Genomic DNA, 115,343 nt, shown 5'->3' on the forward strand with positions numbered 1-115,343 from the left:
TCAAGGTCCATAACGCCGCAAGTGCCAAACCATTTAAATGGACGAAAAGTGCTGCCGTAATCATCGATTCGGTTCAAAGAGCAAAAGCAGCAAATTAATATAAAGGACTAACCAAACAGGACACTAGGGAATGGCCGGTTACACCGGGGGATTGATAATTGTCGTCGACAGTTTTACGTTTTACGTCATCATAGAACTGTTTGGCATTATGGTATTGATTGGGCACGTTCACGCCAAAAGCAATCTGAAGATCTGACGTGATATCTTGCGGTCCGTCCGTTCCCCTGTAAGAAACAACAACTTCGTCAGTTATTGAATTTTTAAACGCAACCCCGTAAAATCCATTGTCATAGCCTGTGGTTTCAGAAACTTCATACACAGTCCAGTTGTGACCATTTGCATCGGTATAAGCAACGGTAGAGTTCTCAATGTCCGATTGAGTCCAATTGGTGTAGGCTTTTTCACTGAGGTTGGCATTCAATAGCTGGTTGGAATAACTCATCATCCCCCTCCTTTAAGGTTATTTAACAGCCTGTTTTGGTTCACGCATTAAAATATCCATTGTTTCATTCGCCTTTCGTGCCCTAAGGCTTTGTTTCCTCACCTCTTTGAACACGCCATCGGGGATGGCAAACTTTAAAAAGTCATCCGTATCAATTTCGATACGGCTTCGATAGTCCACTTGACTCTCCACTTGTAACCAAATACCGACATTAATTATAGGTCTGTCGATCATGACAGAGGGCGGCGAACAGTCGAGTTTGATATAGGCTAAGCCAGGTAAAATATCCTTGTGAAACTCCCGGTAATAGAGACTTGTCGTCGCACCTTTTTTCCCTGGGATATAGTCCATTGTGGCTAGATTGGCCTTGCGATGGTAGCTACCCTGTCTTTCGTTGAAATGCAATCGGTCTTCTTCGGGCCAACTCATCCACATATCATGTGATCTACCAAAAAAATGGGTCCCTTTTATTAACATATATTTTTCGCCCGCAACCCCTTCCTCCGGATATTTGATGGGCAGAGAGCTGTCCACATACAGATAGATATTGAGATAGTAATATGGGGCGAACCGACCCTTTTCAATTGCAAATTCGATGGCCTCCAATCCACCGTCCGGCTCTGTACCCGGAGCAGGAGCAGGCAATCCGAAACGCTCGGCAAACGCCTTGGTATAGACAGAGATCCGCATTTCTTCTAATGGCAGCAGCGGGTAACCGGGATGATTTTCGACAGCAAAAACTGACGCTGCAATCATCAATTGCACCAGGCAAATCAGAAATAACGCGGTCAAATACCTGTTGACGGTCCTTCTATCTGTTCGAGACTTCATATGACTTTCCCTTTAACTTTACTTATCATGGCTATCATCAGAAAAATCTCATCCGCCGACACCCGATTTGGAGGGATTTATTGAAAAGGTTGTGCCACCATTCTTTTGATCAGGAGTGAACGTGATGCCAACCGTAGCCAGTTGGCCGCACATCCTGAAGGTCCAGTCTTCGCTCCAACCACCTGACACGCCCCTGTTTTCTTCAGTGACCGTATGGGGAGCCTTGGTGACCTGCATATCAAACACATCAATCTCACGACAGTCTTTTAAGTGCGGATCGGTTGCAGTTGCAACAACAAGAGCCGACAACATCGCATCCTTAATCAACAATGGGTCGGCACTGGTTGTGCCCGGGTAATAGATCCGAGGTGTCGGCGCTTCCCCGTTGTCAGTGGCGATAAATAGCGTATTGTAAATCTTCGCTTCCCCACAACGCTCAATCTGATAACGATAGTTCCAGATCCCCTCGGTCGGATGCGGGCGGTCATCTGGAAAGTTAATCGGGGAGAGAATAATGGTGCCGAGCGGCTTTACTTGGTATTGGGAATTACAATGAGGCTGCAGCCCAAACTTTTTATCCTGCTCCAGGGCCATGCGGTAGAGGATCTCGAACATCGGTTGTGCATTGATATAGGCTTCTGTTCTTCGGGCATAGCGGAAATCTTCGCCAGGATTGACTCTCTCGGCAAAAGAGCCGGCCGTGAAAACAAACACCACCCCAACAATCGCCACAGCTATCAAGCCACAGACTTTTTTCATTTTGAACTCCCCCTCCTTGTAAATTGTATATGTTTTTTCCGGGGACATAATGCCTATTTCCCCTCAATCCTCGGTCTACCCGGTGCCTTTATCTTAAGGGTCCGCCCGGTGAACTGTTCCAATTTTTCAATAAATGCAGATCCGCCTACCGGACGGCCGGTTTTGGTCTTTTGGAAGATCAAACGATCCTGCTTTTCATCCGTGGTCTGTAGAAAGTTCGACCAGTTATCTACCATTTCAGGCAATAGCGGGGTTTTGATCAGTGGATCCTGATCGTTGATGCCGCAATGATAGCGGGCGCTGGACCAGGAATAATCAACGGGAGAAGACGCCATACCGGCAGCAACCGGGTTACGCTCGACATAGCGTGCTGCTGCCAGCAGGTGCTGTTGATCAAGCACGCAGGAACCAAAGCGACCCTGGAACAGATAACCGCGCACCCCCTCGCGGAAATTCTTCATGCGGGTATAGCGGCGGTGGGTTTCTCCGATAGCTCGTGCCAGAGAGGTTTCATGTTCGGGGACGGCAATCAGGTGGACATGGTTGGCCATCAAACACCAGGCCAGAAAGGTGACGCCGGCGGCGGCTGACTCTTCAGCCAGGATCTGCAGGTAGGTAAGGCGGTCGTGATTGTCAGCGAAGACATCCATAGAACGGACGCCACGCTGGGTGATGTGGTGTGGGTATTCTGGGACAACCAGTCGGGCAAAACGTGCCATATCCCCCTCCGGATCAGCAACATAGGTGTCATTAATGAGGAAACAGATTAGCGGATTAATCCAGCCAAAACAAGTTTTTTAAATTGGCATTATGTCCCCGGAAAAAAGGGGAAAAAGGGGGAAGGGTTATCGCAATCCCAGACGGCTGAATAATTTTCCCAGGTACAGGTTTAAGGGATGATCGCGATCGAGCTTTTCAAAAACAGATTTTTTGCGCATTCCGATGCGTTTAATTTCAGCAATAATTTTTGGATTGGGTGCAACCTTTAACCCTGACTGGAACACCTTGATGGCATTTTTACGATCCCCCATCAACAAAAGAATCCGCCCCTGCAACAGGTAGTGGGTTGAGTTGCCGCTTTCGCGTTGCATCGAATCCTGGCAGAGTCTCAGAGCTTCCCTGAGTTTCCTGCGATCAGCAGTCAATCCTGCCGTACAATAAGCACGGTAACTTTGCAGCACCGGGTTATTACTGTATTGGCCAGCCTGGCTTAAATAGGTCAAAGCAAGCTGATACGAGCCATTCTCAGCCGACTCGGTCACCTGATGGAGGATGTCCTCAAAATTATTCGTGTCCATGGGCGCAGATGATATCATAGTTTGCCCGCAAGAGAACAAAAATCTATTCTAAGGTGACGCTTGCAGAAAACCTGGCCGGATTATGCGCCCGGGCGTTGCGGGGCAGGGTCTGGCATTCTGCGCCGAAAAAATATGCGACGCTGGGTTAAAAATCGTCCCACCCGTCGAGCACCGACGACTGATTGTAGGCAGATACCGTCGATTCAAAGAAGTTGCTCTTGACGCTCCCTTCCCCTTCCGTGTCGGCCAGTTTTTCCAGGTGGAGATAGGGGTTTTTATTGTACCCTTCATAGAGCTTGCCGGAAAATCCCAGTTTGTTCCAACGCTCGTTGGCGAGCCACTTGGTATACAGCTCCGTGGTCTCTTCGCTGATGCCGAGGATACCGTCGCCGATGATGTGGCTGGTCCAGCCGATCTCCTGCTCAACGGCGGTCCGGAACATGGTTTCGACCTCGGCGGCAGGAAAAAATTCCGGCTCCAGTTCGCGGATTTCACGCACAATCAGTTCAAACAATACACAATGGGTCAACTCATCACGATTGATGTAACGGATGATCTCCGAGGTGCCGAGCATCAGGTGGCGGCTGGCCAGGTTGTAGAAAAAATTGAAGCCGTTATAGAAGTAAAGCCCTTCCAGCAGATAATTAGCGATAATCGCCCGATAAAAATGCTCCTGTGACGGTTCATCGATAAAATCCTGATAGATCTGGGCAATATATTTGTTGCGCTCGAACAGCACCTTGTCGGAGCGCCATTTATCGTAGATCGAATTACGGCGATCGGCCGGAATGATCGACTCGACCGTGTACTGGTAACTCTGGCTGTGAATCGCTTCCTGGTACTGCTGGATAGCGATCAGCAGGTTAACCTCCGGGGCGGTGATAAAATCATTAATATTGGAGAGGTTGTTGGTCTGGATACTGTCGAGGAAGATCAGAAAGGAGAGAATGCCATCATAAGCCTGCCGCTCTTCAACAGTCAGGTGCTTGTAGGGTTCGAGATCACTTGACAGGTCGGTTTTTTCCGGAATCCAGAAATTGGCCATCATGTTGCGGTACATGCGATTGGCCCACTGGTAGCGAACATTGTTAAGATTGAATATATTGGTGCTATTACCGCCGACGATACGCCGGGTCTCCAGGGAATCATCCCCAGTTGGATTAAACAGTCGCTTCGCTTGCATCAATAGTTTCTCCTTTCACTCATCCCGAGCAGGAAACACACTCCTCTTTGTCTGTTATCAGATTACTGTTTTTCTGAATACTGCGGGTATAATATATCGCCTTGCACCCTTTCTTCCAGGCCAGCAGGTGAGTCTCATAAATATCTTTCGCGGTCAGATTGTTGTTGAGGTTGAACAGCAGTTCCATGGAAATGCCCGTGTCCACCCAGATTTGTAACTGGGCGACCAGATTGACGACATCACGCTGATCGATATTCTTTGATTCCTGATAGTGCCAGAGTTTGTCTTTGATGTAGGGAGGAACAATGGGCACGGTGCCGTTGCTGTTATTGTCGATATAAAATTTGCTGAAGATCGGCAACACGCTGGCGGTACAGCCCTGAACAATCGAACTGCTGGTATTGGGGGCAATAGCGGTGATATGGCTGTTACGGATGCCGTGCTCAGCAATCCGTTCGAACAGTGGGTTCCAGTCCAGCGTGCCATGGTCTTTAAACCACTGGCGCTCACGACAGAGAATCTTTCCTTGCGCCCATTCACTGCCGTCAAACAGCGGATAAGCGCCCCGCTCCTCGGCCAGCAGACAACTGGCCGCGGTGCAATGATAGGCAAAGGCCTCGCCGACTTCAGCCGCTTTTGCTGCCGCCCCGGAGTAAGGGATGTCGCGCCGGGCCAGATAATCGGCCAGCCCCATCATGCCGACACCGACAGTCCGTAACAGCTCGTTATGCCGCTGCCCTTCTGCGACAGGAACATCAGTAATATCGATACAATTATCCAGGATCCTTACGGATGTTTCGCAGATGGCCGGCAGTTCATCATCCTCGAGGTTGGCCATATTGATCGACACCAGGTTGCAGGTATGCACCAGCCCCGGCTCGACGTCGCGACACAGGGTTGTGCCGTCAAAACGCTGCGGCCCGATAAGCGACGGTTTGACCACCGAATAGGATTCGACGCACAGATTGGTACAGGGGATGATGCCGACATGCTTGTTGGGGTTGGCGCGGTTGATGGTGTCCTTAAAAGCGATATAGGGCATGCCGGTTTCGATCTGTACCTTCATGATCTGTTTATAGAGGGATTTGGCATTGACCTTTTCGAAGAGTTCGATGTGACCGGCCTTAACCTCAGCATACAAATGATCTAGAGCCTGCTCAAAGGTATCACCCCACAGATCGGCCAGCTCGTACCCGTATTTACTCCGAACTTCATGGGGATCGAACAGATACCAGTCTTGACCACCCTCTACCGCACGCATAAAACGATCGGTTACCACCACCTGAGGAAACACATCATAGGCCTTGCGCCGTTGATCACCGTTCTCGGTCTGGATTTCAAGAAAATCCTCCATATCCAGATGCCAGCTGTCCAACGCCACGGTGACCGCTCCGGCCCGTTTACCTCCCTGATTGAAATAGAGGGCGATATCATTGACCACACGGATATTAGGCACGACCCCGCCGGCCCGCCCCAGAGAATTACGGATCCGCGCCCCGTGGGAGCGGATCCGGCTGATACTGACGCCGACCCCGCCGCCACCGGAACTGATCTGGCCGACCTGTTCAAAGGTGTGAAAGATGCTGTTGGTGTCATCATCAAAAACAGTGATAAAGCAACTGGACAGATTACCGTTGGGACGGCGCAGATTGATGAGGATCGGGGTTGCCAGGGAAATCTTGCGGCGAGCGAGCATGGTGTAGGTATCACGCACGCGCTGCAACCGGACCGAAGAGGGCTGGTTCTGCTCAATCAGCAGGGCGATGGTCAGTAATGCCTCCTGCGGCATTTCAATGACCTGATTGTCATATTCGAGCATGTAGCGCTTGATCAGCAGGCTGATACCGGCATAGTCGTAATCGTAGTCGTATTCCTGCTTCAAAAATTGACCGGCCTTGTGCAGCTCCTTGTCGGAATATTTTTCCAGCAGCACCGGCGAATAGATCCCCTTGTCGACAAAGTTTTTTACCGTCGCGCAGTAGCTCGGATAGCGATATTCATAGGGGATACCGCGGGCAATATGGACCCGTTTATAGAAATCAACCAATTTGAGCCGGGCTGCCAGAATCCGCCAATCAGGTTCCTCAATCGAGGTCAGACGCAGGGACGTTTCAATGACGGTTTCATGGATTTCCCCGGTGGTCATGTTGTTGCGAAAATGCAGGCCAAGGCTCGATTCAAGCTTGATCGGGTTGATATCAAGCCCTTCGGCGGCCCACTGAATCACTTTGCGGATTTTGGCGATCTCGAGCGGGGCTGATTCCCCATTACGCTTGATCACCCGATAACGTTTTGCCATTTTTATATACCCTCCCACTGTTGCTTTGTCATCACTACATATTGTGTCACAAGGGAGAGATTATACACGATAGTGACCATAAATGAAGACTGGTTTTGTAATATTTCTGATCGAGAAAACTTTTATCTTCATCTCTTGCGGGAAAGACAACCTTGGCAAGAACAAACGCTATAAAACCGGTGCAGTAAGATACGCAGCCCTGGATGCCGTGTTCAGCCACCAGGGACGATCGATGATTTCAGCTAGAGTCATTTGCCTGGAGCGGGAAAAATCTTCTTCAAACATCTGTGTCATCTGTTGTCCAAAATCCTGATCAAAAACCCAGGCGGTAATTTCAAAATTCAAACGGAACGAGCGGTTATCCAGGTTGACCGTGCCGATAGCCGAGGCGGCATCATCAATTAACATGGTTTTGCCGTGTAAAAAGCCTGCTTCATAACGATAAATCTGCACCCCGGCGTCGAGCAGTGGGCCGATAAAAGCGTAGGCCGCAAGATGGGTCAATAAGTTATCAGGCCGTGAGGGGATCAGCACCCGCACATCGATGCCACGCAAGCCGGCCAATTTAAGGGCGTTAAGCACCGATTCATCCGGGACAAAATAGGGGCTGGCGATCCAGACGCGGTGCTGGGCTGAGGAAATGGCATGCTGCACCATCAGGCTGGCGGTTTCGAAGCGGTCCGCCGGGCCGCTGGGGAGAACCAGCACCGGCAAACCGTTTTCAGCGGCGACGGGTGCCTGCCAGTCACAATCGATAATTTCCCCGCTGGCCCAGTACCAGTCTTCCAGAAAAGACAGCTGCAATTTAAAAACCGCCGGTCCTTCTAGCTTCAGGTGGGTATCACGCCAGGCACCGATACGGCGATTGAGCCCCAGATACTCGTCTCCGACATTCAGCCCGCCCAACCAACCGGCATGTCCATCGGCAACGACAATCTTGCGATGGTTGCGAAAGTTCAACTGAAAACGGTTGCCGGTTCCGCGAGTGGAATGGAAGCGTCGGACATCGATGCCGGCAGCACGCATTTCATCAACAAAACGACCAGGCAGCCGATAACTGCCAATCTCGTCATAAAGAAAATAAACCTGCACCCCAGCTCTGGCGCGCTCCTCCAGACGCCGCTTGAGCTCACGGCCAAGGCCATCATCACGGACGATGTAAAACTGCACCAACAGGTACTCCCGGGCGGCGTCAATCCCTTCAAAAATGCTGGCAAAGGTCTGCTCACCATCAACCAGCAGTTCAGCGCTGTTGCCACCCATCACCGGCAACTTGGCAAGCCACTCTAGAACCTGAAGCTTGCTCTGGGATTCAGGAATTTCGGTGGCATAACGAGTGACCTGAGACATCTTCTGGGATAATTCCCGATACAGATGATGATCCCCCGACTTACGCCCGATCACGTAACCATTAAAGCGATTACTGCCGAACACCCAGTAACTGGGCACGGCAACGTAAGGGAACGTGTTCAAAGAGATGATCCAGGCCACAGCTCCCGGTGCGGTGCGGGTCGCCATCAGAGCATCGATCGATGACAAGGCCCCCAACACGTGAGCGAGGACAAAAATAACAACAACGATTCCTTTTCTTTTTTTGGCTGCAACCATCAGTCGGACACCGACTCAGGTGGGTTGGCGCTGTCAGCCCGGCGGACCTCGAGCACGCCGCTACGCAGGTGAATATCCCGCTGCGGGAAGGGAAAAGCGATACCTTCTTGATTGAAGCGCTCATATATCGCGAAGTTCAACTGACTGATCAATTTGCCCTTGCGATCAACCAGGCTCGACGACCAGGCCCGCAACTCAAACAGCAACCCATTATCACCGAATTCAAGGAACCTGACCGCAGGCGGTGGAAGCTTCAAGACATCATCTTCCTGGTCGGCGATTTCGAGTAACAATTTTTCCACCTGGCGGGCGTCACTGCCGTAGGCAACACTGACGGGTATGCGAAAACGCACTTCGTTGTTGTTGTATTTCCAGTTAACAATATCGTCGGTAATAAACTTGGAGTTGGGGACAATCACGGCGATGTTATCATTATCCAGCACGGTGGTACTGCGGGCACCGATATTGACGACATTCCCCTCGACCCCACCAACTACGATCCGATCACCCATTTTGACCGGTCGTTCAAACATGATGATCAACCCGGCGATAAAATTACTGACAATGTTCTGCAAACCAAAACCGACACCGATACCGATAGCACCGGCCAGAACATTAAACGTGGTCAGATCAATCCCCACAGTCTGGAGGATGATCAGCAGGCCAATCAACAGAATCAGGTAGCGCACCAAAGCCCCGATAGAATAACGTGCGCTCTCGCTCATGCGCACCCGCAGCAACGGCCCCTCTGCCAGCCAACGCTGCGTTTTGCGCGCAAACCACAGCAACCCGACCACCAGCACCACGAAGGACAGGATGGCCCAAGCGGTGATGCGTGTGTCCGCTGTTTCTATCATCGGCCACTGCAAAATATCCCACAACCACAACAGGATAATTTTAAGATTGTCCATTTCCGTTCCTCTCGGAGATGAAAGCCGGTCACAATCGACGCGAATTGGTCATCGTTTTTGTGAGGATGCGGTATCCGAATCTTTGCCCCGCCCTTTGAGCAACAGGGCGACGATAACCCCCATAGCAAAACCACCGACAGCCGTTAGGAACAGCAGCACAACGGTCGATATCTGACCGGAAAACCAGAGGAACTGGATCCTCACCGGAGCCGTGTTCTGCAGAATCACAACGGCCAGCAAGGCCCCGAGAACGATCAATAGAATCTGTTTGGCTGTTCGCATGCTTACCCCTTTCAAACTTATGAGTCTCACCTCCAAGAGTAACCTTCTTTGTTTTAAGTATAGCCTACCAGCACCCATTAGAAATAAAAACTTCAGCGGAGGGACCCTGCCCCACGGACCAGTTCTCGATAAAACAATGGTTGACCGAAAGTTGGGATATAATTGCTGATTTCCACTGATTGGAAGGCCTGAATCGTGTTATGGATTCTTTATAGGAAAACTGTCTGCCGTCACATCAGAAAGGAAGCAGCACCCCATGGTCGTCAATTTGATTAACGAACGCGACCGAAATCTGGCCAGAGCGCTGGTCGAAGAAAACGGCTTCAGCTTCGAAGAAGATTATGATCTCCTGGTCGGCAAGTTTGAAGACGGCGAACTGGTCGCGACAGCGGCCCGCAGTCACAATGTTTTCAAGATGATCTGTATTCGGCAAAGTCACCGCGGGGGGGGATGTCTCGGCGCGTTGGTTACTGCGCTGATCAATAGCTGTGCCTACAGCGACATTCGCAATTTTTTCATCTTTACTACTCTGGAAAACCGTGGTGCCTTTGAACATCTCAACTTTTTCCCCCTGGTGAGCCACGGCAATATCTGTCTGCTCGAATACGGACAGGGACTGTTGAGTTATCTGCAGCAGCACCGTGAGCTTAGACTGGCCGGCAGCAATGGCGCGGTCGTCGTTAACTGCAACCCCTTTACCCTGGGACACCGCTATCTGATCGAAACTGCTGCGGCACAGGTAGATCACCTCTATATCTTTGTTGTCCGTGAAGATCGTTCGCTCTTTCCCTTTGACGTACGTATGGCCCTGGTCAGAGCAGGCACTGCCGATCTGGACAACGTTTCGGTTCTGGATACCTCTGACTACGCCGTCAGCCAGGTGACCTTTCCAGGTTATTTTTTAAAGCAGGATGATGATCGGCTGCAACTGCAGATGGAGATCGATCTGTTGCTCTTTGCCCGAAAGATTGCACCTTTTTTTGGCATCACCCGGCGCTTTATTGGTACCGAACCTTACTGCCGAACCACCCGTAGCTACAGCGATACAATGCCCCGTATCCTTGGACCGGAAGGAATCCAGACCATCCAGCTGGAAAGAAAACTGAGCGCAGATACCCCAATCAGCGCTTTTCGCGTCCGCAAAGCCCTGAAAAATGAGAACTACGAAGCGTTGCGCAAGCTGGTCCCGGCAACAACTCTGGAGTTTCTACGCAGCGCTGAAGGGCGCAAGCTACTGACTGCCAGTAAAAACTATCGCAGGAGACACTAAGATGGAAATCGTTCGCAAAGCCCAGGCCGGAACCATGCAATCAAGCGATCTGATGGTCTTTCTCGAGCCCGCGCCGCAACTAAGGCTTGAAATCGACTCAACGGTAAAAAAACAATTCGAACACCTCATTCGCAAGCAGGCTGAAAGTGTTCTCCAGCGTTTTTCCATCACCAGCGGGGTCATTCGCATCAGCGATCGCGGTGCCCTCGATTACGCCATCGCCGCGCGCCTGGAAACAGGTCTGTTGCGCGCCTGCGCCGACCAAAGGACATCATCATGAACGGCCTCCACTATCGCCAGTGGCAACCGGGACGCAATTTCCTGATCAAGATTGAACCGGGAGAGAGCCTTCGGACCTGCCTTAACCAATTTGCCCTGGACGCGGGCATCCACCACGCGGTAATCGTTTCGGCGGTCGGTTCGGTATGCAAGGCCGAGTTTCGCGGCATTAAATCAGGGGCCAAACGCCCCATCTCCGAACCACGGATGAGCCGTCATCACCTCGAAGGCCCCCTGGAGCTGATCGGGCTTGAAGGTAACCTGATTGCCGAAAGTTCCGGCAGCGTAGATATCCATCTCCATATTCTGCTGGGGAAAAGTTCGGGTGAAGTCGCTGGTGGACACCTGTTTGATGCTGAAGTTTTTGCCGGCTGTGAAATTGCCCTCTGCGAAATGCAGGTGACCGGAGTCGCACGCTATGCTTCAAAATCTTCCGGTACACCAGCCATCTATATTGAAGAGGATTAACCATGGAAGATTCCTTTCGCTTGCGCCGTTCCCTCCTTTATGTGCCGGGCAATATGCCATCAATGCTGCAGAACATTCCGATCTTTGAAAGTGATGCGGTCATGATCGATCTTGAGGATGCCGTTCCATACAGTGAAAAAGACGCCGCCCGAACCCTGGTGCACAGTTTTTTAAGCACTTATCGGGAGCGCAACAAGGAGATTTTCGTTCGCATCAACGGTCTGAAAACCGACTGGTGGCAACAGGATCTGCTGGCGATCCTTCCGGCTCTGCCTGATGGCATCCGTCTGCCGGAAGCCGATTCCCCGGAGTTAGTTGAACAACTGGATACGGTGTTGACGGAGTTCGAGGAAGAACTGGGGATTGACATCGGCCATTTCAAGATTCTCCCTTCAATTGAAACGGCTGAAGGGGTCATCAACTGTATCAAGACCGCTCGCAGCTCCAATCGTTTGATCGGTCTGGCTTTTGGCGCCGAAGATTACACCGCCAGTCTGGAAATTGAACGCACCAAGACTGGAGAGGAACTGTTTGCTGCGCGCACCCGTGTAGTCTGGGCCTGTAAAGCTGCCGGAATTCAAGCGATTGATACTATTTTTTCCGATGTATCCGACATGGAAGCCCTGCGCCGCGAAACAACCCTGATCAAAACCCTCGGTTTCTCGGGAAAATCCCTGGTTAACCCCCGTCAGATCGAGATTGTGCATGAGGTGTTCGCCCCGAAGCAGGAAGAGGTTGATTATGCCTTGCAGGTCATTGAAGCGATCCAGAAAGCGCGGGAAATGGGGACCGGAGTCATCTCACTTGGCGGAAAAATGATCGATGCTCCGGTGGTGAAACGTGCCCTGAAAATCCTCAAAACCGCCCAGGCCCACGGTCTGATCGATATGCCACTGGATGAAGAGGTTATCTATGGTCACAAATAGTCTGGGCCGGCCACTGCCGGAACATTTTTTTGGCAAAACGGTTCATCCCTATCAGGATCCCTACAACCGCAAACCGGTCGGCAACCACGCGACCCGGCCACTGCGGCGGCATAACCCCGGTGATAAAAAATTGCTCGGCAACTTGCGCAAAGCGATCGAAGCTTCCGGGCTGAGAAGTGGAATGTGTATCGCCACCCACCATCACCTGCGCAACGGTGACGCCCTGCTTAACCTGGTCGTCCGTGAAATTGACAACCTGGGCCTGCGCGATATCCGCATCGCCTCCAGCTCGGTTCATCCGGTCCACGCCGAACTGATCCCTTTTATCAAAAAAGGGGTCATCAGCGGATTTGAATGTGGGGTCAATGGTCTGATCGGCGAAATGGTCTCCCGCGGCGAGCTTGACTGTCCGATTATCGTGCGCACCCACGGTGGCCGGGCCCGCTCCCTGATCACCGGCGAGGTGGTAGTCGATGTGGCTTTTATCGCCGCACCGTCCTGCGATTGTTACGGCAACATGAACGGCTTTTTCGGTCCGTCAGCCTGTGGGAGCCTCGGTTATGCCTTCACCGATGCCCAATATGCCCGCTGTGTGGTTGCGGTTACCGACAATCTGAGCGCTGCTCCGGTCACACCGGTGTCGATTCCCCAGTCGCTGGTTGATTATGTTGTTGAGGTTAACCGCCTCGGTGACCCGCGCAAAATCGTCTCGACGACTACCCAGATAACCCGTGACCCGGTCGGCCTGCAGATTGCCCGCTACGCCGCCCAGGTGATCGATGCGTCAGGCCTGCTGCGCGATGGCTTTTCCTTTCAGACCGGAGCCGGGGGGATTTCCCTGGCGGTGGCCGAACAGGTCCGGCGGATGATGAGTCAGGCCCAGATTAAAGGGAGCTTCGGTTGTGGCGGGATCACCGGCTATTTTGTCGATATGCTTGAAGAAGGGCTGTTCCGCACCCTGTTCGATGTTCAGTGTTTTGATCTCAAGGCAGTGGAGTCGATCGGCCGCAATCTGCACCATCAGGAAATGAGCGCCGACACCTACGCCAATCCCTTCAATGCCGGAGCGATGGTCAACCTGCTTGATTGTGTTATCCTCGGCGCCACCGAAATCGATGTCGATTTCAACGTCAACGTCAATACCGAATCCAATGGCTACCTGCTGCATAATACCGGCGGCCACAGTGACGCCGCAGCGGGAGCCAAATTATCGATCATCACCGCGCCCCTGCTGCGTGGTCGGCTACCGATCATCCGTGATACCGTGACCACGGTCACCACACCGGGACGCACCATTGATGTTATCGTCACTGAACGCGGCATCGCCGTTAATAATCATCAGCAGGAACTCAAGGAGGAACTGATCAGGCGCAAAGTACCGGTTCGCGATATTCACGAACTAAGAGAGGAAGCCTGTCGCATCACCGGTGAGCCGCACCCGATCGAGTTTACCGACGAAGTTGTGGCCCTGATCGAGTACCGGGATGGGACCATTATCGATGCTGTACGCAAAGTTAAGGAGTGACATCCTCGCCGCCCGCGACGAGCGCCAGCGCGCGCTTGAACAGCGGACGGCAGGCGATTCCCGGACCCTGGTGCTGTTGTCACTCAACCTCCCGGGGCGGGACAAGCAGGAAACCGGTTTCGATCCACTGATTACCTGGGGGGAGCAACAACTTAAGTATTATATTGAGGATCTTGAACCAATCACCCGGCACACCGATGTTCTGGGTCCCTGGGCCCTCTATGCCGGCAACCTGCCGGCGGTAGCAGCTAAACAGATCGGCTGTATGATCGAAGAAAGTTGCGCCGCCGCGCGCCTGCTTGATATTGATATTTATGACAATAATGCAGTGCCTTACCACCGACAGCAGCTCGGACATCCACCCCGCTCCTGTTTCCTTTGTCCGGCACCAGCGACCGAATGTATCCGCCTCGGCCGTCACTCTTCCCAGGAATTGCAACGCTACCTTGAACGCCTCCGTGACCACCTCCCGACTTGAAACCCTGGCCACCGCTCTGGCCAACGGCTTGCGGGCCGAGTTGTATCTGACCCCCAAGCCGGGACTGGTTGATTTGAGGGACAATGGTGCCCACCCGGATCTGAACCTGCTCCTTATGTGTCGTTCGATCCGGCTGGTTGATGGCTATCTGCAGGAACTGGCTGGAGCGCTGCTCAGGAACGCCGGACCGGACGAACTGATCGCTATCGGTCGGCAGGCGGAACATACTATGATAAAACAACTGGGCAGCAATACCCATCGTGGAGGGATATTCCTCTGCGGACTGATTCTGGTCGCCGCCGATCAAGCCAATCCCGACGATCCCCAGGCGTTGCAACAGTCCGTCATACAGATTGCTGCAGCTTTTTTTGCCAAGCGGGAAGAGCAAAGCAGCAACGGCGAGCAGGTCCGGCGCCAGCACCCTGCTGCCGGCATTGTCACTGAGGCGTTGGCTGGCCTGCCGAATCTTTTTGACACCATTCTTCCTATTCTCAATGACCCGCGTACCCTCGAAGAACCGCGGCGCGTTTATCTGGCCCTGGCCCGCCTGATGCAAAAGGTCCAGGACTCGACCAGCCTTCACCGCTGTGGCGAACAGGGATTGACCCTGCTCCGACAGGCAGGGGCGCGCCTCGAAGAGTGTATCCTTGGTGGTCACGACCCGACCCATCTGCTTACTCAGACCAACCGGGAATTCCGCCGCCACAACCTGACCATGGGGGGCGTTGCAGACCTGTTGGGGGTTGGACTCGGTTACGCTGGATACCTGCTGTCCAACCTCACGTACCATCAGGGTTACGAGGAAATTTCACCAGAGAGGAAAAAAGCAGGAATATGAACATCGCTACGCCAAACTAGTCGATGCGACAAGTGTCACTATGGCAATCGTCGCATCGACATAAGATGATGAATCAGATAACGACTAGAAATCGACGCTCAAAGCAACAGCCACTCGGGTTTCCTGGGGGATTTCTTCGCCGTCATAGGTATACTTGTCTTTTGAGAAGACGCCGGCAACATCAAGACGTGCCGCCCACAGGTTCAAACCAAGACCTGCGGTGTATACCAGGCCGACATCACTTTCAGCCATGTTCTTGTAAATCCCACCCCGCAAAGCCAAAAAGCGCAGGGCATCCCACTCAAGCCCCAGAGACAGGTTTTGGGTTTTGTAGTCACGAAATACGGTCTTGTTTTCGGTCAGATCGACATTGACCTCAACCGTGACCGTATCCCAGGGGAAATAAGCAACCCCGGCGGTAACCTGTGGGTCAATGCGCACGTCTTTGGCTATGACCGTGGACGTTTCGCCATTGCTTAACATGACATCCTTGCTGAAACCGTCAAACTTTGGGGCGTTCAGATTACGCCCGACCAAACCAAAGGCAAAGCGGTTGTAACGCGCCAGCACCCCGAGGTCGATGCCAAAATTGGTGGAGTCGTTATAATTTTCTGTAGTCTCAGACAGGAGTTCGCCCGATTCATCATCAAAAACCAGGACTTGGTTGCCGTAAACGCGCCCCTGCATGACCTTGAGATTGGCACCGACGGCAATATGGTTATTAATGGCATAACCATAGGTAAAGGGGATTTCGCCAACACCAAAGCCGGTCAAAACGACGGTGGTGGTATTATCATCCAGATTGCTGGTCGTCCCTGAACTTGTCGCTACGGTTTCAAGTAGATCTACGGCGGCCTGCAGATCGCCGGCACTGATACCATTGGTACGAATCAGATAGTCGAGTTTCTGGATAGCGTCGGAACTGAAACCGGCAACTGTGAGTTGCGCTTGCTGGCCAGCCGTCAAGGCCATGATTTCATTATCATTGCCAGAGACATTCACCAAAGCAATCTCTGAATTGATCTGCGTCAGATCAGCAGAAAAACCAAGGTTGGTAGAGTCCAGATCAGCAACCCAGGCGGCAGCCTGACCATAGCCCCGTACACCGACACCGAAATTGCCTACCCGCACACCAAAACCGGCATTGGCATCGGCCGTCAAGCCAGTGCTGGGCTTATCAATACCGGCCAGGGCCCCAACCAGTTTGACCAGATCCTGCAGATCTGACTCGCTATTAATGCCCGCTTCCAGCTGATCCAGATCGATATCGGCCAGGTCATCAATATAATCCCCAAATTCACCATGCAAACGGTAACCACCGGCGGCACTAATATCAACACCCCAACGTTTCTTGCCCATATCGCTATTGTCGGCGGCTAGGCGCTGACCCTCAGCATCGCGCTGGGCAAAAAAACCGAAGGCGGCGGGGTTGTAATATTGGGCACTGGTATCCCGCACCGACACAACATTGGCCCCCCCCATCCCCATGGCACGCGGCGACGCAAAAAAAGTATCAAGCGCCATTGCTGAGACCGGAATCAGCAAGACAAGACAACAACCTAAAACCACCAATCTGGACAATCTCATCAAAAACTCTCCTCTAGTAAGTGTGATCCAAAACGCACGAAGAATTTGATTTCTCTTATCTTAACGAAATCCGCGCAAGATTAGTTTATTTTATACCTATAGTAAAGTTAAAAAACCTCTAGACTCAATTACTACAGGTAATTGATACATGTCACATCGACATTTGGCCAAAAAATTCTCACCGCATGAAATCGTAGATGCCTGATTTTATGAATTTTCAACAAGACATCTGCCTACTTGATGACAGATATCTAATGAAATCCATCGACGCCAATGACAAACTTCAGTCAACCACAGACCACTAAGGTCAACACCTACTAAGGAGGAAATTGTCATGAAAAAACTTTTTACCCTGCTCATCGCCGTCAGTCTGGTTGCTGCCATCGCATCCCTGGTTGTTGCCGGCAACAACGCTCCCCCTGAAATCCAGTACCCCACAAAGCTGGGCACGGTCACTTTTAACCACTTAAACCATGAAAACCTGACGGATTGCGCAAGTTGCCACAGCGCCGTTCAGGGGATTGAAGCCAAACAAAGAAAAGACGCCTTTCACGATTTATGCCTTAGTTGCCACAAAGAGCAGCAACAAGGCCCAACCAGCTGCAAGGACTGTCACGTAAAATAAATGACAATTCAGTCCATTAATGAGCTGCTCAGTAATTTATCGGTAAAAGCACAATGGAGAACTAAACCATGAAAAAGTTCATCTGTCTGATAAGCTGCCTTACCCTGTTAACCCCGGCACTGGGTTTCTCGTTTGACATCGATGGTTGGGAAAGTGCCAACAAGGATCGTGGCCAATGGGCCTGGTTTACCGGACAGTCTCAAAAGTGTGATCAGCCGATCCCGGTGCCAGGGAGCCGTACCCGCGCTGAGTGGCAACAACTCTTAACCACTGACCAGGACAAGCTCCCCTGTGCCGGCGAAGGATTGAGTCAACGTACGATAAAGCATATCTTTCTGTTTCTGCACAGCCATGCCTCCGATTCAGAGGATCCGATGAATCAGAAACCGGAATCCTGCGGTTAGATCTATCCCACTATCAAGCTGGACAGCTAAAAAGGGTGCTACTTGCGATAAGTGGCACCCTTTTTTAGTTAAATCAACAGTGTTCACTGTAACCGCTAGCGCAGTGGCACAAAAAACCTCTGGACCATTTTTGCCGCGTCTCCCGGCATCTGGTAAAAATCCGGGTAGCGTAAATAATCGCCGTATACACCGAGCATAAAGCTGTACAGCCCAAGCGCTAAAAGACGCGGTTCTTCGGCGGGATCTATATATCCATGTTGCTGCAAGCGGGTAAAAAAACGCTCCAGATTATGGGTCATCTCGAGTTTTGATTCGCGTAACCGCTCATTGAGCAGCCGGGTTTCTTCAGAAAGTTCACATTTAAGCAGCACAATACTATAGACCCGCCTGATATGTTCATCGGTATACAGTTGGAGCAATGAATCGGTACAGTATTTTTCCAGTCGGTCAAGGGCATCAGAGGTGTCATCGGCAAGAATCCGTTTGAGAATTTCTTCAGCCGGCAGCTGGATTTCCGCGTGAACGGCATTGATCAGGTCAACCTTGTTAGCAAAATTCCAGTAAATAGCCCCACGTGTCACTCCGGCAGCACGGGCGATCTGCTCCAAGGTCGTACGCGCAATCCCCTGGTGGAAAAAAACCTCTTCAGCGGCGGCAACAATCTTCTTTCGCGTTTGTTGTGCATCTTCTTTCGAGCGCCTCAATAGCCTTCTCCCTGAAAGCAAACCACAAAGCTGGACCAAAGAAAAAAACGGCTTTTCCCCTTACAAACATACATGCATGTATGCTAACATTGAAGAGTTTTTCGAGCAACGATTCTTTTCTTTCCGGATTTCCACACCGCCGGAATACCACCCTTTAGTTTTTTGATTTGGAGATTGAGCATGACCACTTTTAATTTTCAGCGCTTGCTTTCCTTAAGTGCTGTCCTGCTGGCCCTGATGTTTATATTGAGTGCATGTGAAGCCAGGCAGAATCAGGAGGGAGGGCAACGTCCGCCATCTCCCGTCACCGTCAGCAGGATTCAACCAACTGATGCCGAGCAGGTTCGCGCATATGCCGGTCGTGTTTATGGTGCCCGCGAAGTAGAGGTACGGGCGCGCGTCCAGGGGATATTGCAACAACGTCTGTTTAATGAGGGGGAAGAAGTCAAACAGGGGGCCATCCTTTTTCAGATCGACCCTGAGCCCTTTCAGGTGGCACTGGATGCCGCAAAGGCCAACCATCGTACCGCCACCGCCACCTTGAATCAGGCTGAACGCGAGTGGCGACGCACATCACGCCTGTATGAACAGAATGCCGTCAGTCAACGCGAATATGACAACACGCGCTCAGCATATGAACTGGCTCAAGCCAATCAATCCCTGGCCCAATCCCAGGTAGAAAAAGCCCAATTGGAATTGAGCTATACCCGGGTCGAAGCACCGGTCAGCGGGGTAACCGGTCTTGAAACGGTTTCTGAAGGCAATCTGGTTGAACGCGGCACCCTGCTCACCAGCCTGATTCAACTTAACCCGGTACATGTACGCTTTTCCCTGCCGGAAGCCGACGCTACCCTGCGCCGTAACACGAACCGAGGCACAAACGGTGGTATCAGCAGTCACCCAGTCACCCTGCAGACGGTAGAAGGAAACACCTACCCTCTAGCCGGTGAAATCGACTTCACTGCCAGCAATGTTGATCAGTTGACCGGGACAGTGGCAGCGCGCGCGATATTCCCTAATCCGGACAAACTACTGGTTCCCGGACAGTTTGTGCGGGTGCAGGTGCTCCTGCAATCTTTTAAGGACACCTTTGTCATCCCTGAAACCGCCGTCGTGCAAGGGCCACAGGGTCCCAGCGTTTTCGTCATTGAGGGGAACAGTGCCCTGTTTCGTCCTGTCATCCTGGGACCGGTAACCGGCGCGGGGCAGGTGGTGCTTGATGGCCTGACTGCCGGCGATCTGATTGTTATTAACGGTCAGGTCAGCCTCTACCCCGGTGCCCAGGTCAATATTGTCGCCGGCCTGGAGGAGTAACAACTGATGCTCAGATTTTTTATTGATCGGCCGATCTTCAGTTCGGTTATTTCCATTATTATCGTGATCATCGGCCTGGCTGCCCTCCGGATACTCCCGGTTGAACAGTACCCCGATGTCGTTCCGCCCCAGGTCGTGGTCAGTGCCCAATATGTCGGTGCCAGCGCTGACGTGGTTGCCGCTTCGGTTGCTGCGCCTCTGGAGCAGGAAATCAACGGCGTCGATAACATGATCTATCTGGAATCAACCGCCACCGATGCCGGCAGTTTGCAGATTACCGTATCCTTTGAACTGGGCACCGACCCTGATCAGAATGCCATCAACGTCAACAATCGCGTCCAGGCGGCACTGGCACGCTTGCCACAGCAGGTGCGGGATACCGGCGTGCGTGTGCAGTCACGCTCCACCAACCTGTTGCTGGTCGCCGTCCTCAATTCCCCCGAAGGCCGCTACGACACCCTGTTCATCAGCAACTACGCCCTGCTCAATGTGCTGGACGAACTGGTACGGATTCCCGGGGTTGGGGGCGCTTCCCTGTTCGGCGCCCAGGATTACTCCATGCGCATCTGGCTGCGACCGGACAAACTTGCCCAGTATCAGTTGACTCCCACCGATGTTGCTCAAGCGATCCGCGAGCAGAATGCCCAATTTGCTGCCGGACGCCTCGGCGATCAACCGGCACCCGATGATCAGGCCTTTACCTTCACCGTCACCACCAAGGGACAACTGGTGTCACCCGCAGAATTTGAACAGATCATTCTGCGCTCCAACAGCGATGGCAGCACCTTACGTCTGCGCGATGTTGCCCGGATCGAACTGGGGTCCCAGAACTACGGCTTCCACGCCATCTACAACGGCCAACCGGCGGTTCCCCTGGGGGTCTATCTGCAACCGGGCGCCAATGCCCTGGAAACCGCCCAACTGGTACATCAGGCGTTTCGTGACCTGGCCGCACGCTTCCCCGCCGGACTTGAATACCGGATCCCCTATGACACCACAGAATTCGTTGAAATTTCCATCCGCGAGGTCTTTATTACCCTGATCATCGCCGTTATTCTCGTGGTTCTGGTCACCTTTGCTTTTCTCCAACACCTGCGCGCGGCACTGATCCCCATTGCCGCCATTCCGGTCTCCCTGATCGGCACCTTTGCCGGGATGCAGGCCCTGGGCTTTTCCGTCAATTTATTGACCCTGTTTGGACTGGTACTGGCGATTGGTATCGTTGTTGATAACGCGATTATCGTCATGGAAAATGTTGAACGACTGATGAAGGAAAAACAGCTCAGTGCCCGCGATGCATCAGTGGAAACCATGCAACAGGTTTCCGGTGCGGTGATTTCGTCAACCCTGGTGCTGGTTGCGGTCTTTGCACCGGTGGCGTTCCTGGGGGGCTTGAGTGGTGAACTCTACCGCCAGTTTGCTGTCACCATCGCCGTTTCGGTGGTGATCTCCGGGATCGTTGCCGTGACTCTAACCCCGGCCATGTGTGCCCTGCTCCTTGATCGCCAACCGCAGAAAGTGGCGGCGCCGTTTCGCCTTTTTAACCGCGCCTTTGAGGCAGTCACTACGGTATTTGTTGGTGGTGTTTCCTTTTTGTTGCGCCATGCGATTATCGGGGTTATCGCCTTTGTGGTGGTTATTGGCAGCACTTTCTGGTTGCTTGAGCAGTTGCCTACAGGCCTGGTTCCCCAGGAAGACCAGGGGGTTGCCCTGGTCGTTGCACAGCTGCCGCCAACTGCAGCATTGGGGCGTAGCGCGGACACCCTGGCTGGTCTCTCGGCTCAGGTTGTCAATCTCCCCGAGGTCGATCAGTTCACCAGTTTTGCCGGCTTTGATATTTTCTCGTCCTCGCTAAAGTCCAACAGTACCGTCGGTTTTGCCAAACTCATCGACTGGAATGAGCGTCGCGGACCTGGCCAGGACGCTGCATCAATTACCGGCAAGATCATGGGAATCGGCATGGGTATTCAGGAAGCTAATGTCTTTGCTTTCACCCCGCCACCGATCATGGGGATGTCCCTGACCGGTGGGGTTGAAGGCTACCTGCAGGTGCGGGGCGATGTCAGCGTCCAGGAAATTGACGAAATCGCCCGCGATCTGGTGGCTCAAGCGAACCAGCGCCCGGAACTGACCAACGTCAGGTCGTTACTCAACACCACTATTCCCCGTTACAACGCCGTTCTTGATCGGGAAAAGGCGCGCGCCGCCGGGGTGCCCATCAACCAGATCTACGACGCCATGCAGAGTACCTTTGGTGGATTATACGTTAATGATTTTACCTATTTTGGTCGCTTGTGGCAGGTCCGCCTGCAGTCAGAAGGGGAATTCCGCAGCCGCGCTGAAGACTTAAATCAGGTTTTTGTCCGCTCACAACGAGGGGAAATGCTGCCGCTAAGCTCTTTGATCAACATGGAACGGATCAGCGGTGCCGATGTTGTCAATCGCTACAACCTTTATACTTCAGCCAAACTCCTGGCCGATCCGGCACCGGGCTTCACCAGTGGGCAAGCTAAAGTTGCCATGGAAGAGGTTGCTAACAGTCTCGGCCGCGACAATACGGTGCTGGGCTGGATCGGCGAAGCCTATCAACTCGATGCCGCCGCCGGCACCGGAGCGGCGGCCTTTGGTTTAGGGCTGCTCATGGTGTTTCTGATTCTCGCTGCCCAATATGAGCGCTGGACCCTGCCCATGGCTGTCGCCTCGGCCATCCCGTTTGGCGTTCTGGGTGCTGCCCTGGCCGCCTGGACCCGGGGTTTTCCCAGTGACATCTATTTTCAGGTCGGACTGCTGGTGCTGATTGGCCTGGCGGCGAAAAATGCGATTTTGATTGTTGAGTTTGCCGCCCAGAATCGCCGCGCCGGCATGAGTTCCCTGGAAGCCGCTACCGAAGCAGCCAGACAACGTTTCCGGGCGATCATGATGACCGCCTTGACCTTCATCATCGGTACCCTCCCCCTGGTCTTTGCTACCGGTGCCGGTGCTGCCAGTCGCCAGGAAATCGGCACGGTGGTGGTCGGTGGCATGGTCGCTGCCAGCTCACTGGCGCTGTTTTTTGTTCCCTTGTTTTACAAACTGCTTGAAGATATTGCGACCCGGCGGCGGGACCGCCTGACTAAACGAAAGGCCGCCAATCCATGAAAACTCTGATCCTGTCTGTTACCCTTTGTGCCCTGCTGCTCGGTGGTTGCAGCATCGGGCCGGAATATCAACGCCCGAACCTTGATCTGCCTGAACAATGGCAGCAGACCAAGAGCAGTGCTGATCATCATCCCCTGGCGATTGAAAACCACTGGTGGAGCTACTACCAGGACCCGCTGCTGAGCCAACTGATCGAGCGTGCGTTGAGCGACAACCTCACCTTGCGCCTGCAACTGGAGCGCATTAGCGAAAACCGTGCCCGTCTGGGATTCGCCTCGGCGCAGCGGATGCCGAGCCTCGACGGCCAGGCCGAAGCAGCACGCAGTCAGCAGTCTGCCGCCGTGTCTGCCGGTGGCATCAACAACAGCTTCAGCCTGACCGGTCTGCTGAGCTACGAGCTCGACATCTGGGGACGGCTGGCGCGGAGCCGTGACAGTGCGCTGGCACAATTTGAAGCTTCCCACTACAGTCACGCTGCCGTCCGCCTGCAACTGATCGGTGATCTGATCAGCACCTACACCAACCTGCGTGCCGCCCAGGAACAGCTGCGTATCACCGAACACACCCTCGGCCTGCGCCGAGACAGCCTGGAATTACAGCAAATCCGCTATGATGGCGGAATCATTGACCAACTCGGACTGCAGCAGGCCCGCTCGGAATGGCAAGCGGTACGGGCGTTGATCCCCCTGCGTCAGGAGCAGGTAACCCGCCTGGAGAGTGCTCTGGCAGTATTAACCGGCATGAGTCCGGCAGAACTGATGGGAACCCTCGACTTTGGCGATGGCCGGCTTGATCAGTTAACCCCGCAACCAGCCCTCCCGGACTTTCTCCCTTCAGAACTGCTTGAACGCCGCCCCGATATCCGTGCGACCGAGGCCACCCTGATGGCGGCCAATGCCCAATTGGGAGTAACCATGGCTGAGCGCCTGCCACGGTTTAATCTGGCCCTGTTTCTTGGCAGTGTCGCCGGTGATATTGACGATCTGCTCAAGAGCTCGACTGAAACCTGGGGGATCAGCGGAGCGATTCTCGGACCTCTGGTCGATTTCGGCCGCAACCGTGCCCGCGTCGAAACGGTCAAATCCTTGCGCGATCAGGCTGAGACCAGCTATCGGATCACCGTCCAGACCGCCTTTCGCGAAGTACGCGATGCGCTGCTATTAACAAGCACTATTGCTGAGCGCGAGACCGCCCTGCGCCGCCAGCAGGAAGCGGCGCAAAAGACCCTGGAACTGGTTGAATTGCGCTATCAGGAAGGATACAGCAGTTTTATCGAGGTTCTTGATGCCCAACGCCAGCTGCTGGGTGCCGAACTGGCCTTGACGGAAGCGACCCGTGACCGCCTCAATGCCGCCACCGCCCTGTTCAAAACCCTGGGCGGCGGCTGGCAAACGGATGAGGAGCCTTTGTAGGGGCGATTCATGAATCGCCCCTACGACAGCATCCTTGCCGCGTCATAGAGGGTTTCCGACAGGGTCGGGTGGGGGTGAATGGTCTTGCGCAGGTCTTCAGACAGGGCCGCCATCTCCATCGCCAGCACCCCTTCAGCGATCAACTCTCCAGCCCCTGGTCCAGCAACGGCAATCCCTAGAATGCGATCCGTTTCAGGATCGACAATCAGCTTGGTGATGCCGTCATCACGCCCCAGGGTCAGACAACGGCCACTGCCGCGCCACGGCAACTTGGCGGTCTTGACCTTGATCTTCTGTTCGCGCGCCTGGGTTTCGGTCAAGCCACACCAGGCGATCTCCGGATCAGTAAACACCACTGCCGGAATCGCCCGCGGCTCGTAGACGGCCTTGCCCCCAGCGGCAACCTCGGCGGCAACCTCGGCTTCAGCATAGGCCTTGTGGGCCAACATCGGCTCACCGGCAATATCACCGATAGCAAAGATATGGGGTTCAGCGGTGCGTTGCTGGCCATCGACCTCAATAAACCCCTTGTCATTCTTTTCAATCCGGGTCTTGTCCAGCCCCAGTTGTTCGCTGTTGGGCTTTCGTCCGATGGCAATCAGAACCTTATCAAAGCGCCGGTTGGTCAACTCCCCTTTTTTACCTTCCAGAGTCACCGCGACCCCGTTTTTCTGCTCTTTCAGTTCAACAACCTTGGTTTTCAGCAGAATATCCTCGAATATGTTATCCAGCCGTCGTTTCAGCAGGGACACCAGATCGCGATCGCAACCGGGAAGCAGGCCATCGGTCATCTCGACGACACTGACCTTGCTGCCCAAGGCCGCATAAGCGCTGCCAAGCTCAAGACCAATATAGCCGCCACCGACCACCAGCAAGGAAGAAGGGACATCGGTCAGATTGAGGGCACCGGTCGAATCAATAATCCGCTGACTCCCGGTTTCAACACCGGGAAGCATGATCGGTCGCGAACCGGTCGCCACGATCGCCTGCGAAAATCCCAGTTCTCTGGTTTTACCATCGGTATCAGTCACTTCGAGGTGATGGGCATCCTTGAACCGGGCCATCCCTCTGAGATAGGTCAGCTTCTGCTGAGCAACCTTTGCACCCAGACCACCGGTGAGTTTTTCAACAACCTCATTTTTCCAGGCGCGAACCCGGTCGACATCAATCTTCGGCCGGGAAAATGTGATGCCGATAGCTGTTGATTCCTGCGCTTCGCTAATCAGCTTAGCGACATGCAACAGTGCTTTTGACGGGATGCAGCCGCGATGCAGACAAACCCCACCGGGATTCTCCTCAGGATCAATCAGGGTCACCGACAGCCCCAATTCCGCCGCCTTAAAGGCCGCATGATAACCACCGGGACCGGCACCAATCACGACCAGATCTTTGCCCGACACCTTTGCTTGTTCAGCAGGTTTGCTGCCAGACTTTTTGGCGGCTGATTTCTTTTCTGCCTCGTCAGTTGACGTCTCTTGGACTTTTTCCTGTGCAGCAGGCTCGTGCGATTCATCGGCCTCAGCGGCAGAATTGCCCGTTTCCGACCCCTCCAGCACGGCAATCACCCCCCCCACATCCACCGTATCCCCTTCAGTGACCTTCAGTTCACTAACACGGCCTGCAGAGGGTGAAGGAATCGCCACCACCGCCTTGTCTGTTTCCAGCTCAATCAAGGTCTGATCTGCTTCAACCTGATCACCTACGCTGACCGCCACGGAAATCACCTTGCCTGAGGTCACACCATCCGAAACCTGCGGAACAACTACATCAATACTCATAAAAAACTCTCTATCTTTCCAGGAATGCTAGCTTAATGGATCTTCCACCACTTTACCTCGGTGTGGTGTCGGGGCTCCCGTGACAAGGGTGTCTGTCGCCATGGACGGCGACAGTCAAGCGGTCATGGACGACGAAAAGCGTCCCTTGGCATGGGAGTCCCGATGCCACACCCGCCCACCAACCATTTCCTCACATCACCAGGTTAAGCGGCTGCTCCAGCGCCTCGCAAATCCAACGCAGGAACCGCGCACCATCAGCACCGTCGATCACGCGATGATCGTAGCTCAAGCTCAACGGCATCACCTGCTGCGGCACAAATTCCTGACCGTTCCAGACCGGCCGGGTTTCAGTGCGGGACACGCCGAGGATCGCCACTTGGGGGGCATAAACGATCGGGGTAAAGGCATTGCCACCAATGCCGCCGAGGTTACTGATGGTAAAGGTCCCACCGTCCATCTCGTCCGGGCTCAGTTTGCGTGCCCGTGCCTTTTCGGCCAGGGCGTTGAGATCTGCCGCCAGCTGACGAATCCCCTTGCGGTCGGCATCGCGCACCACCGGCACCAGCAGACCATTGTCGGTATCAACCGCGACCCCGACGTGAACAAACTGTTTGTAAATCAGCTCCTGCCCGGCGAGATCAAGACTGGTATTAACCTGGGGAAACGCGTTCAGGGCCATGGCACTGACTTTTAACAGAATTGCCGTCATGGTCAGTTTGACCTCCGGCGATCTGCGATTATAGTCCTGACGGAAGCGTTCCAGCCCATCGACCGCGGCTCCATCATACTGGGTCACCATCGGAATCGTCGACCAGGCGTAGCCCATGGCATCAGCCGTTACCTGCCGTATCCTGGATAAAGGTTGACGCTCCACCTCCCCCCATTTACTGAAATCGGGCAATGGCCGCTGGGCGTGCAGCCCGCGAAACTCGCCGGTGCTGACCGTCGTGCCGCCACTCAACTGTTCCATGGTTGAACGGACAAATTCGCGCACATCCGTTTCGCTGATCCGGCCACCCGGACCGGAACCCTGAACCTGATAGATATCAACCCCCAGTTCGCGCGCGATCCGTCGCACCGAAGGTGCCGCCGGCGCCACCAGGTCGGCGCTACGGCGCCTGGTCAGATCGAGTGGAGGCTGATCAGCCGATGATTTTTGTTTATCGGTAGAAGCGGACGATTCCTGGCGGGGCTCCTGTGGAGCCGGTTCCGGCTGCGGTTGCTGTTGTGCGGCTGCTGGTTGCTCAGCGGCGCCGGCTGGTAACTCTTGCTGATCCTGATCAGCATCAGCCGAATCACGTTCTTCTGCCTCGGCAGCTTCGAGCAGCATAATCACCGAACCGACCTCGGCCTGATCACCCTCAGCCACCCGGATCTCGCTGATTTTCCCGGCCTGTGGTGACGGAATTGCAACTACCGCTTTATCGGTTTCCAGTTCCAGCAGGGTCTGATCTTCCGTCACCTCATCTCCAACCGCCACCGCCAGGGAGGTGACGGTTCCGGAAGTGACACCATCGGAGACTTGCGGAACAACTATTTCAATCGCCATAATCCATCCTTTGATGCGTTCGCAAAAAGTAGCAATCTAGTCCTGATGCGGGTTCAATTTGTCGGGATCAATGTCAAAATCCTTGAGCGCCTGCTGCACCACTTTCATCGAGCCGCCATCCCGGTCTGCCCACTGATAGAGCGCGGCCAGAGCAATATAGCGCTGATCGACCTCAAAAAAATCACGCAGGCGCTCACGGCTGTCACTGCGGCCAAACCCGTCGGTCCCCAGACAATGAATGGGGCCGGGCAGCCATTTGGCCAGGGCGGCCGGCAACACCTTCATATAGTCGGAGGCGGCAACAAAGATCCCCTCCTCTTGGTCCAGCACCTGGGCCAGGTAGGGCTTGCGCGGCTTTTTCCCGGGATTCAGCAGGTTCCAGCGATCGACCTCGATGGCATCCTGATACAGCTCCTTGTAGCTGGTCACACTCCAGACATCGGCAGCCACAGCGTAGTCTTCCTCCAGCAGCTTCTGGGCCTTGATCACCTCGTTCAGAATAGCGCCACTGCCGAACAGGTGGATGCGCGCCTGCTTTCCTTTGAGACCGGTTTTACGGAACCGGTAGAGACCCTTGAGAATTCCTTCACGCACCCCTTTTTCCTTGGGCATGGCGGGCATCAGATAGGTTTCATTGGTAACCGTCAGGTAGTAAATCAGATCTTCCTGATGGCAGTACATCCGATTCAGACCGTCCTGAACAATCAGGGCCAGCTCATAAGCAAAAGCCGGATCATAGGCTTTCACTTTGGTCGGCGTCAGGGCCAGCACATGGCTGTGGCCATCCTGGTGTTGCAGTCCTTCGCCCGCCAGGGTCGTACGTCCGGCCGTTGCCCCGATCAGAAAGCCGCGCGCCCGACTGTCACACGCCTGCCAGATCAGATCGCCGACGCGCTGAAAACCGAACATGGAATAAAAAGTGTAAAAGGGTATGGTCTGCACCTGATTGGTGGAATAGGAACTGCCGGCGGCAATGAAACTGGCCATGGAGCCGGCCTCACTCAAGCCTTCTTCAAGAATAGCTCCGGTCTTTTTTTCGTTGTAGAAGAGCAAGCTCCCCTTGTCAATCGGCTCATACAGCTGGCCTGCGTGGCTGTAGATCCCCGCCTGGCGGAACAGCGCTTCCATACCGAAGGTCCGTGCCTCATCCGGCACAATCGGCACAATCAGCTTGCCGACCTCATCATCCCGCAGCAGCTTGGCGAGCAGATGGACAAAAGCCATGGTGGTAGCCAACTCGCGCTCACCCGAACCGCCGAGATACTCCTGTACCAGCCAATCGGTCTGACAGGCCATCGGCTCGCTGCCGGAAAAACGCTTCGGCAGAGAACCGCCAAGTTCGTTGCGCCGTTGTTTCAGATACTGCATCTCCGGGCTATCATCCGCCGGCTTGTAAAAGGGCGCTGCGGCAATCTGATCATCGCTGATCGGGATATTGAAGCGGGTACGGAACTCCTTGAGTTCATCCTCATTCAATTTTTTCTGTGAATGGGTGATGTTCTTTCCTTCGCCCGCTTCCCCCAGACCATACCCCTTGATCGTCTGGGCCAGAATCACCGTTGGCGACCCTTTGTGCTCTACCGCAGCCTTGTAGGCAGCGTAAACCTTGACCGGATCATGACCGCCGCGTTTGAATCCACCAAGTTGTTCATCGCTGTACCCCTTGACCAGCTCCAGCAGCTCCGGATAACGACCGAAAAAATCCTTGCGCACAAAATCGCCGCTCGATGCGGTATAACGCTGCATTTGGCCATCAAGAACCTCATCCATCCGCTTGACCAGTTTGCCGGAATCGTCCGCTTCCAGCAGGGGATCCCAGTCGCCACTCCAGATCACCTTGATGACATTCCAGCCGGCACCACGGAACGCCGCTTCCAGTTCCTGAATGATTTTGCCGTTGCCGCGGACCGGACCGTCAAGCCGTTGCAGGTTGCAGTTGATGACAAAAATCAGGTTATCGAGGTGCTCCCGCGACGCCAGGGTAATGGCTCCCAGGGATTCCGGTTCATCCATTTCACCGTCACCAAGCATCGCCCAGACCTTGCGCCCACTTGACTTGCGTAGGCCACGATCGACCAGATAATGGTTAAAACGCGCCTGATAGATGGCGCTTAATGCCGTCAGCCCCATGGAGACCGTCGGGAACTCCCAGAAATCTTTCATCAGATAAGGGTGAGGATAAGAGGAGAGCCCGCCTTTGGGGTCCAGCTCGCGGCGGAAGTTTTCCAGATCCTGCTCCGTCAGACGCCCTTCGAGAAATGCCCGCGCATAGACACCCGGCGCCGCATGACCCTGAAAATACACCATATCCCCGATAAAATCATCGGTCCGCCCGCGCCAGAAATGGTTGAAGCCGACTTCCCACAAGGTTGCAGCCGAAGCATAGGTCGAAATATGACCGCCGATACCGGCTGACTCACGGTTGGCACGCACCACCATCGCCATGGCGTTCCAGCGCACAATCGACTTCACCCGTCGCTCGATCTCCCGATTACCCGGCAGCACAGGCTGCTGAGCGCGCGGAATGGTATTGATATAGGGGGTGTTGGCAGTAAAGGGGATGCTCACCCCCTGCTCCTGGGCCCGGATCTGCAATTGCCGCAGAATCTGCTGAACCCGCTCTGCGCCCTGCTCTTTCAGAACATAATCGAGGGACTCACGCCATTCCTGATTTTCTATTTCCTGCAACTGTTGCGAGGTCTTTTGCTTTTCGTTACTCATAACCTGCTGACTCCTTTCGCTAACCCGTCAGGTGAAGCGATCATTAAAGCTCCAATCAGTTTTTTAGCATACACGATTTTTCGTATCTATTCAGCACCGGATCGGGAATCCTGTATCAAGGGACGCTTTTCGTCATCCATGACCGCTTGTTGTCGCCATCCATGGCGACAAACACCCCTGTAACAGGACCCCCGACCCTGCGCCAGGACAGTGCTGAATAGTTACGATGTTTCTTTGCTTGGCAGCATTGCCTCGAAGATCAGGTGATCTCTGTCGGCCATCAGGTGTCATCACGTGTGGTTGTCAGACCGGCCACAAAAAGGATAATCTGTCAGGACTGACATACACAACATGGCCAACCAGCAGCGAAAAAACACATGGCAATTACATGAAGAAAACACCCATTATCGGGGTAACCGGCGCGGCACGCTACTGGGCCCCGGCCTGGTGGTGTACGCGCATTGCCCTGCGTCTGGCCGGTGCCTCGGCACGGCGCATCAGTGTCAGGCACACGCTAGATCAGACCCGGCTGGATGCGCTGGTCATTGGTGGCGGCAACGATATCAGTCCGGAACACTACAACGGAGATATCAGTGCGCCGGTCAAATCCGACCCCGAACGAGACAAATTAGAGATCCGCTGGATCGAATATGCCCTCAACCACCAGATTCCTCTGCTTGGAATTTGTCGGGGCGCGCAACTGATCAATGTGGTGCTGGGCGGGACCCTGCACCAGGATATTCGCTCGCTACGCAAGCTCACCTACAATCGCCCCGGCCTGTTACCAACCAAGCAGGTGAAGCTGACCACCGACTCCCAGATAGCGCAAGTCTGCAAAACGACAACACTGCGCGTCAACAGTCTCCACCACCAGGCTGTGCGGCAAGCGGGTAAAGATTTGTCAGAGGTCGGAAGGGATCTGGATCAGATCGTCCAGGCGATTGAGGCCAGTGACGGCAGAAATATTATCGGAGTCCAATGGCACCCTGAGTATCTGTTTTATCTGCCGGCCCAGCTGGCGCTGTTCAGGTGGCTCGTTCGCACCCACGAAACCAGTGTCGATAATGACCGTGCCACAACCTAGCCGGCAGCAATAAAGCCAAACATCAAGGAGGTTAAGAAGGTACTAATCGCTGAAATCAAACGCAACAAGGTACGCATTAATCTGAAGGATCTGCAGGACAAATCCAAACGACTGGTAGAACACTTCCCGGGCTATGATGTGGAATATCGTACTTTGGGGTTGGAGGATGCAGCAGAATTTTTGTACTAAAGGTTGCCGTCATGTGACGGTTCAGGCTTCAGCTTAGAACCCGATATGGCCCCGTCGCATAGCTATGTAATTTCAAGGCTCCGTCAAACGCCAACACGGATGCCATCCGATCACGGTTGACCGGATGGGTCACCAGTCGCTTGGCCTCGATATCGCTGCACCAGCTAACCTCCGGGGTCTCGTCGCTCGGCTGCAGGGCACCGGAAGCATAGCGGGCGATAAAACAGAAAATGACAGCGGCGGGGTGACTCACCTTTGACCAGATGACTGCCAGCCGCGCGTGGTTCACGGTCACGCCGGTTTCTTCGAGAATTTCCCGACTCAAGGCAAAAACCAGACCCTCCCCCTCCTCTACCCGCCCCTGAGGCAACTCCCAGCCACGCAGCCGATGCTTGACCAACAACAACTGCCCGGGATCGTTGCGCACCAGGCCACAGGCTACCAGCACATGTTTGGGTTGGTCCGTCATCAATCGACTCCCGTAGGGGCGCGGTTTCCGCACCCAGGGTGGAAAACGCGCCCCTACAATTCTATGTTTAAGCGCCGCAGCAACAAAAGGTCACTTGCCTTGATAATTTTCCAGCGTTCGCGGTAACAGGACCCAGAGCTCACCGGGATGGCGCATGCGTCCGGCAAATTCTCCGGCTTCGTTTCCCATCCCCCAGAAAAAATCGCCACGCACCCGTCCTTTGATGGCACCACCGGTGTCCTGAGCAACCATCAGTTGCCGCAGGGGCTGATTTTCAGTGCCTGGAAAGGTGGTTGAGAGAAACACCGGTGCCCCCAGCGGAATAGTGCGCGGGTCGACCGCCAGACTGCGCAGCGGGGTCAGGGGCACCCCCATGGCTCCCGGTGGTGAAACAGTCCCGGGCGGCAGTTCACGGAAAAATACATAGCTGGGGTTTTCCGCCAGCAGTTTCTGCCCGGACCCAGGATTATTGGCAACCCAACGTCTGATATTCTGCATCGACATCTGGTCACGGGTCATTTCATTGCGATCAAGCAGTAACCGACCAATGGAGCGATAGGGATGACCGTTCTGGTTGGCATAATTGACTATCGCCTGTTCACCATTGGGCAGGCGAACGCTGCCGGACCCCTGGATGTGCAGAAAGAACAGGTCGACAGGATCCTTGACCCAGAACAGTTCATGGCCAGCCAAGGGCTGGTTGTCGCCAAAGTCAATCTGCTCACGGTCAAAATAGGGCACCACCCGATTTCCTTCCACCCGGCCGCGCAAGCGATAATTGCCCAACTCCGGATAAACCGAATCGAGGTCAATGATCAGCATATCATCGGGTTGCTGATAAAGGGGGTAGCGATATTCCTCCGTCGGTTCCCGGCTGCCTTCCAACTCGGGGCCGTAATAGCCGGTCATCAGGCCGCTGGTGCTGCCATCGGCATTACGCACCTGATGGGGAGTAAAATATTGCTCAAAGAAGTTGCGCACCGTCAAAACATCAACCACATCGAGCTGCTGTGCCGACGAACAGACGTCGCGCCACTGCTCACGCCAGCGCAGGGATACACAGCTGTTGCGGAATGCTTCCAAGGCCGGCAGCAGAGAATCGTCCTCCCAACCATCAAGATGTTCCCAGGTGACCGGGGTCAATGCCGGGACCTCGACAACGGGAGGCTCAATGATTGGTGGTTCGATCTCCACCGGTGGTTTCTTGGCACACCCAGCCAACACAACGAGGAACAAGACGGTAATCATCAACCCACGAAAAGACATACCTTAGACCCTTAGGCACCGTAACAGAGAAAAGATGCACCTTTTAAGTGCATGCTGCTATCAGAACATATCCAGGGGATCAATATCAATATGGATCGCCACCTGGCGCGGCAATTCAGCAGCAGCGTTGTCCACCGCGAACAACAAACGGCGCAGTGGGGGGCGTGAGGGGGACTTGAGCAGAATTTGATAGCGATACTTGCCACGCAAACGGGTCAGGGGGCAGGGGCTCGGTCCGAGGATCTCAACGTCACCGGCGACAGCCTGAAGGCGGCGCGCCAACTGGGTTGCGCTGTTGTTAACCTGATCGCCATTGTTGCCGGAAAAGATCAGATTGACCAGATGACCACAAGGCGGGTACCCCAGCTCTCGCCGGAAGGGAAGTTCCTGCTGGTAGAAACCCTCAACATCATGAGTAGCAGCGCAGGTGAGGGAAAAATGCTCAGGGTGATAGGTCTGAATAAACACCTTTCCGCCACCGAGAGAGCGTCCAGCGCGCCCGGCCACCTGGGTCAGCAACGCAAAACTGCGTTCGGCACAACGAAAATCGGGCAGATTCAGCAAACTGTCAGCCCCAAGAACACCGACCAGCGCGACATTGGGGAAATCGTGTCCCTTGGCGATCATCTGGGTACCCACCAGGATATCGACCTCTTCGGCCATCATCCCGTTGACGATGCGCTGGTGGCTCCCCTTGGTACGGGTCGTGTCCCGATCCATGCGGGCGATCCGTGCCGCAGGGAACAACCCGGCCAGATCCTCTTCGAGACGTTCGGTACCGGCTCCCTGGGGGGTGATGCTCTCGCCCCGACAGGCCGGACAGATGTCCGGCACCTGATCCTGGTAGTCGCAGTAATGGCAGATCATCCGACGCCGGCGTTGATGGTAGGTCAGGGTGATTTCGCAGTTGGGGCAGTGAAAACTGGTGCCGCAATCGGTACAGAGCAAGAACGGGGCAAAACCACGACGGTTGAGCAGCAGCAACACCTGTTGACGTTGTTCCAGGGCGGTGGTGATAGCGGTAATCAGGGACTCAGCCAGAACCCCGCGCAGCGCCTCAGTGCGCAGATCAACCAGCTCGACCGCGGGCAGGGCACCGGCATGGACCCGCTCGGGCAGGAGCAACAGGGTACAGCTCCCCTGCTCGCAGCGATAAGAGCTGGCCAATGATGGCGTCGCACTGCCCAGAACCACCGCGCAGGGCTGCTGCTGGCCGCGCACCAGCGCCAGGTCTCGAGCGTGATAGCGAAAACCTTCCCCCTGCTTGTAACTGCCATCGTGCTCCTCATCGACAATAATCAGACCGAGTTGCGGCAAAGGGGCAAAAATCGCAGACCGGGCACCGATGACAATATTCACCTGTCCACGGCTAATGGCGCGCCAGGCATCGTAGCGTTCACCGCCGGACAGACCACTGTGCAGGGTGGCAATCTGCTCCCCAAGGGGTTCAAAGCGGGCCCGAAAACGTGACACCAGTTGCGGGGTCAAGGAAATCTCGGGCACCAGAATCAGGGCTTGCCGTCCCTGCTGCAGGCAGTCGGCCACCGCCCGCAGATAAACTTCAGTCTTGCCGCTGCCGGTTACGCCATGCAGCAGAAAGGATTGGAACCGCCGGGCGCTCAACGCGTCGATCATCTGTTCGAGGGCCTGTTGCTGGGCATCGTTCAGGGTCAGCTGTTTATCTGATGGGACCGGCTCAAGCAGAAATGGATCGCGCAAACGCTCCCCTTCGCTCTGCTCAAGGCAACCGAGCTCCACCAGGCGTTTCAACACGGTAGTGGGGGAGGGAAATTCAGCGCGGATCTGACCGGCAGCGGCACCACCTTGCTGTTCAATCCAGGAGAGAATCTGCTGCTGGCGCCGCCCCGCGGGACAGATATCCCTGTTGATGCGCCGGTAAAGGTATTCCGTGGCAATCCCGGTCTGGCCGCTGCTCCTCATCAGACCGCCGGGCAGGGCGTTTTTAATCACCTGGCCAAAGGGATGGTGATAGTAGTCAGCGGCCCAGCGTAACAGGCGCAGCAGCTGGTCATCGAGCAGTGGGGCCTCGTCCAGACAATCCCGCAGCTCCTTGAGCTCGCTGCCGTCGCCCTGGTAGAGTCGCACCGCCACGCCGACGATGGAGCGGCGCCCGAAGGGGGCCTGGACGCGTGCTCCGACCCTGAGCTTTTCTGCCAGTGCTGCCGGCACCCGATAGCTGAACAGATTGCGTACCGGCGCATTGACCGCGATATCAGCCAGCAGACTTGTCATCGCTTCACCTGGCCTCTAGCGGCGAGGAATCCAGACAAATGAACGGCACCTCAGTTGTTCGCAAAACCGAGAAACCCGAGCAGCTTCCGGACGCTGTCCATCAGCTCACTGAATTCCGGGCCGGACAGACTCTGGGCCCCATCACACAGGGCGCGGGCCGGATCGGGATGGACCTCGACCATGATACCGTCGGCGCCGGCAACCAGAGCGGCGCGCGTCATCACCGGTACCAGGGAACGTTTACCGGTTGCATGGCTGGGATCGACAACAATCGGCAGATGGCTGAGTTCCTTGATCATGGGAACCACCGACAGATCGAGGGTATTACGGGTAGCCCGTTCAAAGGTGCGGATACCGCGCTCACACAACACCACCTTGGGGTTTCCTTCCGCCAGAATATACTCCGCCGCTGCCAGAAACTCCTCGAGGGTCGCGCTCATTCCGCGTTTGAGCAGGACCGGGTGGCCACACTTGCCAACCTCTTTAAGCAGATCGAAATTCTGCATATTGCGCGCACCGATCTGGATCATGTCGGCATGACGCATCACCGCGTCGAGCTGCTCAATCCGCATCACCTCGGTCACCACCGGCAACCCATGTGCCTGCCCGGCACGCTGCAACAATGCCAGACCATCCACCCCCAGCCCCTGAAACGAATGGGGGCCGGTGCGGGGCTTGAAAGCCCCCCCACGCAACATCTGGCCGCCGCCGGCCTTTACTGCTGCAGCGCCGGCCTGCATCTGCTCTTCACTTTCAATCGAACAGGGGCCGGCGATCATCACCGGCGGCAGGCCATTGCCAAAGCGCACCCCGGCGACATCGACAATGGTCGCCTGCGGATGAAAATCGCGCGAGGCCAGCTTGTAGGGCTTGCTGACATGAATGGTCTCACGCACTCCGGGCAGATTGCGGATCGTGGAATCATCCACATAGCCCTGATTGCCCAGCACCCCAATGGCTGTGCGTATGCTCCCGGGGATGGGCTCGGCTATCAACCCCATGGTCTTAACGGCGGCAACCACCGCATCAATCTGTTCGGATGTCGCATGGTGGTGCATGACAATCAGCATGACAGCTGTCCTTTCGGGTTCAGTCAGGTCGGCAGGCAACCCCGCCGCTGCAGGTACAATGCAATCCGCTCCAGTGCCTGATCAAGGTCCTCTTGCGGTCGGGTATAGGAAAAGCGCAGATATCCTTCGGCACCAGCACCGAAGTCGATTCCCGGGGTCACCGCGACACCGGTCTGTTCAAGGATATCCAATGCCAGTCGCTGTGAATCCGGATCAATATGACGTCCATCCGCCAACACGTAAAAGGCTCCCTGCGGCTCGACATGCACGCCGAAACCCAGATCGCGCAAGCCCTGAATCAATCGCAACCGGCGTTGATTGTAGACCACGCGCATCCGGGCGACATCAGCGCTGCAGTCGCGCAAGGCAACAATCCCGGCACGCTGGACAAAGTGATTGGCACAGATCAAAAAGTTCTGATGCAGGGTCTGCAATTGCCGCATGATCTTCAATGGTGCAATGAGATAGCCCAAACGCCAACCGGTCATGGCGTAAGCCTTGGAAAAACCACCCAGGACAAAGGCATCGCGGGTATGCTGGAGAATCGTCTGTTCTTCTCCGACATAGGTTAAGCCGTGATAGATCTCATCGGAGATAATCGGGATCGACAGCTGCGCAAGTGCTGCCAGATCATCAGGAGTCAGAATCGAACCGGTTGGATTTGCAGGAGAGTTAATCAGCAACCCGCGGGTACGCTCGGACAAGACTGTTTTAACATCCTTGACCCGCGGCTGAAAACCGTTCACCGCCGTAGTCGGAACCGTCACCGGCACGCCGCCGGCAAACCGGACAAAACTTGGATAGCAGGCATAACCCGGATCAGTCAGGACAATTTCATCCCCCGTTTCCAGCAACGCAGAAAAAAGCAACAACATCAGCGGGCTGGTCCCCGAAGACACCATGATCTGCTCCGGCACCAGATCAACACCATAGGTATCCAGATAGTGGTGACAGATCTGCTCCCGCAGCTCAAGCAAACCAAGAGAATGGGTATAGGAGGTCGCCTTTTCCGCCAGGGCCGTACCAGCGGCTGCGACCACAGCTGCCGGGGTGGGAAAGTCGGGCTCGCCGAGACACAGATAAATCACATCACGTCCCTGAGCCTGGAGCACCTTGGCCCGTTCCATCAGTTCCATGGCGAGAAAGGGCTTGATCTGGGCAGTGCGTCGGGATAAAGGAATTTCCATCATAACCTCAAACAGGCTAACCGTCTCAATGGCGGACTTCGCGCTCAAGATTAATCTTCGCCTGCGGTGAATGCAACCCCTTTACTATCACTGCCTGCCAAAACAAAAAGGTGCAATTACCGGTGCAATTACCGTTGCAATGCACTCAGCCTGCGGGTAAAGTTAATCTCACAATTTTTCTGGAACAATGCCCGATGAGATACCCATCGATATTTTTTATCCTCCTGCTGGCAGGTGGCATACTGATTCTTGCTACCCGGGTCAGTGCTGACCCACCGCCGCCGGCTGATGGTTCAGCAAGCCAACTGGTCGAATCTCTGGGTTGCCGCGGTTGCCATCGGATTCAGGACTTTGGTGGCAACCTGGCACCGGACTTGACCGCAATCGGCACGCGCCTGACCACCGCAGAAATCGCCGAACAGCTGACAAGCCATTCACGCCCCGGCGAACATCAGCTGATGCCGTCCTACACCTCCTTGACCACTGAAGAGATCAACAAACTCAGCAGCTATCTCTATCAACTGAACTAACAAAGAATCGATCCCATGTCTCAACGAATGATCCTGATCAACTCACCGGTATTTGTCCCCGAAACCAGCTTAAAAAAACGGGGGAACTGTTCCTCACTTTTTCCCCACCAGCGCCCGCTGGAACTTGAAATCGGCTGTGGCATCGGCGATTTTATCGTCCAGATCGCCGCCCGGCGCCCGGAACATAATTTTCTTGCTATCGACATTTTCAATCAGGGGTGCCGCTCGACCTGCTCCCGGGTTGAAGAATCCGGTCTTGATAATATCCGCGTCATGCGCATGGAGGCTCGCTATTTGATGCACCAGTATCTCGATGGCAATAGCCTGCGGGCGCTTTACATCAATTGCCCCGATCCCTGGCCGAAGAAACGCCACCGTAAACGGCGCCTGGTGAATCCCGAATTTATCCATCTCGCCCTTTACTGTCTGGAGGACAACGGCATCCTGAACTTTTCTACCGATTTCACCGATTATGGCGAAGAGGTAGCGGATCTGCTCACCTGCGATCCGCGGCTGGAAAACCTGAACAAGGCCCCCTACACCAACGACCTCGGAGAGTACCCGGTCTCAAAATACATGCGCCGCTTCCTTGATCTGCAGCAACCCATTTATCTCTGTTGCTATCGTAAAAAACCGGGACTGACCATCACACCACCAGCCATCAGTAAAGGATTTCGCATCCCCTGGCCACAGGAGGAAGCATGACATTTGTTACCGCCGACCTGCCCGGCATTGGCGGCAGCTACAAAGAAACTCCGACCGATTTTGAGGTCGAAGAAATCCCCCTCTACCCGTGCTGCGGCAGCGGCGAGCATCTGTACCTGTGGATCGAAAAAAGTGGAATCAGCACCTCTGAGCTGATCAGTCGTCTTGCGCGGAGGCTCCACCTGAAGGAAAACGATATCGGCTATGCCGGTTTGAAGGACAGTCGGGCGTTGACCCGCCAGTGGCTCAGCATTCCGGCAGCTAAGCATTCACACCTGGACCATCTCCACCTGGACAATGTCCGCATCCTCGATACTCAGCGTCACACCAACAAACTGCGCCTCGGCCATCTGGCCGGCAACCGTTTTTCCATCTGTTTACGTCAGCTGAATCCCGGAGTCGCTCCTCAGGCTGACGCCATTCTGGCGGAGCTTCATCGCTGCGGAGTACCCAATCGCTTTGGTGAACAACGCTACGGCATACTGGGTAACTCTGCGCTATTGGGCCATTTGCTGCTGACTGGTGACCATCAGGAGTTTTGCCGCGAACTGCTCGGTGATCCGCAAAAGATCGGCCATCCCGGATGGAAAAAAGCAGCACTGGCCTACCGCCAACAAAGGTTAGAAGACGCTCTCAACGCGCTGCCCGGAGCCATGCGTCTCGAACAACGACTGATTCGCGACCTGCTGCAAGGGAAAAACCATCAACAGGCCGTTTACCGGCTACCTAAACAGCGCCTGCGCTTTTTTCTCTCAGCGCTGCAGTCGCGTTATTTTGATCAATTGCTCGAGACACGGATCGGGGCTCTGGGGGAACTCAAAGACGGAGACATCGCCTACAAGCATATCAACGGTGCCTGCTTCCTGGTCGAAACGGCAGAGCAGGAACAGGCGCGCGCCGACAGTTTTGAGATCAGTCCCACCGCACCCTTATTCGGCCACAAGGTCATGCTGGCACAAGGTGAACCGGGAACCGCTGAGGCAGCGCTGCTGAACCGCTCAAACCTGACCCTTGACAGTTGGAAACCGGCGCCCGGCCTGGCCATGCCGGGAGAACGCCGGCCGTTACGAGTGCCGCTGGAACTGCCAAAAATCGCCGGCGCGACAGATGACAGCCTGACCATCGAATTTGCCCTTCCCAAGGGAAGCTATGCGACCAGTGTGCTGGCAGAACTGATGAAAACGCCATAAGTTTCACCTGCAGCCATCTTCCTTATAGACAAAAGTAAAACACCATTCTATACTTTCGGATCACAGTGATGGTATTTTTATAAACAATCCGATAGTCGTTGACAGTTTTTTATCACAGGTCTAGAATCTTCGAGCCATTTTAGGTAGTGATAACAGAAAAAACAGAGGTGTTAATACCATGGTCAAAAAGGACAAATCAGAATATATCATCCAGGCCGTCTCCCATGCGCTGGATCTGCTTGAGCAGTTTCATGAGGACGTCGACGAACTCGGCGTAACAGAACTGAGCAAGCGTCTGAAACTCCATAAAAACAACGTCTTTCGCCTGCTCGCCACCCTTGAGTCACGGGGCTACATTGAGCAGAACAAGGCGACGGAAAATTATCGTCTCGGTCTAAAGGCCCTTGAGCTGGGACAGACCTTCATCCGCCAGATGGGGTTGTTGCGCCAGGCCAAACCGATTCTCGAACAAATGGTTGAGCAAAGCAACGAGACCTCCTATGTTGTCATCTACAAAGACCGTCACGTTGTCTACCTTGATGTGGTCGAAACCAACCTGACCGTTCGCGTGGTATCGCGGGTTGGTTCACGTCTACCGGCCTACTGTACCGCTGCCGGCAAAGTCCACCTGGCCTTTATGACCGACGAGGAGCTTGACGAGCTGTTGCCGCAGATTAATTATGTTCAACATACATCCACCACCATCAGCAGTCCCGAAGCCATGCGCAAAGAGCTCCAGCAGGTCCGTGAACAAGGCTATGCCTTCGACGATGAGGAGCTCGATCAAAGCGTTCGCTGTCTGGCCGCGCCGATTCGTGACTATACCCGACGTATTGTTGGTGCGATCAGCGTCTCCGGGCCAACCATGAGGGTTTCCAACGAGCGCATCCAGAGCGAACTGACCCCGCTGGTACTTGAATCGGCCAGAGAGCTGTCGACCCGCCTCGGCTTCCCGGGCTGATGGATCTCGACCACAATTAACCGAAGGCCCCTTAACGACAGGGGCCTTTTTTTATGAGGGACCCCCCCATGAGCTGGATTGCAGAAGAAAGGGAACGGGCCCGTAAGGACGGCGTCCATCACCGTGAGAATTTTCCTTTTCTGCTGACTCCGGAGCAGCCCAACGGCCAGGCGGTAGTCTTGGTCCACGGCTTTGGTGCTACCCCCAGGTCGATTTTTCCGGTGGCCAGGGCCCTTTACCAGGAACGCTACACTGTTGCCGGGGTGCGACTCCCCGGCCATGGCACCAGTCCTGCCGACCTGAAGCGGCGCAAGGCAACTGAATGGATCACGGTGGCTCGCTCTGCCTATGATGCCCTTGCGGCTGACGGCCTCAAGATCAGTGGTGGTGGCTTGAGTACCGGTGCCCTGGTTGCACTAACCCTGGCCTCCCAACGGCCACTGCACAAACTGCTGCTATTTTCCCCTTTTCTGCGACTGCGGCATCACCTTGCCCCCTTTGCCGGTTTTTTAAGCTTTTTTGTGCCTTACCAAAAGAGCGCTGTCGGTCAGGCCGAGAGTGATTTTTATTACAGCCGGCGGCCGTTAAAGGCTATTGGCGAGATTAATCGTCTGCTGCGAGACATGCCCCACATTCTGCCGCAGATCAAGGCACCGACACTGGTGCTGACCTCCACGGGCGATGCGACCATTGCTCCCGGCACCGCCCTCAAGCTCTATGAGCGCCTCGGCTCTCCCGATAAAATACTTCACACTTACGGCAACAATGTCCCTCATGTGCTCACAACCACTGAAAACCCCGAACTCAACGATGTACTGCAACGCTGCCTTGACTTCATGAATCAGGAGTTCAGCAATTCCCCCATCAACAATGGCCAGAGTTCTTCAATCTGAGCAATGGTTTCTGCGCGACTGGCGGAATTGTCGACCAGGTAATCAGCGCGGGCAATCTTCTGGTCCTGCGGCATTTGGGCTGCGATTCGTTGCCGCGCACTCTGTTCATCAAGTCCATCTCGCTCCATCAAGCGGGCCAGTTGCACCGCAGGGTCGATGGTCACCAACAGCACCTTATCGACCCGCGTTTCGGCACCCACCTCATAGAGCAGTGGCGCTTCATAAATCACCAGTGGGGCGGTATCACGCAACTGCTGCAGGCGCTGCACTGATAATGCGGCAATCGCCGGATGAATAATGGCGTTTAAGCGTTCGCGCGCTGACGGATCAGAAAAAACCAGGGCACCAAGATATTCTCGATCCAGACTGCCGTCAGCCTTGAGTATCTTCTCACCAAAGGCAGCAACCAGTTGCTCCAGCACCGGACTGTCGGGCGCCACCACCTCACGCGCCAGCTGATCGGCATCCACCACCGGCGCACCGCGCCGCGCCAGTTCACGGCAGACCGAACTTTTACCTGAAGCGATATTGCCGGTTACACCAAGAATCACAACACCTCCCCTGATTCAATTTTACCAATTGACACAAATACAAATTTTATGATCAATCATATCTATGCCAACCTACCAGGATCCCTTCAGCCGTTGTAAACTGTGTGGCCAGGACGGCAGCACCCCGACCTATCGCCTTGACAAAGGGGAGATCTACCGCTGCCCCCACTGTGATTTTCATTTCCTGAACCAGCTTGACGGTAACGTCGACGCGGAAGATGCCGGGTTGAGTTCCGCCGGACGCCGTTATATTGAATCCCGCGTTGCAGAGGGGGAACATCTCCACCCTTTGCGCCTGCGCCTGGTGCAACAACATTGCTCGATTGACAAGGCCATGACCCTTGATATCGGTGCCGGCCTCGGCCAGTTTGTCCGGTTGATGCAGCAGCAAGGAGCAACGGCGCTGGGGATCGAGCCAAGTACCTTGCGACGCGCCTATGCCCTTGAAGCGTACGGACTGGAGCTGGATCACCGGCTAGCAGATGGTGGCTACTGGCAGAACGGACATTCCCAGTCCTTTGACCTGATCACCCTGTGGGATGTGATTGAACACGTCGATGACCCACGCTCAACCCTGGCTGCAGCGGCAACCTTACTCAAACCCGGCGGCCTGATCTGTCTTGATACCCCCGATCGCGAAGTGTTCAGTTACCGGCTCAGCCAGATCGTCAATCGCTTGAGCAGTGGCACCCTCCCTTTGTTTTTCAGTCAGTTTTACTCGACCGTCCGCTATGGACATAAACAGATTTTCACCCGCCGACAGATCACCGAACTGCTGCAGGACTGCGGCCTGGTTCCAGCCCCTGTCCACCTTGATGGCCCGGCCAAACGCGCCTTCTCCGGCAAAATTGTCCTCACCGCCCGTAAGCCCACTCCCCACTCCCCACTCCCCACTCCCCACTCCCCACTCCCCACTCCCCACTCCCCACTCCCCACTCCCCACTCCCTAAGCCCTCTCACTAGCAACGCGAGATACCGCGGCCTGCCAGCCTCGCAACAATTCTGTGCGATCATTTTCTTTAATCTCTGAGCTAAAACGAGCAGCACATCGCCAGTTCTTTGCGGCAGCGCTCAGGGACGGCAACAGCCCCAACTGCACTGCCGCTAGCCAGGCCGCCCCCAGGGCGGTGGTTTCGGTGTTGTCCGGACGCTCCACCGGCATATCGAGCAGATCGGCAAGAAACTGCAGAAACCAGTCATTGGCGGCCATGCCGCCATCAACCCGTAAGGTCCAGGAGCCGGTAGCAACATCTTTTTTCATCGCCGTCATCAGATCGACAGTCTGATAACCCACCGATTCGAGGGTTGCCCGGGCGATCTCAGCGATCCCGGTGTCACGGGTCAGACCGAAAATCGCGCCCCGCGCATGAGGATCCCAGTGAGGGGCACCGAGCCCGGTAAAAGCCGGCACCATATAGACCCCGCGGTTGGACGGCAGAGCAGCTACCAGCTCTTCGATGTCTTTGGTTTTGCGGATCAGCTTAAGCTCATCGCGCAACCACTGAATCGCCGCTCCGGCGACAAAGATTGATCCTTCCAGGGCGTAACGGGTGTCGCCATTAATGCGATAGGCGATGGTGGTCAGCAGACGATGCTGTGAACTGCACGCCTCCTTGCCGGTATTCAGCAGCATAAAGCAGCCGGTTCCATAGGTACTCTTGATCATTCCCGCATCAATGCAGCCCTGACCAATCGCCGCTGCCTGTTGATCTCCGGCAACGCCACCAATCCTTAGCGCCGTTCCAAACAATTCCGGATCGGTTGTGCCGAAATCATCAGCACAGTCTTTGACCTGGGGCAGTACCGCAACCGGAATCTGAAGCAATGCCAGCAACGCCGCATCCCATTGCAACTGATGAATATTGTAAAGCATGGTGCGCGAGGCATTGGTGACATCGGTAGCGTGCACGCGTCCGCCGGTCAGCCGCCACAACAAGAAAGAGTCGATCGTTCCGAAAGCCAGCTCACCGGCCTCGGCGCGCGCCTGTGCACCCGGCACCTGATCGAGAATCCAGCGTAATTTGGTGGCGGAGAAATAGGGGTCGAGCAACAGTCCGGTCGCCCTGGTTACCTGCTCCTCATGGCCGGCGCGGCGCAAGTCATGACAGAAGTCAGCGGTGCGTCGATCCTGCCAGACGATGGCATGATAAACCGGCTCTGAGGTGGTACGATCCCAGACCACCGTGGTTTCACGCTGATTGGTGATACCGATTCCGGTCACCTGAATTCCTTTTTGCGCCGCCTGCGCCAGCACCTGACGACAGACATTGACCACCGCCTGCCAGATTTCTTCCGGGTCGTGTTCAACCCAGCCATCAGCGGGATAATGCTGCTGCAGCTCCTGCTGGGCAACAATATCACAGTGCCCGGTTACCGAAAAAAGCATCGCCCGGGTACTGGTTGTCCCCTGATCAATAGCCAGGATATGGCCTGCACTCATGGTCACCTCCGTTATCTGCTCGCCATCGGCAAAGATGATGGCGTCGCAAAAACTCACCAACTGCTGCGTTGCCGCCATCGTTTCACTGCTTCGACGTACATAAGTACGCCTCATTGTTCAACAATGGCGCGCCTTGCATTTGGCGCTTTTTGCATAGCCATCCAAGTAAGATGCTGTTTGCGAAAGCATCTAAGATAATTTGATCGATGAAAATTGTTCTGGTTCCATGTAGTGTATAACATTGATTGCCGTTGTGCATCACTCTTATGGCGATCAACCGGCAAGAGCCAGAAGCGGCCAGACGACTCGAGAGGAGACCATGAAAAGAGAAGAAATCCTTTCCCGACTGCAGCAACAGTCCCGTTACGATCTGCTCGTCGTCGGCGGCGGCGCCAGCGGTTGTGGCGTGGCCCTCGATGCAGCCAGCCGCGGCCTGAAGGTTGCGCTGGTTGAAAAAAATGATTTTGCTGAAGGAACCAGCGGGCGCAGCACCAAGCTGATTCATGGTGGCGTCCGCTATCTGGAAAAAGCGATCAAAAGACTCGATCGCAGGCAGTACAATCTGGTCAGGGATGGCTTACGCGAGCGTGCCCTGCTGCTACAAAATGCCCGCCATCTGTCCAATCGCCTGACTCTGGTTACCCCTATCTACAACTGGTTGGAGGTGCCTTATGTGTTTGCCGGACTCAAGCTCTACGATCTGCTGTCCGGCAAACACCATATCGGTCACAGCCGTCTGCTCAGTCGAACTGAAACCCTCAGACGCTTTCCCATGCTCAAGGCCCATGGTCTCAAAGCAGGGGTCCGATACCATGATGGCCAGTTTCACGATGCCCGCATGGCCCTTGCCATCGCCCTGACCGCCCAACAGCAAGGAGCAACGATCATCAATCATATGGCTCTGACCGGCTTGGTCAAATCAGCCGGCGCCATTAACGGAGCAACCCTGACCGATCAATTAACCGGTGACACCTTGTCGTTAAACTGCACTGGCGTCATCAACGCCGGTGGTCCCTTTGTCGATGACATCCGCAGGCTGGATGACCCGCAGGGGTCCCCGCTGCTTACCACCAGCAGCGGGGTTCACATTGTCCTCGATCAGCGCTTTGCCCCCCCGGATACCGGCCTGATGATTCCTGAAACCGAGGATGGCCGGGTGCTGTTCATCCTCCCCTGGGAAGGACATGCTCTGATTGGCACCACCGATGAACCCGCGACCTTAAGTGAACACCCGCGACCTCTTGATACGGAAATCGATTACCTGCTGCGCCATGCCCGCAGCTATTTTGACCTGCAGATTGAGCCCAGCGACATCAAAGCTACCTGGTCAGGGCTACGCCCACTGGTGGCCAACCCGACAGCCGTCGACACCGCCGCTCTGGCACGTGACCACATCCTGCAAACCAGCCCGTCCGGGCTGGTGACCCTGGCCGGTGGCAAATGGACGACCTACCGTAAAATGGCCCAGGACACCGTCGATTATGCCATCAACTATTTTTCTCTTGATCCGGCAATAAAAGGCTGTCAGACCGCTCATCTGCCCCTGATTGGCAGCAGCGATTTCGAGCTGCTTGGCGGCACCGAACTGGTCGAACGCTTTGCCCTGAATGAAGCAACCGCCAGCTACCTTAACCGCTGCTATGGTGACCAGGCTGATCAGCTGCTGGAAGTGGGGCGCAGCACCGATACCCTGCGCCCGCTGGTTGCCGGCCATCCCTTTCTGGAGGCGGAAGTAATCTATGCGGTACGGTTTGAACTGGCGCAGCGGGTCATCGATATCCTGGCACGGCGCACCCATCTGGCCATGGTAGATACCCGCGCGGCACGGCAGGCGACACCACGGATCCTTGAGCTGATGGCAGCAGAGCTGGGCTGGGATCTGAAGCGTTGTGACGAGGAGGCAGAGCGCACAAACCGACGGCTGAATGAAGGGATTTGAACTCGGTCAGTGCAGCTATCGAAGCGGAAGGGTTTGAGGATCACCGGCCTTTTGATATTCTTAAGCAAAGACGAGCTATGACTCCGAGGGTTGATGCGTTTTTATCCTGAACAGAGCAAGGAGCCTTCATGGAACGGCGTAATATCTACATCCAGAATCAACATATCGCGTATTTTTCCATGGAAATCGGTCTGAATGCCGACATCCCCACCTACAGTGGCGGTCTTGGTGTTCTCGCCGGTGATACCATCAAAAGTGCTGCAGATCTCAATATCCCGCTGGTAGCCGTAACCCTGTTATACCGCAAAGGCTATTTCCGCCAGGAGTTTGACCCGACCGGCTGGCAGCATGAGCACGACATCGACTGGAAACCGGAGCGCTACCTGCAACTTCTCCCCCACAAGGCATTGATCAGCATGGAGCAGCGCGATATCAAGATCCAGGCTTGGCTCTACCGGGTTAAGAGCCCCGCCGGTGGTGAAATTCCGGTGCTGTTTCTTGATACCGACATTCCCGGCAACGACGATCAGGATCGCCACCTCACCGATCACCTGTATGGCGGTGATCAAACGCTACGGCTCAAGCAGGAAATTATTCTGGGGATCGGCGGCGCCCGCATTCTGCAGGCGATGAACTTCTCGATCAAAAAGTACCACATGAACGAAGGACATGCGAGCTTGCTGACCCTGGAACTGCTTAACCAGACCCGTCAGAATCTGGGTGACAATTCCGATGATTTCAGCAGCACCAATATCCGTGAAGTCGCTGAGAAATGTGTGTTTACCACCCACACCCCGGTTCCGGCGGGCCACGACCGTTTCCCCTACGATCTGGTGGAAAAGATTATGCCGAGAGATATCCCCCTGGCTACCCTTAAAAAGTTTGCCGGCGAGGAGGACCTCAACATGACCATGCTGGGGATGAACCTGAGCCGTTTTATCAATGGCGTTGCCAAACGTCACGGACAAATCTCCCAGGACATGTTCCCCGGCTTTCAGATTCATGCGATCACCAACGGTATCCATCCCTACACCTGGTGTTCCCCCTTCATGGTCAGGTTGTTCAACCGTTATCTGCCGGGCTGGGCCAATGAACCGGAACTGCTGGTACGAGTCGATACCATCTCGGACGATGAGATCTGGGACGCACACTGTGGTGCCAAAGCCTTGTTTTTTCAATATATCCATGAGCAGACCGGGACCCAGCTCGACCCCGAACTACTGACTATCGGTTTTGCCCGGCGCGCTGCCACCTATAAACGGGGCGATCTGATCTTCAGCAATATAGAGCGACTGCTCGATATGGGCGCCGGCAAGCTCCAGTTTGTCTTCGGCGGCAAGGCCCACCCTCAGGATAACGAAGGGAAAAAGGTCATTCAGCGAATTATCCAACAGGCGGAAAAGATGCGTGGCAAGATCGCCCTGGTGTATCTCGAAAACTACAACATGGACACCGCCGCCCAGTTTATTCCAGGCGTCGACTTATGGCTCAACAACCCCATGCGTCCCCTTGAAGCCTCGGGCACCAGTGGAATGAAAGCCGCCCTCAATGGCGTTCCCAACTTCAGTGTCCTCGATGGCTGGTGGATTGAAGGACATATTGAAGGAGTCACCGGTTGGGCCATCGGACCGGCTCCGCACGACGTTAAGGATGACAGCAGCCATGCGGATAGAGATCTTGAAGATATGTATGATAAACTCGAACGGGTGATTATCCCATTGTACTACGATAATCATCCCGGTTGGGTTCGGGTCATGAAAAACGCCATCGGCAAGAACGCCTATTACTTCAATACCCACGTGATGATGAGGCGCTATGTCACCGAGGCCTATATCCACTAGCCATCATGACTGAGAAAAATACAATGTCATAATAATCGAAATCGGGATCGAAATCGGGATCGAAATCGGGATCGAAATCGGGATCGAAATCGGGATCGAAATCGGGATCGAAATCGGGATCGAAATCGGGATCGGCATTTTTTTGCCTTTGCTTTCGGTAATGTTCAGCGGTATTGGCTGCCTCCCTCGTAACCAATTGTTTCGTGCCGCCCGATGGATGTAACAGGGTATCCCGGTTTCTCGTATCAAAGTGGTACTTTTATCGATTTCGATTTCGATTTCGATTTCGATTTCGATCCCGATTTCGATTTCGATTTCGATTTCGATTTCGATTTCGATTTGGATTTGGATTTGGATTTGGATAAAGAAACTGCCACAACCGGGCGTTCAATATATAGTTACAGGACATCCCTTTAAGCAGGAGTATCTGATGTTGCTCTACCGAATCTTGCTGCTGCTGGCAGTTGCCAGTTTCTCCGTCGCCTGTGTTCCCAAAGCGCAGATCCCTGTGCCCGTTCTTGAGTACGGTCAGATAGAGGACTCAGGCAATACTGATCTGCTGATTTTTCTGCGCGGCATCGGCGGTTCCCACACCGACTTTGAACGTTTTGGTCTGATCGACCAGGTCAGAGACCGAGGCCTGCCAATCGATATCGTCGTTCCCAATGCCCACTATGGCTACTACAAAAGTGAATCTGTGGTCGATCGGATCAAGGAAGATATTATCGATCCGGCCCGCCGGCAGGGCTATCAGCGCTTCTGGCTGGCGGGATTTTCCATGGGCGGACTGGGCAGTCTTTTTTATATCAGGGAGCATCCGGAGGATATCGAAGCCGTCATGCTGGTCAGTCCATTTATGGGCTGGGGAACAATCCGCCGTGAAATCGACACAGCCGGCGGCATCAGAAACTGGGATGCTGACAGCAGCGCCATCGATAACTGGCAGATCCTCATCTGGACGTTCATCCAGGACTACATCGCTGCGCCCGAAAACTACCCCCCGGTGTACCTGGGCTACGGCATCACCGACGGGGTGACCAAAAACGGTCCGTCACTACTGGCCGATGCCCTGCTTGAGCAACGCGTCTTCTCCATGCCGGGAGGACATAATTACACAACTTTTCAGGCGCTGTGGAGCAAGCACCTCGACCGGATGGAGGCGAAGTTCAATGCCGTACCCCTCGCAACCGCTGTACCAATAGCCACAGCAGATAATAGAGAACCACTATCAGCACAATCAGAGGTAAAGCCGGAATAAAAATCTCTCCGGCGTGGGCCAGCAAGATCGCCAGAAACAGGGCAACAACAGATACCGGCAGATAGCGACCATGATTTTTCTGCTCCGGCTCGCCGGCCGGCCCGATGAGGTTGTCATTGATCCGGTAACGCCGTGCCACAGCGGCAAAAAAGACAACGATGATCCAGTCGGAAATGCCAAAGACCGGCACCAACCCGCTCGCCCCCGGATAGGTAAGTTTCACCAGCACCATATCGATCAGGGGACGTGGTCCTTCCGGAGCCCGATAATAGGCTTCGATCTGGCGGGCAAAGTCCGCTGTCGGTCCAACTGCCCAACTTGAAAAATCGGCCAAGATCATAACCAGGGCAAGGGGCAGGACCTCCCATAAACGCTTGACGTAGCGCGCCAGAATAATCCCGACCAGGGTTCCGCTGAAAAGCAGCAATCCGGTCTTGAACGCGTCTATCAACGGCTCCCAAAAGCCGCCAACCGGCAACTGATGAGCCAGCCGGATCAGCGAAGCCAGGCCGACCAACCAGAACAGATAAAAACCACGGGTGCGTTGTTCAGGTTCCAGCAGCAACGCCGGCAGCAGCATTTGCACCGCTAGATACAGCTGCACAAAAATAAAAGCCGCCGACCACCAGTAAGATGGCGACGACAGCTGACGACTGAGGAGCCAGAGTCCTGCCACGGCACCACTCCACAGGAACCAACCGCCGATCAGCAGTATCAGCAAACGACGGTTCGTGATGCTGAAGCTGAAAAACCGACGTGACATCATGTGCGGCCCGATCCTTTTTACCAAAGCAACGATTGAGTTCCCACTTTTCACAGGGTCGATGGGTGGCCCCTTGCTGAGCACCAGGGCCCAATGCAATAATGATAATGGATCGTCTACTACCCGCCAGGGGATTGGTCACAGCATGCACAAGCAGCGTGTCATATGCAAATAAATACCGGCCCTTCTTCGCCTTTTGCGATCCGCAATATCCGCCTTTTTATCCTTTTTCGGGTATTGTTCAATGCCCGTTTCTACTATCCAGTCTTTTCCATTCTGTTTCTCGATTTCGGCCTCAGCTTGTCACAGTTTGCCATCCTCAACGCGGTCTGGGCAGCAACCATCGTGCTCTGCGAAATTCCATCGGGAGCCCTGGCAGACAGTATCGGTCGCCGCAACCTGCTGGTTTTTGCTGCCTGCCTGATGGTGCTCGAGATCGCTCTGTGGGCTTTTGTTCCCCGCGGCAATATGACCTTGTTATTCTGGGTTTTTGTCCTCAACCGGATTCTTAGCGGCATGGCCGAAGCGGCGGCCAGCGGTGCTGACGAGGCGCTGGCCTACGATAGTTTGCAGCTGCAGGGGAACAGTGAGGACTGGGGACGTGTTCTGGAACGGCAGATTCAGTTCCAATCGGCCGGCTTTGTGATCGCCATGACCCTTGGCGGCATCCTTTACGACCCCAACCTGCTGCAACGATTGTTCGACTGGGCCGGCCTGGCGATCATCATCACCAGTGAAACCACTTTGCGCCTGCCGATCTATCTGACCCTGATCAGCGCCGTTCTGGTATTACTGACAACCCTGGGGATGCGCGAAGTAGAAGCAACGCAGGAGGTTGCGACAGAAGACAACCAAACCCGCCTGCGCAGTACCTTTTCGTTGATCTGGCAGGCCGGTCGGTGGATTTTCAGCACCCCTTTTGTTCTTGCCGTTATGCTGTTCGGCTTGCTGGGAGACAGCGTGGTCAGGATGCTGCTGACCATGTCGAGTCAGTATTATCGCATTATTGATATCCCTGCCGCCCTGTTTGGCGTGATCGGATCGTCGGTTGCCTTGCTCGGATTTGTCGTCCCCGGTCTGGCGCGGCGTTTAAGTGAGCACCACCGCCCGGGTTTTAATCTCATGGTCACCGCGGGACTGATCCTGATCGGATTAACCGGGCTCTGCTTTGTCTGGCCCTGGTATGGCCTGATCCCCGCCGTGCTGTTGTTCAGTTGTATGTACCTGATCAGCTTTTTTCTGAGCTATTACCTCAACAAGGCCACCAGTTCCAGCCGGCGGGCCACCGTCTTGAGCTTCAAGGGGCTTTTTCTTAATCTTGGCTATGGCGGGATCGGCCTGCTCTATGCCCTGCTGCTGAAATTCCTGAACCAGCGGGTCGCATCCCAACATCCTGAAATCACTGAAGAGGGTCTTAAGAATCTGGTCTTTGCTGCATCCCTCCCCTGGTTTGTCGGCTACTTCCTCTGTTTGCTCCTCATTCTTGTGCTGCTGTTTGCCCGGACAGGAGCGATAAAATCATCGTAACTATTTAGCTGCTATCCTTCGCGCAGGGCCCTTGGATCATGTGGCAAGGGAGTTTGTCGCCATTCTGCTGGCCGGCACGACCAACACCCTGGTCAAAGGGATCCTCTTTGCCGTTATTGCGGGATTCAGACAGCACCTTGTTCTTCTTTTATGGATGGGGGCAGCTATCATTGCAGGACTACTGATGGCGGCCCTGATGCTCTAACCCTCAACCGATAACAGCCACCCCGCCCCTAGATTGAACACTTTCAGCACAATCCTGATGCCACAGGAGTGACTTTAGATCAACTTGTCGGTTAGTATCAAATCATGACCACTCTATCCCGAATCACAAACCAGCTGCTGGCGCGCGCACTGAAACACTTGTATGCCATCGATATTCCCGGCACCATTGTCGACCTGTCCTATGTCTGGCGGCGGCATAATTTTAACGACCCACCGCTGCACAACAGCAAGGAATAGATGTCGTGCGTGTTGTCTGCCTGCAACTTAATTCTCAGGACGATGTTGACAGCAACCTTGAGACGGTCGCCTGCCTGCTGGAAGAGGCCGCCGGGCAGAATGTGAAGCTGGCAGTTCTGCCGGAAATGTTCGCCTTCATGGTGGTCGCGCAGGCCCAAAATGATTCACTGGATGGGGAATTAATCATGGCCGACCTCAGCCGGGAGCGTCTTGACAGCATCAGACAACAGCTTCCAGCGTTACAGCATCGGCGTGCGGATCTTTTTCTGCCAGACCACCAATCTTGCCTATCCCCGCAATAACCATCTCCAACCATTGGCAATAATATATTTTTTTGCTACCCTGCGGCAGTCTCCCACTCGTTAAGGATATGCCATGATCTCAATCGAAAAATTTCAGCTCTACGCCCTGATGCTGTTCAGCGTTCTAAGCTCATTTTTATTTGTTTTTTACACCGTCAATGTCTATTTCAGCGACAGCGCCACCACCTGGCTCAAAGGCTTTGCCTACGTCACCGGCGGTTACGGGCTGCTCAACATCTACGTACTCAGCTGGGCCTGGAACAGCCGCAGTGACTGGTCGGTCAAAGCCAACATGCTGCTGGCCGGCTGCTTTCTCGGTGTGTTTATCATGAATGCCCTGCGCGACAGTTTTTACGGTGGATTGACCGGCGTCGCTGCAGTGATCGTGCTGGCGGTGGTGCTGTACATGAATGTGCAGGCGGTGAAGCAAGTCTGCAGGCGGGATTAACTGACACGGTGGGACATAAAAGCTAGTGAAAGACATTCCTCCCAAAAACCGATGTGACAACTTCCAGACCCGGAGCATAGTATCCGGCGATTTACCTACTCATTCCGTCATAATAGCTTCTCGCAGGTTGTCATGACTCAACACAGGAGAAAACTGATGAAAAGTTGGCTTGGCGTCATGTTCGTGCTGCTGTTCGTCGGTCTGTTTTCATCGTCGCTCCACGCGCAATCGTTTGGCGAACCACTATCACTTAAAGAAACAACATCCATCTCCGCGATACTTGAAAATCCCGATAGCTTCGTTGGCAAGACCCTGCAGGTCAGAGGATTGGTGGTTAATGTCTGCACTTCGCGTGGTTGCTGGATGTCGATGGCCGGGTCATTCAATTCCACCTGTCGACCGGGGTCGTAGAGTACGAACGTGCGCAAAGGCGCCCGGTCTGGCACGCCCTTAATTACATCCACCTTAACCATGCAAAAAAAGCCTGGACGTGGATCGCTGATGTTTATGCGGTTGGCTTGATCCTGTTGAGCCTGACCGGTCTCGCTCTCCTGCCCAAAGGTCAATTCAGGGTGCGCTGTCTTGTCCTCTCCATCATCGGCGTCTTGATCCCGATCATTCCGCTGCTGCTGTATTATTGACCCTGGATCACACCCCAAAAAAGATCAATAGGCGGCTCTACCATTGATTAACGCGATACCGCGACGCCCCAGAAGTTGTAGCTGACCGGCCGCCACCCAGATATGTACATGCTGTCCAGGTTTGTGATCCGGAAACCACCGGCCTCGATTTCGGCAGGGATAGCACGATTCAAATGACAGCCGCCACCTATCCTCTTCCAGAGGGGATTAATCCGTTCCTGCCAGCGACGCACAGAAGCATCGGGCGCCTCGCCGTGCTCACAAAACAGAAGTTCACCCCCTGGTCGCAGCACCCTGCGCATCTGCAAAAGGGCAGGGAGAATGTCGGCAATGGAGCACAGGGTGTAGGTCACGACCACGGTATCAACGCTGTCATCCTCCAGCGGGATTTCAGCGCCCGATAAGCCGATAAAATCTACCTCAAACGGAACTGAACCTGCAACCCGGCGGGCCATGCGAATCATCGCCGGTTCAGGATCCAGACCCCAAACCTTGCTGACCCTCGTCGTGTCATAGTACGGCAGATTCAAGCCGGTACCGATGCCAATCTCAAGCACCCGGCCACGGGCATGAGGTATCACCTTTTCACGCTGACGCCTTACCTGCCCCATATTACAGGCACAATGAACGGCTTTGGGGAGGATAAATCTGCTATAAAATCCCATGCTTTTCCCTGCGTTAAAAAAATGCAGCGATCCAACAAAACCCGCTTTGCTGGAGTTGCCTAATCCTGGAGCTGATTGATCTGGACCAGGGATTTTCGGGTAATGATGAGGCCGGACCTGAGCAGGTACAGGAACAGAATCCCACCGAGCAGCATGTCAGGAACCCAAGAGTGGAAATACCAGACCAGCCCGGAGGCAACAATAACCGAGGAGTTGGTAACAATATCATTACGCGAACAATGCCAGACCGATTCCATATTCAGGTCATCATTGCGATGCCGCCACAACAACCCCAGACAGACGAGGTTGGCAACCAGAGCCGCAACCGCAAAGCTACCCATCACCTGATAGACCGGAATCTCCAGGGTGTACCACTTCACCCCCAGGCTGACAATAACAGCGACAGCCCCAAGCAGGATCAACAGCCCCTTAAACAGTGACACCTTTGCTTTTTGCAGCGAGCTTTTGCTCACGGCCCAGATACTGACCCCATAGGTGATTGCATCGCCGAGGTTATCAAAGCTGTCGGCAAAGAGTGCTACCGTACTCCCCCAGATTGACCCGCCAACCAGGACAAAAAACATGACAAAATTGATGCACAGAACGATCCACAGCGTTCTTCTCTGAGCCGCAGAATCAACCTGAATCTCGCATCCCGAATCACAACAACCGGCCATAAGTCTCCCCGATAACTGTTATTATGTCTCACCTGAGCACGCGCAAAGCCCTAACAGAGGCCAGAACTGAATGAAGATTTCCGACTATTTTTATCACCTTTATTTTTTACCATAGAGCCGACCAAGGCACAATCGGCACCTTATCCTTCATTATAGTATTGAAATGTCATAACGCATAAAGGATACCGATCGTAGGTAAAAAAGCCGACCAGAGGACAGGTCTTTAGTTATTTATGGATATTTTATTCATATATGAATTTTTATCTTATCATCCCTTCCTGCCAAAAACCGCTTCACACCACTTAACCACCTGTTTTTTCAGTAGCCTATAAATTCGGTTTACCTTGGCACCCTCCTTGCTCATCCACTTTGGACCATGAATTTGCTATAGTGAGATGAGCCTGACATCGGGTTCGACCATTAATAGACTACGGGAGAACATCATGACCCTTTCCAGCACCCATACCGTACCCCCCGGCATGAATCCACGCATTCAGCGCCTGCGCAAACTGAGCGTTGATACCGAGCCGAGTCTGTCGATTGAACGGGCCCTGCACGAGACGGCTTTTTACCGGGAAAACTACGGAAAATGCTCGATTCCGGTGCTGCGGGCGCTGAACTTTTACGATCACTGCAGCAAGAAAAGCATTTACATCGGCGACGACGAACTGATTGTCGGTGAACGGGGGCCAAGGCCGAAGGCGGTGCCGACCTTCCCTGAACTGACCTGTCACAGCGTCGAGGATTTCCACGTCCTTAACACCCGCGACCAACAGCGCTATACCATCAGCCAGGAGGATATCGATACCTATGCCCGTGAGGTGATCCCCTACTGGCAGGGGAAGACCATCCGTGAACGGATCTTCGGTCATGTGCCCGGGCACTGGCGCGACATGTACGAAGCCGGTCTGTTCACCGAGTTCATGGAACAGCGGGCACCGGGTCATACCGCGCTGGACGGACAAATTTATCGTAAAGGGATGCTTGATTTCAAAAACCAGATCAACTCTGAAATTGAACGTTTGGATTTTCTGAACGACCCCGAAGCCACTGATAAGCTTGAAGAACTCAAAGCCATGGAGATTTCCTGTGACGCGGTGATCCTGTTTGCCAAGCGGCACGCCGATCTGGCCGAACAGCTGGCCGCCACGGAAAAGGACCTCCAGCGTGTCGCCGAGCTGAAAACCATCGCTGCTGTCTGTCGCCGGGTACCGGCCCATGCGCCCCAAAGCTTCCATGAAGCCATCCAGATGTACTGGTTTGTCCATCTGGGCACCATCACTGAACTGAACGGCTGGGACGCCATGAACCCGGGGCACTTTGACCAGCATCTGGCCCCCTTCTACACCGCCGGACTCAAAGAGGGCGGCCTTAGCCGCGAGCAGGCCAAGGAACTGTTGTGCTGTTTCTGGATCAAGGTCAACAATCAGCCGGCACCCCCCAAGGTCGGCATCACCGCGCGGGAAAGCGGGACCTACAACGACTTCACCAATATCAATATCGGTGGCATCACCGGTGACGGACGCGACGGCGTGAGTGAAGTCTCCTACATCATGCTCGAAGTGATTGAAGAGCTCCACATCCTCCAACCGGGAAGCTCGGTTCATATCAGTGCCAAAACCCCCGACCGCTTCCTCGATGCCGCCTGTCGAGTCATCCGCCAGGGGCACGGTTATCCGTCGATCTTCAACCCTGATGTCTATGTGGTCGAGCTGATGCGTCAGGGGAAATCCCTGCAGGATGCCCGCGAAGGGGGGTGCAGCGGCTGCATCGAGGTTGGCGCCTTCGGCAAGGAAGCCTTTGTTTTGACCGGCTACCTCAATGTGCCGAAAATCCTCGAAATTACCCTGAACAGCGGCGTCGATCCTTTAACCGGCAAACAGGTTGGACTGACCAGCGGTGACCCGCGCAAATTCACTGACTACAACGAGCTTTATGCGGCCTTTGTCAAACAGCTTGAGTACGTTGTCGATACCAAGATCCGCGTCAGTAACTACATCGACCGCATGTTTGCCAAATACGCGCCGGCACCGTTTTTGTCGGTGGTCATTGAGGACTGCATCAGCAAGGGGCGCGACTACTACGACAGCGGCCCGCGCTACAACACCAACTACATCCAGTGCACCGGCCTGGGTACCGTCACCGACAGTCTCGTCGCCCTCAAAAAGCATGTGTTTGAAGATGGCACCTTCACCATGGAACGGGTACTTTCCGCCGTGGCAAACAACTTTAAAGGGGAAGAATTCCTGCGGCAAACCATCATCAACCGCACCCCCTTCTTCGGCAATGACGATGACTACGCCGATGCTATCGCCGTCCAGGTGTACCATGACCTGCTCGCTGCCATCGACGGCAAACCCAACAGCAAGGGGGAGAGCTTCCATCTCAACATGCTCTCGACCACCTGCCATATCTACTTCGGCAAAATGCTGGGTGCCACCCCCAACGGGCGCTTTGCCTTCAAGTCCATCTCCGACGGCACCTCGCCGTCTCACGGCGCCGACACCCACGGCCCTTCGGCGGTCATTCGCTCCCTGACCAAGTTCGACCACACCCTCTCCGGCGGCACCTTGCTCAACCAGCGCTTTCTACCCAGCCTGCTCACGCGCGATGAGGATATCAAAAAGCTCGGCCAACTGGTCCGCAGCTACTTCACCCTCGGCGGTCACCACATCCAGTTCAATATCGTCGATACCGATACCCTCAAGGCGGCACAGGAACATCCGGAAGAATACAAAGACCTGCTCGTGCGTATGGCCGGCTACAGCGATTACTTCAACGATATGAATGCCGATTTGCAGCAGGAAGTGATTGAGCGCACGGAGAATGAGAGTTTTTAAGACCTTTGTGCCACCAAGACGCCTAGAGCACCAAGAGGGACAACACCTGAAAACATCTCAATTGGCGGATCAGGTATGGCCTTAACCCCAAAAAGCCTGAAAACGACTTTCTGGGTGTCCTTGGAGCCTTGGTGGCTGATTTTTTTTGAGTATAAACAATATGCCGAAACCCCTAATTTTCGACATCAAACGTTACGCCATCAATGACGGCCCCGGTATTCGTCTGGCCATTTATTTCAAGGGCTGTTCATTGCGCTGCGTCTGGTGCCACAACCCGGAGAGCATTGCGCCGCAGGCACAAAAACTCTATACCCCCGAGCGGTGCATTAGCTGCGGGGAGTGCGTCAAGATCTGCCCACAGCAGGCTCTGGAGATAACAGCACAGGGAATTCGCACCGACAGCAAGCGTTGCACCCTCTGTGGCAACTGCACACGCGTCTGCCCGACCAGGGCGATGGAAATATCGGGCGAAGAGAGGTCCGTTGATGAACTGATGAGAATTATTGAACGCGAACAGCATCTGTTTGACCAGTCCGGTGGCGGAGTGACGGTGTCCGGCGGGGAACCTCTGCTCTATCCTGATTATCTGTTTGAACTCTTTGATCGCTGTGGGGAACGAATGATCCACCGCGCCATTGATACCGCCGGGCACGTCCCTGAAAAAATCCTGCTTGCAGCTGCAGAGCGCACCGACCTGTTTTTATTTGACCTCAAACTGATCGATAGCCAACGTCACCAGCGTTACACCGGCGTTGACAACCGCCTGATCCTCTCCAACCTGCGCCTACTTGCCGCAACCGGAGCACCGATTCAGATCCGCATCCCCCTGATCAAGGGGATCAATGCCAGCGACCAGGATCTTCAGGCTTTTGCCGCAACGATCTTAAGTTTACCGGGCGAAAAAAAGTCTGTTGCCTTACTGCCCTACCATGCTATAGCCGTCCACAAATACCGCAAGCTGGGATCACCCTACCAGGAGGATGCGTTGCAACCGCCTGAGCAGAAAGATCTGGACCGCGCCATTGACTGCTTTTCCCAACACGGACTAAGTGCCTCGGTTGGTGGGTAATATTTTCATCTAGCCATCGAACCCTGTCGGTTTAGAATCCCGACCCCGTGACCCAGACAAGCTGAACGCATCTAAACATGACCCAAACCCCGCAAATCGCAACCTATCCCCAAATCTTCCGTTTCTGGCTGCCGCTGGCCGCCACCTGGCTGATGATGGCGGTCGAAGGTCCTTTTATTGCCGCCATCATTGCGCGCATGGGGGCCGAAGCCGTTAATCTCGCCGCCTATGGTGTTGCCTTCGCTTTTGCCCTGGTTGCCGAAGCGCCGGTGATCATGCTGCTCAGTTCCGCCACCGCCCTGTGTAATGATCGCATCAGTTACCGACGTCTGCGCCATTTTTCGATTGCCTTAAGTCTCGCGGTGACCCTGGCCCTGGCCCTGTTTCTGCTCCCCCCGGTCTATGATCTGGTGGTGCGTTCCCTCATCGGTCTGCCGGCGGAGGTTGCCGATCTGACCCGCACCGCCCTGTTTTTTCTGCTCCCCTGGCCCGGCGCCATCGGCCTGCGGCGTTTTTATCAGGGGGTACTGATTGCCGATCACAACACCCGACGGATCGCCCTGGCCACCATGTTTCGCATCAGCTTCATGGGCGCAACCGCCATCTTCTGCTACCTGACCACATCCATCAGTGGGGCGATCATCGGTGCCTTGGCCCTGTCGAGCGGCGTTGTCGCCGAGGCCCTGATGACCCGGGTTCTGGCCCACCAGGCGGTTGCTGCGTTACTGGCAAAAGAGCCGTCACCGGGCGCTCATATCCCCAGCTATCGTGACATCGCGAATCATTACCTGCCCCTGGCCCTGACCCCCTTGATCGGTTTGTCCGTTCACCCGATGGTGACCCTTTTCTTAAGCCGTGCCCCCAATCCGGTGGAATCCCTGGCAGTCATGCCGGTAATCTATGGGCTGACCTTCGTCTTTCGCGCGGTTGGTCTTTCCTATCAGGAGATCGCCATCGCCCTGCTTGGTGAGAATAAAGACAACTATCCCAAGGTTCGCAATTTTGCCGTCATGCTCGCGGTCGCCACCGGTGGTTGTCTGACCCTGATTGCTTTTACCCCCCTTAATCGTATCTGGTTTGAAGAAGTTTCCGGACTCACCCCGACCCTCGCTGCTTTTGCCGCGACCCCACTGCAAATCATGGCCCTGTTTCCGGCGTTAACGGTGTTCATCTGTTTCCAACGCTCCATCCTGATTGTGACGCGCCTGACCCGACCGGTCTCCCTTGCCACCGCGGTTGAAGCAGCGGTTATCTTCTTGCTGATGTTTGTCGCGCTGCTATACTTGCCCCTGGCTGGAGCCACGGCAGCAGCCGGCGCTTATGTGATTGGCCGACTGGTTGCTGTTGTGCTGCTACAGCGCCCCGTCGGCAGACAAATTGTTAAGGAATATCATGGCTGATCCAAACTCCACCCGACCCTCTTCCTACTCCCCGGCAGCCGGCCCCTGGTTGGTTCTGGGCGCAGCCATGCTGTGGGGCACCACCGGCACCGCCCAAGCTTTTGCCCCAGCCGGCTATGATTCCGCAGCCATCGGCGCCCTGCGCCTGCTGGTGGGTGGCATTGCCCTGCTGCTGCTCACCATCTACCGTGGGGAATTAGGCTCTTTTCGTGATTGGCAGCTGCGCCCCCTGCTGCTGGCAGCCCTTTTCACCGCTACCTACCAGCTGACCTTTTTCAGCGCTGTCGCCAAAACCGGGGTTGCCGTAGGTACCGTTGTCGGTATCGGCAGCGCCCCTATCGCCGGTGGCTTGCTGGCGCTGATCTTTCGTGGCGAAAAACCGGGAAGACGCTGGTACGCTGCCACCCTGCTGGCAATCTTCGGCTGTATGCTCTTAGGCTTCAGCGGCGGCGATGTTACCGTCGACCCCTTAGGCGTGGCCCTGGCTATCTGTGCCGGCGCGGCCTATGCCGGCTACACCCTGATGATTAAAGGACTGCTGGAACATCAAAGCCCCAATGCCGTGATGGCGATTGTCGTCTGTCTCGGTGCACTGATATTATCGCCGGCATTATTCAGAATTGACCCGGAATGGATGGTGCAGCCCGGCTCAATCCTGGTGATCCTGCACCTGGGACTGGCGACCATGGCCCTGTCTTACTGGCTGTTTGCCCGCGGCCTGCAGACCGTCGCCGTCGGCAGTGCCGTTACCCTTTCCCTGGCCGAGCCGATGACTGCGGCATTACTGGGCATTTTTGTTCTTGGCGAGATTCTCAATCTGCAGGCGGGTCTCGGCATTGGCCTGATATTTTCGGGATTGGCCGTTCTGGTAATCCGCCGCCGCTCAGCCAAGCCGGGAATACCTCATGAATCAGCAGCGTAAAGCATTGCTGTTCGGTCTGGCGGCGGTCCTGCTGTGGTCAACCGTAGCCACCGCGTTCAAGCTCTCCCTGCGCCATTTCACCCCGATTGAGCTGCTGCTCTACTCGGGGGTATTTTCAACTGCACTGTTGGGTATGATCCTTCTGTATCAGGGCAAAATTCGCCTGGTCTTCCAATGCAGCCGCCAGGAATACCTGCTCTCGATTTTTCTGGGATTTTTAAGTCCCTTCCTTTATTACCTGATCCTGTTCAAAGCCTACGAGCTGCTCCCGGCCCAGCAGGCCCAACCATTGAATTATACTTGGGCCATCGTCCTGTCCCTGCTGGCGGTCCCCCTGCTCAAACAACAGATCCGCTGGCAACAATGGTTGGCCCTGGTCGTCAGTTACTGCGGCGTGGTGATCATCTCGACCGAAGGCAATATCCTCAGCCTGAAATTCACCAGCCCGTTAGGCGTGACCCTGGCGCTACTCAGCACCGTTGTCTGGGCTCTGTACTGGATTTACAATACCCGCGACCAGCGTGACCCGGTGGTTGCCCTGTTTGTCAACTTTCTGTTCAGCTTCCCCTTTGTTCTGGGCTACTATCTGCTGACCAGCGATCTGCGCCGGCCGCCACTGGAAGGGCTGATGGGCGCGGCCTATGTCGGCACCTTTGAGATGGGGGCCTGTTTTGTCCTGTGGCTGATGGCGATGAAACTCACCGACAACACCGCCCGCATCAGCAACCTGATTTTTTTGTCCCCCTTTCTCTCGCTGATTTTTATTTATTTTCTCCTCGGTGAGCAGATTCTTGCCGCCACCTTCATTGGCCTGGCCCTGATTATTGCCGGTTTGCTCTGTCAACGACTGCGCTAACAATCATTCGCCATTTCCCCAGTTTTTTTTGGTATGCCATGGAGCAATCTGGTGATTTCACCAGCCTCCCATTTGACGCCTTTTGCTCAACACTCCGATTTATCCTTACTTTTCCACAACACTCCGGATGGTCTGTTTATTGCAATAATGCGACTGCTGTTCAACTGCTATTTTTAATGTTGTCATTTTTTTATGTGCACAAGGGAGGTTTTCATGTTCATTACGCGTATATCCTGTCAGCTCCTGCTGCTGTTTCTGTTGATGCTGACACTGCTGGTCGCTGCCGGTTCCCCACTGCTTGCCGCAACCCTTGAGGTGGATGATTGCATCAAGTGTCACAGCCTCGAACCACAGCAGATTGCAAAAGATGGTGCTGCCCACCAGTTTGCTATCAATTGCCTCGACTGCCACGCCCGACATCGCCCGGTCAACGCCAACAACATTCCTTCCTGCGCTGACTGTCATGCCGGCAGCCCCCACTATGAACTGATCAGCTGCAGCGGCTGTCATAACCCGCATAAACCATTGAAAGTCACCTTGACCGGCGAACTGACTACCGAGTGCCTGACCTGTCATGATCAGCAGGGCACCGAGATGACCGCCAATCCGAGCATGCATGCTGACGTCTCCTGTAACTTCTGCCATGCCGATACCCATGGCTACACCCCGGACTGTACTTCCTGCCACCAGCCCCACTCGGCCACCATGGCAGAGACTGACTGCGCGGTCTGTCACGCAGCCCATGAGCCGACGGTGCTGGCCTACCCGGACACCACCGCAGATATGCTCTGTGCTTCCTGTCATACGGCAGCCCTGAACGAATTGCGCTCGAGCCCGAGCAAACACCGCGATATCAGCTGCGCCACCTGTCACAGCGACAACCACCCGGCTGTCGCCTCTTGTACTGATTGTCACGGCAAACCCCATGCCAGCGGCATCCATGATCGTTTCCCGCTCTGTATGGATTGTCACAATACCGCTCATGATTTGGACAACCTGCGATAAAATGGCGTTTATTCTGCTCATATAACGCTGTAATCGGGGTGGTCTTACGACCACCCCATTTTTTTGCGTGATCAAAGGATAACCGACGCACCATGCCCAATACGCTCAAACGTCTCTGGCGTTTTTTTGCATCTGTACCCTTTGCCCTGCTCATTCTCCTTGTGCTGGCGGTCACTTCCATCATCGGCACGCTGATCAAACAGGATCAGGAGCCGAACTACTACCTTGAGACCTTTGGCGAAACGATCGCCGGGCTCCTTGACACCCTGCAATTCACCAGCATGTACAGTTCCTGGTGGTACCTGCTGTTGCTAATGATCTTTGCCCTTAATCTGCTGATCTGCAGTATCGATCGCTTTCCGACCACCTGGCGGCTGATAACAGCTCCGCCGGCGCCGCCTGATACCCGACAGCGGAATACTGCCGGCCCTGAGCGAACCATCACCAGCCCCCTGACCGCGATCCACTGTACAGAACAGCTACAAGAAACCCTGATGCGGCATCGTTGGCGCGACCTAGTGGAACAACAAAGCGCAGAGGGTCAGCTGATAACCGGCCAGCGCGGCAAGTGGAGCCGCTTAAGCGTCTATGGAGTTCACTTAAGTATTCTGATCATTCTGGCGGGAGCTGTTATAGGTGGTGTGACCGGTTTTAAGGCCTACGTATTTCTGCCGGAGGGGCGATCAACCGAGGCGATTTTTCTGCAGGGCAATCGTCAACCAATTGCCCTTGGGTTTACTCTGGCCTGTGACCAGGCCCAGGTGAAGCGTTATGCTGATGGCAGTGTCAGTGAATACCGCGCCGACTTACGCATCGTCGATGCGCGCAACAGCACCAGCTATGAGCAATCGGTTATCGTTAACCACCCGTTAAGCTATGACGGCATCAACTTCTATCTGGCCGAATTTTATCCGCTGGACGAATACTACGTTGTCATCAGCAACCTGCAGACGGGCGCACAGCAGGCCTTTCGCGCGCCTCCCCATGAGGTGTTCAGCTGGCCGGAGACACAGGTCAATATTGAACTGGCAGAATTTACCCGCAACCCTGAAGGCTATGTCCAACTGGCTCGGATCCGCTTTGCCGCCGGTGAAAACACCCCGGCAGAAGACTTCTGGGTCCGCAACCATCAGAGCATAACCTTTGCCGGGAATAATCAGGAATATCAGGTGAGTGTCAGCCAGCTCAGCTCGGTGCTGCTGCTGGCCAACAAGGATCCGGGGGTGATGATTGTTTACAGCGGTTTTATCCTGATGCTGATCGGACTACCCTGGTGTTTTCTAACCTCTCATCAGCGCATCAGGATCACTATTACCAAGCAAAAGACCGGCTGCCGGATCGGCGTTGACGGCAGCAGCAACAAACACCACCAACGCCTGGAAAATCAGCTGGATGACCTGACCAGCGAGCTGAGGGCAACAGCGCAAAGGGGGGAATAATCGTATCTGTTCAGCACCGGATCGGGGTTCCTATGTCAAGGGATGCATTTTCGTCATCCCTGACCGCTTTTTGTCGCCGTCCATGGAGACAAACACCCTTGCCACAGAAACCCCGACCCTGCGCAAGGACAGTGGTGAATAGTTACAAACAATCTTGCTTAAAAACGCGAAAAATCTAAACATCGGTTAAATTCAGGCGCGTCCGAAGGTGCGCCAGCAACTCCCCCTGCCGCTGGGTCAAGGCTGCCGCCTCGCGGTGCTCCAAAGTGTTCAGCAAGGTGTCCAGTTCCTGCTGCAACTCCTTGATTTCGTTTATCCGTACCTTCAGGTTCGAGGTTGCCCGGTTGGTTGAGTCAGCCAGGTCCCGAAACGCATCCCCTTTGCGCAAGGCAATATGATCGGTCAGATCGCCGGTGGCCAGCTGATCCAGCCCTTTTTGCACCCGGTAAACCGGGCCGGCCACTTTCTGCGGCAGAAACAGTGCCAGGGCAATACCGCTTAAGACACTGATAGCAGCACCCGCCGCCATCACCGGAAAGAGCAGATCACTGATCCGGCGGATCTTGATATGGGCCGTATAAAAGTTGGCGGCGATCTCCTGGCGCGAATACAGATAGAGGATAGCTACTGCCACCAGTGAACTTAACACCACCACACCGAGGATACGCACCAACAACCACAGTTGAAATTCGCGTTTCACCCCCAGATTAAGAATCTTGCGTTTGTACGGGCGTTTTTGCATTTTTTGCATATATCTATCTCCAAATCAAAGCATGTCGAGATGACAGCCGACACACAATTCGCGTTTACTGCGTTGACGCGTCATATATTCCTGATCCGAGCCGTGAATGGCATGACACGAAGCACAGGTCATGCGCCCATCAGCCAGGGTTGGGTATTCCGGTGGAATAATCATCCCCGACGGAGGCAACACATTTACCGGATGACTGGCCGCCACATTTTTTTCGTGGCACTGACGGCAGGATTCCATGGAGCTCCAGCCTTCATCACTGAGACCAGCATGCGGGCGGTTTCGGTTTCGGTTCATGGCATTATCAGCCTCACGTGGACGTTCAATCGGCCCCCCTTTGCTGCCGATACTGACAACCCGCGGCTGATCAAGGTGCACCTCAAGCAGATAATCATCCCCGCGCCGACGCAAGTCGACCATCACTGCCGGTGCGCTGAAAGCCCCGATTGCCGGCGAATTATCCTGACGGCGTGCAATCTCCCGGGCGGTAGAGAAGGTCAGCACTTCAGATACCGCTTCACGGCCGGACAGATCACGGGATATCACCTGATAGCGGTAGGTCTTGTTCGGCTCAAGCTGGTTAAGTATCAGCTGATGCTCAAACCCCAGACGACCGACGCTGTCGTTACGCCGGTTCAACTCGGCGGTGCCGTAGCGCACCTCGGCGGTGGCCAGGACATCGGTCTGCCAGGCGATGGCCACACTGAGAAAGACCCCACGCTTCACCTCCACTACCCGTACATTGGTAAGGTGCGGGGTCCTGCCGTCATCCGGCGCGGCAGCCAGTTGCTCCAGCGGGGGCAGGGGGATATCTTCACGATGCATCTGCCCCAGGTGATCACGCAGACTGACCACCAGGGTCTCGCGCAACCCTTCAGCGGCCAGCAGAAAATAGTGACTGGTACCCGGCAACACACTGTCAGTCATCCAGCTGATGCGCTGTTGCTGCGCCGGCGGGGGTGCAGCTGCCGGTCGGTCAAGCGTCGATGTTTCCGGCGCACGCACATGACAGGAGGCGCAGTCATTGGTGACAAAGGCCTGATGCTGGTAATAGCGGCCACGGTCAGCCTCAAGGCGCTCAAAATGACAATCCTCGCAAATGCGGAAATCAGCGGCAAACAGAGGGTCACCCACCATTAATAGGGCTAAAATAACCGTTATGGCTGTGCGTTTGAACATTTTCACGATCCCTGTCTTCCTCTCAAGCCTTAACAGCGGCAATACCATCACGATTAAAAGGTTTTACGTCGGTCAGGGTACCTGTTCATATCATCCCACTGTTCTACCCACACATCTGTCATGCTATGCCCATGGCAGACTTTACAATCAAAAGGTTGAGGATTTTGAATGCCTCCTGAATGGCACTTTCCACACGAACCTGGACTTCCATAGGGTGCACCTTCAGCATAGTGATGCGCGTAACGCCAGCCGTTTTTTTTCGCCTCAACATTGATACTGACACCAAGCTCTCGGATTTTATGATCGTCCATATGACACTGGCGGCAGGCCCACCCCATCTGACTGAAGTCGGTGATGGTCTGTTCAACCGGTTCCCCGTTAATACGCGTTCGCAATAAAGCAACATTGGTGGAGCCGTGGGGTTCGTGGCAATTGACACAGGCCAGCACCATATTGGACTTGGAGGCAAAAGCAGATTCGAAAGGCTGACGGAATACCATCGCTCCGTCACGAGGTGCCTTGCCGTGCTTGTCACCAGTTGTTGCCCAGTTGATCTGAGTCAGGTTCCGACCAAGAGCGGTACTGTAAATGGTCGTTGAGGTATTATGGCAAGTAGTGCAGAAGCTGACATAATCCGGGGTCGTCGTGCCGTCCAGATCCTCTTCCACATCCTTGGGCTCGCGTTTACCACCAACGTATGCGTAGGGCGCCTCATAGTTTCCACCGGAATAAGCGAACATGGTCTCATCACCTCCCAGCCCCCAGACCAGCCCGGTACCGGGACGGGTAATAGCACTGCCGGGATTCACTCCGCGGTTGCGCTGTACCCGGTGGGGATCGTGGCAGGCACTGCAGGGGTTGCCGAGCCCCGCGTACCAGTTACTTAAGACCGGATAGCTGCTGAGAAAATTATCGATATCCTTGAGATTATGATACGAGGTCAGGTTAAACGCCGCCATGATCGATTGTGGTCCGGTGCCGGTAGTTGCACCCCCAAAGGTAACACTGTAACTTTCATTAACCACTGCCGACCCCGTACTGCCATGGCAATAGAAACAAAACACATCACTTTCCACATAGGTGTTACTCACCTTGGAATGATTAAAACCCGGAGAGAACAGGGTATAGGGAGCGGCACCTCCGGCCGGCAAGGGGTCTGTCCCCCCCATACTGGCGTGCATTTCATGACAGTGCGCGCAGTTGCCGGTGGCGTAATTTGCGAGTCTGGCATCAATCGCCGAGCGATCAACCCCATAGGTAGCATTGCCATGAGCCGAATCGCGATAGGGACCGGCGGCGGCGCTGACGGCCAACCCCAGGCAACCGATCAACGCCAACCACAGCCAGCCGGCGAAAAAACAACGTCTCAACCTCATCATGCCCCTGCCTTTCTCGAACGACCTGTCAGCACTTAATCACCAAGCACCTCGACCGACCGCTCGCGAAAAATCTTCCAGCCGTCATCCTCATACTGCAGCTCGAAGATTTTTCTCGTCCGGTCGCTATAGCTATCACTGCGGTAATCCTGCACCACCTCAACCCGCACCTGATCCCCGTCATCGCGCACAATACGAATCTGATCCAGGGTCACAGCGATGGCAGCGGAGCGGTTCAAACGTTCGCGGCGTTGAATCTCCCACTCGTCACGACTGACCTCCCCCATGGGAACAAAATCTGCGGCGTAACATCCCAGATACAGCTCAACCTCCTGCTCTGACCAGGCGTTGGCCCAGCGCTTGAGAAATATGGCCACCGGTTCCTGCTCAATTTCCGCCGACAGTGCCCCCGCAACAACGTCCTCTTCAATCAATGATTCACCGGCAATCACCGACCAGATATCCTCCGCTGTCGGCTCCAATGGCTGACCTTCATCAGTTTCGAACAGGGTAACGCTTGCCGGTACTGCCGGTAGCGTACCGGTCACCGTGATCTCCTGCTGATCCGGCATGACCAGCGCTTTAAGGCTTGGGGGGAACTCCTCGTAGAGCACTTCCAGCACCTGGACGCGGCGGTTAAACAGATCGGCAATCACCAGTTGCCCCTGATTGTTGATGGTCATATCCTCGGGAAAATTGAACCAGCCGGGCCCCACCCCACGCCCGCCAAACTCGAACAGGTAGCGACCTTCGAGGCTGTAGGCGAGAATCGAATGGCGCATATAGTCGGCGATGTAAATCAGTTCACGCTGATCGTCGATCACCAGGGAGCGCGGCTGGCTTAAGTTCCGCGGGGTCCCCCCCTTTGAGCCGAAGGAAAACAGAAAACGCTCGGCCGCATCGTAGACATAGACCTTGCTGGTTTCGGCACTTAAGAGATAAATACGTCCACGGCCGTCGATTTTGACGTCATTGACCCGTACCGGATTAAGGAGGTCGGCAGCAGGATCAGGACGGGAACGTCCCGGACGCGCCGGACGGGGGCGAAACTGTTCGGGGATATCCGCAGCTGCCGAGGGTTGGCCGGGCACAGAAACAATCGCGCTGGTCTGTGCTTCAACCTCAGCTGCAGCTGCTTCATCATCCCCACCGCCCCTCTCTTCCCCGGCAACCTTGTCGAGGGGACGCAAGTGACGCAGGTAGTTGCCCTGGGCATCGAGCACCAGCGCGCCACGGGTGGTTGTGCTGGCGACATAGATCAACCCGTCCTTGCTGATGGCGATACTGCGGGGAGAGAAATCCGGCTCGTCGGCAATGGTGTCGAGAAAGAACTCCTGCTTGATAAAAAAAGCACCACTGAGCACGGTAATCCGTGGTCGTTCACTGCGAACGTTGCGCACCTGCAGCAGATAGACATCGCCATTCTTCTGCACTGCGCCACGGCGCGGCGCCTCCACCCCGCGACCGACGCCGATCGAGACCGCTGGGAAAAAATCGGCGCCATAAACCACCACCCGACTGGTACCACCGTTGACCAGATAGATTTCATCTTCCTGGGAATCGTAAAAAACAATCGATGGATAATTGAGGGCACGCCCTTCATCATCCACTGTCAACTGCGCTACCGAACGCAAGGGAATCTGGGCAACGGCAGTCCCTGCCAGGGCAACAAGGAGCCCGCAGCACAGCATAACGACAACACCAGCAGAGAGAATACGCCTTATCCCCCTGGACAAAACCGCCGCTGTTCGGGTTGTCTTAATCGATTCACACATCATTTCACTGCTCATGACATTCACGGCACAGCCGCCCGCCTTGAGTGGTTTGAATCAACAAATGACGATAGTGAGATCCATGCGCTTCATGACAACTGGTGCAGCTCAACTCTCGCCCCGGACGCAACAGCTCTTTGGGGCCGTGCAGCGGGTGGCGTTCTACCGGATGCGCTCCAGACTGGGCTGGACCGGGATGGCAACTGCTGCAAAGGTCATTGATCGAGCTGTGCAAAACAAAAAGATGATCGGAAGCATGGGGATCATGGCAACCAATACAGCCGGGACCAGTAATCAGACCGTGAACGTATGGGATACTGCGCCGGTGACGATCCTTGGTCAACTCCAGCATGTTACTGTGACAACTGATGCAGAGGTCGGCATCACCATCAGCCCATAGCCGGCGCGGGTTGGTGCCGCCGTGGGGGTCGTGGCACAGGGTACAACTGCCGAGGTTGATCGGACCATGGACATGTTTCTTATTCAACCACGACTGTTTGCCGGTATGACACTCCAGACACAAATCGCGAATACGTAATTGTGGCATGCCGATGCGCCAGGGATCCAGAGACTGCTGATGGCAGGCCAGACACTGCTGATTATAACTGGCGCTATGCCTCCACGTACTGCGTTCAATCATGTCGCGATGACAGGTCAAACAGGATTCCTGGCGGGGCAGACCCAGCTTGGTAGTTTTTCCCGGATCGGCCAGGGTATGGCAGTCGTTACAGCTTGGCGGCAGCTCGCCCTCGGCATGGAAAAAATAAAAATCCCGGCCACGGGTGCGCAGATGAATTTCTGATTGGATCGGCTGAAAATTAATGTTGATCTTGTTCCCTCCGGGCACCAGGGTAAAGTTGTTACTCCCTGCCACCAAAGGCAGACGATAATGCTGATAGATTCCTTTGCCGGCGGCAGCTTTACGCGTTACCACCGGATCAATCAGCTGCGCACTGTTACCCAGCTGGATGCGCACCATCCGCTCCGAACCGGTCTGCCGTACCACCAGATGGGTCACAGCATGACGCGCCATCACGCTGGAACCGGAAGGAGGCGTCAGCACCTCAAGCTCCAAAGCAGCGACCTGCAACGGCAGCAGCAGCATCACTATCAGCAGCACCTTGACGTCGATTCTCATGGCGTTACCACCAGATCGGCAGGAATCGCCCCCAGGGGGATACGGGTACTGAGCAGATCAGCATTGGTGTCGATCACCGTCACCCCGCCACGCAGCGCATCAAGCACATAGAGCTGCCGATAGCGCGGGCCATAGGCCATCTCCGCAGGAGTTCCCAGCTCGCGTATTTCCCGCGCAATGCTCAATTGTCCGGGCACCAGTACGGCCAGGGTGCCGTCAGCCGGATGGGCAACATAGAGCTGATGATCCGTCGCAATAATTTGTGTGGGTTCGATACCGACCAGCAAGCGCTCAAGCGGGGCGCGGCGCTGCAGGTCGAACACCGCAACCGCGCTGCTCCCCTGTTCAGCCACATACAACCGCTGCTCCAGCATTGCCAGGCCGGCAGGGCCGGCACCCGTCGACAAAGTTCCCTGTACCCGCAGGCTGGTCGGATCAAGCAACAGCACCCGTTGCGCCAGACCCAGGGAGACCGCGAGGAGGTTCTGCTCCTCGAGATAAATCAGGTCAGCAGGCTGGTAGCCCAGGGATACTCGTGCCACCAGACTGCCCGAAACCAGGTCAACGCGGCTTAGGTAACCACTCCGATGGTCAAGCAGATAGGCCGTGCGCCCGAGGCGGTCGAGCACCATCACCCCGGGCTCATCATTCAGGGGGAAGGGAAAGCGGTCGATCACCCGATAGGATGACAGCTCAATCATCAGCAGTTCACGCTGACGGCTCGCCAGCACATACAGACGATCCCCATCCAGGGCCAACCGGGTTGGTCCACCGGCGATGCCAAAGGAATCAATTACGCGATTATTGTCGGTCCGCACGACGAATACCGTATTGATGTCAGGACAACTGACGTAAAGCACATCGACCGGCAGTTCACCCTGTGCCGGTGCTGCAGAAAAATCGCCGGCATCCGTTTTCAGGGCTAAGGTTGCCGCTGCGTCCCAGGTAACAAACAGGCTTTTACTATCGTTGTGGTCCAGCATCAGCGCCGCGGTCAGAGGGATTTCAATCTCCATCTGCTGGTTCAGGCGCGGTTGCCAGGCCCCAACGCCATCGGGGGTCCAGATCTGATCAATCTGCAGGCGCAGCAGACTGTAGCGCCCGGCCGGCAGCGAACTGCCACCCAGATGAACCTGTCCGCCTGCAATCTGCTGAGCATCCAGCAGCACTGGCTCGTTCAGTAACGGCAGCCAGACCCCGTCGGCAAGGATTTCCAGATCACTCAAGTCAACCCGGATTTGCGGTGAAAACTCATGTCGCAGAGCCAGGAAAACACTGGTACGTGGCAAATCCTGCGGGCTGAACACGGATCCTGACAGCACCTTTGCCCCTGGTGCCGACGGCAAGGCACAACCGCTTGATAACAACCCCAGAAGTAGGATGAGAATGATACAGAGGGGTCTGAAAAGCCGGATTGGTACGATGTTCAAGGGCATGTCATTAGTCCTTGTAGGTATGGCAAACTGCGCAACCGTTCCACGCCGGTTGATTGGTGTGGGTGTCGGTTCCCGGCCAGTCGCGGTACCCCCAGCGCAACATGGACGGATAGGGGGAACCATGGGGACGATGGCAGGAGATACAGGTCACCATATCGGAGCCACGGCTGATCTGGGAAAAATTCTCATCCCCTGACCCCACCGTCAACCGTGCGACCGGCACCATCGGATCATAGTCAATAAAGTCAACAAATTCACCTTTGTTAGGGATGGCAACATCAATCGGATGACGAATCCAGGGGGAACCTTCGCCGACATTGCTGTGAAAATTTCCATGGCAACCGGCACATTTCTGGCCGATGGATCCCGTATCAAGGTAGTCGTTATATAAACCGGGCTTGCCCTGATAGACATTATGGCGATCGGAAGCCGGATTCTGCTCCCAGTTGGGATCTTCAATCCCGATAACGCCCTGGGTCGGGACAGCGGCACCTTCACGTACCTCCATCACCGAACCAAGAAAACGGTACCAGCCGTGATCCTGACCCGCGACCACGCCGGAACCAGCAGCATGGTGCATGGGGACATGACAACCGGCGCAACCACTTTGCGCGTCTGCCAGGGTACCGTGACAGCTGACACACTCACCGCTGCGTGCTTGCCACCCCGGCGCATGGTTTAAGGTTCCATCAGCAGCAGCAATACCGGTGACATTGTGGCCATGGCGATCGCCCTTGGTGAGCATCCAATGGAAATTTCCTCCGGCCAGGGTTGAAGTCGCTGACCCGTTCGGAGGATAAGTCGGTTCCATCAGATTGAAAACGATCGGCACCCGTGTACCCTCCTCACTGCGAATGGTATCGGCAGTACCGTGGGTATGACAACCGACGCAGTCGGTGCGCAGCAGATTGGCCAGGGGTTGGGTACTCTGGTTGATCTCACCGGCGCTGGTACGGGTATAAGCAACCGGTTTTCCTTCCTCACTATTATGCATGGTGTGGCAGTTGGAGCAATTGCCACTCACGGCGGCCATCGCTGTCAGCGGGAGGGCAAACAGCAGCACACCACTGGTCGCCAGTGCGGTGATCCATCTGCTGATCTTCATAAATACCTCCCGGAGCCCATCATCGTACCTCGTTAGCGCGAGAAGATCTCTACCCGGCCATTCCCCTCATCCACCACGCACAGGTTCCCCCAGGGGTCAAAACGCACCTGGCGGGCAAAATAGAGCCGCCCGGTGGAGTGGCCGGTGGTCAGGAAACGATAGCGAAAGCGGCCTGCCTCGTCATACACCAGGACACTGTTCTGATGACGGTCGAGCACATAAATAAAACCGCTGGGGCCGATCGCCACCGACACAGCAAAATCAACCTCGGGACCCAGTTCCATGGTCCGCTGCAGGGACCCATCTGCGGCAAAGCGCAACAACTTACGGTCACGTCCGGCCAGCGCCAACAGACCATCTTCAGCAAGCACAAAATCGCTGATGCCGCCGTTGCAGCTATTGCAGCTGAAACGCTGAACCACCTTCAGATCGGCGCCCAGACGCAACACTTCGCCACCGGCGCGATCGAGGACGAACAGCTGCTGTCCTTGCACGGCAATCCGATCAGGAAAAACCCGGCGCGAGCCGTCCAGCAGCTGATGGGTCTCGAGCAGTCGTGCTGCCGGGTCAATCAGGGTCAGGCTGTTGCCCCCCTTCTCCACCACCCACAACTGCCCACTCGTCAGGCGCACCATGTCAAAGGGCGAACGCAACTGATCATCAGCAGTAAAAGCCCGAATGATGCGCCCCTCCCGATCAAAGGACACCAGGCGATTACGACCGGTATCGACCACATAGTATCGTTCGCCGGCGGCATCAAAGGCCACCGCTGAGGGCATATACATGCTGTCTCCGACCTGCTCAACCTTGAGGCTCTGTTGCCATTGCCAGGGGGATTGGGCCGATGCCGCGACCGGCAGTAACAATACCAGCGCGACGAGCGCTATGCCGATTGATGTCAACCTCTGTTTCATTCAACAACCTCCCGTCGGGGCGCAGTCACTGCGCCCCGCGTTAATAATTCGCATGACACTGAACACAGAGTGCGCGCTTGCCACTGAAAGGGGTGTGATACTCGTAATCGCTCCCCTTGGTGGCATGACAACTGCCACAGGTCATCATCTGCCCGGTGCGGGGATCGAATACATCGGCGCCGATCGGGTGACTGAAGGTTGCATGGTTACCATGACAGTCACCACAGACCTCATTGATTGGCCCACGCATCATCGCCGGATGGTTGGAGCCGTGGGAGGCATGGCAATCGCTGCAACGGTCGGTACGTTCATGGCTGAAGGCGGCGTTTTCATGACGGACAAAGGTCGCCTCATGGCATTCCCCGCAGACATGACGCTCCGTGCCTTTGAGCAAACGCTCATCATCACCGGCATGGGGAGAATGGCAGGCGGTGCAGCCATTGGCTCCGTAACGCACCAGATGGTTGTGGGACGAGGCCATCTCCTGCGCCACCTGCGGGTGACAGCCGAGGCAGGCATCCATACCCACCGGGCGACTACCCACATGGCAATCGGCGCAGCCCTTGGCATAAGCGGTATGGAGCTGGTTGCGTATCAACCCCTTGCGCTCACTGCCGTGGGGGTGATGGCACGAACTGCAGTTGGCCGGTGGCGTCGGAAAGCCGGGGTGTTTATTCACCACCTCAGCCGGTCGATGACAGGTCAGGCATAGCTCATCGGCCGCCTTGACCAGCAGGTACGCGTGGTCTGACTGATGGGGCTGATGGCAGGCCTGACAGTTGCCGCTGCGGTAGGGCTCATGGGTGTTGGGGTAGCTGTGCGGCAGTTCCTTATGACAGCCCAGGCAGGTGTTTACCGGTTGTTCCTTGAGCAAACCGGCATAATCGGCAGCATGGGGGCTGTGACACGCCAGACAGTCACCACTGCGCACCGGCTGGTGGATCCGTTGCCGGTCGCCGCCGACGGCGGTATCGACATGGCAGGTCAGGCACAGATCCTTGACCGACTGTTGCAGCAAGCCGGAGTAGCGGGCAACATGGGGGCTATGGCAGGACAGGCAATCCCCCTGCGCCGCCGGCTGGTGATTAACCTTCTTGCGGTAGTCGCTGCCGTCGTGGCACTGGAAACAATCCACCGCCAGGACCATGGAACAACTCAGCAACACGAGCAAAGCAGCAACAGCGGCAGCCCTCACTGTTCTTGACAGATGTCTCATCAGTTCCCCCTTCCTTCATGACACGCCCCACAGTTGTTGGGGGTAAAGGGCTGATGGCGAACCGGGTAGAGCAGGTTCTGCTCCGGGCCGCCATGGGGATCATGACAGGAGACACAGGAATCAGCACCCGGCCTGATCCCCTCATGGGCCACCATAAATTGAGATGTGTCCAGGTCATGACAACCGGCGCACAAAGCCCCCACCCGGGCCACGGTCAGGGCAGCAAAATCGGAACCGTGGGCCTGATGGCAGGTGCTGCAATTCTCTGCCGCCGGTTGATGGATAAATCCGTCGCGCCAGTGCTCGGCGACCCCGGCATGGCAATCGAGGCACAAAGCCGGCTGCCCCAGCTTGAGATAACCACTATGGACCGAGCCATGCCCATTGTGACAGGCGGCACACTCTCCTGCTTGTACCGGCTGATGAGCTACGGTAACGTCCTCTACCGCGGTGGCGACATCAGCATGACAGCCAAAACAGACTGCGCCCGGGGTTCCTTTTATTAAGTAGGGCTGATCACTGCCATGGGGGGCGTGACAGAGCTGACAGTCACCACCGGCAAAGGGGGTATGGGCGGAGCCCTGATCCTTGACCGCTGCCAAATCTTCGTGGCAGCCAAAACACAGAGCGCCGTCCTGCATACTGGTATTCAGCAGTCCTTTATAGCCACCACCGTGGGGAGCATGGCAGCTGGAACAGCTACCGGCCGCAAAGGGACGATGCTGACTGTAAAGCCCAAGATCCCCGCGCGTACGCCGATGGCAGGAAAGACACAGATCCTGCTCTTTGTTTTTGAGCAAACTTAGCTGGGACGACTGATGTGCCAGGTGACAGTCGCTGCAGCGCCCCGCTGCCACCGGCGCGTGGGGTTGCAGGGTCGCAGCGTAATGGCCGGCATCATGACAGTCAAAACACAGACGGTTCGGCTCCTGTTTGAGTAACGGCGCCACCGGTCCGGCGTGCCCCTGATGACAGGCCATGCAGTCACCACCGGCAGCTGGTTTATGGACACTCAAGATGCCTGACGGCTTTTCGTGCTGATCGTGACAATCAAGACATATGCTGGTCGGCGCCTGATTCAGCAGCCCAGCGTATTCACTGGCATGAACCCCATGGCAGGCCTGACAGTCACCGCCCTGCACCGGCGCATGCCGGGCCGCTGTTGCGACCCCCCCATGGCAGCTAAAGCACAGATCGCTATCAGCGCGGAGGGTGAGGATTTGATCAGCACTGCGCTGATGGCAGCTGTTACAGCTGTCCCGCAGGGGAGCATGAACCACCTCGCGCAGCAGCCCGGCATCGGGAGAGCTGTGCTGGGCATGGCAATCGGTGCAGCGACTGGTTACCGGATATTGGTCGTGGGCAGCGATAAAACTGCCCGCCGTCAGGGTATGACAGGAAGCACAGAGCTCGTCAGCGGGCATGGTCAACAGCCCGGATTGCTCGGACATATGGGCGCTGTGGCAGTTGCGGCAGCCGTCGGCCAGCGGCGCATGGACGGTGTCACGCTGAAAAGGTTCCGCCGCATGGCACTCAAAACAGATCCGCTCATAGGCGACATTCAATAAGTTTTCATGTTCCCCATGATGGGGCTGATGACAGGCAGCACAACGCCCCTGACCAACCGGCTCATGCACCGCCTTGCTCTGACTGATGCGACTGAAGTCAGCATGGCAGCCGACACATACCAGTGGTACTGGTTGGCGCATCAGCACCCGTGGTACCACGCCGTGAGAGATGTGGCAGGCCTCACAGCGCTTTTCCGTTACCGGCTCATGGACAATGCCGCTGCTGTACTGCTCCACCATTTGAGGATGACACTGGGCACAGGTGCGGCGCATGTCCCCGCGCCGTTCTGCCGGACCGGTGGGACCACAGGCGGCCAGCAGCGCCAACAGCGCAGCGGCCAAGGCAAACGCAACAACCGCAGAATATCCCCGTACACTCTTCATCAAGCTCCTCCCAGTTCTTGTTGCAAGGTGCGCCACTGCCGATTTTTAACATTGATCCGCGCATGGGCCCGCAGTTGATCAAGATAGGCCTGTCGCGCCAGTTCCAGTTGCTGTTGCTGCAATTCATCGCGGATACTGCGACGGACCTGTTCCAGGGGCAACGGACGCGCCGGCGAGCGGTGCTCCAGATGCACCATCAGGCGCACTCCCTGGGCGTGAAAGATGCGACTGGTCTCACCGTGGGTCAATCCTTCAACCACTTCACGCACCTTCGGATCGAGATGATTTAAGGGGAACTCCTGGGCGCTGAGCTGTTGCTCAAAGTGCTCGCGTAACACCTGACGGAATCCCTTGCCGGTCATCACGTCGGTCCAGAAGCGGTCGATGGGAGCCTGGGTTTCGTCGATCATCAGCATCTTTACCATCTCCGGTTGGGTATAACGTTGCTGGTTCTGTTGATAGTAGGCTTCAATCTGTTCATCGCTGACCTGCACATCCGGCTGCACCATCCGCTGTTCAACACTCACCGTCAGGCGGTGCTGATAATTGAACTGATATTCCCATTTAAAGGGTTCACGTTCTTCAAACCCGCGATCAAGGCTTTCCCAGTTGGTCAGGCTCTGGGCGATGATATTGTCGGCGGTTTCAACTTTCAGTTCCTGTGCCTGCTGTGGATCAACCACGGCATGGGCCGCTGCCGGGCGCGACCCCTGCAGGCGCCGGATTACTGCAATAAATTGTTTTTCCGAGACATTATCGCGGGCGGTAGTAATCACCGGATCATCACTGAAGCTGCTGTCGTCAGCGGTCAGGTCAAGCGCTGCCAGCCGCTCCTCATTGATCTTGACTTCATACTTTTCGCGCAGCCGCTGCAACAGCTCCTGAGTGAGTTTCCGCTCCTGCTCACGGCGCAGATCTCGACGTAGCCGCTCCTTCTGGCGCTCAAGGTCATCAACATCACCGCCGAGCTGCTGTTTGAGGTAATAAAGAGCAGACCCACCCTGGTGACGTTCGGGGTCAATCAGGGCACCCGGCTCGGTGGCACGAAAAATAGTGGTCCAGCCACTGTCAATGGCGCTGGGGCGCACCTGGTTTTCGCTGCTGGTCATGGGACCCCCGGCGGTCATATCCAGTTCAGCCAGTTCCGCTGCACTGATTTCACCTTCTGTCACCCGGGCGTAAGCCGCGGCGGCCGCGACATCGTCGCTAAAGACCAGACGCTGCACGGTCCAGCGCGGTATTTCGTCGCGTCGATAGCGCTCTTCGATCTGCTCATCGGTCACCTCAATGCGGCTGTCCACCTCTTCATATTTCAACATCAACAGGCCGCGCGACTGCAGATAAATACGGGTCTGGCGCTTAAAGCCCGGATCCTCATCAAGCCCCATGCGGGCGCCCTCTCGGGCCAGCAGCAACCAGTCAATATAGATATCAGGGGTTGCCGGCAACGATTCATTGTCGGTATTCCACAATTGCCACCAGCGGCGAAAATCTTCATTGCTGTAGCTGGTATCATCAATGGTGACCAGGGTGTCGCCACCGAACAACCAGGCCGCCGCGGGCTGGGCCGGAAGCAGGACAAAACAGGTTAAAAAGATGATCAGGCTTGTTGCTAAAGATTGCATGGAACCAGTCCTTTTCTGAACCACAGGGTGATGATTTCGTCTGCCATCTGCCGGCTCAAACCGGTGACGGTATGGATACTGCCAAAGTGCATAGTCTTTTTATATTCGGATCCCTGACGCCGGTGAAAGGTCGTCCACAGCACCTCGCCGCTGGAGCCATCGCGGATCGCAAGTTCAAGCACCATAAAGGGATTGATGCTGCCGTGATCGCCCCGATCCTCGCGCATCTCCAGCACGCTGCCGGTGATCAGCAAGCGGGTATTTAGCCGCCCGCCGATAATCTGCAGCTGGTTCAGATCCGGGCTGCTGCCGGGCATGATAGCGAGCTGGCGATAGGCGCGTTGAATGTCGCCGGCCTGGGTCAGCAGATAATGACCGGCATCCTGCAGCCGTGACGCGAAGACCTTGGAGGCAATCGCGTCGGCCATCAGATAATCACTGTCGTTGGCAAAGGGAAGCACCGCGATACTGCAGATCGGCTGCGGCGGCAGCGGCGCCATCTGGCGTTGCAGGGGTAACTGGTTACGCCCGGCGCAACCGGCCAGCACCAGCACCACCAGCATGATCAAGAGGTAAAGGACCGAACTGCGCGGCATTCCCAATGTATCAGAATTCATCGACCCACCGTTCCGATAACACCCGCTGTTCCTCTTCTTCTGCCTCAGCCGCTACCGGCTGGACCAGCGCCGGCAGCAACTCACGCACATCCTGACGAAGCTGATTTCCCAGCACATCCCGGGCAAAGACAAAACCCTGCAAGTCATCGAGATCAGCTCCCCCCAGGGCGACGGAAACCGGCAGTTCCTGTCCCTCCCGGCGGACAATCAGTTTACCCTCACGCGTCCACAATTCCATCCGCCAGAAATCAAGGGGAACCTTGCCCTCATGGCTTAAATCAACCTGAAAAGCGTCTTGATGGCTCTCCAGGGTGGCGGCAACCTTCGGCAGACTGCGATTAAGCCCCAACCAGTGTTCGGCCCGCGCCGGATTTCCGGCAAGATCCCAGACATTCAGGACAATGCGATAGCGGCCATCATCTGCGCGCCCGTAACTGCTGCGCCCCTCCCAGACAAACTGTTCGGGCAGGGAACCTTCCCCTTCCATATCACCAATCAGGTTGCCGCTTTCAGCGTAAAACGCCAACCGCCAGCGACTGAGCGGCTTACGCACCAGCAGCCGCGGAATAATCGCGACCTGACGATTAAACACCGCCTCACCGTCGATCTGCTGCACACCACGCAGTTCCATGGCGACCACCGGTGCGGAACCGTCGACACGGTAATCACCAAGGGGAACCTTCTCGCTGCGCTGGTAGTCCGGCCATTCAATCAGCAGATTGACCGGGTAACTGCCATCATCTTCCTGGGCCGGCCAGTTACCGCTATAGGTGCGGCCATCGTCATCCAGCTTGGCTGGATACGTCCGGCCGTCGACCTCGAAAGAAACCTGCGGTTGATAATTTCCGGTCCACAGTTCACGCAACCGTGCCTGGCTGCGCAGCTCCTCGCCGGGGCGCAACTGGCGCGGCTCGACCCGTGCCATATCGAGCAGCACGCTGGAACCTCCGGCCTGTACCGTTCTGAGTAGATGATGTGGCCATTCCTGCTTGAACTCCGCCAGCAGAATACGCTGCAGCCCCGCGATCGTGCGCGGTTCGCCGATCCCCAGCAAACGCCGTTCCTCGCTCGTGCTGACACAGCCGACATGGGTCCAGACGGTGCGTGCGTCACTGGTACGGATCAGATTCAGGGTCAGGCCAAGGGAGGGTTCGGGCCGTTCGCGCCGCTGACTGACCGTACCCACCAGCACATAAGCCGCTCCCAGATCAGTGCGTGCCCGGGAAATATGGTAACTTTCGAGATGGCCGAGGGTGCGAATGCGGTTATGGGCCATAAAGGCCAGCACCGTATCCACCGCCACCACCGGATGGTCCCCGCGGGTCAGCTCACGTGCCAGCTCACGCGTCAGTTCAAGGTTGGCGTCATTGCGCCCCTCGCCCAGCTCCTGCAGGGGGAAAACCGCCACCGAAGCCGCTTGAGCCACCGCCACCCACAACCAGCAGCACAGCATGATCAGATATTTAGCCAATCAACAACCCCTTATTCACAATCGTCCCAACCGCCCTTATTTTGGTGGTAAAACCGGGGACATAAAACCAATAGTGAACCTTATTGGTATTATGTCCCCGGTTTTACCCGGTTTTACCCCATGGTCGCCAGCAGGCGCGCCAGCAGATCCATGGTCACCTGAAAATGATCTTTCGGGGCCAGCCCGAACAGGCGATCGGCCAGGGAATAGCCGCTGCCGCGACCGCTGGCCTGCCACAACAGCACCCCGGTTTCAGCATCAATCAACCGCAGGGTCATGCTGATTTCCGGATAGACTGCGCTGCCGCGGGCATCACTACCCTGCTCTACCGAACCCAGCATAAAGGCCTGGACGTTAATAATCTGCCCCAGGCGTCGCAGGGTTGGCGCATCAAGCGGGGTTCCCGGTGCAATCGCCTCCTGGGCGAGAAAACTGTCGACCCGGCCTTTGTCGATGACATCGAACAGCCCTTGCGCCAGCACTTGGGTCATGGCAAATTCCCGCACCCGCGGGGCCGTATCACTCCCCTCAAAGGGGAGCACCGCCACCGCCTGAATGTGGGCAAGGCTGGCATCAGTGCGGCTGAAGGACTGCACCGACGGGCGCGATGCGCAGCCGGCCAGGAGCAACACCAGAGCAACCAGAATCATAGCGTTGATTGTTTTTTTCATCATAAATTCCCCATTCATTCGCTTATCCAAGGGGCAACGCAGGTGTTGCCCGATTTTCCCTCGCCCCTACAGGCGTAGGTTCAAGGATACCTGCACATCATAAAAATCGGTCTGCGCCAGGGTATAACCGCCGCGCGATTGCAAGGCCAGGGCCCGGCTGATATCCCAACTGCCGTTGAGGCTAAAACGGTTGGTCAGGGTTTCGGCATAGGTGACGTTATAGCTGAAATTCAGCCGCGCCTTATCGGTGCGTAACAGAGCCAGATTTGCGCTGCCGCCCACCACATCCTCCTGCTCACTGTCGAGCAGATAGGCGGTGTAAAAGGCGCGCAGCGCCAGCAGACTGGAGGGACGATACTGGACGCTCAAGGTCGCGTCAGCCACTTCGGTGCTGCCGCTCTCACGCTCGCTGCTGCGGTAGCTGGTGGTCAAATCGGCACTCAAGTTACGATCGAGGCGCGCGTTAAGATTGAAGCGGCCGCTGAAGCTTTGATCGCTGGTCCGGCTGACACCCTCGTTAGTGCGTGTCCAGTTGTCATTTTCCCGCCAACTCAGAAACAGGGCGGTGTTCAGGTCGGGGTAGAGGCGCGCCGTGGTTGAGATACTATAAATCCATCCTGCACCGGTCTTATCACCGTTGCGATAGCGATCATTGCGGGTAACCCCGAACCCCAGGTTCATGGTCGGCAGCGGCACCGTTGCCAGGTTAAAGGAATAACTGCGGCTGAGCTGATCAACCTCGTCCCCATCCTGATCTTCGGTATCTGATCGGCTTTCACTGTAGCTAAGCGATGGCGTAATCCAGGGGCGCGGCGTCCAGCGCAGACGGGCACTTAAGGTGCTGCGGTCATCATCGCTGCCGCTATCACGGCGCAGGCGCTCCAGGGTCGAATTAACCGCAAGTTGCAAGCTGTTGGTCAGGCGCACCTGCAGGCCGGCGTTGGTCAGATGACGCTGATCGGTATCATCAGTATCTCTTCTGACATAAGCACCAACAGCGCTCAACCTCACAGGGGCCAGAGGGGTATTTCGCGCCATCAGCAAAAAACTTGCTCCGGCCACCCCCGTTGACAGTTCAAGGTAGCCATCAATCAGCACCCCCTGCAAAGCCGTAGCCACCGGTGACCAGTCACCACTGATAAAATCACGACGGTAAATATTCCATTCCAGCAGGGCTGCCGTGGTCAGATCATCAAAAACCAAGCGCAGATGATCGACCTGACGCCCGGCATCCGCATCGATTTGAATCTGCAGATACTCAGAGGGCAATACCTCCAGCGGGGGAGAAAAACCATCTGCCGGCTGATTGTATAAGGGATCCGTAGGATCCTCAACAATCGATGTGACCTTGGTAGTGACGGTAGCCGGGACAATAAAGTCAAAAACCCCGCCGACTCCGGGGCGATCCTTAACCTGGGTACGATCGTCCTCAAACTGGTGACTGAAGGTATAACTGATACGGTTATCCCAGAAGCGGCCACCGGTAGCAGCGCGGACAAAGTGATTGCGGCGCTCGCTGTCAGTACCTTCGGAGATATCCTCATCCCAGCTGGTGTTGTAGCGGTAATCCAGCTGCAGCAGGCGCAAGTCCCAGTCGAGATCAGCGCTAGCGAACCTCTGAACCTGCTCCGAATGATAGTTCGATTCAATTGGCAACAGGCGTAAATCGCCATCGCGAATATCTTTATACACGTCATCTGGCTTCATGATTTTGGGATCAGCCTTACCAGAATCACGCTCACCATAATTAAAGCGCAGATTCGGCCACCAGGCCTGCTGCCAGCGGCTGGACAGGGTCGCATCCCAGGATCTGCTGGTACCAAGATGAATATCAGAGTCCTTGGGTTTGGTCCTGTAATGAGTAGCCGAGCCGGCAAGCTGGGCAGCGAACAGATCGTTGATAATACCGAAATTGACCGACGGAGTGATCTCTTCCACCTTGACCTTGTCATCGCCATTATCACGCTGGGTGCGGGTATAGCCGATCGTCGCTGTGGCGCTCAGAGCGTGGGTCGGTTGCCAGGAAAGTTGCGGGCCGACCCCAAGGGTATAGCGCTGCTGAAACTCGTCGCTGGTATCACGCTCCTCGCCACCGCTGGTGCGGTAGAGCCAATAGGCATTGAAGTCAAGGGCCGTGACCGGAACCGGTACAGCGCATAACAACACTAGGAGGAAAAAAACGACACGATGCATCAGTAACCCGGTGCCCGATGAAAAAAGAGGTTTCAGGAAAAACGCAGCACTGTTGAGCGCTAAGAATAAATTCGATCAGCACTGATCTCAGAAACAGAACAACCGGCCCCGCTTTGGGCGGGGCCGGTATCACATACATCATGTCATCACACACTGCGAGAAACCGCAGAATTACAATCAGACAAAGGAACTACTGCCACCCTTACTTGTTGGTATGGCAGGCCAGGCAACCGTCAGTACCACTAGAATTCGCAGTCATAAGGGTATAATCAAAACGCAGCATGGCGTCATACTCAGAAGCATGCGCCTTGTGACAGGAGAGACACATGACCATGTCCTGGCCAGGGGTAACTACAGCACTCGGACTGCTCAACTCATTAAAGGTGACAGCATTGCGGGCGACCGGTGCCGTTACGTTGTACTCCGTATAGAGTTCATAACCCCGCTCATCAGGTATCACATAATCGGAAGGGTGACGCAGGAAAGCACCAGAAGTACCGTTAAATGCAGTACCAGTTTCTAATCCGGTAGAGTGAAAATTGCCATGGCAGGTGGAGCAGAAACCGCTCATACTTTGATTTGGCACCCTTATTTGCGTTGCTACCTCTTTATCAGTACCACCAACATGGCAAGTACCACAGGTTTGACCAACAACGGCGGCAACACCATAATATTCATTATGATTTTCCTCATCTGTATTTTGCCAATCAGCAGCCCCCAGGCCTTTAAGCCCTGGGATAAAGCGGTAACCCTGGGCAACAGCTAAACCGCTGTGGGATACTCCAGAAACCTGACCAAAGTCCTTTTTTGCATCGACGTTCTGGTGGTGTGCACCGCTGATGGCGGCCATGCCGGTACGTTGAATCCCTCCTGGTCCGACACCTGAGATGTTCTGGTTACGCGTACCATGACAACCGGCGGCACCGGCACAGGTGAATTTTGCAAAATCATTTGTTCCAAAAGCGTCGTCATGATCAGAAACAACTCTAAACCCTGGAGGGCGGGTATAGGTACCACTGGTATTATCACCACCCGGGAACAGATCGATGACATTGTGCCCTTTGCGGTTGGCATTTGGATCACCAGCGGTTTTGGCGTCAGCAATATGCCTGAAATTACCACCGGCTAGGTCACCGCTAGCGTCATCGTGATACACCTGTGGAATATCGCTACCATTAATATTCACTACTTTATTCGTATTCTGCGCATGGCAGGCAATACAATCAAACCTGAGCAGGTTGGCAATTGGGGTAGGAGCTTCTGTGGCACCACCAATCCCCATTTTAGCAACTGGCGCATTTTCCTCACTATTGTGCATGGTGTGACAGCCAGCGCAGTCCCCGGTAATAGCCGCCGCCGCCGCCATTGGCAACCCCAGCAGGGCAATCAGAACAAACAATAAACTTTTTTTCATTTTTACCTCCTGTATTTGTGGTTGTTACGACGATCATCCGTTGATCGCCGTGGTGTTCATGCAGTCGGCAACCTTGATTGACAGATCCCTGCTGACCGACTGGTGGCAGTGAACATCCACCTTTTTTGCAGACTCCATACCGAGACTTAAGAAAAAAAGAAAATTTGCTGGTTAATATTCTTATTATTGTTGTTTTTAAACTACTTACAACGCAAAGAATATTCTTTGAAGGGATTGGAGATCGGGTTCTCAGGGCAAATAAGGGTGTAACCAGGGGAGCGGTTCGGGAATTTCACCTGATCGATCCGGTAAAATCCCCGAATCGGGGGAAATTGGCTAAAACTGATTTTCCGTCCACATCTCGGGGGTAAAACGCACCGCCTGGTTGCGGCCGGTATCCTTGGCGCGGTAGAGGGCGACATCGGCAAACTTGATGCACTGCCAGAAGCCTTCGGCATCGGTGGGGAACTCGCTGACCCCAAGACTTAGGGTTTTCTGGATGGTGCCGCCCGGCACCTTAAAGAGGTGGCCATCGAAGACCTTGCGGATTTTTTCAGCGACCTCGATGGCATCACCAGGGTTGATATCCATCAGCATCACGAAAAATTCCTCACCACCGAAGCGAATGGCAATATCCTCGCTACGCAGTGAATTCTTGATCAATTCGCTGGTTTCTTTGAGAATCTGATCGCCGACATCATGACCGTAATTATCGTTAACTTCCTTGAAATAATCGAGATCACACATCACCAGTCCGAGGCTCTTTTTACGCCGCAACACCCCGGAAAGGATAAAATTGGCGTGATCCTGTAAAAAGCGGCGGTTATACAGCCCGGTCAGGGGATCCTTAAGGGACGACTCGCGCAGCACCGCCATCAGGCGCTTGGCTTCGATCACCGACAGGGACTGCTTGATATAGGTTTCGGCCTTGAAAATACGTCGCTGGATATCTGCGCTTTCAACCTCCGGTTCAAACATGAACTGCACCACCCCACCGGTCCGGCCGCCAATGATCAGGGGCAGACACACATGTTTTTTTCCGGTTTCCATTTTGAACATCTTGCAGATATTGGGATAGGCCACGGACGAAATTTCGTGACCAGTTTTTTTGGCGCGACACAGATCGCAGTTGATAAGAATTTCGTTATCGCAGGCCATCTCCTTGCCGGAGAGGGTAGCGGGATAGACCGGGAACATCTCGCGTTGATTATCCTTGACCTCGTAGATGACAAAATCGTCGATCTGGGCTTCGCGCTGGAACACTTCAGCAATGCGGGTATACACATCAACCAGGTCGGTGTCTTCCTCAATCACCCGCTTGAACATGCTCATGGAGTAGACGGTATCAAGCAGCTTGTTAAATTCCTGGGAGAGCACGCCGATTTCGTCCTGGGAATTGATTTCGATTTTATTGGTCAGGTCGACGTCACCGGTGCCGACACTGTAAATCTGGTTGATGATGCGACTGATGGGGCGAGCCAGGGCAGCGGAAATCCAGCGGGTAAACACCAGCAGCAACATAATAGCGAGGAACAACACCACCAGAATGGCAATGACGGTCAGACGGACGATCTCGTAAATCTTTTCGGCTGAGATATGATACAGTTGGCCCAGGCGGGCGGAAAAATCAACGGAAAGCTGGCTGGCTTCATGAATCTGTCCGGCCACGCGAGTGAAACACTGGTCAAGATTGCTGCCGTTGCTGCGCTCCCCCTGAATAACCATCAACTTGCTGGCATAAAATTCGCTGTAGGACTTGTCGATGACATCGACCAGGATGGTCAATTCCTTGAGAAACATCACCCCCGCCGGATCGTTGCTTAAGGAAGTGGTCTGCAGGGTTTCGAGCAGGCGCGCGGAGTCGTGAGAATAGTCGTTAACCTCGCCACCTAACGCCAGCACCGAGATAAAATCGCGGATATCGCGCAGGCGCTTGAAGGAGAGATCCTGCAGGCGGTTGATGGTCTGGACTTCCTCAGCCTTGAGAATATTGGAGGCGTCGATGGTCATGGCCTGGAGATTACGAATGACCTTTTGCACCACCTTGTCCTGCGGCACGGCATTGTTGACAATGCGATCATAGTGCATACTGATGCCGATCATGCCGACAATGGTAAGCCCCCCCATGGTCAGAAACCAGAACAATACCCCAACCGAAAAAAGCCGGAATTTTTTACGAATGGGCAGGTCGATAAAGGTCAGCATGCGCATCAAACGGCAGCCGAGATGATATTTTCCACACTCATCCATGGGTGTTTTCTCCCTCATTTTTCAATTGAAAATTGACCAAATTGAGCATTTGCTAATTTGATTGTCAACATTTTTCCTCCCCCATGAAAAAGTTTTTTTGTCGACTTTGCTTGCATCCTGATCACTTTTGGCTATCATCGGATCATTGACGATCCCTGCGATAACCCTGCTGTCACGGTCACCAGATTGCCCCCTGGGACCGCCAACAATTTTGTTATGTTCCTAACTTTAATGAATTTTTGCCACTATTGCGGCACTTGAATGAAATGGTAATTTTATCGAAAGGGAGAGCACATGATGAAATGGACGTTTAACTTGCGCTGGTTTTTGTTACTGCTGGTTGCTGTTGTCACATTATTTGCCGGTGGTTGCAGCACCCCCCGTACCACCACCGAGACACCCCCTCAAGCCGTCACCCCGGAACCTGCGATCACCGAACCGGTGGTCGACGCAACCGCTGCCGAAGTTACAAAACAAGATCCGCCGCCACCACCGCCACAGATTCCTCTCGATCCGGAACAAACGATCAACTACCGTTGCAGCAATGGCGTGATTTTTCAGGTACAAGCTGACGAAGATCGGGCGCGGCTGGTCGCCGGTGGCCACGAAATTGTTCTGCCACGGGTCCCTTCAGCTTCGGGAGTCAAATATCAGGAGGGGCGTAACCTCTACTGGAACAAGGGTGAAACCGCCGAAGTCGAGGTGATCGGCAAACGTTTCTCTGACTGCGCCATCGCCTGGACCCACTCCCGGCGCGAAGAGGCCCGTAACCGTGGGATCTGGGTCTGGGCCAGCGGTAACGAACCGGACTGGATCATCGAAATCGGTGACACAACCTTCGTCCTGATCACTGACCTGGGTCAAAATCGACAAGAATTCCGCACCCCGATTCCGGTGCGGGTTGCCGGTAGCGGTTCCATCCGTTATCAGATCAGCAATCGTCATGAGATCGATCTGGTACTAACGGAAAAGCTGTGTCGTGACAGCATGAGTGGCGAATATTTCTTTGCCGAAGCCACCCTGACCCTTGATGGGGTCACCATGCCCGGCTGTGGTGATTTTCTCTATCGCTGAAAACCGCCGGCATTCAAAAAATACTCCTGCCAATTCACCGCAGACACCGTGACAACGGGTCCGTGGTGAATTGGCATATCCCCAACAGTTTCTGGTGAAATCACCAGTTTTTGCCCCGACCAGACCACCCCACCTTGATAACCCACTGAATTTCAACTCATTTGATACTGGCACAAGATTTGCTTAAGAATGGAGCGCAGGTGAGCCATCGGTACGTGGCAGGCCGATCAGTAACTTATAATGGATCGTCAACTGATGCTGTAATTTAATGAAAAGGCATGCCATTATGAACAAAAATACCCGTCAGGTTCAGCTGATAACCGGCGAACAGGTGTTGTTGAAAGCCCTGATGCGCGCATATCGGGACTCCGCTATCGACATTGTTGCCGCATCCAGTCATCTGCAGGCCATCGCCCAACTCGACACCTTTGGTTTTGATCTGATTATTTTCGACCTGGATACCGATCGCAGCAACGGCTTCGAATTGCTGCAGATGATCTCGGCCCGCTGTGCCGGCACCCCGATTATCCTCCTGACGACCATGGACACGCAGGCCCCGGAGCTTCAAAAACAGATCAAAAAGGCCCGCCCCTTTGGTTGCTGGCATATCCTCGAAAAACCTTTCAGTATCAGCAAACTGAACAGCTATATCGGGCTTAGCCTGGTAACCCGGACCTTTGAGCAGACCGCTGACGTCCTCAACCAGTTGCCGGAACAGGCCGACCGCCGCGCCTGCAAACGGGTACCCCGTAACGAAAAGATCACCCTGCGTCTTGCCGGAGGGGACCACCACCCGTTTTTTTCAGCGACCTTGAGTGACATTTCCATCAGTGGCATGGGGCTTACCACGGACGTTCCCCTGGCACGGGATCAGCGTGTCACCTTTGAGGAAAAATTCATGCATGCCAGTGGTGTGGTGGTCTGGAGTTATGGGAAAGATTCCCGCTGTATGGTCGGCGTCCGCTTTACCTGAGCCGCCGCCCTGGTGACATCCTTCCCACATTGATATTGCGGGCAACACTACTCCACTGTTTTTTTTGCTTTTTATTGTCAGATGGGTCCTGCCTTGCTCAATGTCAACAATGGTGGTTTCAGTTCATCGGTATTCACTAACGCGGCACCTTGTGTTATTACAGGCACTGGATCTCCACCAATCTGGAACAGCACGCCACTTATCATTCCAAGGGGGCACCATCTTGCGCAGTCATCGGCGGCTTAACGATACCAAGCGCATCAGCGTCAATCCGGGCACTTCCATGGTCACCGATGGCGACCGCAGCGACACCTGCCGCCGCCCGGATGATGACCCATCAACAACCGAACCCTGCGACCGGAGCAACAAGTGAAAAAGCAGATTTTAGCTGGTCTGGTCGTCCTGTTTTCGGTTTTGTTGCTGGGCGGATTTTTCATCCTCTACTCCACCAACAGTGTCACGACAAAACTCGAAAGCCTGATGCTGCTGCAGCAAGCAGAGCATCTGAGCACCACCCTAACCCATGAAATCCAGGTTAGCCAGGCCACCCTCCAGCTGGTGATTGAGGGCGCATTAATCGTCAACAAAACTGATCTTTTTAACGATATCAGCGTTATCGATAGCGAAATTGCGCGCTGTATCGGCTGCCATCAAACGGACCCCCACTTCCTTGCCCTGGCTGACCTGGGCAAGGATTATCTGACATCGTTGAATCACACCCACACCCTTTACGACAACCCGGCCCGAATGGCTGAAGCAAGCGAGCTGACCTTCGCTAAAGGGGAAAAACTTTTTAATACCCTCAACTGGTTAACCGAATCCGCATCCGCTCACCTGACCCGGCGCACCATGGAGGCCAATGATAAAATAGGTCAAAGCCGCCAGGTCATCGCTACCCTGGTCATTGTTGGCCCGATCGGCCTGCTGCTGGCGACGATATTGTTTCTGCGGCGCGTCAATCTTTCCGTAGCAGCACTGGTTGCCGCAGCACGGCAACTGGGTCGTGGCAATCTGGATTTTCGTATCAATCAGCCACTGAAAAACGAGTTTCTGGAAGTGGCCACCGCCTTCAATTCCATGGCCATCGCCATCAGTGATGAAAAGAAAAACAGCGCGGCCGTACAGCGACTCTATCAAGCCCTATTTGAAAGTGCCAAAGACGCCATCCTGATCATGTCGACCGAGCCGACCAACCCGGGCAAAGTTATTTCTGCCAACAAGGCCGCCATCGATCTGTTTGGCTACACTTTTGAAGAGCTGAAAGATATGTGCTGCGGCGAACTATGTGCTGAAAATGCCGACAACAGCTGTCGTGAACGGATCAACCGGATCCTGGGCGGAGAGTGGGTAGAACGCATTTCCGAACGCCGCCGCAAAGATGGTTCCATTTTCAAAGCGGAAGTTTCAGCCGGGCCGATGGTCATCGACAACGTCAACTATATGCTCACCTTTACCCGCGATATCACCGAACGCGAGCAGGCCAAACAAGAACTGCTACGCGCCAACCAGATGTCTGTTGTCGGGCAGATGGCGGTTGGCCTTGCCCATGAGATTAAAAACCCCCTGGCCGGCATTAAAGCCACCATCGAAGTCCTAATCAGCGATCTGAACCTGGAAGATGATGACCGGGAACTGATGTTGCGGCTGATTTCTGAAATCGATCGGATGGAACGCCTGCTGAAAAACCTGCTGCGCTATGCCCGGCCGCCACAACCCCATCCTGAAGTCACCAACATCAACCGGCTGCTCGAATATACCCTGCGCAATGTTGAAGTCACCTCGGCCACAACCACCACCGACAAAATACACTTCACTAAAGAGTTTTCAACCCAGCCATTACAGATCGAAATCGACCCGGAGCAGCTCCAGCAAGTCCTGCTTAACCTCTATCTGAACGCGGTCGAGGCGATCAAGGGCCCCGGCCGGATCACTACCCGCAGCCGTTTAAGTCAAGACGGAAGCCGGATTTTGATCGATATTAGTGATACTGGTGCGGGAATGTCTGAAGCCGTGCGAAAAAATCTGTTTAAACCCTTTTTCACCACCAAGAGCAAGGGAACCGGACTGGGGCTGGCCATATGCTTACGCCTGATCGAACAACACAAAGGATCGATCCTGGTTAACAGCCAACCGGGCAAGGGTTCTACCTTCACCATTGTGCTGCCTACTCACCCTAAAGATTAAGAAAGAATAGAGGATCATGGTTAAAAAAGGACGAATCATGCTGCTGGACGATGACGACCTCATCATCTCCATGCTGGCTCGCGCCCTTAACAAAGAGGGATATTCCACCCAACTGCTGCACAGCCCTGATGAGGCGGTTGAAAAGATTCTCGCCTGGCAACCGGATGTACTGTTGCTTGACATCGATCTGCGCCATGAAATTAGCGGCCTTGATATCCTTGAATCCTTGCAGAATGAAAATATTGACTTTCCCGTGGTGATGCTGACGGGTGATGATTCCAGCGAATCGGCCATTACAGCTTTGCGTTTTGGGGCCGCCGACTACCAGCACAAGCCCTTTAATGTGGAAGAAATCAAGATCGTTATCGATCAGCTGTTACAGAATGCCCGCTTACGCGATGAAGTCAGTTACCTCAAACAAAGCAACGCCAATGCCCTCGATCAGATTCTTATCGGCAAATCACCTGCTATTGCAAAAATCATGGATGATGCCCGTAAAATCGCTAAAGCCGGTGTGACCTCAGTACTGATCACCGGCAAATCAGGGACCGGTAAGGAGGTCCTCGCCCGCCGCATGCATCATTGGCATTTTGAAGGCAAGAGGGACCTTAACAGTATCCCTTATATCGCCATCAACTGCACCGCTCTGCCGGAAAATCTCATCGAAGGGGAACTGTTCGGTCACATGAAGGGGGCTTTTACTGATGCCAAAAGCGACAAAAAAGGGGTGTTTGAATTAGCCGACGGGGGCACCCTGCTGCTGGATGAAATTGGCGATATGCGCCCTGAGCTGCAGGGCAAACTGTTACGCGTGCTTGAGGAACGCCAGGTACGGCGCATTGGCGGCAAGGTCGATCTGCCCATCGATGTCAATATCATTGCCTGCACCAATCACGACCTGAAAAAGCGCGTCCAGGATGGCCACTTTCGCGAAGACCTTTATTATCGGCTGTGTTCCTTTGCCATCGAACTGCCCCCCTTGAAGGATCGCGGCACCGATATTCTCCTGCTGGCACAACACTTTCTCGACAGTTTTGCCCGCCGCTACCTGAAAAACCCTATCACCCATATCAGCGATGAAGCACAACAACTGCTCATGACCTACAGCTGGCCGGGCAACGTGCGCGAAATGCGCAACATCATAGAACGTTGCGTGGTCATGGAAGAAACCGACACCCTGACGATCGATCATCTGCCGTTGGCCGTCGGCGGCCAGGACCGCACCTTCCCGGAACGCCGCAAAAACCTGCACATTGTGTTGCCTGAAGAGGGGATCTCCCTTGAGTTTGTCGAACGCGAGTTGTTACGCCAGGCCCTTGAGCGCACCGGCGGCAATATGACCAAAGCCGCCAAGCTGTTGGATCTGACCTATGACGCCTTTCGTTATCAGGCAAAGAAGTACGAAATTTAAGAGGCTGCGAGTGGCATAGTCGCCGTTACCCCTTGAGCAGATATTTCCCCACCCAATTTTTGGAGAACTGAAAAGCGGTGCGGCCGCAGCGCTTGGTTTTGTCGTGGCTCCATTTGATCGCGGCGCGTTCAGCGTCTTCGCTCCAGGGGATCGGCTTGCCGAGTTTATCGCTCCATTGCTGAAAACAGAGCTGCACCGCTTGAAGATAGCGATCCTGGGTAAAAACATGGAACGCTACCCACAGACCGAAACGGTCGGAAAGCGAGCTTTTTTCATCCTGGACTTCGCTCTGTTGCAGCTCTCCTTTAACATACTTGCCACCAATGTGGTCACTGCTGTACTCCGGCAGCAGATAACGGCGATTGGAAGTGACGTAAATCAGCACATTTTCCGGCGCCGAATAAACCGAACCATCGAGGGCACTTTTAAGCATTTTGTAAGAAAGTTCGCCAAATTCGAAGGTCAGATCGTCACAGAGCATGATAAAACGATAGGGCAGGTCCTCAACAGCAGCAAAGATCTCGGCGATATAGACCAGGTCTTCCTTTTCCACCTGGATAACCCGTAACCCTTCCGAGGCAAATTCATTCAGCAAGGCTTTGACGATCGACGACTTGCCGGTTCCACGCGATCCCCAGAGCAGGGCATTGTTGGCCGGATAGCCGTTAAGAAACTGGCGGGTATTGTTGACCATGATGGCTTTTTGTTCATCGACACCCAACAGTTGATCAAGGCGGATGGTGTCGGTCACCCTGACCGGCTCAAGATAGCCGGAAAAAGAGCGGCGACGCCAGTTGGCGGCATAACAGGTTTTCCAGTCGACCGCTTTTGCCACTTTAGGTAGCAGCATTTCAACAGAACTTAAGACACGCTCGATCTGGGCAACAACTTCCGGCTTAAGATTGATCATCGGTCGCACTCGCTAGGGATGAGAGGAACATTGCAATAAAACCAGCTTACGGCAAGCTGATATGGGCAGTCAAAGAGTCGCCTGTATACGTCAAACAAGTTGTTGCTGTCAAACCCTGAACCGCCGTTGAAACTCTCACTCCGGGCATCTTTTCCGTCGGACGTGAGTTTTTTAAATATGCTATATTGCTCTTTTTCAAGGAGTCATTTGATGAGACTGGTGATTGTTACCCTTGTCGGTTTGATGCTGATGGCTTGTTCGCCACTAACACCGCCACCGGCGGCAGAGCTGACGATACCCGCTACCTATTCCATCCCTGTGGCCGCTCACGGAGAGAGGGTCATTGAAGACTGGTGGCTTGATGTTGCTGATCCGCAACTAAAAGAACTGCAGGCGCAACTGGTGCGCGACAATCTCAATCTGCGTCAGGCATTTTTGCGCCTTGATCAACTGGAAGCGCGACAACGAACCGCCCAAGCTGGACTCTTTCCCACCCTGACCCTGAATGGCGGCGGGCGCCGCGAGCAGACGGTGGGCCAGAACGGGGAAAACCAGACCAGCACGGGACGCCTGACCCTGGCTGCGGCCTATGAAATTGATCTGTGGCAGCGTTTGCGCCACCGCACCGACGCTGCAGAATTACGCTTGCTGGTCGGCGAGGAGGAGGTTCGCACCCTGCTGCTGAGCTTAAGTGCGCGCCTTGCTGAACTCTACTTTATCGGGGTCGAGCAACGGGCCCAGCTTGATCTGCTCAAACAGCGACTGGACCACAATCAGGAACTGGTACGGATCATCGCCGAGCGCTATCAAGCAGGCCTGGCAGCAGCAGCTGAACTCTATCAGGCACAACAGAATCTGGCCCAGATGGAAGCGCAAATCCCGCTGTTTGAAATCACCTTAAACCAGACCAGCAACGCGATGGCGTTACTCCTGGGCCAGCCTCCCGGCCATATCCGGATTGAACGCACTGACCTGCCGACTCTGTCAAACATCATCGATATCGGCTTGCCGGCCTCCCTGCTGCGCCGCCGCCCCGATGTTTCCGCCGCGCTGCTGGAACTGGATGCAGCAGATCGGGAGCTGGCTGCCGCCCTGGCGGATCGCTTGCCGCGTCTCGACCTGAGCGCGAATATCGGTCGTTCGGTCACCCGCCTGTCGGGTGGCGATGTCACCGGCACCTTCTGGAGCCTGGCTCTGGGATTGACTCAACCCCTGCTTGACGGTGGCCGGCTTAAGGCCGCAAGCGATCTGCAACTAGCCATCCGCGACGAAAAACAGCTTGCCGGCCAGCTGACCATCCTGACTGCGATTGAAGAGGTTGAATCGGCTTTGCTGGCTGAGCAGGGGAGCTTCCGGCGCGAACAACTACTTGAACAACAGCAGGAAATGAATAATCAGGTCCTAAAAATAAGGACGGAAAACTATCTTCTTGGGCTGACAGACAGCCTGGAACTGCTGCGGAGCGAAATGGCCCAACTTGACGTCCGCAGCCAGCAATTGAGCAACCGCCGCCAATTGATTGGCCATCGCATCAGCCTGATCCGCGCCCTTGGCGGCCACTGGCTGGACGACGAGTTACCACCGCGTACAGCTCATCACAAAACACGATAAAAGGCAGACCATGAACCAAAGCGAACCGATCATCATCTCGCCGGAGCAGCCGGGTTCTTCAGGAAAGGATTCGTTGCGACCACTAAAAACCATGACCACGGTTATTTATGCCCTACAGGCGGCATCTTTTTTTGTCGGTGTCACCCTGTTTGTAGCGATTGTATTCAATTACCTCAAGCGTGATGAGGTTCGGGGTACCTGGCTGGAGTCGCACTTTCGCTGGCAAATCCGCACCTTCTGGTACGGCATGCTGTGGACCGGGATAGGAATTATCACCTATCTGCTGTTAATCGGCTACCTGATCCTGTTTGCCAACTATATCTGGATGATCTATCGCGTTGCCAAGGGCTGGCTCAACCTGGCTGAGGGCAAGCCGATGGATTTTCGCCCTTATCGCCAACGTGGCTAGTTAAACGCTGGTTGAGCTTTGCAGCAACTGCTTGACCTTGGCGAGATAATTACGGGTTTCGGTCGGCATCTTTTCCAGACCGTGGCGATCGACATTGCCCTGACCCCAGTTGTAAGCGGCCAGGGCGTGATCCAGATCGCCGGCGTATTTATCCAGCAGTTGACTTAAGTAACGGCTACCTCCGGCGATATTTTCAGCCGGATCAAAGCTGTCCCTTACTCCCAGATCGGCGGCCGTGGCCGGCATCAGCTGCATCAGCCCTTGCGCACCGACCGGTGACACGGCGGTTGGATTGTAGGAGCTTTCAACCGCGACCACGGCGCGGATCAGTTCCGGCGCCAACTGAACCTTGCGGGCGACACGGTCGATAATCCCTTCAATCTGGTCACGGCCAACCGGTTCAGGCGGGTGGTAAAGCGGCTCCACGTTCCGGCGATATTTGTCAATAAATTGACCCTTGCGGCTGTCGAGCAGACCAAAGGGCGTACTCGCAGCAAAATCAAACAGGGGCTGACGCTCCTGTTCATCATCGTCGCTATCGGAAAACAGACCCTGCATCATCTGTAACTGGGTGACTTTGAGCTGGATCAACGCCTGTTCAGCGGTCGCCGGCGTCCCGGCCTCACTCCGGGTCGCCTGTTCCAGTAGCGCGGCAAATTCGTTACCGGGGGCATGAGTGTTCCTCCCGGAGACCGATGCCGGCAAAGACCCGGGAGCAAACAAGGCATTGGAATGGAGGGATTCAATACTCATAACGACCTCCTGGTCGGCACAAACGGGTGTCAAGTCTCTGTCTTATCGACAACTTCACACTGATACATAAGCAAAATCCGAACCAAGATTTTCAGATTTCCGCTACTACTCCATGGATTTCAGCGATGGACAAAACCACAGAGAAACTTCACAACCGCATCAAACGCTGTTGCGGCAAGGCGATTGGTGATTTTAACCTGATTGAGGATGGCGATCGAATTGCCGTGGCGGTTTCCGGTGGCAAGGATTCGTGGACCCTGCTGCATATTCTCGATGACCTGCGCAGGCGGGCACCGGTCAACTTCGAGTTGATTGCGGTGAATTTCGACCCGGGCTTTCGCGGTTACCGCAGCGATCTTATTGCCGACTACCTGCAACGCCACAACCTTCCCTGGCATCTGGAGAAAACCGCAAGCGCTGCGGTGATCGATGACAAGCTTCGTCCCGGCTCATCCTACTGTGCCTTCTGCGCTCGCTTGCGGCGTGGTTTTCTCTACAGCGTTGCCCAGCGCCTTGGCTGCAATAAGGTGGCACTGGGTCACCATCTCGATGATTTCATCGAAACCCTGCTGCTCAATCAATTTTTTGCGGGAAAACTGGCGGCCATGAGTCCAAAAATGCCGGCGGAGAACGGTCAGCAGACGGTGATCAGGCCGCTAGTGTACGTGGAGGAAGCGCTGATCAGCGACTACAGTGGCCGCTGTGATTTTCCGATTATTTCCTGCGCCTGCCCGCTGGCGGGAGAGCAGGAGCAACGTCAGCAGCGGCAACGGATGAAACGCCTGATAAAAGAGTTGAGCAGCGAGATCCCACAGATTCGCCACAGTCTGCTGCGCGCTATGGGGAATATTCATCACCGCCATCTGCTCGGCTGAGCTATTTATCTTTCTTGCCGAAACCTGAGAACAACCCCTTATGCTGGGCGGTCTGCTCGCGCCGCAGGTTGATCAGGCGCAATTCTCTTAGTGCTTCAGTACAATCGGGATTAGCCTGTACCGCAACCTCAAAGGATTTCTCGGCCTGGCGTTCCTTGCCCTGGGCCTGATAAACATGACCAAGATACAGATGGGTCAGATATGAGCCGGGGTTAAGCTCGCGCGACGCCAGCAGAATCTCCATGGCCTGGTTACGGGTCTCGGTTTTTTCCGGGGCGGACTTAAACAGCGCCCAGGCAAAATTGGTCATGTACTCCGGTTCTTCGGGGCTGAACTCGACGGCTTTTTTCAGTGCCTTGGCGGCCGTAGCAAAACGGCGCACCTTGAGCAAGGCCAGCCCTTCCTGATAAGCGGCTTCGGCTTCGATCACCTGGTTGATGTCGATCTTCTTTTTGGGACCGTTGATCAACTCGTCCAGATAGTCCGTACGGGTTGTCGGATCGCTGAGCACGGTATAAGCCTGGGTAATATATTGAAACATTTCGCTGACTTTGGCGCTCATTTCGCGTGAGAGGCTGCTGCCGAGGAAGCGGTCAGGGTGATATTCCTTGGCCATCTTATAGTAGGCCCGGCGAATCGCTCCCGAATCGCTCTTGCGTTCGATCCCCAGGGCCTCAAAATAATCGGCGTCCATGATCCGTTGGTAATCGCCAAGAATCTTGCGCCGTAACTTTTCATCAATCAGAGCAATTTCGCTTTCAGCGTGATCATCAACCACCCCTTGCTGCGGCGTCGCGTGGCGCTCAATCATCTCCGAAATCAGCATAGCCGCAATCAGCTTTTGCACTTCGCGCCGGGCCAGAGGGTGCTGCTCGAGGATATCCCGCAACCGCTTCTGCCCCTGACAGCTTTTTAGCACCGCCAGCCCACGCTTACCCAGATCAATATCCTGAAAACGATACTTGGGATTGGTCGCCTGACAGAGGTAGTCAGAAGCAAACGGATAAAGGAATTCGTCGACCTGCTTGATCGTCCAGTAACGGTTGATCCCCTGTAAAATCAATGAGGCGGGTGACAGGCGGATCTGGGTTACCCCTTTTTTAAAGTCCTTTCCCGGCTCAAAATGCAGGGTACCACTACGCCAGGCGAAGGTTGAAAGCAGCTTTTCCGTCACCTGCCGTTCCAGTACCGCTTTGAGATCCTGCGGAGTCAACAGACCCATCTGAATCAGCACGGTTCCCTGCAGACGCCCGCTTTGTTTACTTAACTCGACCGATTGATCGCAGTCGACCTGGGTGATAAGGCCCTCACGCACCAGCATCCGCCCGAGACACTCGCCAAGTACATTGGAGCGGGCAAATACCGGATAGCCATCTTTGATGTAGATCACCTTTTTGGCATTGCCATGATGCAGGTGCAACAATCCGGTCACCCGCTCGACATAAAGACGATGCAACTGGGTCGGTATGGTAAATTCAGATAGGGGCAGGACTTTGTTTTGCAGAGCACCGGCAGTTTTTTTCCCCGGTTTGAAGACCCGCTCCAGCAGGCGCTGCAGGTCCATACCGGTAAACGGCTTGAAGAGAAAATCATCAACGCCGTATTCCTGCTTAGCGGCTTTGATCTGTTCCGGACTGTGGAAGGTGGTGGTAATCATAACCACCGGCAAATCACGGGTCTTCTCATGCTTGCGCAATGCCTGACAGATATTCGGGCCGGAAATCTCCGGCATATTGATATCGATCAGGGTCAGATCAACATCCTCGCTGAGCAGCTTGCGCAACCCCAGGGCCCCACGATCAACCGTTTCAACATGGAAGCCCGCTGCCGTCAGGGCCTGTTGCAGAAAATCTCTTAAGTCGCGGTCATCGTCGATAATCAGAATGTTCTTACTCATAAATCAGCTTCCTTGCTTTTTTCCGATGTCCCCCGGGGGTTAAGATAAAGCTCCATCCGCTGCCGGATCGCTTCAGTAATCCGGCGATAATCATCCATGAAGGCCTGCTCCGGTTTCACCTCTGTTCCCCCATAGCCAAGACTTTTTGACACCTTGCGAAATTCCTTGCCACGCATCGACAGTTCGTTGATCGACTGGTCATACAATAACCGGAGCTTGTTTTCCAGTTGACGCAAGAAGGTGTAACCGGAAATCAGACCGTCCGCATCTACCTGCGGCAGCAGCCCTTCAGCCCCAAGAACCTCCAGTAATCTGATGGTATTCTGGGTCCTCAACGCCGCAACCTTGCCAGCATGCCGTAATTGAAGGAATTGTGCAATAAATTCAACATCCACCATGCCACCCCGGCCGGTTTTAATATTGAGCAGCTCGTCGCTTTCACGGGCAATCTCCTGCTCCATGCGGCGACGTAAACGATAGATCTCCGCCTGCAGGTTTTCCGGGAGCGGCCGGGTGAAAGCCAATTCATTAATGGTGGCCTGTACCGCTTGCATAAAATCAGCCGCTCCGGTCACGGCTCTGGCTTTGGTCATGGCCTGCCGTTCCCAGGGCTGAGCGGATTCCTGATGATAGCGTTTAAAAGCACTCAAGCTGGTCACCAGAGGCCCCTGATTACCGGAGGGGCGCAGACGCGTGTCAATCTTATAGACAAACCCCTCGCGCGTTACCAGGGTGAGGATAGTAATAATGCGCTGTGCCAGTTTAGCAAAATATTCATGATTGCTGATTGAGCGAAAGCGCTCCGGGTCGGTTTCGTTAACCGGGCGTGTTTGCCCTTCTTGCTGGTAGATAAAAATGATGTCGAGATCAGAATGATAATTCAGTTCATAGCCACCAAGCTTACCCATCCCGATAATAGCAAACTCGGTCTCCAGACCGGTCTGCGCCATGTCGCCACTGAACGGAGCGCCAAAACGGACGATCAGTTCCTGACGCGCCAGGCGCGCAGCATGTTCCAGACACACTTCAGCCAGCAGGGATAATTGCCGGGCAATATTTTCCTGTTCAATAAAACCATGAAGATCATTCAGAGCAATCCGTAAAAACTCCTCGTTGCGAAAACGCCGCAGGGTATCAAGACGCCATTCGAAATCTTCTGCCTGCGCCAACTGCTCGCCCAGCTCTGCTTCCATCTGCTCACGGCTTTTACGCTGGGTGCCGTAGGAGTCAAGGACCAGGGCATCGAGCAACTCAGGGCGCTGGATCAGGATGCGCGACAACAACTGACTGGAGCCGAACAGCGCGATCAGCAGTTTGACAATCGACGGATTTTCTACCAACAGTGAGAAAAAATAGCTGCGCGCGCGAATGCTGTCGAGAAAAGTATCCAGGTTATTCAGGGCCTGATCCGGATGAGCACAATCGATAATTTCCCCCAGCAACAGGGGCGCAAGTTTTTCCAGGCAGCGGCGCGAACGCCGCGTCATCCGGCGCGAGGAGCTGTCACCACGCAGCAGATTCAGGGTGTCATAAGCAGCATCGGGGTTGGCAAAGCCTTTTTCTTCGAGCAGATCCTTGACCAGGTCAGGGTCGGAATCGTTGGCCAGGAGCACTCCGACCTCCGGGCGCATCTCGACCATCTCGCCATCAGCTGAATGAAACAGCTCGCGGAAACTGCCGTGCACCGCCTGGCGATGGCGGTCCAGCTCGGCCTTGAAGGTGGTGGTGTCAGCACAGCCACAACGCCGTGCCAGAATGGTCATGGCACGCTCATCCTCGGGCAATGAATGGGTCTGCTGTTCCTGTACCATCTGAATCCGGTGTTCAACCGTGCGCAAAAACCGGTAGGCGTCCGTCAGGCTCTGCGCTTCAGCTGGGCTGATCATTTCCTCCTCGGCCAGCAGCTTGATCGTTTTGAGGGAGTTGCGCTGCTGCAGTTGCGGGCGCGAGCCGGCATTGACCAGCTGCAGGGCCTGAATGAAGAACTCAATTTCTCGAATCCCCCCCTGCCCGAGCTTGAGATTGAGCTGCTCGTGCTGCCGGCGATCAAGGCTGGCGTTGATCTTCTGTTTCATCACCTTGATGTCCTCGATCATGCCGAAATCAAGATGACGCCTGAAAATAAAGGGCTTGAGGCGCTTGAGCAACTCCTTGCCGAGCGGAACGGAACCGGCAACCGGACGCGCCTTGAGCATGGCCGCGCGCTCCCAACTCTGGCCCCAGGACTCATAGTAGATTTCGGCACCGTCAAGAGAAACGGCCAGGTCACCGCTGTTGCCTTCCGGACGCAGACGGGTATCGACCCGAAAGACAAAACCATCTTCGGTAACCTGATGCAGCGCGCGGGTGATCATTTCCGCCAGCTTGACAAAGTAGCGGTGCAGGCTGATCTGCTCGCCGCGCCGGCCGCCACTGGTTTCGCCACGGGTCGATGAATAGCAGTAGATCAGGTCGATATCAGAAGAGAAATTCAGCTCCCGTCCACCCAATTTACCCATCCCGAGGATCGTCATCCCCGCTTCGGTACCTTTACCGGCAGCATCCTGTTGCCACGGCTGTCCATACTCGACCTGCAGCTGCCGGCCACAGACGTCATAGGCCCGTTGCAATGATGCCGCCGCCAGATCGGACAGTTCGCCCATCACCTCTTCGAGGGTTGCCAGACCGCACAGATCGCGGGCCGCAATACGCAGCACCTGCCTGGCTTTGTAGCGTCGTAATCCGGCCTGGAGGTGAGAAAAATCAGCATCACCGGCAATCAGTTCATGCAAATCGGCGAGCATGTCGGCTTCACCATGGCTGGTATCGATGGCGCCGTCAGTAAAAAGGTAGGTGAAATACTGGTGATGACGGCAGAGAATGCCGGTAAGAAAAGGGGAACCGCCAAGCAGGGTCAATAACTGCCGACGCCGATGCGCATCCGTAATGACCTGATCCAGCGCCGGGCGCTCGATAATATCGACAAGCCGTTCGAGATTATTCAGGGCGGCGTCCGGATCGGCTACCTGCAAGGCATCGGCAAAGGTAGCGGCCAGCAGATCGCGATCGACGAGGTAATCATCGAGCAGACGCAGGTTGTTCGCCAGACGTTCCCCATCACACAGGGGCAGTCGAGCGCACCAGTCAATCAGCTCGGACCGGCTGCGATCCAGTCTGTGCAGACCGGTGGCGATGTCGTGCCGATCGGGGTTCATGCCTGCTGCTCCTTTGGTTCGAAGATTAAAACAGTTGGCGCAAGCCCGTCACATAATCGCCGCTGACGACCCCGCTTTCAGTAATGATGGCGGTGACCAGTCGTGCCGGGGTCAGGTCGAACGCCGGGTTGCGCACGGCTATCCCTTCGGGGGCCAGGGCTTTATCTCCGATATGGGTCACTTCACGGCCATCGCGCTCTTCAATCGGGATCTGACTACCGTCGGTCAGACGCAGATCAATGGTCGAGCGCGGCGCAGCCACATAAAAGGGGATATTGTGTTCGCGCGCCAGCACTGCCACGGTGTAGGTACCGATCTTGTTGGCGACATCACCGTTGGCGGCGATCCGGTCGGCACCAACGATCACACAGTCGATGTCTCCCTGTTGCATCAGATAACCGGCCATGTTGTCGCAGATCAGGGTTACAGGAATGCCGTCACGCTGCAACTCCCAGGCGGTCAAACGGGAACCCTGCAAAAAGGGGCGGGTTTCATCAGCAATCACCGAGACCTTGTTGCCCGCCGCCAGTGCCGCCCGAACCACTCCCAGGGCAGTACCGTAGCCGCCGGTAGCCAGAGCCCCGGCGTTGCAGTGGGTCAGAATCCGCGCCTGATCAGGAATCAGGGGCGCACCGTGACGGCCGATTTTGCGGTTGATCTGCTCATCTTCCTGGGTAATGGCGAGGGCTTCATACTCGAGACCGATTTTCAGCTCCATCACGCTGCGATCGAGGTTGGCTTCGGCAAAACGCTGCATCCGCTCCAGCGCCCACGACAGATTCACCGCGGTTGGTCGACTGGCGGCCAGCACCGCGCAGCGCTGCTGGAATTCGGCAAAAAACTCCCGACTCGACTCATTGTCGATATCGCGGGCGGCAAACCAGGCGCCGATGGCAGCAGCAATACCGATGGCCGGCGCCCCACGCACGACCATCGTGCGGATCGCCTCGGCGACGTCTTCATAACTGTCGTAGTCAAGCCATATTTCCTGCTCCGGCAACAGCCGCTGATCAAGCATCTGGCACTTGCCGGCAACAAAACGGATGGGGCGGATAATACTGGGGTCGATGGGGCAACTGGCCATGAGGGTTCCCTTTTCTTAATTCAAACTACCGATTAGATGGCTTTTACGGTTTTCACAATCTGTTCATTGATCAGGGGTCGTTCTATGTCCAAATCGAAATCGCTATCGGGATCGAAATCGTCCCTGCTGTCGCCATAGACCGACCGATCCTCTCGAATCTGGTAGCCCCGACCACCCAGACGGCTGAGCATCGCCGCCATGCGATCAAGTTCAGCTTTACGGCTCTGGCTCTCCGCCTCCCGCAAAGCCTTACCAACAACCAGCACATCCTGAATGGCGGCGCATTCCAGCGCTGAACCGCGCGCGATCTCAAAATAACGTCTGCGATCCGCTTCGGCTGTCTTGCCGTTGCCCTCGGCAATGTTGAGGGGTATCGACTGGCTCGCCCGCAACCACTGATCTCGGGCCGCTCGATGGACCCCGTTCAGTGTCCCGGCCTTCTCATACACCCAGGCGACGTAGTCGATCGAAAGGCGGTAAACGTCAAGCTTTTCGTGTCCAAGTGTCATTTCTTTATGATCCCGATTTCGATTTCGATTTCGATCCCGATTTCGATTTCGATTGTTCAACCCCCGCTCGCACGATCGCAGTTTTCGCCATGAGGTCAGGTTTTCTGTTGCAGACGTTCTTTCAATAATTTATTCACCAACCCCGGATTCGCCTTGCCCTTGCTCGCTTTCATCACCTGACCGACAAAAAAGCCCATCAATTTTTCCTTGCCACCGAGATATTCCGTCACCTCGGTCGGGTTGGCAGCGATCACCTCGTCAATAAGGGCATCAAGGGCACCGCTATCGCTGACCTGCTTCAGCCCTTTTTCGGCGATCACCTCGTCGGCACTTTTGCCGCTTTGCCAGATAGCGCTGAAGACGGTTTTGGCAATCTTGCCGGAGATGGTATTGTCCTCGATCCGCTTGAGAATGCCGGCCAGTAAGGCGGGCGTGACCGGACAGGAAGCAATGGTAACATCATGTTCTTTCACCGCCGCGAGCACCTCCCCCATCACCCAGTTGGAGCAGAGCTTCGGATGATTATGCTGCGCCACCAGGGCCTCGAAATACTCCGCGACCGGGCGCTCGGCAGCCAGCACTGCGGCATCATAGGCAGGCAGCCCCAGATCCTCTTCGTAGCGCTGCCGTTTCTGCCCCGGCAGTTCGGGCAAGGCGGCCCGCACCTCGTCAATCCAGTCCTGCGATACCTCAAGCGGAAGCAGATCGGGATCGGGAAAATAGCGATAATCGTGGGCCTGCTCCTTGCCGCGCATGGAACGGGTCACCCCCGCATCAGGATCAAACAGCCGGGTCTCCTGTACTACCTTGCCCCCCTCTTCGATCAGCTCGATCTGGCGTTCCACTTCGAAATCAATGGCCTGCTTGATAAAGCGGAAGGAGTTGAGGTTTTTTAATTCAGCGCGGGTACCCAGCTCGACCTGACCGACCGGTCGCACCGACACATTGGCGTCACAGCGGAAAGAACCTTCTTCCAGGTTGCCGTCACAGACCCCGAGGTACACGACGATCTGATGGAGCTGCTTTAAGTAGGCAATGGCCTCGGCGGCACTGCGCATATCCGGCTCCGATACCACTTCGAGCAGCGGCGTGCAGGCGCGGTTAAGATCAACCAGGGAACCGGCACTGGCGCCGTGGAGCAGCTTGCCGGCATCCTCTTCCATGTGGATGCGGGTAATGCCGACGCGCTTAGGATCGAACTCCTCACCACTGATATCAAGCCAGCCGTGCTCGCAGATCGGCAGCTCGAACTGGGAGATCTGATACCCTTTGGGCAGATCGGGATAAAAGTAGTTTTTGCGGGCAAAGATCGAATAAGGCGCAATCCGGCAGTTGGTGGCCAGACCGGTCTTGATGGCGGCATTGACCACCTCCCGATTAAGCACCGGCAACGCTCCCGGCAATCCCAGGCAGACCGGACAGGTCTGGCTGTTGGGCGATTGGCCAAAGGCGGTGGAGCAGCCACAGAAAATCTTGGTGGCGGTGGTCAGCTGGACATGAACTTCCAGGCCGATAACGGTTTCATAGCGAGTTTTCATCAGGTTCCCCTGTGGTTATTCATCCATTCACATACAACTAAAGTAACTATTCAGCACTGTCCTTGCGCAGGCTCGGGGTGCCTGTACTGCACAGATACCAACCAAAACTAAAGCAACAATCAACAGACTAAAGCGACGGTTGGCGGGTATGCCAGTCGGTAGCCTGCTCAAAAGCTCGGGCCGCCTGCAACATCTCCCCTTCGCCGAAAGGCTTGCCGATCAACTGCAGGCCAATGGGCAACCCGGCAGCGTCAAAACCGCAGGGGATACTCATGGCGCAGGTGCCGGCAAGGTTGGCCGGAATGGTGAAGATATCGGACAGATACATCTGCAGCGGATCGTCCGTTTTTTCGCCGATTTTAAAGGCGGCAGTTGGCGCCACCGGCGTCAGCAGCAGATCAACCTGAGCGAAAACCCTGGTAAAATCCTGACGGATCAGGGTACGAACTTTCTGTGCCTTGAGATAGTAAGCGTCGTAGTACCCCGAGGAAAGGGCATAGGTACCCAGCATGATCCGGCGCTTGACCTCGTCACCAAAACCGGCGCTGCGGGTCTGCTGGTACATATCGATCAGGCCACCGGCGCCGGCATGACGTACACCGAATCGCACCCCATCGTAACGGGCAAGATTACTCGAGGCCTCGGCCGTGGCAATCAGATAGTAACAGGCCACCGAATAGTCGGTATGGGGCAGGCTGACCGGTACCAGTTCAGCGCCCAGGCCACGATAGACCTCCATCGCTGCGTCAACCGCCCGTTTCACCTCAGGGTCCAGCCCGTCGATAAAATATTCACGCGGCAGACCGATTTTTTTACCGGCGACCCCCTCATTCAGACTCGCCTGATAATCGGGTACCGGGCGATCAACGGAGGTGGAGTCGCGGGGGTCGTAGCCGGCGATGGCGGCCAGCAGCAGGGCACAATCTTCAACATTGCGGGTAATGGGTCCGACCTGGTCGAGGGACGACGCGTAAGCAATCACCCCATAACGCGACACCCGACCGTAGGTCGGCTTCAGGCCAACGACGCCACAATGAGCAGCCGGCTGACGGATCGAACCGCCGGTATCGGTTCCCAAAGCAGCGGCGACCTGACCGGCCGCGACCGCGACGGCACTGCCGCCGGAGGAACCACCGGGGACATGATTTCTATCCCAGGGGTTACGGCATACCCCGGCGGAGCTGGTCTCATTCGAGCTCCCCATGGCAAATTCATCCATATTGAGCTTGCCGATAATAACGGCCCCCTGCTTACGCAGGCGCTCTACCACGGTGGCATCATAAACCGGTACGTAGTTGTCGAGGATCTTCGACCCGCAGGTCGTACGCACCCCCTTGGTACTGAAGATATCCTTCAAACCCAAGGGGATTCCGGTCAGGGGGCCGGCGCTGCCCGCACGCAGTTGCACATCCGCAGCTGCCGCCTCCTTAAAGGCCGCATCGTCACAGCGGGTGACAAAGGCATTGAGCTGCCCATCGGTACTGTTGATCCGCTCGATACTCTGCCGAGTTACGGCCATTGCCGTGGTTTTTTGTTCCTGCAGCTGTTTAGCCAAATCGCTGATGGTTAATTGTGGGACTGACATAAATCTCTGTTCTCCTTGGAACCTGACTGTTTATTCAATCACCCGTGGAACCTGGAAATAATCTTCCACCCCTAACGGCGCATTGGCCAGAGCAGCCGCAGCACCGATCGAAGCAACCACCTGGTCATCACGAAAGGCATTGGCCATGGGTACCGCGTGGGCGGTCGGGACAATACCATCGGTATTGAGCTGATTGAGTTTGTCGACATAACCCAACATCGCATCCATCTTCCCGGTCAAGTCTGTCAATTCGTCCGGACTCAGAGCCAGTCGCGCCAGACCGGCAACGTAGGCAACATCTTTTTCAGTGATCTTCATAAAACCTCTCTGATTGGGTTGATCATAAAAATTCTTACTCGGTTACCTATGTAGCTCCCGTAAACAAGAAAAGAAGACATAGATTCTGCGACTGCGCTTCGCTCCGCGCAGAATGACCACAGGTGTCTGGTCCAGCTGATTGTCATCCTGCGCGAAGTCGCAGGATCCAGATTGTTAGCGGGTCATAGCTGCGACGATTGCCTCACTATCATTACCGAAGCGAAGTGGATAACCAAAATTTACAACATTCCAACTGACATCCTCGCAAACTCAGCAAGATAGCACTCTGACCATGACGACATCAAGCCGCATCCGCCGTGAACTTAATGACCGCAGCAGCGACCGCGTCCAGGGCCTTACTCCCAATGGCATCGGGGTGGCTGATGATGTGCGGCTCACCGGCATCGCCGGCAACCACCACCGCGGGATCAAGGGGCACCTGGGCGAGCAGGGCAACCCCGGTTTTTTCCGCCAACCCGGCAGCCCCACCCTGTTTGAAGATGGGAGACGACTCTCCACAGTGGGGGCAGATAAAGCCACTCATGTTTTCCACCAGACCCACCACCGGCAGGTTCAGCTCACGACAAAAACTCAAGGATTTTTCCACATCGGATAGCGCCACATCCTGGGGGGTGGTCACCACCACGGCGGCGGTCTTGTTGCCCAGCAACTGTACCGCGCTTAGGGGCTCATCGCCGGTGCCGGGCGGGCAGTCAAGCAGCAGAAAGTCAAGGTCTCCCCAGACCACATCGGCCAATAACTGCATAATCGCACCATGCTTCATCGGCCCACGCATAATGGTGGCACTGCCGTCGCCGGGCAACAGCAGCCCTAACGACATCAACTTGACCCCGTGCACCTCAAGGGGATGGATTCCCTCTTCATCCATCACCGGTCGCTCCCCGCGCACCCCGAACATGGTTGGCAAGCTCGGCCCATGCAGATCGATATCCAGCAGTCCGACCCGCTTTCCCGCTTTGGCCAGGGCCAGGGCCAGATTCACTGCCGTGGTACTTTTTCCAACCCCACCCTTGCCCGACATAACGACAATTTTTTGCTTTACCGTGCACATCCGCAACGCCAGGGCTTTTTGCATTTGCTGTTGCTGATCCTGGGGGTTGCCCGGCTGCTTAACCGAACAACTGCTGTCCTGACAACTGTCACAATGACTCATTGTTTCCACTCTCCCTATGGTTGTTCATGTTGTTGCTGAGCCAATGAGCCCCAAAGACGTCAATCAGCTCGTCGATTTCCTCTGTCATATAGCCTTCGCGGATCAATGCCGCGCGGTAATCCTTGAGCAGCTGTTCTGCGGCCCGGGCGTCTGCCTGCCGGTGATAGATAGCGAGCAGCTGGCGAATCAGTTCATCGGCGGTGGGATCGAGCAACAGACCGGCACGCAAGAGCCCGGTTGCCTGCTGATATTCGTGGCGACGCACCAGCAGTCCGGCCAGGGCTTGGAGTTGCTCGAGACGGAGCTGATTGTACTGATCACGAAAACGCGGCAGCTCATCATTGAGCTCATAGCCGCTTAAGAACTCACCCTGCCACAGCCGTTCCATCCGCCACAACCGCTGTTCAGCCTGCCAGTATTGCTCACGCTGCAAATGAAATCGGGCACTTTCCATGTGATGCGCAAAGAGCTGAGCATCAAACGAGGCATGCTGCAGTGACACCATCCCTTTTTCCAGGACCAGATAATGGTAGCGGACATCTTTGCCAAAAACGGCTTCGAGGGCTTTACGCAGGCGTGAATGCGCCGCGTCAAAGTTATTGCGCGCCTTGCCCGGCGGACTGTCAGGCCACAACTGCCCCATCAGCACTTCAATGCTCAAGGTATGCTGGGGGGCCAGCAGTAACAGCGCCAACATCATGCGCGAGGCCTGACCAACCTGGTTGAGATTGAAATGCTGCAGCCCCTTTCGTACAGAAAAACCGCCCAATGTGGTGATGTCAATCCGTCCAATAACCTGCTGTTGCTGGTCAAAATCGAGCCGAAGATATTTCTCCAACAACGGCCGCAACAATTCACGCTGTTTTGCGCCGGCAAGCAGAGATAATAGTTCCTTTAACAGATCACTGCTTAGTCCCCAGAAAAAACGGCTACGCTGGCGCTGCAACAGATCATAAAAAGCATGCAGATGCTCTTGCGCCTCGGAAAGCTGCCCCAGGCGCCGACAGACCACCGCCAGCCAGGCATGAAGACCGGGCCGCAGGCGCTCCTCACAAAGCTGCCGTGACCCTGCCAGCGCCGTGTTGAGCAAGCTCTGGGCGCGGGTCAGTTGATTAAGGGCGACGCAGGTAGCACCCGCCAACAGCAGATTTTCCAGGCGCCAGAGCGCCCCCCCTGCCTGTTCACGCAGTTCCAGTCCCTTGCCCAGGTCTTCTTCGGCCGCGCCGGCGCTGGAACTCAGGGCGTTGATCCAGCCACGCAGTTGCAGCAGCAGACTGCGTAAATGGTCACTGTCCCCGCCGCAGGAGGAGTTCATGGCCGAATCGATAAACTGTGACGCCAGTTCGTGCTGATCGCGGGCAATCAGCAGACTGGCAGCATAATAGTCATGAAGAGGAGCAATCAGGGCACGGCGTTGCACTGGTAACGGACAATCGCGGGTGAAGATTGCCTGTTGCTGCTGCAATCCCGACAGCGTACCATCAACCAGGAGCAGGTTAAACGCGCTCTGATGAATCATCAGCAGTTCAAAAAAACTGTGTCGCTCAGTCAGAGCACTGTAAGCCTGTTCAAAAGTGGTGCGGGCCACCAGCAGGCGCCCCTGCTGCAGGGCCAGGCGAACCCTTAACAAGCGCAGGCGGGTAAGGGCTAAGGCTGACCCGGATTGGTGGGCCTGGGCAAGGGCACGCTCGAGGAGTTCCTGCGTTGATTCCAGCTCGCCGGCAAAACAGATCCGGCTCAGGCCAAAGGCAAAAGCAACAGCCAGCTTCTCTTCAACCATCAGGGTCGGCATCACCTGGTTAGCCAGTTGGGCAAAGGCGCTATACCGCCCGGGCCAATGGTTCTGGTTGCCATCTACATAAACAGCTTGCAGCGCCTGCCAGGACTGGGCGAGGGCCATCCCCCGGGCGTCATGTTCGCGGGAAAATAGCTGGAAAGCCAGCTCCAGCCAGACCGCAGCATCTTCAGCCAGATTGTTCAGGCGCATGATGCCACGCAGCAGTGACTGCCACCCACATTCTGCTACCCTGTCATCAGCAATTTGATCCAGCACCTGAATGGAGGTACAGGCGTTATTCAGATGCAACAGCTCAAGACCACGCTGTTTGAGCACCTGTGATACCTCTGTATACCGGCCGCCATTGATCAGGCAGGCCAGCAACGGCAGCCATTGTTCCCGTTCCCGGTACCAGTCGGCAGCAATACGATATACCTCGCTCCGCTCGGCATCACTGAGCACCTGCTGCGCCTTGCTGCGGAGCAGATCCTTGACCTGAGGATGAAACCTGAGACAATCTTCCTTGCCTTTGAGCTGAACCAGAGACACCTGGTGGCGCGTAAGGTAATCAAGCCCGGCAGCAATATCGATTATTTCACTCAACCTTCCGGCCAACACCAGGGGAATACATTCCAGCAATGACAGTTTGAACAGGGTGCGACGCCAGGGCAGAGGGAAATCATTTAACAGCTTTTGGTAAAAAAGACGATCATCTTCGCTATCCATCCGGGGCAGGTCGGCGGCCAGTTGCTGCAACCACTGTTCTTCGTCAGGGGCCAGGGGCCCGTCCCCGGAGATCAGCAGACCACTAAGCCAGCGGACCTGGGCCGAGTGCCCTTTGAGCTGCTGCTGCAGTTGTTTCGTACTGGTGGTCTGGGCGCGCTCTTTCTCACACAGCCGCAACATGACCTTGATGCGTGCCAGCATTTCGACGTTACTGATCGGCTTGCTGATGAAATCGTGAGCCCCAACCTCAAGGCCTTCGGCGCGCAATTGTGGTGAAGCGATGTGAGCGGTCATCAACACCAGTGGGATACGGGAGGTCCGGGGGTGCAACCGCAATTGCCGACACATCTCCAGGCCATCCATCCCCGGCATCTGCACGTCAATAAAGGCTCCGTCAACCTGATGTTCTGCCGTCAGGATCAGTCCTTCTGTGGCGTTGCCAGCGGTCAGGACCTGTACGGCAGGCAGATCGAGCTCGATAATCTGAGTGATCAACTGCAGATTGACCGGGTTGTCATCGACCAGCAGCAGGGTATAGGGGGAAGGACTTGCGAGCATCAACCCTCTTCTTCTCAACCCGGCATCAAACCGGCAAATTTGAGCAATAATTTTTTGGTGCCGACCGAATTGAAGTAAACGGTCACTTTCTGTTGATCGCCACTGCCCTCGAGCCGGCGGACAACACCGGGGCCGAATTTAAGATGGCGCACCCGCGCGCCCAGACGCAAACCACCTCCATCAGTGGGAGGATCTGCTGCAGTTGTTGCAGAAACGGATCTTGTCGGCGGTGGCGGAGCCTGAACTTCGGCTGACTGATCCATCTCGTCCGTTGCGACCAGATCAGCCAGACCGGCCAGGTTGTGGACCCCGGATTGAGGATTTGGCGCCGTCACCGTGGTCGTTGGTGGAACGATGGATGGTTCGCGGTAACCGCTCAGCAAAGCCGGTGGAATGTCGGCGAGAAAACGACTGGGGGCATTGAACTGCCAGGTGCCATAGACCCGCCGGCGCCGGGCATGGGACAGATAAAGTTTGCGCATCGCGCGGGTCATCCCGACATAACAAAGCCGGCGCTCCTCGTCGAGATCGGCACCACCGCTGCCGGAGCGGGAATGGGGGAACAGTCCCTCCTCCAGACCAGTGATAAAAACCAGGGGGTATTCCAGCCCTTTGGCGGAATGCAGGGTCATCAGGGTGACCCGTTCAATGGCTGGATCATGCTGGTCAAGGTCGGTCATCAGGGCCACCTGCTCCAGATAGTCCTGCACGCTGCGACCTTGCGAAGTGTGTTCTTCCATCCCCGTCAGCAGCTGCTCGAGGTTGTCGAGCCGCCCTTTAGCCTCCTGCCGACCATCAGCAGTCAGGGCCTGCTGTGCCTCTTCCTGCAGGAGGGGGGTGTAGCCGCTATCCTGCAGGATGTCGGCCATCAGCTGTGGTAATGGCAAACGCACCAGGCGCTGACCAAAATCCTCCATCAATTCAACAAAGCCCCTGACCCGCTGCGCCGCGGCGGTGCCGAGGTGCTTACGCTCCAGCACCAGGCGACAGGCTGCCATGAACCCACCCGCTTCACTTTCAAGCTGGACAATCCGCTCAATCGTGGCCGCGCCGATTCCGCGCGCCGGGGTATTAATGATCCGCCGCGCTGCCATAGCATCCGCCGGGTTAACCAGGGTTCGCAGGTAACACAGGGCATCCTTAATCTCCTGACGGGCATAGAATTTCACCCCGCCAAACATGGCGTAGGGGATCCGCCGGCCGCGCAGGGCTTCTTCAAGGACCCGCGACTGGGCATTGGTGCGGTAAAAAACGGCGATATCGCGTAACGCCTCTCCCTGGCGTTGCAGTCGGCCGATTTCGGTGGCGATAAAACGGGCCTCATCCAGATCATCAGCCAAGGTCTCGAGATGGATGACCTCTCCGGCGGGATTGTCGGTCCACAGTGTCTTGGCGCGGCGATCACTGTTCTTCTCCACCACCGCGGTCGCTGCCTCAAGGATTGTTCGGGTTGAGCGATAGTTCTGTTCCAGCCGAATAATCCGTGTACCGGCGTAATCCCGGTCAAAACCCAGAATATTTGTGACTTCGGCACCGCGCCAGCGATAGATCGACTGATCGTCATCACCCACCACACACAAATGCGTCTGGGGCCCGGTGAGCAACTGCATCAGCCGGTACTGAACCCGATTGGTGTCCTGAAACTCATCGATAAGCAGATGGGCAAAGCGTTCCTGCCAGCGACTGCGAACCGCGGCAACCTCTTCAAACAGCTGCACCGTCAACAACAGCAGATCACCGAAATCGAGGGCATTGCCCTGCTTCAAACGCTGTTGGTAAAGGCGATACAGTTCGATCAAAGCGGGATCATCAGCCCCCTGCTGGAGGCAGGCCCGGGGTGTCAACCCACGATTTTTGGCGTTATCGATAAAAGCGGCAAGGGCACGGGGTTTTAGCTCCTTCTCCGTTATCTTGCGCTCTTTGAGCAGATCGCGTAGCTGGCGTAACTGGTCCTGATCATCGTAAATGGTGAAATCACGGGTGTAACCTAAGTGCTCGATCTCCTGGCGCAGAATGCGGACGCAGGTGGCATGGAACGTTGCCACCCAGGGCAGCTTATCCCGCCCGAGGAGCAGTTCGAGGCGCTCACGCATTTCTGCTGCGGCTTTGTTGGTAAAGGTCACCGCCATAATCCGCCACGGCGGCACTGCGCGTTCGCGGATCAGATGGGCA

The 115,343-nt window shown here is 55.3% G+C and carries 98 protein-coding genes (1 of these 98 running past the window's edge); 44 read left to right on the forward strand and 54 right to left on the reverse strand.

From position 1 onward, the window contains the following. Positions 1–94: 94 nt before the first annotated feature. From ICT70_RS10105 to ICT70_RS10150, 10 genes are all read right to left on the reverse strand, one after another. Complete coding sequence (locus ICT70_RS10105) at positions 95–502, reverse strand: Tle-like phospholipase domain-containing protein (RefSeq protein WP_224746969.1); 408 nt, start codon at positions 500–502, stop codon at positions 95–97. A gap of 18 nt (positions 503–520) precedes the next feature. Further along, on the reverse strand, positions 521–1,258 hold the full coding sequence (locus tag ICT70_RS10110) for a hypothetical protein (RefSeq protein WP_191156197.1): 738 nt from the start codon (positions 1,256–1,258) through the stop codon (positions 521–523). A 123-nt stretch (positions 1,259–1,381) separates the two neighbouring features. Continuing rightward, complete coding sequence (locus ICT70_RS10115) at positions 1,382–2,092, reverse strand: hypothetical protein (protein WP_191156198.1); 711 nt, start codon at positions 2,090–2,092, stop codon at positions 1,382–1,384. A 53-nt stretch (positions 2,093–2,145) separates the two neighbouring features. Continuing rightward, the gene (locus ICT70_RS10120) at positions 2,146–2,811 is read right to left on the reverse strand and encodes a transposase (protein ID WP_191156199.1); all 666 of its coding nucleotides are present in this window, start codon (positions 2,809–2,811) and stop codon (positions 2,146–2,148) included. A gap of 126 nt (positions 2,812–2,937) precedes the next feature. Next, complete coding sequence (locus ICT70_RS10125; protein WP_191156201.1) at positions 2,938–3,390, reverse strand: tetratricopeptide repeat protein; 453 nt, start codon at positions 3,388–3,390, stop codon at positions 2,938–2,940. 145 nt (positions 3,391–3,535) lie between these two features. Then, positions 3,536–4,573, reverse strand: coding sequence for a ribonucleotide-diphosphate reductase subunit beta (locus ICT70_RS10130; protein ID WP_191156202.1), 1,038 nt, complete (start codon positions 4,571–4,573; stop codon positions 3,536–3,538). 19 nt (positions 4,574–4,592) lie between these two features. Continuing rightward, positions 4,593–6,872 carry a ribonucleoside-diphosphate reductase subunit alpha gene (locus ICT70_RS10135; RefSeq protein ID WP_191156204.1) on the reverse strand — a complete coding sequence of 760 codons (2,280 nt, stop codon included), beginning with the start codon at positions 6,870–6,872 and terminating at the stop codon, positions 4,593–4,595. 168 nt (positions 6,873–7,040) lie between these two features. After that, complete coding sequence (gene cls / locus ICT70_RS10140) at positions 7,041–8,480, reverse strand: cardiolipin synthase (protein WP_191156206.1); 1,440 nt, start codon at positions 8,478–8,480, stop codon at positions 7,041–7,043. Beyond that, positions 8,480–9,391: a mechanosensitive ion channel family protein gene (locus ICT70_RS10145; RefSeq protein ID WP_191156208.1), complete on the reverse strand. Its 912-nt coding sequence runs from the start codon at positions 9,389–9,391 to the stop codon at positions 8,480–8,482. The genes cls and ICT70_RS10145 overlap by 1 nt, the downstream gene beginning before the upstream one ends. 48 nt (positions 9,392–9,439) lie before the next feature. Further along, complete coding sequence (locus tag ICT70_RS10150; protein ID WP_191156210.1) at positions 9,440–9,673, reverse strand: LapA family protein; 234 nt, start codon at positions 9,671–9,673, stop codon at positions 9,440–9,442. A 256-nt stretch (positions 9,674–9,929) separates the two neighbouring features. Here ICT70_RS10150 and citC point away from each other — a divergent pair, with 256 nt between their 5' ends. Genes citC through ICT70_RS10185 form a run of 7 tightly spaced genes read left to right on the forward strand, consistent with a single transcriptional unit; the run spans position 9,930 to position 15,457 of the window. Continuing rightward, a complete protein-coding gene (citC, locus tag ICT70_RS10155) occupies positions 9,930–10,943 on the forward strand; it encodes a [citrate (pro-3S)-lyase] ligase (protein ID WP_191156212.1) in 1,014 nt (337 codons plus the stop codon). Position 10,944: 1 nt separating this feature from the next. Next, positions 10,945–11,223: a citrate lyase acyl carrier protein gene (gene citD / locus ICT70_RS10160; protein WP_191156214.1), complete on the forward strand. Its 279-nt coding sequence runs from the start codon at positions 10,945–10,947 to the stop codon at positions 11,221–11,223. Then, the gene (locus ICT70_RS10165) at positions 11,220–11,690 is read left to right on the forward strand and encodes a PPC domain-containing DNA-binding protein (protein WP_191156216.1); all 471 of its coding nucleotides are present in this window, start codon (positions 11,220–11,222) and stop codon (positions 11,688–11,690) included. The genes citD and ICT70_RS10165 overlap by 4 nt, the downstream gene beginning before the upstream one ends. 2 nt (positions 11,691–11,692) lie before the next feature. Further along, a complete protein-coding gene (locus ICT70_RS10170) occupies positions 11,693–12,616 on the forward strand; it encodes an HpcH/HpaI aldolase/citrate lyase family protein (protein WP_191156218.1) in 924 nt (307 codons plus the stop codon). After that, entirely contained in the window at positions 12,603–14,141 is a 1,539-nt protein-coding gene (gene citF, locus ICT70_RS10175) for a citrate lyase subunit alpha (RefSeq protein WP_191156220.1), read from the forward strand. The genes ICT70_RS10170 and citF overlap by 14 nt, the downstream gene beginning before the upstream one ends. Continuing rightward, positions 14,116–14,619 (forward strand): citrate lyase holo-[acyl-carrier protein] synthase, encoded by a 504-nt coding sequence (locus tag ICT70_RS10180; protein ID WP_191156222.1) that lies wholly within the window; start codon positions 14,116–14,118, stop codon positions 14,617–14,619. The genes citF and ICT70_RS10180 overlap by 26 nt, the downstream gene beginning before the upstream one ends. Beyond that, the gene (locus ICT70_RS10185; RefSeq protein ID WP_191156224.1) at positions 14,600–15,457 is read left to right on the forward strand and encodes a triphosphoribosyl-dephospho-CoA synthase; all 858 of its coding nucleotides are present in this window, start codon (positions 14,600–14,602) and stop codon (positions 15,455–15,457) included. Before ICT70_RS10180 ends, ICT70_RS10185 begins: the two co-directional genes overlap by 20 nt. Positions 15,458–15,541: 84 nt before the next feature. On the opposite strand, the gene traF is transcribed toward ICT70_RS10185, so the two are convergent. Next, positions 15,542–17,044, reverse strand: coding sequence for a conjugal transfer protein TraF (gene traF / locus ICT70_RS10190; protein ID WP_191156226.1), 1,503 nt, complete (start codon positions 17,042–17,044; stop codon positions 15,542–15,544). 334 nt (positions 17,045–17,378) lie between these two features. Between traF and ICT70_RS10195 the strand changes: the two genes are divergently transcribed. Next, on the forward strand, positions 17,379–17,669 hold the full coding sequence (locus tag ICT70_RS10195) for a cytochrome c3 family protein (RefSeq protein ID WP_191156228.1): 291 nt from the start codon (positions 17,379–17,381) through the stop codon (positions 17,667–17,669). A 68-nt stretch (positions 17,670–17,737) separates the two neighbouring features. Next, positions 17,738–18,073 carry a hypothetical protein gene (locus tag ICT70_RS10200; protein WP_191156230.1) on the forward strand — a complete coding sequence of 112 codons (336 nt, stop codon included), beginning with the start codon at positions 17,738–17,740 and terminating at the stop codon, positions 18,071–18,073. 95 nt (positions 18,074–18,168) lie between these two features. Here ICT70_RS10200 and ICT70_RS10205 read toward each other — a convergent pair whose 3' ends face one another. Next, positions 18,169–18,777, reverse strand: coding sequence for a TetR family transcriptional regulator (locus ICT70_RS10205; protein ID WP_191156232.1), 609 nt, complete (start codon positions 18,775–18,777; stop codon positions 18,169–18,171). 180 nt (positions 18,778–18,957) lie between these two features. Here ICT70_RS10205 and ICT70_RS10210 point away from each other — a divergent pair, with 180 nt between their 5' ends. From ICT70_RS10210 to ICT70_RS10220, 3 genes are read left to right on the forward strand one after another with little or no spacing between them, the layout of a single operon-like run. After that, positions 18,958–20,091, forward strand: coding sequence for an efflux RND transporter periplasmic adaptor subunit (locus tag ICT70_RS10210; protein ID WP_191156234.1), 1,134 nt, complete (start codon positions 18,958–18,960; stop codon positions 20,089–20,091). A 6-nt stretch (positions 20,092–20,097) separates the two neighbouring features. Further along, positions 20,098–23,229: an efflux RND transporter permease subunit gene (locus ICT70_RS10215; protein ID WP_191156235.1), complete on the forward strand. Its 3,132-nt coding sequence runs from the start codon at positions 20,098–20,100 to the stop codon at positions 23,227–23,229. Next, positions 23,226–24,641, forward strand: a complete 1,416-nt coding sequence (locus tag ICT70_RS10220) for an efflux transporter outer membrane subunit (protein WP_191156237.1) — start codon at positions 23,226–23,228, stop codon at positions 24,639–24,641. Before ICT70_RS10215 ends, ICT70_RS10220 begins: the two co-directional genes overlap by 4 nt. 20 nt (positions 24,642–24,661) lie before the next feature. Here ICT70_RS10220 and lpdA read toward each other — a convergent pair whose 3' ends face one another. From lpdA to aceE, 3 genes are all read right to left on the reverse strand, one after another. After that, on the reverse strand, positions 24,662–26,419 hold the full coding sequence (gene lpdA / locus ICT70_RS10225; protein ID WP_191156239.1) for a dihydrolipoyl dehydrogenase: 1,758 nt from the start codon (positions 26,417–26,419) through the stop codon (positions 24,662–24,664). A gap of 190 nt (positions 26,420–26,609) precedes the next feature. After that, entirely contained in the window at positions 26,610–27,968 is a 1,359-nt protein-coding gene (locus ICT70_RS10230) for a 2-oxo acid dehydrogenase subunit E2 (RefSeq protein ID WP_191156241.1), read from the reverse strand. 36 nt (positions 27,969–28,004) lie between these two features. Next, positions 28,005–30,689 carry a pyruvate dehydrogenase (acetyl-transferring), homodimeric type gene (gene aceE, locus ICT70_RS10235; protein ID WP_191156243.1) on the reverse strand — a complete coding sequence of 895 codons (2,685 nt, stop codon included), beginning with the start codon at positions 30,687–30,689 and terminating at the stop codon, positions 28,005–28,007. Positions 30,690–31,077: 388 nt separating this feature from the next. Here aceE and ICT70_RS10240 point away from each other — a divergent pair, with 388 nt between their 5' ends. After that, positions 31,078–31,773, forward strand: coding sequence for a gamma-glutamyl-gamma-aminobutyrate hydrolase family protein (locus ICT70_RS10240; RefSeq protein ID WP_191156245.1), 696 nt, complete (start codon positions 31,078–31,080; stop codon positions 31,771–31,773). A 217-nt stretch (positions 31,774–31,990) separates the two neighbouring features. On the opposite strand, the gene ICT70_RS10245 is transcribed toward ICT70_RS10240, so the two are convergent. From ICT70_RS10245 to ICT70_RS10265, 5 genes are all read right to left on the reverse strand, one after another. Further along, a complete protein-coding gene (locus ICT70_RS10245; RefSeq protein WP_224746971.1) occupies positions 31,991–32,431 on the reverse strand; it encodes an NUDIX hydrolase in 441 nt (146 codons plus the stop codon). Between the two features lie 90 nt (positions 32,432–32,521). Continuing rightward, positions 32,522–33,697 carry a murein transglycosylase A gene (gene mltA, locus ICT70_RS10250; protein WP_224746972.1) on the reverse strand — a complete coding sequence of 392 codons (1,176 nt, stop codon included), beginning with the start codon at positions 33,695–33,697 and terminating at the stop codon, positions 32,522–32,524. 60 nt (positions 33,698–33,757) lie between these two features. Further along, positions 33,758–35,950 carry a primosomal protein N' gene (locus ICT70_RS10255; protein ID WP_191156249.1) on the reverse strand — a complete coding sequence of 731 codons (2,193 nt, stop codon included), beginning with the start codon at positions 35,948–35,950 and terminating at the stop codon, positions 33,758–33,760. Positions 35,951–36,000: 50 nt separating this feature from the next. Further along, the gene (gene aroF, locus ICT70_RS10260) at positions 36,001–37,020 is read right to left on the reverse strand and encodes a 3-deoxy-7-phosphoheptulonate synthase (protein WP_191156251.1); all 1,020 of its coding nucleotides are present in this window, start codon (positions 37,018–37,020) and stop codon (positions 36,001–36,003) included. 23 nt (positions 37,021–37,043) lie between these two features. Continuing rightward, positions 37,044–38,255 carry a pyridoxal phosphate-dependent aminotransferase gene (locus ICT70_RS10265; protein WP_224746973.1) on the reverse strand — a complete coding sequence of 404 codons (1,212 nt, stop codon included), beginning with the start codon at positions 38,253–38,255 and terminating at the stop codon, positions 37,044–37,046. 146 nt (positions 38,256–38,401) lie between these two features. Here ICT70_RS10265 and ICT70_RS10270 point away from each other — a divergent pair, with 146 nt between their 5' ends. The 5 genes from ICT70_RS10270 (at position 38,402) to ICT70_RS10290 (ending at position 42,486) form a co-directional block, all read left to right on the forward strand. After that, the gene (locus ICT70_RS10270; RefSeq protein ID WP_191156253.1) at positions 38,402–38,737 is read left to right on the forward strand and encodes a c-type cytochrome; all 336 of its coding nucleotides are present in this window, start codon (positions 38,402–38,404) and stop codon (positions 38,735–38,737) included. Between the two features lie 15 nt (positions 38,738–38,752). Further along, the gene (gene trmB, locus ICT70_RS10275; RefSeq protein WP_191156255.1) at positions 38,753–39,442 is read left to right on the forward strand and encodes a tRNA (guanosine(46)-N7)-methyltransferase TrmB; all 690 of its coding nucleotides are present in this window, start codon (positions 38,753–38,755) and stop codon (positions 39,440–39,442) included. Then, positions 39,439–40,632: a tRNA pseudouridine(13) synthase TruD gene (gene truD, locus ICT70_RS10280; protein ID WP_191156257.1), complete on the forward strand. Its 1,194-nt coding sequence runs from the start codon at positions 39,439–39,441 to the stop codon at positions 40,630–40,632. Before trmB ends, truD begins: the two co-directional genes overlap by 4 nt. Positions 40,633–40,810: 178 nt before the next feature. Then, positions 40,811–41,593: an IclR family transcriptional regulator gene (locus ICT70_RS10285; protein ID WP_191156259.1), complete on the forward strand. Its 783-nt coding sequence runs from the start codon at positions 40,811–40,813 to the stop codon at positions 41,591–41,593. A 68-nt stretch (positions 41,594–41,661) separates the two neighbouring features. Beyond that, positions 41,662–42,486 (forward strand): alpha/beta hydrolase, encoded by an 825-nt coding sequence (locus ICT70_RS10290; protein WP_191156261.1) that lies wholly within the window; start codon positions 41,662–41,664, stop codon positions 42,484–42,486. On the opposite strand, the gene coaE is transcribed toward ICT70_RS10290, so the two are convergent. After that, complete coding sequence (gene coaE, locus ICT70_RS10295; protein WP_191156263.1) at positions 42,435–43,037, reverse strand: dephospho-CoA kinase; 603 nt, start codon at positions 43,035–43,037, stop codon at positions 42,435–42,437. The genes ICT70_RS10290 and coaE overlap by 52 nt on opposite strands. Before the next feature lie 64 nt (positions 43,038–43,101). Here coaE and ICT70_RS10300 point away from each other — a divergent pair, with 64 nt between their 5' ends. Next, a complete protein-coding gene (locus ICT70_RS10300) occupies positions 43,102–44,067 on the forward strand; it encodes a class I SAM-dependent methyltransferase (protein ID WP_191156265.1) in 966 nt (321 codons plus the stop codon). Here ICT70_RS10300 and glpK read toward each other — a convergent pair. Continuing rightward, complete coding sequence (gene glpK / locus ICT70_RS10305; protein ID WP_191156407.1) at positions 43,984–45,477, reverse strand: glycerol kinase GlpK; 1,494 nt, start codon at positions 45,475–45,477, stop codon at positions 43,984–43,986. The two genes, ICT70_RS10300 and glpK, sit on opposite strands and share 84 nt — an antisense overlap. Before the next feature lie 319 nt (positions 45,478–45,796). On the opposite strand from glpK, the gene ICT70_RS10310 reads away from it, so the two are divergent. The 3 genes from ICT70_RS10310 (at position 45,797) to ICT70_RS10320 (ending at position 50,515) form a co-directional block, all read left to right on the forward strand. After that, a complete protein-coding gene (locus ICT70_RS10310) occupies positions 45,797–47,416 on the forward strand; it encodes a glycerol-3-phosphate dehydrogenase/oxidase (protein ID WP_191156268.1) in 1,620 nt (539 codons plus the stop codon). A 128-nt stretch (positions 47,417–47,544) separates the two neighbouring features. Further along, the gene (glgP, locus tag ICT70_RS10315) at positions 47,545–49,257 is read left to right on the forward strand and encodes an alpha-glucan family phosphorylase (protein WP_191156270.1); all 1,713 of its coding nucleotides are present in this window, start codon (positions 47,545–47,547) and stop codon (positions 49,255–49,257) included. A 430-nt stretch (positions 49,258–49,687) separates the two neighbouring features. Then, a complete protein-coding gene (locus ICT70_RS10320; protein ID WP_191156272.1) occupies positions 49,688–50,515 on the forward strand; it encodes an alpha/beta fold hydrolase in 828 nt (275 codons plus the stop codon). On the opposite strand, the gene ICT70_RS10325 is transcribed toward ICT70_RS10320, so the two are convergent. Next, positions 50,424–51,281, reverse strand: a complete 858-nt coding sequence (locus tag ICT70_RS10325) for a hypothetical protein (protein ID WP_191156274.1) — start codon at positions 51,279–51,281, stop codon at positions 50,424–50,426. The genes ICT70_RS10320 and ICT70_RS10325 overlap by 92 nt on opposite strands. A 162-nt stretch (positions 51,282–51,443) precedes the next feature. Between ICT70_RS10325 and ICT70_RS10330 the strand changes: the two genes are divergently transcribed. The 7 genes from ICT70_RS10330 to ICT70_RS10360 all read left to right on the forward strand — a co-directional run bounded on the left by ICT70_RS10330 (position 51,444) and on the right by ICT70_RS10360 (position 54,658). Further along, the gene (locus ICT70_RS10330; protein ID WP_191156276.1) at positions 51,444–52,805 is read left to right on the forward strand and encodes an MFS transporter; all 1,362 of its coding nucleotides are present in this window, start codon (positions 51,444–51,446) and stop codon (positions 52,803–52,805) included. Between the two features lie 31 nt (positions 52,806–52,836). Beyond that, positions 52,837–53,010, forward strand: a complete 174-nt coding sequence (locus ICT70_RS10335) for a hypothetical protein (protein WP_191156278.1) — start codon at positions 52,837–52,839, stop codon at positions 53,008–53,010. Positions 53,011–53,114: 104 nt separating this feature from the next. Further along, positions 53,115–53,267 (forward strand): hypothetical protein, encoded by a 153-nt coding sequence (locus tag ICT70_RS10340; protein ID WP_191156280.1) that lies wholly within the window; start codon positions 53,115–53,117, stop codon positions 53,265–53,267. Between the two features lie 5 nt (positions 53,268–53,272). Continuing rightward, positions 53,273–53,569 (forward strand): nitrilase-related carbon-nitrogen hydrolase, encoded by a 297-nt coding sequence (locus tag ICT70_RS10345; protein WP_191156282.1) that lies wholly within the window; start codon positions 53,273–53,275, stop codon positions 53,567–53,569. 73 nt (positions 53,570–53,642) lie between these two features. Continuing rightward, positions 53,643–54,017 carry a hypothetical protein gene (locus tag ICT70_RS10350; protein WP_191156284.1) on the forward strand — a complete coding sequence of 125 codons (375 nt, stop codon included), beginning with the start codon at positions 53,643–53,645 and terminating at the stop codon, positions 54,015–54,017. 156 nt (positions 54,018–54,173) lie between these two features. Continuing rightward, positions 54,174–54,428 (forward strand): hypothetical protein, encoded by a 255-nt coding sequence (locus ICT70_RS10355; protein WP_191156286.1) that lies wholly within the window; start codon positions 54,174–54,176, stop codon positions 54,426–54,428. After that, complete coding sequence (locus ICT70_RS10360) at positions 54,374–54,658, forward strand: PepSY-associated TM helix domain-containing protein (RefSeq protein ID WP_191156288.1); 285 nt, start codon at positions 54,374–54,376, stop codon at positions 54,656–54,658. Before ICT70_RS10355 ends, ICT70_RS10360 begins: the two co-directional genes overlap by 55 nt. Before the next feature lie 47 nt (positions 54,659–54,705). Here the strand turns inward: ICT70_RS10360 and ICT70_RS10365 are convergent, their stop codons facing one another. Beyond that, positions 54,706–55,323: a class I SAM-dependent methyltransferase gene (locus ICT70_RS10365; RefSeq protein ID WP_191156290.1), complete on the reverse strand. Its 618-nt coding sequence runs from the start codon at positions 55,321–55,323 to the stop codon at positions 54,706–54,708. Positions 55,324–55,382: 59 nt separating this feature from the next. Next, positions 55,383–56,000 carry a cation efflux transmembrane domain-containing protein gene (locus ICT70_RS10370; protein ID WP_191156292.1) on the reverse strand — a complete coding sequence of 206 codons (618 nt, stop codon included), beginning with the start codon at positions 55,998–56,000 and terminating at the stop codon, positions 55,383–55,385. A gap of 443 nt (positions 56,001–56,443) precedes the next feature. Here ICT70_RS10370 and hypD point away from each other — a divergent pair, with 443 nt between their 5' ends. The 7 genes from hypD (at position 56,444) to ICT70_RS10405 (ending at position 65,531) form a co-directional block, all read left to right on the forward strand. Next, complete coding sequence (gene hypD, locus ICT70_RS10375; protein WP_224746975.1) at positions 56,444–58,840, forward strand: trans-4-hydroxy-L-proline dehydratase; 2,397 nt, start codon at positions 56,444–56,446, stop codon at positions 58,838–58,840. A 160-nt stretch (positions 58,841–59,000) separates the two neighbouring features. Beyond that, positions 59,001–59,909, forward strand: a complete 909-nt coding sequence (locus ICT70_RS10380; RefSeq protein WP_191156294.1) for a glycyl-radical enzyme activating protein — start codon at positions 59,001–59,003, stop codon at positions 59,907–59,909. Between the two features lie 77 nt (positions 59,910–59,986). Next, complete coding sequence (locus ICT70_RS10385; protein WP_191156296.1) at positions 59,987–61,309, forward strand: hypothetical protein; 1,323 nt, start codon at positions 59,987–59,989, stop codon at positions 61,307–61,309. Beyond that, entirely contained in the window at positions 61,302–62,231 is a 930-nt protein-coding gene (locus tag ICT70_RS10390; protein WP_191156298.1) for a DMT family transporter, read from the forward strand. Before ICT70_RS10385 ends, ICT70_RS10390 begins: the two co-directional genes overlap by 8 nt. Next, positions 62,215–63,087, forward strand: coding sequence for a DMT family transporter (locus ICT70_RS10395; RefSeq protein WP_191156300.1), 873 nt, complete (start codon positions 62,215–62,217; stop codon positions 63,085–63,087). Before ICT70_RS10390 ends, ICT70_RS10395 begins: the two co-directional genes overlap by 17 nt. 213 nt (positions 63,088–63,300) lie before the next feature. Beyond that, the gene (locus ICT70_RS10400; protein WP_191156302.1) at positions 63,301–64,092 is read left to right on the forward strand and encodes a cytochrome C; all 792 of its coding nucleotides are present in this window, start codon (positions 63,301–63,303) and stop codon (positions 64,090–64,092) included. Positions 64,093–64,184: 92 nt separating this feature from the next. Beyond that, on the forward strand, positions 64,185–65,531 hold the full coding sequence (locus ICT70_RS10405; protein WP_191156304.1) for a cytochrome c biogenesis ResB family protein: 1,347 nt from the start codon (positions 64,185–64,187) through the stop codon (positions 65,529–65,531). A 175-nt stretch (positions 65,532–65,706) separates the two neighbouring features. Here the strand turns inward: ICT70_RS10405 and ICT70_RS10410 are convergent, their stop codons facing one another. The 17 genes from ICT70_RS10410 to ICT70_RS10490 form a co-directional block, all read right to left on the reverse strand. Further along, positions 65,707–66,282: a methyl-accepting chemotaxis protein gene (locus tag ICT70_RS10410; protein WP_224746976.1), complete on the reverse strand. Its 576-nt coding sequence runs from the start codon at positions 66,280–66,282 to the stop codon at positions 65,707–65,709. A 15-nt stretch (positions 66,283–66,297) separates the two neighbouring features. Next, on the reverse strand, positions 66,298–67,461 hold the full coding sequence (locus tag ICT70_RS10415) for a cytochrome c3 family protein (protein WP_191156306.1): 1,164 nt from the start codon (positions 67,459–67,461) through the stop codon (positions 66,298–66,300). Positions 67,462–67,514: 53 nt separating this feature from the next. Then, entirely contained in the window at positions 67,515–68,840 is a 1,326-nt protein-coding gene (locus tag ICT70_RS10420; RefSeq protein ID WP_191156308.1) for a cytochrome c3 family protein, read from the reverse strand. A gap of 32 nt (positions 68,841–68,872) precedes the next feature. Then, positions 68,873–70,627, reverse strand: a complete 1,755-nt coding sequence (locus ICT70_RS10425; protein WP_224746977.1) for a L,D-transpeptidase Cds6 family protein — start codon at positions 70,625–70,627, stop codon at positions 68,873–68,875. Next, on the reverse strand, positions 70,617–71,747 hold the full coding sequence (locus ICT70_RS10430) for a cytochrome c3 family protein (RefSeq protein ID WP_191156312.1): 1,131 nt from the start codon (positions 71,745–71,747) through the stop codon (positions 70,617–70,619). Before ICT70_RS10430 ends, ICT70_RS10425 begins: the two co-directional genes overlap by 11 nt. After that, positions 71,744–73,069 (reverse strand): YncE family protein, encoded by a 1,326-nt coding sequence (locus ICT70_RS10435; RefSeq protein WP_191156314.1) that lies wholly within the window; start codon positions 73,067–73,069, stop codon positions 71,744–71,746. Before ICT70_RS10435 ends, ICT70_RS10430 begins: the two co-directional genes overlap by 4 nt. Before the next feature lie 118 nt (positions 73,070–73,187). Continuing rightward, positions 73,188–74,288, reverse strand: coding sequence for a cytochrome c3 family protein (locus ICT70_RS10440; protein WP_191156316.1), 1,101 nt, complete (start codon positions 74,286–74,288; stop codon positions 73,188–73,190). A gap of 32 nt (positions 74,289–74,320) precedes the next feature. Further along, entirely contained in the window at positions 74,321–75,202 is an 882-nt protein-coding gene (locus tag ICT70_RS10445; protein WP_191156318.1) for an NHL repeat-containing protein, read from the reverse strand. Between the two features lie 40 nt (positions 75,203–75,242). Then, entirely contained in the window at positions 75,243–76,418 is a 1,176-nt protein-coding gene (locus tag ICT70_RS10450; protein ID WP_191156320.1) for a cytochrome c3 family protein, read from the reverse strand. Then, on the reverse strand, positions 76,418–78,370 hold the full coding sequence (locus ICT70_RS10455) for a cytochrome c3 family protein (RefSeq protein WP_191156322.1): 1,953 nt from the start codon (positions 78,368–78,370) through the stop codon (positions 76,418–76,420). The genes ICT70_RS10450 and ICT70_RS10455 overlap by 1 nt, the downstream gene beginning before the upstream one ends. Then, positions 78,370–79,995 carry a peptidyl-prolyl cis-trans isomerase gene (locus ICT70_RS10460; protein ID WP_191156324.1) on the reverse strand — a complete coding sequence of 542 codons (1,626 nt, stop codon included), beginning with the start codon at positions 79,993–79,995 and terminating at the stop codon, positions 78,370–78,372. The genes ICT70_RS10455 and ICT70_RS10460 overlap by 1 nt, the downstream gene beginning before the upstream one ends. Continuing rightward, positions 79,983–80,612, reverse strand: coding sequence for a hypothetical protein (locus tag ICT70_RS10465; protein ID WP_191156326.1), 630 nt, complete (start codon positions 80,610–80,612; stop codon positions 79,983–79,985). Before ICT70_RS10465 ends, ICT70_RS10460 begins: the two co-directional genes overlap by 13 nt. Then, positions 80,602–82,083 (reverse strand): hypothetical protein, encoded by a 1,482-nt coding sequence (locus ICT70_RS10470; RefSeq protein WP_191156327.1) that lies wholly within the window; start codon positions 82,081–82,083, stop codon positions 80,602–80,604. The genes ICT70_RS10465 and ICT70_RS10470 overlap by 11 nt, the downstream gene beginning before the upstream one ends. Before the next feature lie 113 nt (positions 82,084–82,196). Continuing rightward, positions 82,197–82,757, reverse strand: a complete 561-nt coding sequence (locus ICT70_RS10475) for a hypothetical protein (protein WP_191156329.1) — start codon at positions 82,755–82,757, stop codon at positions 82,197–82,199. Between the two features lie 63 nt (positions 82,758–82,820). Further along, positions 82,821–84,947 carry a hypothetical protein gene (locus ICT70_RS10480; RefSeq protein WP_191156331.1) on the reverse strand — a complete coding sequence of 709 codons (2,127 nt, stop codon included), beginning with the start codon at positions 84,945–84,947 and terminating at the stop codon, positions 82,821–82,823. A 202-nt stretch (positions 84,948–85,149) separates the two neighbouring features. Beyond that, complete coding sequence (locus ICT70_RS10485; RefSeq protein ID WP_191156333.1) at positions 85,150–86,361, reverse strand: cytochrome c3 family protein; 1,212 nt, start codon at positions 86,359–86,361, stop codon at positions 85,150–85,152. 336 nt (positions 86,362–86,697) lie between these two features. Further along, complete coding sequence (locus tag ICT70_RS10490; protein ID WP_191156343.1) at positions 86,698–88,611, reverse strand: diguanylate cyclase; 1,914 nt, start codon at positions 88,609–88,611, stop codon at positions 86,698–86,700. Between the two features lie 294 nt (positions 88,612–88,905). Between ICT70_RS10490 and ICT70_RS10495 the strand changes: the two genes are divergently transcribed. From ICT70_RS10495 to ICT70_RS10515, 5 genes are all read left to right on the forward strand, one after another. Next, complete coding sequence (locus ICT70_RS10495; RefSeq protein ID WP_191156345.1) at positions 88,906–89,685, forward strand: MliC family protein; 780 nt, start codon at positions 88,906–88,908, stop codon at positions 89,683–89,685. 286 nt (positions 89,686–89,971) lie between these two features. Beyond that, positions 89,972–90,658: a response regulator gene (locus tag ICT70_RS10500; protein WP_191156347.1), complete on the forward strand. Its 687-nt coding sequence runs from the start codon at positions 89,972–89,974 to the stop codon at positions 90,656–90,658. Positions 90,659–90,881: 223 nt separating this feature from the next. Beyond that, on the forward strand, positions 90,882–91,031 hold the full coding sequence (locus ICT70_RS10505; protein ID WP_191156349.1) for a hypothetical protein: 150 nt from the start codon (positions 90,882–90,884) through the stop codon (positions 91,029–91,031). Next, the gene (locus ICT70_RS10510; RefSeq protein WP_191156352.1) at positions 91,028–92,842 is read left to right on the forward strand and encodes an ATP-binding protein; all 1,815 of its coding nucleotides are present in this window, start codon (positions 91,028–91,030) and stop codon (positions 92,840–92,842) included. The genes ICT70_RS10505 and ICT70_RS10510 overlap by 4 nt, the downstream gene beginning before the upstream one ends. Positions 92,843–92,879: 37 nt before the next feature. Continuing rightward, entirely contained in the window at positions 92,880–94,253 is a 1,374-nt protein-coding gene (locus ICT70_RS10515; RefSeq protein WP_224746978.1) for a sigma-54-dependent transcriptional regulator, read from the forward strand. Between the two features lie 25 nt (positions 94,254–94,278). Here ICT70_RS10515 and ICT70_RS10520 read toward each other — a convergent pair whose 3' ends face one another. Then, positions 94,279–95,163, reverse strand: coding sequence for an ATP-binding protein (locus ICT70_RS10520; protein ID WP_191156356.1), 885 nt, complete (start codon positions 95,161–95,163; stop codon positions 94,279–94,281). 210 nt (positions 95,164–95,373) lie between these two features. Here ICT70_RS10520 and ICT70_RS10525 point away from each other — a divergent pair, with 210 nt between their 5' ends. Next, a complete protein-coding gene (locus ICT70_RS10525) occupies positions 95,374–96,774 on the forward strand; it encodes an efflux transporter outer membrane subunit (RefSeq protein WP_191156358.1) in 1,401 nt (466 codons plus the stop codon). 10 nt (positions 96,775–96,784) lie between these two features. Then, a complete protein-coding gene (locus tag ICT70_RS10530; RefSeq protein WP_224746979.1) occupies positions 96,785–97,183 on the forward strand; it encodes a DUF4870 family protein in 399 nt (132 codons plus the stop codon). Here the strand turns inward: ICT70_RS10530 and ICT70_RS10535 are convergent, their stop codons facing one another. Beyond that, positions 97,184–97,936: a lytic transglycosylase domain-containing protein gene (locus ICT70_RS10535; RefSeq protein ID WP_191156359.1), complete on the reverse strand. Its 753-nt coding sequence runs from the start codon at positions 97,934–97,936 to the stop codon at positions 97,184–97,186. A gap of 125 nt (positions 97,937–98,061) precedes the next feature. Between ICT70_RS10535 and ttcA the strand changes: the two genes are divergently transcribed. Continuing rightward, positions 98,062–98,811 (forward strand): tRNA 2-thiocytidine(32) synthetase TtcA, encoded by a 750-nt coding sequence (ttcA, locus tag ICT70_RS10540; RefSeq protein WP_191156361.1) that lies wholly within the window; start codon positions 98,062–98,064, stop codon positions 98,809–98,811. A gap of 1 nt (position 98,812) precedes the next feature. Here the strand turns inward: ttcA and ICT70_RS10545 are convergent, their stop codons facing one another. The 10 genes from ICT70_RS10545 to ICT70_RS10590 all read right to left on the reverse strand — a co-directional run. Beyond that, positions 98,813–100,708 carry a response regulator gene (locus tag ICT70_RS10545; RefSeq protein ID WP_191156363.1) on the reverse strand — a complete coding sequence of 632 codons (1,896 nt, stop codon included), beginning with the start codon at positions 100,706–100,708 and terminating at the stop codon, positions 98,813–98,815. After that, positions 100,705–103,902 carry a bifunctional [glutamate--ammonia ligase]-adenylyl-L-tyrosine phosphorylase/[glutamate--ammonia-ligase] adenylyltransferase gene (gene glnE, locus ICT70_RS10550; protein WP_191156365.1) on the reverse strand — a complete coding sequence of 1,066 codons (3,198 nt, stop codon included), beginning with the start codon at positions 103,900–103,902 and terminating at the stop codon, positions 100,705–100,707. Before glnE ends, ICT70_RS10545 begins: the two co-directional genes overlap by 4 nt. A 25-nt stretch (positions 103,903–103,927) precedes the next feature. Continuing rightward, positions 103,928–104,986, reverse strand: a complete 1,059-nt coding sequence (mtnA, locus tag ICT70_RS10555; RefSeq protein WP_191156367.1) for an S-methyl-5-thioribose-1-phosphate isomerase — start codon at positions 104,984–104,986, stop codon at positions 103,928–103,930. Positions 104,987–105,018: 32 nt separating this feature from the next. After that, positions 105,019–105,495: a four helix bundle protein gene (locus ICT70_RS10560; RefSeq protein WP_191156369.1), complete on the reverse strand. Its 477-nt coding sequence runs from the start codon at positions 105,493–105,495 to the stop codon at positions 105,019–105,021. 95 nt (positions 105,496–105,590) lie between these two features. Then, complete coding sequence (gene gatB / locus ICT70_RS10565) at positions 105,591–107,033, reverse strand: Asp-tRNA(Asn)/Glu-tRNA(Gln) amidotransferase subunit GatB (protein ID WP_191156371.1); 1,443 nt, start codon at positions 107,031–107,033, stop codon at positions 105,591–105,593. Between the two features lie 127 nt (positions 107,034–107,160). Next, complete coding sequence (gene gatA / locus ICT70_RS10570) at positions 107,161–108,618, reverse strand: Asp-tRNA(Asn)/Glu-tRNA(Gln) amidotransferase subunit GatA (RefSeq protein ID WP_191156373.1); 1,458 nt, start codon at positions 108,616–108,618, stop codon at positions 107,161–107,163. A gap of 30 nt (positions 108,619–108,648) precedes the next feature. Further along, positions 108,649–108,936 carry an Asp-tRNA(Asn)/Glu-tRNA(Gln) amidotransferase subunit GatC gene (gene gatC, locus ICT70_RS10575; RefSeq protein ID WP_191156375.1) on the reverse strand — a complete coding sequence of 96 codons (288 nt, stop codon included), beginning with the start codon at positions 108,934–108,936 and terminating at the stop codon, positions 108,649–108,651. Between the two features lie 301 nt (positions 108,937–109,237). Continuing rightward, positions 109,238–110,110 carry an Mrp/NBP35 family ATP-binding protein gene (locus tag ICT70_RS10580; protein ID WP_191156377.1) on the reverse strand — a complete coding sequence of 291 codons (873 nt, stop codon included), beginning with the start codon at positions 110,108–110,110 and terminating at the stop codon, positions 109,238–109,240. Beyond that, positions 110,097–113,171 carry a response regulator gene (locus ICT70_RS10585; RefSeq protein ID WP_191156379.1) on the reverse strand — a complete coding sequence of 1,025 codons (3,075 nt, stop codon included), beginning with the start codon at positions 113,169–113,171 and terminating at the stop codon, positions 110,097–110,099. The genes ICT70_RS10580 and ICT70_RS10585 overlap by 14 nt, the downstream gene beginning before the upstream one ends. Positions 113,172–113,185: 14 nt before the next feature. After that, positions 113,186–115,343: the 3' portion of an ATP-dependent helicase gene (locus ICT70_RS10590; protein WP_191156381.1), read on the reverse strand. It continues 125 nt past the right edge of the window; the window shows 2,158 of its 2,283 coding nt (coding positions 126–2,283); its start codon lies beyond the right edge, outside the window; its stop codon occupies positions 113,186–113,188.

It is taken from the genome of Pelovirga terrestris, from assembly GCF_014773365.1.
Taxonomy (GTDB): domain Bacteria; phylum Desulfobacterota; class Desulfuromonadia; order Desulfuromonadales; family Geopsychrobacteraceae; genus Pelovirga; species Pelovirga terrestris.

What these genes read in the sequence shown, in the direction of transcription:
- ICT70_RS10105 (WP_224746969.1), bottom strand. Translation starts at nt 502, where the DNA reads ATGAGTTATTCCAACCAGCTATTGAATGCCAACCTCAGTGAAAAAGCC.
- ICT70_RS10110 (WP_191156197.1), bottom strand. Translation starts at nt 1,258, where the DNA reads ATGATTGCAGCGTCAGTTTTTGCTGTCGAAAATCATCCCGGTTACCCG.
- ICT70_RS10115 (WP_191156198.1), bottom strand. Translation starts at nt 2,092, where the DNA reads ATGAAAAAAGTCTGTGGCTTGATAGCTGTGGCGATTGTTGGGGTGGTG.
- ICT70_RS10120 (WP_191156199.1), bottom strand. Translation starts at nt 2,811, where the DNA reads ATGGCACGTTTTGCCCGACTGGTTGTCCCAGAATACCCACACCACATC.
- ICT70_RS10125 (WP_191156201.1), bottom strand. Translation starts at nt 3,390, where the DNA reads ATGGACACGAATAATTTTGAGGACATCCTCCATCAGGTGACCGAGTCG.
- ICT70_RS10130 (WP_191156202.1), bottom strand. Translation starts at nt 4,573, where the DNA reads ATGCAAGCGAAGCGACTGTTTAATCCAACTGGGGATGATTCCCTGGAG.
- ICT70_RS10135 (WP_191156204.1), bottom strand. Translation starts at nt 6,872, where the DNA reads ATGGCAAAACGTTATCGGGTGATCAAGCGTAATGGGGAATCAGCCCCG.
- cls (WP_191156206.1), bottom strand. Translation starts at nt 8,480, where the DNA reads ATGGTTGCAGCCAAAAAAAGAAAAGGAATCGTTGTTGTTATTTTTGTC.
- ICT70_RS10145 (WP_191156208.1), bottom strand. Translation starts at nt 9,391, where the DNA reads ATGGACAATCTTAAAATTATCCTGTTGTGGTTGTGGGATATTTTGCAG.
- ICT70_RS10150 (WP_191156210.1), bottom strand. Translation starts at nt 9,673, where the DNA reads ATGCGAACAGCCAAACAGATTCTATTGATCGTTCTCGGGGCCTTGCTG.
- citC (WP_191156212.1), top strand. Translation starts at nt 9,930, where the DNA reads ATGGTCGTCAATTTGATTAACGAACGCGACCGAAATCTGGCCAGAGCG.
- citD (WP_191156214.1), top strand. Translation starts at nt 10,945, where the DNA reads ATGGAAATCGTTCGCAAAGCCCAGGCCGGAACCATGCAATCAAGCGAT.
- ICT70_RS10165 (WP_191156216.1), top strand. Translation starts at nt 11,220, where the DNA reads ATGAACGGCCTCCACTATCGCCAGTGGCAACCGGGACGCAATTTCCTG.
- ICT70_RS10170 (WP_191156218.1), top strand. Translation starts at nt 11,693, where the DNA reads ATGGAAGATTCCTTTCGCTTGCGCCGTTCCCTCCTTTATGTGCCGGGC.
- citF (WP_191156220.1), top strand. Translation starts at nt 12,603, where the DNA reads ATGGTCACAAATAGTCTGGGCCGGCCACTGCCGGAACATTTTTTTGGC.
- ICT70_RS10180 (WP_191156222.1), top strand. Translation starts at nt 14,116, where the DNA reads ATGCTGTACGCAAAGTTAAGGAGTGACATCCTCGCCGCCCGCGACGAG.
- traF (WP_191156226.1), bottom strand. Translation starts at nt 17,044, where the DNA reads ATGAGATTGTCCAGATTGGTGGTTTTAGGTTGTTGTCTTGTCTTGCTG.
- ICT70_RS10195 (WP_191156228.1), top strand. Translation starts at nt 17,379, where the DNA reads ATGAAAAAACTTTTTACCCTGCTCATCGCCGTCAGTCTGGTTGCTGCC.
- ICT70_RS10200 (WP_191156230.1), top strand. Translation starts at nt 17,738, where the DNA reads ATGAAAAAGTTCATCTGTCTGATAAGCTGCCTTACCCTGTTAACCCCG.
- ICT70_RS10210 (WP_191156234.1), top strand. Translation starts at nt 18,958, where the DNA reads ATGACCACTTTTAATTTTCAGCGCTTGCTTTCCTTAAGTGCTGTCCTG.
- ICT70_RS10215 (WP_191156235.1), top strand. Translation starts at nt 20,098, where the DNA reads ATGCTCAGATTTTTTATTGATCGGCCGATCTTCAGTTCGGTTATTTCC.
- ICT70_RS10220 (WP_191156237.1), top strand. Translation starts at nt 23,226, where the DNA reads ATGAAAACTCTGATCCTGTCTGTTACCCTTTGTGCCCTGCTGCTCGGT.
- lpdA (WP_191156239.1), bottom strand. Translation starts at nt 26,419, where the DNA reads ATGAGTATTGATGTAGTTGTTCCGCAGGTTTCGGATGGTGTGACCTCA.
- ICT70_RS10230 (WP_191156241.1), bottom strand. Translation starts at nt 27,968, where the DNA reads ATGGCGATTGAAATAGTTGTTCCGCAAGTCTCCGATGGTGTCACTTCC.
- aceE (WP_191156243.1), bottom strand. Translation starts at nt 30,689, where the DNA reads ATGAGTAACGAAAAGCAAAAGACCTCGCAACAGTTGCAGGAAATAGAA.
- ICT70_RS10240 (WP_191156245.1), top strand. Translation starts at nt 31,078, where the DNA reads ATGAAGAAAACACCCATTATCGGGGTAACCGGCGCGGCACGCTACTGG.
- ICT70_RS10245 (WP_224746971.1), bottom strand. Translation starts at nt 32,431, where the DNA reads ATGACGGACCAACCCAAACATGTGCTGGTAGCCTGTGGCCTGGTGCGC.
- mltA (WP_224746972.1), bottom strand. Translation starts at nt 33,697, where the DNA reads ATGTCTTTTCGTGGGTTGATGATTACCGTCTTGTTCCTCGTTGTGTTG.
- ICT70_RS10255 (WP_191156249.1), bottom strand. Translation starts at nt 35,950, where the DNA reads ATGACAAGTCTGCTGGCTGATATCGCGGTCAATGCGCCGGTACGCAAT.
- aroF (WP_191156251.1), bottom strand. Translation starts at nt 37,020, where the DNA reads ATGCTGATTGTCATGCACCACCATGCGACATCCGAACAGATTGATGCG.
- ICT70_RS10270 (WP_191156253.1), top strand. Translation starts at nt 38,402, where the DNA reads ATGAGATACCCATCGATATTTTTTATCCTCCTGCTGGCAGGTGGCATA.
- trmB (WP_191156255.1), top strand. Translation starts at nt 38,753, where the DNA reads ATGTCTCAACGAATGATCCTGATCAACTCACCGGTATTTGTCCCCGAA.
- truD (WP_191156257.1), top strand. Translation starts at nt 39,439, where the DNA reads ATGACATTTGTTACCGCCGACCTGCCCGGCATTGGCGGCAGCTACAAA.
- ICT70_RS10285 (WP_191156259.1), top strand. Translation starts at nt 40,811, where the DNA reads ATGGTCAAAAAGGACAAATCAGAATATATCATCCAGGCCGTCTCCCAT.
- ICT70_RS10290 (WP_191156261.1), top strand. Translation starts at nt 41,662, where the DNA reads ATGAGCTGGATTGCAGAAGAAAGGGAACGGGCCCGTAAGGACGGCGTC.
- ICT70_RS10300 (WP_191156265.1), top strand. Translation starts at nt 43,102, where the DNA reads ATGCCAACCTACCAGGATCCCTTCAGCCGTTGTAAACTGTGTGGCCAG.
- glpK (WP_191156407.1), bottom strand. Translation starts at nt 45,477, where the DNA reads ATGAGTGCAGGCCATATCCTGGCTATTGATCAGGGGACAACCAGTACC.
- ICT70_RS10310 (WP_191156268.1), top strand. Translation starts at nt 45,797, where the DNA reads ATGAAAAGAGAAGAAATCCTTTCCCGACTGCAGCAACAGTCCCGTTAC.
- glgP (WP_191156270.1), top strand. Translation starts at nt 47,545, where the DNA reads ATGGAACGGCGTAATATCTACATCCAGAATCAACATATCGCGTATTTT.
- ICT70_RS10320 (WP_191156272.1), top strand. Translation starts at nt 49,688, where the DNA reads ATGTTGCTCTACCGAATCTTGCTGCTGCTGGCAGTTGCCAGTTTCTCC.
- ICT70_RS10325 (WP_191156274.1), bottom strand. Translation starts at nt 51,281, where the DNA reads ATGATGTCACGTCGGTTTTTCAGCTTCAGCATCACGAACCGTCGTTTG.
- ICT70_RS10330 (WP_191156276.1), top strand. Translation starts at nt 51,444, where the DNA reads ATGCAAATAAATACCGGCCCTTCTTCGCCTTTTGCGATCCGCAATATC.
- ICT70_RS10340 (WP_191156280.1), top strand. Translation starts at nt 53,115, where the DNA reads ATGACCACTCTATCCCGAATCACAAACCAGCTGCTGGCGCGCGCACTG.
- ICT70_RS10350 (WP_191156284.1), top strand. Translation starts at nt 53,643, where the DNA reads ATGATCTCAATCGAAAAATTTCAGCTCTACGCCCTGATGCTGTTCAGC.
- ICT70_RS10355 (WP_191156286.1), top strand. Translation starts at nt 54,174, where the DNA reads ATGAAAAGTTGGCTTGGCGTCATGTTCGTGCTGCTGTTCGTCGGTCTG.
- ICT70_RS10365 (WP_191156290.1), bottom strand. Translation starts at nt 55,323, where the DNA reads ATGGGATTTTATAGCAGATTTATCCTCCCCAAAGCCGTTCATTGTGCC.
- ICT70_RS10370 (WP_191156292.1), bottom strand. Translation starts at nt 56,000, where the DNA reads ATGGCCGGTTGTTGTGATTCGGGATGCGAGATTCAGGTTGATTCTGCG.
- hypD (WP_224746975.1), top strand. Translation starts at nt 56,444, where the DNA reads ATGACCCTTTCCAGCACCCATACCGTACCCCCCGGCATGAATCCACGC.
- ICT70_RS10380 (WP_191156294.1), top strand. Translation starts at nt 59,001, where the DNA reads ATGCCGAAACCCCTAATTTTCGACATCAAACGTTACGCCATCAATGAC.
- ICT70_RS10385 (WP_191156296.1), top strand. Translation starts at nt 59,987, where the DNA reads ATGACCCAAACCCCGCAAATCGCAACCTATCCCCAAATCTTCCGTTTC.
- ICT70_RS10390 (WP_191156298.1), top strand. Translation starts at nt 61,302, where the DNA reads ATGGCTGATCCAAACTCCACCCGACCCTCTTCCTACTCCCCGGCAGCC.
- ICT70_RS10395 (WP_191156300.1), top strand. Translation starts at nt 62,215, where the DNA reads ATGAATCAGCAGCGTAAAGCATTGCTGTTCGGTCTGGCGGCGGTCCTG.
- ICT70_RS10400 (WP_191156302.1), top strand. Translation starts at nt 63,301, where the DNA reads ATGTTCATTACGCGTATATCCTGTCAGCTCCTGCTGCTGTTTCTGTTG.
- ICT70_RS10405 (WP_191156304.1), top strand. Translation starts at nt 64,185, where the DNA reads ATGCCCAATACGCTCAAACGTCTCTGGCGTTTTTTTGCATCTGTACCC.
- ICT70_RS10410 (WP_224746976.1), bottom strand. Translation starts at nt 66,282, where the DNA reads ATGCAAAAAATGCAAAAACGCCCGTACAAACGCAAGATTCTTAATCTG.
- ICT70_RS10415 (WP_191156306.1), bottom strand. Translation starts at nt 67,461, where the DNA reads ATGTTCAAACGCACAGCCATAACGGTTATTTTAGCCCTATTAATGGTG.
- ICT70_RS10420 (WP_191156308.1), bottom strand. Translation starts at nt 68,840, where the DNA reads ATGATGAGGTTGAGACGTTGTTTTTTCGCCGGCTGGCTGTGGTTGGCG.
- ICT70_RS10425 (WP_224746977.1), bottom strand. Translation starts at nt 70,627, where the DNA reads ATGAGCAGTGAAATGATGTGTGAATCGATTAAGACAACCCGAACAGCG.
- ICT70_RS10430 (WP_191156312.1), bottom strand. Translation starts at nt 71,747, where the DNA reads ATGAGAATCGACGTCAAGGTGCTGCTGATAGTGATGCTGCTGCTGCCG.
- ICT70_RS10440 (WP_191156316.1), bottom strand. Translation starts at nt 74,288, where the DNA reads ATGAAGATCAGCAGATGGATCACCGCACTGGCGACCAGTGGTGTGCTG.
- ICT70_RS10445 (WP_191156318.1), bottom strand. Translation starts at nt 75,202, where the DNA reads ATGAAACAGAGGTTGACATCAATCGGCATAGCGCTCGTCGCGCTGGTA.
- ICT70_RS10450 (WP_191156320.1), bottom strand. Translation starts at nt 76,418, where the DNA reads ATGAGACATCTGTCAAGAACAGTGAGGGCTGCCGCTGTTGCTGCTTTG.
- ICT70_RS10455 (WP_191156322.1), bottom strand. Translation starts at nt 78,370, where the DNA reads ATGAAGAGTGTACGGGGATATTCTGCGGTTGTTGCGTTTGCCTTGGCC.
- ICT70_RS10460 (WP_191156324.1), bottom strand. Translation starts at nt 79,995, where the DNA reads ATGCAATCTTTAGCAACAAGCCTGATCATCTTTTTAACCTGTTTTGTC.
- ICT70_RS10465 (WP_191156326.1), bottom strand. Translation starts at nt 80,612, where the DNA reads ATGAATTCTGATACATTGGGAATGCCGCGCAGTTCGGTCCTTTACCTC.
- ICT70_RS10475 (WP_191156329.1), bottom strand. Translation starts at nt 82,757, where the DNA reads ATGATGAAAAAAACAATCAACGCTATGATTCTGGTTGCTCTGGTGTTG.
- ICT70_RS10480 (WP_191156331.1), bottom strand. Translation starts at nt 84,947, where the DNA reads ATGCATCGTGTCGTTTTTTTCCTCCTAGTGTTGTTATGCGCTGTACCG.
- ICT70_RS10485 (WP_191156333.1), bottom strand. Translation starts at nt 86,361, where the DNA reads ATGAAAAAAAGTTTATTGTTTGTTCTGATTGCCCTGCTGGGGTTGCCA.
- ICT70_RS10490 (WP_191156343.1), bottom strand. Translation starts at nt 88,611, where the DNA reads ATGGATGAGTGTGGAAAATATCATCTCGGCTGCCGTTTGATGCGCATG.
- ICT70_RS10495 (WP_191156345.1), top strand. Translation starts at nt 88,906, where the DNA reads ATGATGAAATGGACGTTTAACTTGCGCTGGTTTTTGTTACTGCTGGTT.
- ICT70_RS10500 (WP_191156347.1), top strand. Translation starts at nt 89,972, where the DNA reads ATGAACAAAAATACCCGTCAGGTTCAGCTGATAACCGGCGAACAGGTG.
- ICT70_RS10515 (WP_224746978.1), top strand. Translation starts at nt 92,880, where the DNA reads ATGCTGCTGGACGATGACGACCTCATCATCTCCATGCTGGCTCGCGCC.
- ICT70_RS10520 (WP_191156356.1), bottom strand. Translation starts at nt 95,163, where the DNA reads ATGATCAATCTTAAGCCGGAAGTTGTTGCCCAGATCGAGCGTGTCTTA.
- ICT70_RS10525 (WP_191156358.1), top strand. Translation starts at nt 95,374, where the DNA reads ATGAGACTGGTGATTGTTACCCTTGTCGGTTTGATGCTGATGGCTTGT.
- ICT70_RS10530 (WP_224746979.1), top strand. Translation starts at nt 96,785, where the DNA reads ATGAACCAAAGCGAACCGATCATCATCTCGCCGGAGCAGCCGGGTTCT.
- ICT70_RS10535 (WP_191156359.1), bottom strand. Translation starts at nt 97,936, where the DNA reads ATGAGTATTGAATCCCTCCATTCCAATGCCTTGTTTGCTCCCGGGTCT.
- ttcA (WP_191156361.1), top strand. Translation starts at nt 98,062, where the DNA reads ATGGACAAAACCACAGAGAAACTTCACAACCGCATCAAACGCTGTTGC.
- ICT70_RS10545 (WP_191156363.1), bottom strand. Translation starts at nt 100,708, where the DNA reads ATGAGTAAGAACATTCTGATTATCGACGATGACCGCGACTTAAGAGAT.
- glnE (WP_191156365.1), bottom strand. Translation starts at nt 103,902, where the DNA reads ATGAACCCCGATCGGCACGACATCGCCACCGGTCTGCACAGACTGGAT.
- mtnA (WP_191156367.1), bottom strand. Translation starts at nt 104,986, where the DNA reads ATGGCCAGTTGCCCCATCGACCCCAGTATTATCCGCCCCATCCGTTTT.
- ICT70_RS10560 (WP_191156369.1), bottom strand. Translation starts at nt 105,495, where the DNA reads ATGACACTTGGACACGAAAAGCTTGACGTTTACCGCCTTTCGATCGAC.
- gatB (WP_191156371.1), bottom strand. Translation starts at nt 107,033, where the DNA reads ATGAAAACTCGCTATGAAACCGTTATCGGCCTGGAAGTTCATGTCCAG.
- gatA (WP_191156373.1), bottom strand. Translation starts at nt 108,618, where the DNA reads ATGTCAGTCCCACAATTAACCATCAGCGATTTGGCTAAACAGCTGCAG.
- gatC (WP_191156375.1), bottom strand. Translation starts at nt 108,936, where the DNA reads ATGAAGATCACTGAAAAAGATGTTGCCTACGTTGCCGGTCTGGCGCGA.
- ICT70_RS10580 (WP_191156377.1), bottom strand. Translation starts at nt 110,110, where the DNA reads ATGAGTCATTGTGACAGTTGTCAGGACAGCAGTTGTTCGGTTAAGCAG.
- ICT70_RS10585 (WP_191156379.1), bottom strand. Translation starts at nt 113,171, where the DNA reads ATGCTCGCAAGTCCTTCCCCCTATACCCTGCTGCTGGTCGATGACAAC.